Here is a 110,387-nt window from a genome sequence, read left to right as displayed (position 1 = left end):
CAGTTCGGCCAGACGCTGGCTGGCGAAGGACAGCTGCTGGAAGTCCTCGCGGCTGATCTTGCCCATGCGCAGCGCTTCGGAGCTGATGCCCGATTGCTCGGCCAGAATACGCGTGGCGAGCTGGTCGGCGCTCATTTCGAGGCTGAAGAACGCGGTTGCGGCCCCCACCGACTTTTCGACCGGAATGCCGTCCGCCAGATCGCGCTGGAGCCGGTCCGAGGCGTTGAAGGCGATGTTGGTGACGAGCGAGGTCTTGCCCATGCCGGGACGGCCGGCAAGGATGATAAGGTCGGAATCGTGCAGGCCGCCGATCTTGTTGTTGACCGAGGTGAGGCCGGTGGTCTTGCCCGAGATGTGGCCGCCCGAATTGAACGCCTTTTCGATGGCGCCGATCGCGGTGCGGGTGGCGACGGCGAAGCTCTTGGCTTCGTTGGCGGTCGCGGCGCCTTCGGCCACTTTGTAGAGCGCGGCTTCGGCGCGTTCCACCTGCTCCATCGGCTCGACCGATTCGGAGGTGTCCATGGCTTCGGCCACGAGATTGCGGCCCACCGAGATCAGTTCGCGCAGCAGCGCAAGGTCATAGATCTGGTCCGCCAGTTCGCGCGGGGCCAGCAGGCCCTGACCGTCTGCGGTGAGGCGCGCGAGGTAGGCCACGCCGCCCAGCGCCTTAAGCTGTTCATCCGCCTCGAAATAAGGGCGCAGGGTGACCGGGGTGACCACGGCCTTGCGATCGAGCAACTGGAGGATGCGCTCGTAGATGCGGGTGTGGACCGGCTCGAAGAAATGCGACGGTGCCAGTTGGGTCTGAAGCTCCTCGATCACGCGGTTGTCGATCAGCACGGCGCCCAGGAAGGCCGCCTCCGCTTCGACGTTCGAGGGCAGGCTGCGGGCTTGGACCGCAGGCTCGCGGGTGATGAGGGCTTCTTCTGACATGAGGGATTTGACAATGCCCCAAGTGCCCGGTGGCCAGCAAGCGCGCGTATGGGTGATTTCTATCCACAGGCTGTTGATGGGGAGGAGGCGCTCCGGAGTTTTTTGTTGGGTGCGCCATTCGCATCGGCGAATGGCTGCGGTACCAGCCCGCTCCCCCACCCGATCTCCCTACGGGATATGCTCTGGGAGGACGGGTGGGGGAGCGGGCTGGTGCCGCAAGCTCGTCACGGATGTGACGAGCGCACCGAACAAAAGACTCTTCTTCTCGCGCGGGCTTGCCCGTTTATGCCGCAACCGCGTAAAGGCCCTTGAACCATGGCCGATCCGCGAATCTCGCATATCGAACTCGACGAGGCGACCATCCTGTGGCGCAACGCCGATATCGAGCAGGAACGGCGCATTGCGATCTTCGATCTCATTGAGGACAATGTCTTCAAGCCCGTGCGCGCGTTCGACGCGGGCTTCGCGGGGCCTTATCGCCTGCGCCTGTCGGTGCGCGACGGGCGGCTATCGCTGGATATCGCGGACGATGCTGCGGTGCCGATCGAGACCATGGTTCTGGGCCTTGCCCGCTTCCGCCGACCGGTGCGCGAGTACTTCGCGATTTGCGAAAGCTACTACCAGGCGATTCGCAAGGCCTCCACGCAGGAGATCGAGACGATCGACATGGCCCGGCGCGCTATCCACAACAATGCCGCCGAACTTCTGCTGGAACGGCTCGAAGGCAAGGTGGAAACCGACTTTCCAACCGCGCGAAGGCTTTTCACGCTGATCTGCGTCCTGCATATCCGGGGCTGAAGGGGGCTTCACGATGGCAAGGACTGCTTCTGGCGCGGTTTCGCGCAGGCAACTGCTGTGGCGCATTCTCGGCGCGCTGCTGCTGGTTGCCCTGATCGGCGGCGGCTGGGCGTGGTGGACCGTGCGCCACTGGCAGCCCGAGCGGAAGGCCTTCCCGGTGCAAGGCGTCGAAGTGGGCGCGAACGACGGCGATTTCGACTGGAAGTCGCTGAAGGCGATCGGCGTGGACTTTGCCTATGTCGATGCCAGTGCCAGCGCCTTCGCGCGTGACCAGCGCTTCGTGGCCAATTTCGCGGCGGCGCGGGCGGCGGGTTTGCAGGTCGGCGCGGTCCATCGCTACGACCCTTGCCAGCCGGCGCAGGCGCAATCGGCCAACTTCGTCACCACGGTACCGCGCGACAATCGCCTGCTGCCCCCCGCGATCGACCTCGACATGCTGGCCGACGATTGCCCGATGCCGGTCTCCGACGCCAAGGTCGAGAGCGAGTTGATGACCTTCATCAACCAGATCGAGACGCACACCGGCAAGGAAGTGATCCTCAAGATCAGCCCGCGTTTCCAGACGCGCTACCGGGTGGCGGCGAAGTTCGACCGCAATCTCTGGCTGATCGGTGACCGCCTGCTGCCCGACTATGCCGGGCGGCCCTGGGCGATGTGGACCGCCAACGCCGCGCGCGCCAACGAGATTGCGCAAGGGGGGCTGCGCTGGGTAGTGGTGCAGCCATGACCAGTTTCAGCACGGAGCAGCGCGACGCCCTGCTCGCGACCGCGCGCGAGGCCGCTAGCCGCGCCTATGCGCCCTATTCGAAGTTCCACGTCGGTGCCGCACTGCTGATGGCAGACGGTTCGGTGGTGACCGGCGCCAATGTCGAGAACGCCAGCTACGGCCTTTCGCTCTGCGCGGAAACGGTCGCGGTGGCCTCGATTCTCTCGTCGGAAACGCGCGGACGGCTGGAAGCCGTGGCCGTGACCGGCGGCGCTCCCGGCGCGCCGGGTGAGGGCGACACGGTGAGCCCCTGCGGCCGCTGCCGCCAGATCCTCAACGAGATCGCGCAGCTTGGCGGCACCGATCCGCTGGTCTGGTGCGACGGCAAGGACGGGGTGATCGAGATGCGCCTGTCCGAACTGCTGCCGCACGCCTTCGGGCCCGCTAACCTCCTCTAATTTCGACGCTCCTGCGGATGGCCGCGAACAGCCCGCGCATCGCTCCATTTCGGAGCGGCGCGGCGGGCTGTCGTTTCGTCGGAATCCTATTGTCAACCAAATTGGTTGAATTATAGTGAGGGCAGTCGGGACGTAAACAGAGTCGACCGGCGGATTTCCTGAAACATCGCTGGAGAATCCGATGGCCACCTTCCGCTATCCCCATGAGCAGGACCACCTGCCGCTCATTCTTCTGGTTCCCGGCGGCCCGCTGCGCGATGGCCACTGGATGAAGCGCTGGATGCAGTGGAGCGAGCATTGCCGCGTGCTCGAACTGGGCATGTGGGATGAACCGCACCGCAACACCTGGGTCAACAAGCTGAACCTCGCGATCCGCCGCGCCGACCGGCCGGTGGTGATCGTGACCGACGACATTGCCGCGCTGGCGCTGGCATGGTGGGTCGAATTCGAAAGCGTGGGGCCTGAGAACCCGGTCTTGGGCGCGATTGCGGTCAATCCGCCGAACATGGACCTTCCGGGCGCCGATCCTCGCCTTTCGCGCTTTGGCGCCTGTCCGCGTCAGCCGCTGCCCTTTGCCTCGTTCCTGGTGAGCGATCTGGACGCCCCGGCCGCGCAGCAGCGTTCGGTGATTCGCTTGGCGCGGGACTGGGGCGCGTCTCCGGTCTGCGACGATACGCGCGGCGATTGGGCTTCGGGCTGGATGATGCTCCAGACCGTGCTGGGGCTGGTGCCTTCGGGGGCGATGACCCCTCATTGGACGCAGGACGAGAATCTGGCCGTGCGCGAGGCGCTACGGCAGTGGGCGGGGATTTGACGCGAGTTGGGTCGCTCCGCCGCTGCCCTTAACGCCGCCCCATCACACCCGTCATCCCCGCGCAGGCGGGGATCCCGCTTGTTCTTTTTGGGCACGCAGAGACGCGGAGACGGAGAGGGATCTTGCCGCACCGTTTTCTCTGCGTCTCCGCGTCTCCGGGTGAAACCGAAGAAAAGCGGGGCCCCCGCCTTCGCGGGGGCGACGGTGAGTATTGGGGCCGGAACATCGCGAATGAAATTTATAGTTGCGGCGTTGATTGAGTCCGCCGTGTGAGGATCAGGGGGCGGCCTTAATCCCAGCCGCCCCCTGATCCTTACCCCAGATCCTTACTTGCCTTCGCGCTCCAGCAGCCACTCCAGCAGCGCGCCCATACAGTCGCGGCCGAGCTGGGCCGAACGCTCGGCGCTCCAGCCCTGATACGGGTCGGCGGCGTCGTCGTGGTCCTTGAAAGGCATTTCCAGCGTCATCGAAACCGCGCCGTAGCGCTCCGCCAGCTGGTTGGTGGACATCGTCAGGTTAGACTTGCCCGGCGCGGCGACCGGATAGCCCTGCTTGCGCTGGAAGTCGGGCGTGCGGCGGTCGAGGATCTCGCCGAAGCGGTCGTAACCTTCCTTCTGGCCGGGGCGCAGGCCCGGAATGCCTTCGAACCCGGCGAGGAACACGGCGGAAATCGCCTCGTCACCATGGACGTCCATCGCGAAGTCGACACCGGTCTCGTCCATCGCGCCGCGCACGGCGAGCACTTCGGGGGACTTTTCGGCGGTGGGGTTTTCCCATTCACGGTTGAGATTCACGCCCACGGCATTGGTGCGCAGGTGCCCGCGCGTCGAGCCGTCCGGGTTCATGTTGGGCACCACGTGGAAGCGGCAGCGCTTGCGCAGCTCGCGGCCGACCGAATCGGTGGGATCGGCCAGCACCGCCAGCGCGCCTTCCATCCACCACTCGGCCATCGATTCGCCGGGATGCTGGCGGGCGTAGAGCCAGACTTCCAGCGCGCCTTCGCCCATTTCGAGGCAGTCGATCGGCTGGCCGTCCAGCGTGGTGCCAAGGCAGCGGCTGGACACGCCTTCGCTGCTCGATACGTCGGCGATCAGGGTGTGGTGGCGCTCCATCGAATAGGGCGCGAAATAGGCGAACCAGGCGATGTCGCCCACCGGGGTATAGCGGATGGTCAGCGTGCCGTTGTCCTCGCCCGCGTCCCACGATGTGTCGGCAAGGCCCCAGTACTGGCGGTCTTCCGTGACGCGCGCCCGATAGTTCGGCCAGCCGCCGGGATAGGCCGAACCGTTCAGCCCGGTGATCTTCAGTTCGAGTTCCTTGCCGGCGATGCCATCGCCGCTGACGCGGAAGTGGAACCACTGGAAGAACTCCGAATCCTTGTCCCGCCGGATCGCGAGGCGTGCTGACGTGCTTTCGGTGGAGAGGACTTCGATGTTGCCGGAATCGAATGCGGAATGAATCTGGATGCTGCTCATTGCACCAGGATAGTTTCGCCCGACTTGCCCGGGAACCCCTTGAACAGGGCCTCGGCCATTTTTGCCGCGCCAAGCGAGGTTTGCGCCATCGGCGACTTGGAACTCACCGTGAAGGCGGCGCGGCCTTCCCAGAGGGTGCGGCCGCCGGGACGGTCCCGAATCATCACCTGCATCCGTGTCTCGACCTGATCGGAGGGGCGGCCGGACAAGTTGATGCCCACGCCTATGCCCACGCCCGAACCGTAAGTCCCGGTGCTGCCAAGGCCCGCGACCGAGACGGGGCTGCCCGAACTTCCCGGCTGGATCACGCGCCGTTCCACTGTCAGCACGGCGACTTGCGGATCGGAGGCGGCCTCGCCCGGCAGCGCCTGCCGGAAGCCGATGCGGGCCAGTTCCTGCTCCACGGCAGTCGCATAAGCGCGGAATTCAAGGCTGGATGCGTCCTGGCCGGGGCCGGCGTCGACGCGGATCACGCCGCTGCCCAGCGCCGGAGCGTCAGGCGCGATGAACCGCGTGACCTCCACCGGGCCGACTTGCGCGGCGCAGCCGCCGAGCGCGAGTGCACCCGCAAGAAACACGGCGGCAAGGAGGGGGCGGGCGCTTCGGGTCATCAGGGCTCTCCGGCTAAGTGGTTACACGATAACCCTTCATGTCGCCGGGAGCCAGACCGATCAGGCGCCGTTCAACCAGCCGCGCCGGGAACCGGGTCCGCTTTGGGGAAGCCGTCGAACAGGGCGCTGGCCAGCTTGCCGGCAATGCGGTCGTCGGGCCAGTTGTTGTCCCCTTCGCGCGTGGCGATGGTGGCATAGCCTTCCCACAGCACCTTGCCGCTCGCCTTGTCGACGATGCGGGTGTCGAGCCGGGTGCTGATGAGCGCGCTGCGCGGCTTGCTGAGGTCCACATTCACGGCAAGGCCATAGGCAGAGCCGCGATTGCTGACGCCCATCGCGGCGGTGCCGCTGACCGGGCTGCGCTTCTCCTCGGCCGGGGTGAGCACCTGCCGGGTGATCTTGAGCTGAACGTCCTGCCCGCCGGTGTCGGCCTTGGTCTGGGTGTCGTAACCGGCGCCGACGAGAGCGTCGATGATCGCCGCTTCGTAGCGCGCGCGTTCGGGACCGGCGACCCAGGGGCCGTCACCCGATTCGGAGCTGACAGTGACGGGGCCGTGGCCCAGTTCGCCCGCTTCGGGGCCTTGCGCCGCGAATCGGCTGACTTCGACGCGGCCTTCGCGCGGATCCCGGCTGTTGCGGTTGTTGATAGGCGAACCGACCGGCCCGCCCATCAGCGGGTCGCCCCATCCCGAACCATAGCCGCCACCCCAGCGCGAGCCCCAACCACCACCCCAACCGGGTTGGGCCTGAGCGCAAGACGCAGCGAGAACGAGGACCATGCCGGAGGCGAGAATCGCGGCTTTAAGCGTGTGCATCGGTGTTCTTGTGTCCGAAAGAATCGGTTGGGTCGCACCCGTTCTCAGGTTATCCGGCCGTTGCCATTGCCCCGCGATGAACGGAGTGTATGGACGCAAAACGGTGCCGGATCCCGGGCATTCGGGGCAAGTTCGAGGTGAGGGAATGGGCTCTCCCGCTTGACTTTGCAACCCGCTGGCACTAACGGCGCCACTTCAAATTTCTGGCGGCGGCCCAGTTGCTGTTGGAACAACCGCCGAACCACCAAGACGAGACGAACCATGAAGATTGTGAACAGCCTGAAGTCGCTCAAGGGTCGCCACCGGGACAACCGCGTGATCCGTCGTCGCGGCCGTACTTACGTCATCAACAAGACCAATCGTCGCTTCAAGGCTCGCCAGGGCTGATTCGTTCTGCCTGTCCCTGCCCGATGGGCGGGGACCACAAGGCGGACGGTCTATCGCGACGACAGCAGACCCCCGCCACAAGCGGGGGTCTTGTCATGTCCGATCAACGCGCGAAAGCGCAAGATGCCGCGCCGGTCGAAGCCGTCGTGTTCGATGTCGGCCGCGTGCTTGTCCAATGGGACATGCGCGGAGCGCTGTTCGCGAAGCTGATCGACGATCCGGAAAAGCTCGACTGGTTCTGTTCCGAGGTCATCACCGAGGAATGGCATTCCGCGCATGACGCCGGGGGCGATCTTGGCGAGCTGATCGCCGCCCGCAAGGCCGAGTTTCCCGGCCATGACGCGCTGATCGACGCTTACGCCACGCGCTTCCTCGAAACGATTCCCGGCAATGTGCCCGGCAGCCACGAGATCGTGCGCGAGCTTGCGGCGCGCGGTACGCCGCTGTTCGCCATCACCAATTTCGCCAGCACGTTCTGGCGCGAATACCGCGCGAGCGAACCGCTGTTTGACCTGTTCGGCGATGTGGTGGTCTCGGGCGATGAGAAGCTGATCAAGCCGCACCGCGAAATCTACGACCTTGCCGCGCGTCGCTTCGGCCATGCGCCGGAAGCGATGCTGTTCATCGACGACAATGCCGCCAACATCGCAAGTGCCCGCTCGCTCGGCTGGCAGGTCCATCACTTCCACAACGCGGAAGCCTTGCGCGCGGATCTGACCGAGCGCGGCTTGCTGGAGTCTGTTTGAAAATCCGCCGCAGGCGAATTTTGCGGCACCGGCCCACTCCCCCACCCGACCTCCCACGAGTGTACCCTGATGGGTAGTCGGGTGAGAGAGCGGGCCGGTGCCGCTTTGAAGTTGCCCCGCAAGCCGCTGGCGCGACCGAATAGTTCCCGGCCGGCGCTCACAGGGTAAAAATTTTTCTTCGCACTTGCAGCGTAACCGCTTGGCAAGTGCGAATCCTTGTTGCATCACATGGTCAACAGGGAGTCACAATGTCGGCTGCGGGCGGAACGAACTTCGACGAAATGCTCAACGCGGACGGGTCCGTTCGGCCTGCCTACGAAGATCTCAGTCAGTGGTACGATTCGCAGGACAAGACGTGGTTCAAACGCCAGCATGGCGAAGCCGAACGCTTCTTTCGCCGCATCGGCATTACTTTCAATGTCTATGGCGATGAGGCCGCTGAAGAGCGGCTGATCCCCTTCGATCTTATTCCCCGGATCATCACCGCGCGCGAATGGCGCAAGCTCACGCGCGGCATCGAACAGCGCGTGCGCGCGCTCAACGCCTTCCTGCAGGACCTCTACCACCGTCAGGAAATCGTCCGCTCTGGCCGCCTGCCGGTCCATGCCTTGCGTGAGAATGTGGCGTTCCTGCCGCAGATGATCGGCATGACCCCGCCCGGCGGCGTCTATACCCATATCGTCGGCATCGATCTTGTCCGCACCGGCGAGGACGATTTCATGGTGCTGGAAGACAATGCCCGCACGCCTTCCGGGGTCTCCTACATGCTGGAGAACCGCGAGACGATGATGGCGATGTTCCCGGAACTCTTCACCAAGGTTCCGGTGCGCCCCGTTTCCGATTATCCGCGCCGGCTGGCCCGCAGCTTGCGCGCCTGCGCGCCGCCCGCCTTCAAGGGATCGGGTCGGCCGACCGTCGCAGTGCTGACGCCGGGCATCTACAACTCGGCCTATTTCGAACATGCCTTTCTGGCCGACCAGATGGGCGCGGAACTGGTGGAGGGCAGGGACCTGCGCGTGGTGGACGGCCGCGTCGCCATGCGCACCACCACCGGCTACAAGGCGATCGACGTGATCTACCGCCGGGTGGATGACGACTATCTCGATCCGCTGACCTTCCAGCCCGATTCGGTGCTGGGCATCGCCGGGATCATGGATGTCTACCGTTCGGGCGGCATCACCATCGCCAATGCGCCGGGCACCGGCATCGCCGACGACAAGGCAATCTACAGCTACATGCCCGAGATCGTGGAATTCTACACGGGCGAGAAACCGATCCTGCCCAATGTGCCGACCTGGCGCTGCTCGGAACCCGATTCGCTGGCCTATGTGCTCGACAATCTGGCGGAGCTGGTCGTCAAGGAAGTGCATGGCTCCGGCGGCTACGGCATGCTGATCGGGCCCACGTCCTCGAAAAAGGAACTGGCCGCGTTCGAGGCCAAGCTGCGCGCCAAGCCGCATAACTACATCGCGCAGCCCACGCTGTCGCTTTCCACCGTGCCGATCTTCACCAAGGCCGGCCTCTCGCCGCGCCATGTGGACCTGCGGCCCTATGTGCTGGTCTCTCCCGACGGGATCGACATCACGCCCGGCGGGCTTACCCGCGTGGCGCTGAAAAAGGGCTCGCTGGTGGTGAATTCGTCGCAAGGCGGCGGCACCAAGGATACCTGGGTACTGGACGAATAATGCTCGGACGTGCTGCCAACGGCGTTTACTGGATGAGCCGCTACCTTGAGCGGGCGGAGAATACCGCGCGGCTGATCGACGTGGGTTTCCACCTGGCCCTCACGCGCAGCGACAAGCATGCGCAGGATGAGGAGTGGAAATCGGTCCTCACCACCACCGGGCAGGTGGACGACTATGCCGCACGCCATTCGGACTTTGGCGGGCCGCAGGTGTTCAACTACCTGCTGCGCGAGAAGGACAATCCCGCCTCGGTCCTGCGCATGATCGAGAATGCGCGGACGAATGCACGCATGGTCCGCACCAGCCTGACCAATTCGGTCTGGGAAGCCACCAACGAAGGGTGGATGATCCTGTCCGAACTGCTCTCGCGCCCGGTGCGCGAGGCGAATCTGGGCGAAGTGCTCACCGCGATCCGCCGTCAGGGCACTTTGGTACGCGGCGCGCTGGAAGGCACGATGCTGCGCAACGAGGTGTTCAACTTCGCGCGGATCGGCACTTTCATCGAACGGGCGGACAGCACCGCGCGCATTCTGGACGTGAAATACTACGTGCTGCTGCCCTCGGTGGCCTGGGTGGGGTCCAGCCTCGACAATGTGCAGTGGGACACGCTGCTGCGTTCGGTGGCGGGCAACCGCGCCTATTCGTGGCTGAACGCGGGCGCCATGGACCCGCGCGGGATCGCCCGGTTCCTGATCCTCGACGGCCAGTTCCCGCGCAGTCTGGTGTTCTGCTATGAAAAGCTGCGCAGCAACATGGCCGGGCTCGCCAAGGAATATGGCGAGGAAACCTCGGCGCACGAACTGCTGCGGGAGACCGGCGCGGCGCTCCATCAGACCGCGATCGAGGACATTTTCGAGACCGGCCTGCACGAATTCCTGCAGGACTTCATCGGCAAGACCAACCGCCTTGGCGCGGCCATTGCCGCCGATTACCGCTTCATCGAGTAGAAGGGACAGTCCCGTGCTGCTGACCGTGACCCACACCACCCGCTACACGTTCGACACGCCGGTCACGCATGGTCTTCAGCGGCTCAAACTCCGGCCAAAGACCACGCATGGGCAGGAGGTGGTCGACTGGATCATGGACCTCACCGGCGCCCGGACCGAGGCGGATTACCACGATCATCATGACAGCCACACCACGCTGGTCTCGATCGCGCCGGGCGCGGATGAAGTGGTCGTGCAGTGCCGGGGCACCGTGCGCACCAGCGACAACAACGGGATTACCGGCAACCATACCGGCCTGATGCCGCTCTGGACGTTCCTGCGGCCGACCCGGCTCACCCGCGCCGGACCGCGCGTGCGCGCGCTCGTCGAGGATGTCGATGCCGATCCGCGCGACCCGCTGGAATTCCTCCACGCACTGTCGCGCAAGGTGGCGGAGCGCATCGCCTACGTTCCCGGCGCCACCGATGCGAAGACCACGGCCGAGGAAGCGCTCGCGGCGGGCAAGGGCGTGTGTCAGGACCAGGCGCATGCCTTCATCTCGGCCGGGCGGCTGCTCGACATTCCGGTGCGCTATGTCGGCGGCTACCTGAAGATGAACGACCGCGAGGAGCAGGAGGCCGGGCACGGCTGGGCCGAAGCATATGTGACGGGGCTCGGCTGGGTGGGCTTTGACGTTGCCAATGCCATGTGCCCGGACGAGCGCTATATCCGCGTGGCGACCGGCTGTGACTATGGCGAGGCGGCGCCGGTGACCGGCATTGCCATGGGAGGTGGGGATAGCCGCCTCGAAGTGCGTTTGTCGGTGGGCGAGAAAGTGCTAGGTCAGCAGCAACAACAGCAGTCCTCGGCCGGAGGGCAGCAACAACAGCGCGGCTGAGGGCCGCGTTCCCCCGAACAGGACAGGACGCGGGGAACGGAATGTGATCGGGGCGTAGTGTGACTTATTGCGTGGGCATGATGCTGGACCGCGGGCTCGTGCTGATGAGCGACACCCGCACCAATTCCGGGGTCGACAACATTTCGACCTTTCGGAAGATGTACCGCTGGAACATCCCCGGCGAGCGGATCATCACGCTGATGACCGCGGGCAACCTCGCCACCACGCAGGCGGTGGTCAGCCAGCTTGAGGAACGCAACAAGGCCCCGGCGGAACGGCACAATTCGCTGCTCGAAGCGCCGACCATGTTCCAGGTCGCCACGATCGTCGGCAACCTGCTTCAGGACATCATCACCGAACGCGCGGCCGACAATGGCCAGAACGCGGCTTCGGGCACGTTCAGCGCCTCGATCATCGTGGCCGGCCAGATCAAGGGCATGGAACCGCGCCTCTTCCTGATCTACCCCGAAGGCAACTTCATCGAAGCCAGCTTCGACACGCCGTTCTTCCAGATCGGCGAGACCAAGTACGGCCGCCCGATCTTGATTCGCGGCTACGACCGCGCGATGACGTTCGAGGCTGCGGTGAAGCTGCTCTGTGTTTCGTTCGATTCGACGGTGAAGGCCAATCTCTCGGTCGGCATGCCGCTGGACCTGCTGGTGCTGGAGAACGACAAGTTCGCCCCGCTGCACGAGCGCCGGATCGAGGCGGGCGATCCTTACTATCAGTCGATTTCGGACAGTTGGGGCGAGGCCCTGCGACATGCGCTCGACGGGCTGCCGAACTATGCGCTGGGTGAGGACAGCAAGCTGAAAGACGCCGCGGCCTGATTGGCGCGGGACATGAACTTTCCCACGCTCCTCTGATTCCTTATACCGAACCCTTCAGACCCGCTCAGGCTGAGCTTGTCGAAGCCCCCTGAGGCGTGGTGCAACATCCTTCGACAGGCTCAGGATGAGCGGGGTTAAGTGATGGTTCGGGGTGAGCGGAGCGGGTGATTGTTCAGGATGATCGGAGCGGGATCCGAACTCGCGGACGCTCCATCCGATCTCCCTCCCCAAACCCTTCAGACCCGCTCAGGCTGAGCTTGTCGAAGCCCCCGAGGCGTGGCGCGACATCCTTCGACAGGCTCAGGATGAGCGGGGTTGGGTGACGGTTCGGATGAGCGGAGCGGGTGATTGTTCAGGATGATCGGAGCGGGATCCGAACTCGCGGACGCTTCATCCGATCTCCTTCACCAAACCCTTCAGACCCGCTCAGGCTGAGCTTGTCGAAGCCCCGGAGGCGTGGCGCGACGTCCTTCGACAAGCTCAGGATGAGCGGGGTGGGTGATGGTTCGGGGTGAGCAGGGCGGACGGGTAAAGCGACACCATGCTCCCCCCCCCCCCCCCCGCGCAGGCGCGGATTCTGCCTCACATGACAAACTGCCCGTTGCGAAACGCGGCACGGCAACGTAGGAGGATCCCAGCATCAAGAGTTGGGGCGACGCCCAACGCCAACCTGCCGATCCGGGCAAGGTGGCACTCCGCAAGGAGGATGTGGCCCAGCCGGCAACCAAGCGGAGCAAGCCACAAAGCGTCGATCCCGTAAGCGGAAGAGACGCGCCGTGCCGATTAAGATACCCGATCAACTCCCCGCTCGCCATGTCCTGGAGGCAGAGGGCGTGCGCGTCATGGGAGAGACCGACGCGGTGCGTCAGGATATCCGGCCCTTGCGGATCGGCTTGCTCAACCTCATGCCGGACAAGATCAGCACGGAAACCCAATTGGCCCGGCTGTTGGGGGCAACGCCGCTTCAGATCGAATTGACGCTGGTGCGGATCACCGATCACGTTTCCCGCAACACTTCGGCCGATCACATGGCGGCGTTCTACCGGCCATGGAGCGAAGTGCGGAACGAGCGGTTCGACGGCTTCATCATTACCGGCGCCCCGGTCGAGCGCATGCCGTTCGAAGAGGTGGCCTATTGGCCCGAGCTGCGCGCGATCTTCGACTGGACGCAGACGCACGTGCATCGCTGCTTCACGATCTGCTGGGCCGCCCAGGCCGCACTTTTCCATTTTCACGGGGTGCCGAAGCACAATCTGCCGCGCAAAGCCTTCGGCGTGTTCGAGCACCGCAATCTCGCGCCCACTTCGCCCTATCTTCGCGGTTTTTCGGACACGTTCGACATTCCCGTGTCGCGCTGGACGGAAATATGCTCATCGACCCTGTCAGAGGTGCAGGACCTGCAAGTTCTGGCCGACAGCGCGGAAACCGGGGCCGGTCTCGTCGACGATCGGGCCCATGGCGCGCTGCACATGTTCAATCATCTGGAATATGACAGCGACACGCTTGCGGGTGAGTATCACCGCGACGGTTCGGCCCAGCTTCCCGCCGGCTATTTTCCGGCCGACGATCCCACGCGAGAGCCGAAGAATCGCTGGCGCAGCCACGCGCACCTGCTGTTCGCGAACTGGATCAACGAGATCTACCAGACCACGCCCTTCGACCTTGTCGCCGGTCTGGCGGCCGAAGGGCAGGCGGTTCTGGCCTAGCGCTCCTCAGGCGTTCGCCCGGGCGAGGCGCTCGGCCAGGGCCTTGAAATCGGTCTCGCCGGCGGTCCATGTCTTCGCGAACAGGCCGCCTTCGCCGAACAGTGCGCGCGGGGTGCCGCTGACGCCCTGTTCGCGCCAGATGTCGGCAAGGCGGACGGCCATGGGATCGTCCACCGGGCCCCACTTGGCAGAATTGTCGCCGCGCACGTGGCGCAGCCAGGCGGCCAGCGCGGTCAGGATCGCCGGGCACTGCTTGCCTTTCGCCTGATTGGCGGCAAGCGTTTCCAGCCAGCGCTGCGGGATCTTCTGGCTGCCGTCCATGGCGATCTGGATCAGCCGGTGTTGCAGCGCCGGATTGGCAAAGCGGGCGAGCAGGGCGTCGGCATAGGCCTGAAGGTCCTGCGCCGGGGCGGCCTTGATCGTCGGCTGGGCTTCGACATGCATGATCTGCTCGATCAGCGGCCGAATCGCCGGGTTGCCCACCGCCTGATGGACGAAGGCGTGCCCGTGTTCGAGCCCGAGATAGGCCAGCGCCGAGTGCGCGCCGTTGAGCATGCGCAGCTTGGCCGCCTCGTAAGGTGCGACGTCGGACACCAGTTCGGCGCCCACTTTCTCCCACGCGGGGCGCGGGCCGGCGAACTTGTCCTCGATCACCCACTGCGTGAAGGGCTCCGTCATCACCGCACCGTCATCGTCGAGGCGGGCGAGCGTCGCCACCATCTTGCGGTCTGCGGCAGTGGTGGCGGGCACGATGCGGTCGATCATCGCGCAGGGGAACGTGCATTCTGCCGCGACCCATGCGCCGAGTTCGGGATCGTGGCGGGCGAGATATTCGCCCATCAGCCGTTCAAGCTGGCGGCCGTTGAGGGCAAGGTTGTCGCACGAAAGCAGGGTTAGGCCGGGCAGGCCTTGCGCACGGCGGCGGCGCAGCCCCTGTTCGAGGAAGGCATAGATGCTGCCATGGTGCGCCAGGAAGGGATCGAGTGATCCGTCGGCGGCGCGGCAATAGCCCTTTTCCGTGATGGTGAACGTCACGATCCGGGTTTCCGGCGCGGCGAGGGCGGCGATCACCGCCTCGGCATCCTCGCTGGCGACGATCACCCGCTGGACCGAGCCGATCACCCGCATCCGGTTGCGCTCGGCCGAGCATTCGGTGAGCGTGTAGAGCCCGTCCTGCGGATTGAGCTGGCGCGCGACATTGGCGGAGCGCAGCGAAACGCCGACGATGCCCCAGTCGCGGTCGCCCGCGGCCATCGCCCGGTCGGTGTACCAGGCCTGATGTGCGCGGTGGAAAGCGCCCATGCCGAAATGGACGATGCCGGCCGCCTGCGCCTTGCGGTCATAGCCGGGCCGGGCGACGGAGTCGGACAGGCGGGAGAGCGTTTCGCTGGAGAGCCTCACGGGCGAAAGGCCTTGCTGGCGTGGTTACAGGCCGGAACGTGCGCCTGCCCAGCGGGGAACAGGCGGTCGGCGTGGAGGTCCAGTGAGCGGGCCAGTGAGTCGGCCAAGGGGCGGAGATGCATCAGTCATCCAGGGCAGTGAATCTGAAATCGCGGAAAGTGGCTTCGCCTTCTCCCGCTGCATATAGCCCCGGACGTAGCATGAGGAACCCCCCACGGACATTGTGGTGGTATCCCGAGACTTCCATCCCCCGGTCAAATCGCTTCCACGTTGCGCCGCCGTCGCCCGAGGTATGATACGAAACGATATGGCGGCGGTTGGTCACACGCATTTTCATGCGGCGGCCATGCGGATTGGCGGGGCGGCCGCGCTCCATGCCGTATTGGTGGGTGACGAAGCGGCCCTCGTCGAAGCCGAGCCCGGCGTAGAGCTTGTCGTCATAGAACAGCACCAGCCCGGCCGTCCCGCCTGCCGGGATCTCGATATCGCATTCGAACTGGTAGCTGGTGTCGCCCGCGATCAGCAGCAGCGGTGATCCGGAGGAGGGCGCAAGGCCCTTGCCGGCCAAGTGCAGCGCCCCGCCGGAAACGCGCACGCGGCTGGCCTCATCGGGTGCGGGGCGGAAGAACGACCACTTCGAGCCCATCGCCAGCGGCTTCGAGAAATCGTCGGAAAGCGGCATGCCATGCGGCAGCGGATTGGCGATCTTCGGAATCGGCAGCGGCTTCGAAAGATCGCCGCCGGTCATCCGGAACCAGCCGTCCGGCGTCCACTCGATCGTGTCGAGCAGGCACTGTCGGCCGAGCGTCCAGAAGCCGTTCTCGAACCCGTGGTAGAGCGCGTACCAGCGCTTGTCCGGCCCCTCCACCAGCGAGGCATGCCCGCGCGACCACCATGCTTCGGACTGGTTTTCGGTGCGGACCAGCGGGTTGCCGGGGTGCTGCTCCCACGGCCCGTGGATCGAGCAGGCGCGGGCGGCGATTACCATGTGTCCGGTCGGCGGACCGGCCGTGCCGCCGACGGCGGTGAGCATGTAGAACCAGTCCCCGTGACGGTGGATCTTGGGGCCTTCGGGCGAGAAACCCTCGACATCCCACTCATCCGGATAGTGCCACGGATCGTAGACATGCTCGACCTTGCCCGCGAGCGAGAGGCCGTCGTCGGTCAGCCGCACGCGGTCTCCGCCCGAGAGGAACAGCCAGCGCGAACCGTCTTCGCCCACGGCATGGCAGGGGTCGATGTGGTCGTGGAGGCCCAGCGGTTTCGGATCGCTCCACGGGCCGTCGATGTGATCGGCCCAGATCACGTAGATCTCGTTGGGATCGGCCTTGACCGGAATGTAGAGGAAGTAGCGGCCCTTGTGCTTTTCGAGGCTGACCGCCCAGACCGAGCCGATATTGCGGGTGAGCGCCGGTTTGCGCGGCTGCCAGTTCACCAGATCGCGGCTGTGCCAGATCGTCAGGCCCGGATAGGAATCGAAGCTGGAGAAGGTGAGGTAATAGTCCTCCCCGTCCTTCAGCACGGCCGGGTCGGGCCGGTCGCCCGAGATCACCGGGTTCAGCATCGTGCTATTGCCGAGGTCGGACATGCGCTGGTTGTCGAACCCGCGCCGCCAGCGTGCGGGAGCCGGGGCAGGCTGGAGAGGAGGATAGCCCGCCCCGGGCTCCCTGGCGGCAGCGGCTTCCCCCTGAAGCCCGCCTGCCGTCAGTCCCACGCCGCCGATGAGGGCGGCTTTCAATGCGTCACGTCTTTCCATCGTCATTCCGTCAACCGGGCCGTCTTATCCAAGGCCCTTGGTGCGCGCCCAGGCGCACCACAGCTCGGGCCAGACTTCCACCGGCTTGCCCACGGCGCCGCGCAGGCCGAAGCCGTGGCCGCCATGCTCGAAAAGATGGGTCTCCACCGCGATGCCGCGCGCTTTCAGCGCCGCGCGCAGGCGCACGGTGTTCTCCACGGGGACGGTAGTGTCATCCTCGGCATGGAGCAGCCAGTGCGGCGGGGCATCGGCGGGCACATTGCGCTCGGGCGAATGCGAGGCTTCGAGCGCGGGGCTGGGCGAGGGGCCAAGCAGCAGGTCGCGCGATCCGGCATGGGCGATGGCGGGGTCCATAGAGACCACCGGATAGATCGGCGCGGCGCAGAACGGGCGCGCGGAAAGGCGGTCCGCCTCGTCGACGGGTGTGTAGACCGTCGCGGCGAAGCGCGTGGAAAGGCTGGCGCAGACATGGCCGCCGGCGGAAAAGCCCATGGTGGCAACGCGCTCGGGATCGAGCGAGAAGTCCTTCGCGCGGTGGCGGATCAGTCGCATGGCGCGCTGCGCATCGGCGAGCGGGGTGTCCGGGCGATTGGCCCAGCCTTCGCCGGGCAGGCGGTAAAACAGGACGAAAGCGGTGAAGCCGCGCGCGGTAAGCCAGCGCGCCATCTCGTAGCCTTCTTTGTCGATCACCACCCGCTGATAGCCGCCGCCCGGCGTCAGCAGCACGGCGGCGCCGTTGGGGCGATCGGGACGGAACACGACCATGCGCGGACGGGCTGTGCCGTGGACGGCGCGGTCGGGGATATGGGCCTGGGTGGAGCGGTCGTCGACGGTTTCCACCGGCGGTGTGGCGGGCATGCCCGGCACGCCTTTGGGCCAGAGGTCGATGGTCTCGGTCGGGTCGGGCAGGGCCGTTGAACGGCTTCCCCCTATCCCCGGTGGAGGTGTCTGCGCGAAGGCGGTTTCTCCGGCCAGCAGCCCCGTAACGAGAGAGGCCGCCACGAACGATCTACGGTCGATGGTCATGGCGGCACTCTCCCATTTTATCTCAGGTATTCAAGGTGTTTCAGGTTTGGGAGAGAGGTCAGTACTTGACCCGAGCCCCGAACATGATGGTGCGCCCGAAGTGGTTGTTCTCGTAGTTGCGCTCCGCATAGACGTCGGTGAAGCGGTAGCGATATTCGTCGGTCAGGTTGGAGCCGTCGATCGACAGTTCCAGCCAGTCCGTCGCCTGGTAGCGAACCGCGGCATCGACGCTGGTGTACGAACCGTAGCCCTCGAAGATATTGCCGGTGCCGCTGGTGGCATCGACGAAGGGCCCGCGATAGCTCACCGAGCCACGGATGCTGAACTTGCCGTCGTCATAGTACAGCGTGGCGTTCCAGGCCCGCTTCGATACGCCGAGCAGCGTCTGGTTGTAGACCGCCGAGACGCCGGTGAGCGCGCAGACGCCGGTCTTGGGGTTGCGGGTACAGGCCGAAGTGGCCGGGCCGGTGATCGTGTAGTCGGCATTGCTGTCGATGAAGGTGGCGTTGCCCTGGAAGCCGGTGTGGCTGAGAATGCCGGGCAGGAACGTGAACGGCAGTTGCAGCGCGATTTCCACGCCCTTCAGCGTCGCGCCGGTGCCGTTGACCTGCGAGGACACCACGTATTCCTGATTGGGATCGTAGTTGATGTAGGCCGGAGAGCTGGGCAGCAGCACTGACTTGTCGAGGCCGAGCTGCGGCAGCGTGGCAACATAAGTTCCGGCGACCGGGAAGCTTTCGATCTTCTTGACGAAGCCCGCCACCGAGAACAGCGCGCCGGGGGCGAAGTACCATTCGACCGAGGCGTCGAAGTTGGTCGCCCGATAGGGATCGAGGAACGGGTTGCCGTAAGTGACCTTGTAGTTGAAGCCGTCGACCGATCCGCCGGGATTGAGGTTGCTGAGTGCAGGGCGGGTGATGACCTTGGCGATGGCGCCGCGCACGATCACGTCATGCCGCGGATAGAACGCGATGTTCATTGCCGGCAGCCAGTCGTCGTACGTCCGCTCGACAGTGCCCGCGATGCCGGCGGTGTAGCCGGTCGACTTCTGGTCAGTGTGGGCATAGCGCATGCCCGCGTTGCCGGCGTAGCGCAGGCCGAAGATCTCGCCCTTCACGTCGAACTGGAGATAGCCGCCCGAAGTGGTTTCCTGCACGCGGCGGTTGCTGCCCAGATCCTCGACGGCGGTGCGGTCGTAAAGGTTGGTATAGTCGGCGGCGGCGGGGATGTTCCCGACCAGCCACGAACTGGTGGTGCCGCTGGGCTGTCCGGCATCGCCCAGCTTCACCAGCTGCGAGATGTCCGACGTCACCGGCAGACCATAGACGCTGGAGGAACAGGTCGTCGTGCCCAGGATCAGGTCGGGGCCGTTGCCGTTGCAGGCCACGGTGTCGCGCGCGAAGAGCTGGGTGCGGAAGTTGTAGCGGCGCCAGACCGCGCCGGTCTTGACCGTGAAGCCGTCCGTCACGTCCCATTCGCTGCGCAGCTGGGCGGTCTTGAAGCGGTTCTTGACGTAGGAGGGACGGTCGCGGATTTCCGCCAGCTGGAAGGTCGCCGGATTGGTCACGTCGATGCCGTAGTTGAGCACCGGCGTTTTCATGTTCGAATAGTCGAAGTTGAAGCCGTCGGCATTCTTGGCGTCGTAGGCGATCGTCGTCTCGACCGGGATATCGGCGTTCGACTGCGACAGGCCGCCCAGCGCGGTGATCCGGAACTTGTCGGTGATTTCCTGATCCCAGGTCGCGCCGATCTGGTAGAATTCGGTGCTCGACTTGCGCAGGTAGCTTTCGGTACGGACATAGGTGTTGTCGTACGTGCCGCTGACCATGTTGCCGTTGTCGTCATAGGTCGGGTTGACGAGGTCGAAGCCGCGTTCGTTCGAGCGGGCGAGCACTTCCAACCACTGTTCGGCGCGCTCTTCCTTGAACTTGGAATAGAGGCCGTCGAGCGAAATCTTGGTCTTGTCGGTCGGTTCGAACTGGATCGAGCCGGTCAGGCCCAGGCGCTTGCGGTCATGCTCAACCACGCCGTAGCGCGGGATGCGGGCGTGGAACGCCAGCGAGGCGGCGTCGCACGCGGCCGAGGGACGATAGGAACCGCCGGTGCTGACCGGGTTTCCGCCGGTCGCGCCGGGGACCGAATAGAAGCAGGGCGTGCCGTCCACCGAGTTGTAATAGGCCTGCGCCCAGCGCACCGAATTGTTGCCGACTTCCAGCGTATTGGTATGCGAATAGGCGCCCGAAACGGCGATCCCCAGGGTGCCGGCATCGTTCTTCCACGACACCAGGCCGGCGATGCGCGGGCCGACGTTGTTGGACAGGTCGTTGTACGAACCCTGCACGTTGAGCACGGCGGAAAGGCCGGTCTTGCCCGCCATCGGGTTGCCGGTGTTGAGATCCACCACCGCGCCCAGCGAACCTTCGTCGAGGCTGGCTTCGGCGGTCTTGTGGACGACGATGCTGGTGAACAACTCGGACGCGAAGACGTTGAAATCGAAGGCGCGGTCACGGTTGGCGGACGCGCCGTCCGAGCTGGTGGCGATCGTTTCCAGCCCGTTCACGCGAACGCGGGTGAACTGCGCGCCAAGGCCGCGCACCGTGATCGCGCGGCCTTCGCCGCCGTCGCGCTGGATCGAGATGCCGGGGATACGCTGGAGCGATTCGGCAAGGTTCTGGTCGGGGAACTTGGCCATGTCTTCAGCGACGATGGCATCGACCGAGCTGACCGAATCGCGCTTCAGGTTGAGCGCGGCCTGAAGCGACTGCCGGTAGCCGGTGACGATGATGTCTTCGGCGTTCGGAGCGGCTTCGGCGGCCTGCGGCGCGGCATCCTGCGGTGCGGCGTCTTGCGCGAAGGCCAGCTGCGGCAGCGCCAGTGCGCTCCCGGCCACCAGTGCGATCTTCAGTAGCGAAATCCTCGAAGCATGAACCCTGGAATTGTTCAGGCGCATGATCACTCCCCCTCACGGCCTTTGCGGCCTTTTCAACGCGGACTTCCCGGGTCCCCTGCGAGACCTTTTTCAGTCCTTATGATACCGGTGTCAATGGGGATCGCACGAATAGCGCGCACCCTTTCTCCGGCATTCTGCTCCCTGCGCCGCATGGACGCATTCCGGGGCGGCCGCCATGTCCTTCAGGACAGCATCCGGCCAGCACCCAGTTCTTTCTTGCCGGTCTTGGTAACCGGTGTCATGAGTTATGAGCGCAGGGACCCCACCCTGTCAAGAACCAGTGCGAACGGGAGATGCAGAGTGAACAATCCCCAGCAGTTCGGCGGTTTTCCGCGCGCATCCTTGTCGATTTTCCCCGCGCCCTGCGCTATTTTCACGCAGGCCGGTAATCGGGTGAATGGCGGCGAGGGCAGACGAATCAACGCTGCCGGTCCCCTGCGCGAAAGGCCGGCCCGGTGATCGCGGCGCTGCTGCTGATGGCCGCTTCCGCCCCGCCGATGGCCGTGATCGACGAGCAGGACACCGTGCGCGAGGAGGCCCCGCCGCACGGGTCCATCGGCATGAGCACCGCCTACCGCATCTCCGATGCCGCACCGGCTCGCCCCGCGTTGGAGTTCCGCCGCCGCGTGCTCCACAAGGGGGCAGCCATCGGCGAACACCCGATCGCGCACGACGAAGTCTACTACGTGCTCTCGGGCGAGGGCGAAGTGGTGTCCGACGGGAAACGTGCCATGCTCAGGGCGGGTATGACGGCCTATCTCTACGACGGCGCCGTCGTGGGAATTTGGCAAAGGGGTGAGGAACCCCTGTCGCTGATCGTGGCCTATCCCAATCCGGTAGAGTCCACCGGAAAGTAAACCGGGGCCGGTCAAGATATTGCACCTCATGCCTCGTCATTTAAAATCGACCCGTCATCCCCGCGAAGGCGGGGATCCCGCTTCTTGAACGGTGCGCATGGCCTCGACGTTGCGAAGAAAAGCGGGGCCCCCGCCTTCGCGGGGGCGACGAGGTGAGTGGGGAGACTGTGGCGGAAAGAACGGGCTTCAGGTGCCCGGCTGGACGTAAGGCGCCGTTGCCCACAATTCGCGCTGCCAGCCGCGCGGGTCGTTTTCCATGCGCACCGCGTCCCCGAACACCATCGTCGCGCGGGCGGGCAGGGCGTAGTTCGCCCAGTCCGCAATCCCCGGCCGTCCGGTCTTGGCGAGGCCGGTGAACGCCCCCATCATCGCCTTGCTCAGGGCCTGTGCGCCGGCGTCCGTGCCCGAAAAACTGCCCGCCGCGTCGAGCGTGCCGAAGACATAGGGAATATCGTCCGTATGCGCCGCGCCCCGCAGCGGATCGAGCGGGGAGGGGCGTTCAAGCTGATAGACCCACGTTGCCTGCGCGCCCGCTTTGGCGCGTTCGTCGGCCTCGATCACTTGCCCCGGCCATGAGCGCCCGGCAGTCGTGGCGGCGTAGTAGACCTGCTCCGGCGTCCAGCCCGGCTCGCGGGCGCGGTACTGGTCCACCACCCATTGTGGATCGAGGTCGATCTTGACCTCGCGGCCCATGCGCTCGGCCAGGTTGGTCCAGTCGAGGCCCTTGAGCCGGGACCCGCGCGGATCGAGGAAATTGCGGGTTTCCTCATGGGTGTTGCCAAGGATCATCGGCACGGAGAGCGATTGCGGCGCGGCGTCGGGCCAGAACGGATGGCGCGGCAGGTTGGTCATGTCGAGCACCGGGCCGAAGTAAGCGGGGCCACTGCCCATCACCGGATCGGTAGCAGCGAGGCCCTCGACCAGCCGTTCGATGGGCAGGGCGCGCAGGCCCTCGACATCGCCAGGCGCGAGCTTGAGCGCGGCCATCAGCGCCTGGGTGCGCGCCCATGCGTGCATCGGGCCGCTGGCCTGCACCTGCTGGCCGCTCATGGTGGCGGCGGAGTGGAACAGGCCCTTGGCGGCGGGCATGGCCATGAGCGTGGCGATCTTGGCGCCGCCGCCGGACTGGCCGAAGACCATGACCCGCGCCGGATCTCCGCCGAATTGGGCGATGTGATCGCGCACCCATTGCAGCGCGAGGATCAGGTCGAGCTGGCCAAGGTTGCCGCTGTCCGCATAGCGCGCGCCGAAGGATTTCAGCCATGCGTAGCCCAGCGCATTGAGGCGGTGGTTGACGGTGACGACCACCACGTCGCCCTGCGCCGCCAGCCGGGCGCCGTGGGTGAGGGGATCGGTGACCGAGCCGGTCGTGTAAGCGCCGCCGTGGAAATAGACCATGACCGCGCGTTTCGCGGCAGGGTTCGCCTCGGGCGTCCAGACGTTGAGGAACAGGCAGTCTTCGGACTGCGTCTCGCCGTCGAGGCCGCGTTGCGGGCAGATCGGGGCGAAAGCGCGCGCCTCGGTGCGCGGGCCGGTCCAGGGCTCGGCCACCGGGCGGGCGAACCGTTCGGCGCGGCCGTAGCGGATGCCCTTGAAGGCCTGCACGCCCTGTTCGGTGAGGCCGAGATAGCGGCCAACGGTCGGAGTGGCCGGGGATCTTGCGAAAAGCGGGGCCGGGGTGGCCGCGAGAACGGCGGCGGACTTTACGAGGGTTCGGCGGGTGATTGCGGTATCGATCATGCTGTTCCCCCCTCGCCCGCCGCCGTCCCGGATTCCATCCGGGGCGGCGTTTCAGCAGGTCGTTCTTATTTCAGAAAATCAGCGTCTTACGTCGCCTCCGGCGATCGAGAACGCTTCCAGTTCCGCCTTGCCTATCAGGCTCATATCGCCGTGCAGCGAATGCTTGAGCACGGTGTAGGCCAGCCCAGAGTGTGCCATGGCGGCAAGGTCTCCGCCTTCCAGCCACTGGTGCAGCACGCCCGCCGCGAAGGCATCGCCGGTGCCGATGCGGTCGACGATGTCGGTCACGTCGGCCTCGGCAGTCTGTACCGCGTGATCGCGCCCGTCGACGCGGGCGGCGATGCGGTGGTGACCCGCATTGACCACGTGGCGCGCGGTCGAGGCGATCACTTGCAGGTTCGGGAACGCGGCGAAGGCGGCCTCGGCAGCCTCGCGGCGGCGGTCGGAACCGTCGCCGGAGAACGTCTTGCCGAGCAGCAGCGAGATGTCACGGTGGTTGCCGATCATCACCGTGGCCGCGCCGACCAGTTCGTTCAGCACGGTGCAGGGATCGCTGTCCCAGCTTTCCCAGAGCAGCGCGCGGTAATTGCCGTCGAAGCAGATCGGCACGCCCGCGGCCTGTGCCGCGCGGACCGCCGCCTTGGCGAGTTCGACGCCGCCCGGCCCGAGCGCGGGTGTAATGCCGGAAAGGTGCAGCAGCTTCGCGCCGTTCAGCGCGGCGGCCAGATTGAAGTCCTCCACCGAGGACTGCGCAAAGGCGCTGCCCGCGCGGTCGTAAGTGATGGCCGAAGGCCGCAGCCCGGCGCCGGTTTCGAGGAAATAGAGCCCCATGCGGCCCGGCCCGGTGGTGACGCCGGAATGCCCGACACCCGCCGCGCCCAAGGCCGCACGGGCCTTGTCGCCCAGCGGGTTGGCGGGCAGGCGCGAGACCATGCGGACCTCGTGGCCCAGCGAGGCCAGCCCCGAGGCGACATTGGCTTCCGCCCCGCCGACGACCATGTCGAGCGAGTCGGACTGGACGACCAGCCGTGCGTCATGGGTAGCGAAACGGATCAACACTTCGCCGAAACAGGTAACGTGGCCAGTCATAGTCTAGAAATTCCTCAGCGCGCGAGCCACCCGCCGTCCACGGCGAGCACGTGGCCTGTTACATAATCAGACGCGGGTGAGGCAAGGAACACGGCAGCGCCGGCGATATCCTTGGGATCGCCCCATCGGCCGGTCGGGATTCGCTCCAGAATCTGGCGGTTGCGCGTCTCGTCGCCTTGCAGGGCGGCGGTGTTGTTGGTGGAGATATACCCCGGCGCGATGGCGTTGACCTGCACGCCCTTGGGCGCGAGTTCGTTGGCCATGGCCTTGGTGACGCCACCGACGCCCGACTTTGCCGCCGCATAGCTCGGCACGCGGATGCCGCCCTGGAAGGTGAGCAGCGAGGCAATGTTGACGATTTTGCCGCCACCACGCTCGACCATGCCCTTGGCGGCTGCCTGGCTGAGGAAGAACAGCGTCTTGAGGTTGGTGTCCATCACCGCGTCCCAGTCTTCCTCGGAGAACTGGAGCAAGTCGTCGCGGCGGATGATCCCGGCATTGTTGACCAGAATGTCCACTTTGCCGAGGCCGGCTACCGCCTCGTCGATGACCCGCTGGACGGGCTCGATCGAGGAGAGATCGGCCTTGATGTTCACGCACTTGCGCCCGGTCGCCTCGATCAGGGCGATCGTTTCGGTCGGTTCGCTGCGCCCGGCAAGGGCGACGTCGGCGCCCGCTTCGGCAAGCGCCACGGCAATGGCCTGCCCGATCCCGGTGTTCGCGCCGGTCACCAGCGCGGCCTTGCCTGCGAGGCTGAAGGAAATCGCCATAAGTCTGTCCTGTCCCAATCTGGCCGACCAAAAAAGGATCGGTCTTGTGCGACCTTAACCCGGACGTTCGGTTCCCCAGCTTCGTCATTGCGAGCGCAGCGAAGCAATCCAGAGGCGGTTTACGCGGCTCTGGATTGCTTCGTCGCTACGCTCCTCGCAATGACGAACGGAGGCGGAAGGGATTAAGGGCGGTTGAAGAGGTCGCGGTCCTACTGAAGCTGGCAGATATCCAGCACGTTCATGTCGGTATAGTCGAGGTTTTCCCCGCCCATGGCCCAGATGAACGCGTACTTCTTGGTGCCCGAACCCATGTGGATCGACCACGGCGGGCTGATGACGGCCTCTTCGTTGGCGATCACGATGTGGCGCATCTGCTCGGGCTCGCCCATGTAGTGGAAGATGCGGTCGTTCTCTTCGGGCAGTTCGAAGTAGAGGTAGATCTCGCTGCGGCGGTCGTGGAGGTGCGGCGGCATGGTGTTCCACACCGAGCCTTCTTCCAGCACGGTGAGGCCGAGCAGCAGCTGCGCGCTCTCGCACACGCCGGGGATCACGAGCTGGTAGATCGTGCGCTGGTTCGAATTGGCAAGGTCGCCGCGCGCCAGCGGGTTGGCTTCGGCCAGCGTGATCAGCTTGATCGGGCAGGCCTTATGCGCCGGGACCGAGGCGATGTAGAACCGCGCGGTCTCACCCTCGAAGATCACCTCGTCCGAACCCATCGGCACGTAGAGGCATTCCTTGTTGCCCACTTCGAAGCGCTGGCCATCCACCGTGATGGCACCGGGGCCGCCGATGTTGGTGATGCCGGCTTCGCGGCGTTCGAGGAAGGGCTTGCCTTCCGCGCTCTTGGGAACGGTCTGCGCGGGCAGCTTGAGCGGACCCTGCGAAGGCACCGCGCCGCCGATCACGAAGCGTTCGTTATGCGAATAGTTGAGGTTGACCTTGCCGTCCTCGAACATGCCGGTGACGAGGTAGCGGTCGCGCAGTTCCCCGTTGGAGACGCACTCCATCATGTCCGGATGGGTGGCGTGGTAGGTCTTGCAGAACACGATGGCTCTCCCGTTTGGAATTCAGTTCCGTATAGAGGGACATTTCCCTCCTGTTTGGTCAAGACCTATCCGGTTTTGGTAACCGGTGTCAACGACAAGTGAAGACCATTTTGGCGTGGGTAAAATCCGGTTGACGCGGTTTTTGCCGGGAGCGGCTCAGGATGAGCCCGGCGCGGAGACCGAAGCGCGGCGCACGAGATCCGAAAGGAACAGCGACTGGCGTGTGAACGCGCCTTCCGGATCGATCAGCTTGTGTGCGGCGGCGGCGGCCATCGGCACGATCGGCCAGCGGACGGTGGTGAGCGGCGGCCAGATATGCGCGGCGATGGCGGTATCGTCGAAGCCGATGATCGAAAGCTGGGTCGGCACGTCGATCCCGCGTTCGCGCGCGGCGTGGAGCAGCCCGGCCGCCATCTCGTCGTTGCTGGAGAAGACGGCGGTGGGGCGGGGGGAGGCATCCAGCAGGCGCTGCCCGGCCTCGTATCCCGATTCGAACTTGTAGTCTCCGCGCACGGCGAGCGCCGCGTCGGGTGCGAGGCCTGCCTCGGCCAGCCCCTCGATAAAGCCCTGTTCGCGTTCGAAGGCCGATCGGAAACCCGCCGGACCCGCGATGAAACCGATGCGCCGATGGCCGAGTCCGGCGAGCCAGGCCACGGCCTCTCGCACGGCCTGCCGGTCGTTCGAGGCCACGAGGTGGGCATCGTCATCGAGCCGGGCCGAACCCATGCGCACCAGCGTACAGCCGAGGTCGCGGCAGACTTCCGCCAACCCGTCGTTCTCCGAAATCGGCGGCAGCAGCAGCACGCCATAGAGTCGCTGCTGTTCGATGAAGTGGCGAATATCCTCCATCAGCGTGGGCGAATGGCGGTCCACCGGGCGGACCACCAGCGCGAATTCGGTATCGCGGATGGTCTGGAGAATGCCCTCCTGCACGCCCAGCACCATCTGCGCGTTCGGGTTGTCGTGGATCAGGCCGATCAGGAAATTGCGGCGCAGGGCAAGGGCGCGGGCTTGCGGATTGGGCACGTAACCCAGATCGGCAATGACCGCCTCTACCTTCTCGCGCGTGGTCTGGTTGAGCAGGGGGGACTTGTTGATGACCCGGCTGACGGTCTTTTTCGAAACGCCGGAAAGGCGCGCGACATCGTTGATCGTGGGCTTGGCGTCGCGCTTCATTCCATTCGGCATCCCAACCCGCGTTTCAGACCGTGGTCCAGACGCCAAGTCTGATCCCCGAATGGACCCTTGCTCGCTTGCTTCCGTGTTCTCAAGTGGCCTTTTCGCCATCTGCTTGCCTTCTGATTGACCGGGAGGCAAGATGACACCGGTTTCCGAAACAGGAAAGCCCGGATAGATCACCCTGCCGATGGCGCCGGGGATTCCTTCCGGCATCCGCATCCATCGTTGGCGTGGACAGGCCGGGTGAGGATCCGGAAGCCCTATTTGGATTTGCGTATGACACCGGTTTCCTATAGCCCGATTTTCCTATAGCGATGCGAGCAATTGGATATGGGGTCGGAAAACGATGGCTATGGCCGGAACGAAGGTGGAGGGATGAGTTTGACCGAGCAGGCGAAATCGATCGCAGAGGCATTTGTAACCGCGCGGCGCGAAAAGCGCGCGCTGGCGAGCTATCCCGGCGAGGCGCCTTCCGATCTCGATGCGGCCTATGCGATCCAGGGCGCCGCGCTGGCGTTCGACGGGCGCGAGGTGGTCGGCTGGAAAGTCGGCAAGATCAACGCGCCCGACGATGCGCGCCTGGGCGCCGAGCGTCTGGCCGGACCGATCTTCGCGGACAGCGTGGTTGAGGCATTGGCTGGCGAAGCGCCGGAAATGCCCGTTTTCGCAGACGGTTTCGCCGCCGCCGAGGCGGAGTTCCTGCTGCATGTCGCGCCCGGCTGGAACGGCGTGGTCCCGGCCGACGATGCGGGTACGCTTGCCGTGCTCGACGCGGTGCACATCGGCATCGAGATCGCCAGCTCGCCCTATCCCGGCATCAATGCCGATGGCCCGCCGGTAACGATCTCGGATTTCGGCAACAATGCCGGCATGGTCATCGGCCCGGTCCTCGAAGGTTGGGAAGATGCGGATTTCAATGCAATTTCCGTGCGGGTCGAGATCGATGGCGCCTTGATCGGCGAGGCGACTACCGCCACCATGCTCGACGGGCCGCTGGGTGCGGTGCGCTTCCTGCTCGCCAACCTTTCGGCGCGCGGGATCGATTGCAGCGGCGGCACCTGGGTTTCGACCGGAGCGGTTACCGGGGTTCATCCGGTCGTGCCGGGGCAGGGCGTTCTTGCGCATTTCGCCGGACAGGGAACGGTGGCCAGCACAATCGTCGCGGCGGTGCCGGCCTGAGCAGATAGCGATCGGCAGGCACGAAAAGAACGCCGCCGAAATGGGAGCAGGATCAATGGATGCAGGTATCGCAGGGCAGGCGGGGGGTGAGCATGCGCCGCCACCGGTGGGAGGCCACGCGGGCCTGAGGCCGGACCCGGTCGGCCTTCACCCCGGCGCGGGCCGCTATCGCTGGACGATCGTGGCGCTGCTCTTCGCGGCAACGGCGATCAATTATGTCGACCGCCAGATGATCGGCGTGCTCAAGCCGACGCTGGCGGCGGAGTTCCACTGGAGCGAATCCGATTTCGCCGGGATCGTCTTCTGGTTCCAGCTTGCCTACGCGATCGGCTATCTCTCGTTCGGCAAAGTGGTCGACGTGGTCGGCGCGCGGCTGGGCTATACCATCGCCATCGTCATCTGGACGGTGAGCCACATGGCCCACGGCTTTGCCACCGGCATCGTCTCCTTCGCCGCCGCGCGCTTCGGCCTTGGCATCGGCGAATCGGGCAATTTCCCGGCGGGCATCCGCGCGGTGACCGACTGGTTCCCGCAGAAGGAGCGCGCTTTCGCGATCGGCCTGTTCAATGCCGGCGCCAATGTCGGCGCGATCATCACGCCGCTGCTGGTGCCGCTGCTGGTGCTGTGGTTCGACTGGCGCGTGGCCTTCTTCGTCACCGGCATCTTCGGCATCGCCTGGCTCGGGGCCTGGTACCTTGTCTATCGCCACCCCAGCGAGCACGGCCGCGTTACCCCCGGCGAACTGGCATGGATCCAGCAGGACCCGGCCGACCCGGTCGAGAAGATCGGCTGGACCCGGCTGCTCACCGTCAAGGAAACCTGGGCCTATGCGCTCGGCAAGTTCCTGATCGACCCGATCTGGTGGTTCTTCCTGTTCTGGCTGCCGGGCTACCTGTTCGAGCGCTATCACCTCGATCTCAAGACCTTCGGCCTGCCGCTGGCGGGGATCTACCTGATTTCCGACCTTGGCAGCGTGGGAGGCGGCTGGCTGTCCTCCAAGCTGATCAAGGCGGGGCGCACGCCCAACTTCGCCCGCAAGGTGACGATGCTGATCTGCGCGATCTGCGTGCTGCCGATCTGGTTCGCGCAGTCGATCGACAGTGTCTGGACCGCCGTGCTCATCATCGGTCTTGCCACTGCCGCGCATCAGGCTTTCTCGGCCAATCTCTACACCCTGCCGTCGGACATGTTCCCGCGCGGCGCGGTGGGGTCGGTGGTCGGCATCGGCGGCACCGTGGGTGCGTTCGGCGGCATGGGCATGGCCCTGTTCGCGGGCTACATCCTCGATGCCACGCACAGCTACGAAGTGCTCTTCGCGATCTGCGCGAGCGCCTATCTGGCGGCGCTGCTGGTGGTGCATCTGCTGAGTCCGAAGCTGGCTCCGGCGCGGGTTTAAGAGGCAACCACGAAGAAGCGAGTGAAGGTCAGTCCTTCACTCGCTTCGCCGCCCATTCGAGATCGGCGATAAATTCGGCCTGCACTTCGGTCGGCCGCAGCGAGGCGCGAGTGGTCATGCCGATCAGGCGCGTGAAGTTCTCCGGCAGCCGCGCCAGTTCGCAGAGCCAGCCTGCTTCCAGTTCCACCGTCACCTGATCGGGTGAGAGCACGGTGAGGAAATCGCCGCCCATCATCACTTGCCGGATCATCATCACCGAACCCGATTCCACCGGGACCTTGGGATGCGGCAGCCCGTGCCCCTCGAAATAGCGCTCGAAGGAATCGCGCAGGGGCGTGCCCAGCGGCGGCAGCGTGAAGGGATAGCGGGCAAGGTCGGCGGGGGTGGGATCGGTGCCCTCCAGCGGATGGCCCTTGCGGCCGTAGACGGCGGGCCGGTCTTCGAACAGCGGGCTCTGGACCAGATCGGGCTCGATCAGCGGATCACGTAGCGCGCCCACCATCAGGTCCAGCACGCCGCCGCGCAGCGGCTCCACCAGTTCGGCGCGCGAGCCTTCGACGATGGTCAGCTTCACATGCGGACGGCGCGCGAGAAACCGCGCCACGGCGGCAGGCAGGACGCGCGCGCGGGAGAGCGGCATCGCGCCCACCGCGATGTGCCGCGTCTCCACCCCGCGCAGCGCGGCAACTTCGGACAGGCCTGCTTCCAGTTCCACTTTGGCAAGCCGGAACTCGCGCGCGAGTTGGGTTCCCGCCTCGGTGGTGATGACGAACTTGCCCCGGCGCACCACCAGCGGGCGGCGCAGGGCCAGCGACAAGTCATTGACCGCGCGGTGAATCGAGGGGAGCGACAGCCCGGTTTCCTGCCCGGCCCCGGCGTAAGAGCCGGTCTCCACCAGCGCCAGCAGCGCGCGCAGGCGCGACATGGTGACGTGCGGACTGTTCACATGATCGAGCGCGGCATCGATGCGCGGGGCCAGGATCTCTCCGGCGCGGGTGGGCACCATGCCGTCGTGGCGGCGCTCGAACAGCGGCAGGCCGATCTGCGACTCGAGCCGGGCCAACGCCTGTGTTATGGCCGGCTGACTCAGATTAACTGCCAGGGCAGCCGCATTGACCGTGCCCAATTCCGCGATTTTTGCGACAGCTCGCAAGTGTCGAAGGTTGAGACTCCAGATATCCATGGCATCGTTCTTAGCTAAATCCTATGACGTGTCCAAAGTTTCTCTTTCCCCTCGAACAGGGGCAGGGCCAAGACAGGATCGCCCGAACCGGCCCGCCAGATCGCGCTGGCCGAATCCAAAGATCGAAGGAGAGCAGGTCATGAGTGGCATCGTCGTCCAGAACATCGAACGTGCCGACCCCGCCGTGATCGACGGTCTCGCCCAGTGCGGCGTCGCCACCGTCCACGAAGCGCAGGGCCGCACCGGCCTGCTCGCCAGCTACATGCGCCCGATCTATCACGGCGCCCGCATTGCCGGCTCGGCGGTGACGATCAGCGCCCCTCCGGGCGACAACTGGATGGTCCATGTCGCCATCGAACAGCTCAAGGAAGGCGACATCCTGCTGCTCGCGCCGACTTCGCCTTGCGAGGACGGCTACTTCGGTGACCTGCTCGCCACCAGCGCGATCGCGCGTGGTTGCCGTGGTCTGGTGATCGATGCCGGCGTGCGCGACGTGCGCGATCTGACCGAGATGCAGTTCCCGGTCTGGTCCAAGGCGGTCTGCGCGCAAGGTACCGTCAAGAACACGGTAGGTTCCGTCAATGTGCCGGTCGTTTGCGCCAATGCCGCCGTGCGCCCGGGCGACGTGATCGTGGCCGACGATGACGGCGTGGTCGTGGTGCCGCGCGAAAAGGCTGCTGAAGTGCTGGCTGCGGCGCAGGCCCGCGAAGCCAACGAAGGCGAAAAGCGCGAGAAGTTGGCCGCCGGCGTGCTCGGCCTCGACATGTACAAGATGCGGGAGCGCCTGGAAAAGGAAGGCCTCAAGTATGTCTGAGCGGATCACCTCCTGGCACTCGGCACCTAGTAAACCGCTCTACGCGCCGCCCGCCGGCGCGGTGGATGCGCATTGCCATGTGTTCGGCCCGATGGCGCAGTTCCCGTTCAGCGCCAAGGCGAAGTATCTGCCCGAGGATGCCGGTCCGGACATGCTGTTCGCGCTGCGCGATCACCTGGGTTTCGCTCGCAACGTGATCGTGCAGGCCAGCTGCCACGGCACCGACAATGCCGCGACGCTGGACGCCATCGCCAAGTCGGACGGCAAGGCGCGCGGCGTGGCCGTGGTCGATCCGGCGATCTCGGACGCGGACCTCGCCAAGCTGCATGAAGGCGGCATTCGCGGCATCCGCTTCAACTTCCTGAAGCGCCTTGTCGACGATGCGCCGAAGGACAAGTTCCTCGAAGTCGCCAGCCGCCTGCCCGAAGGCTGGCACGTAGTGATCTATTTCGAGGCGGACATCCTTGAGGAAATGCGCCCGTTCATCGCCGCGATCCCCGTGCCGGTCGTGATCGACCACATGGGCCGCCCGGACGTGACGCAGGGGCCGGACGGCGTGGACATGAAGGCGTTTCGCGCACTGCTCGACAGCCGGGACGACATCTGGTTCAAGGCCACTTGCCCGGACCGTCTCGACCCGACGAACGACCCGTGGGACAAGTTCGCCGAAGCGGTGGCGCCGCTGGTGGCGGACTATCAGGACCGCGTGATCTGGGGCACCGACTGGCCGCACCCGAACATGCAGGACAATATCCCCGACGATGGCCACCTCGTGGACATGATCCCCCGCATCGCGCCCACGGCAGAGCTTCAGCAGAAGCTGCTGGTGACCAACCCGATGCGGCTGTACTGGCCCGAGGAACTGTGATTACCCGCCGTGCGGCGCGCCACAGGGGCGCCGCACGGCGGTTTCGATTTCGGAGGGAGAGAGGGCATGCGCTGGCGTGAAATGCGCGAGGAAGACGTGGCTGCCGTGGCCGAAGTGGCCGAAGAGGTCCACCTCGACTACCCGGAGAATCCGGCGGTCTTCGCTGCCTGCTTCCGGCTCTATCCCTCAGGCTGTCATGTGCTGGAAGACGAGCAGGACCGCGTTGCGGGCTATCTCATCTCGCACCCCGGGCGGCAGGATCGACCGCCAGTATTGAACCATCCGATGACGGCTCTTGCCGAGCCGTTCGATTGCTATTTCCTGCATGACCTTGCGCTCGGCGCCGCCACGCGCGGGCGGGGGCTTGCAGGCAGTGCGGTGCGGATCGTGCTCGATGAGGCGCGTGCACGCGGGCTGGATCGGGTGGTGCTGATCGCAGTGGGCGATGCCCATGGGTTCTGGGAAAAGCAGGGCTTCGGGCTGGTTGGCGATGGGCTGCTGGATCCGGCGAAGGGTTACGGCCCCGAGGCGCGGATGCTCGTTCGGCATATCTGAAGGCGGCAATTTGCCCGCCCCCTCCGCTTCGTCAAAACATACCGTCGCCCCCGCGAAGGCGGGGTCCCCGCTTCCTTTTCGCTTGGCCGCAAGAACAAGCGGGGTCCCCGCCTTCGCGGGGACGACGGGGTGTTATGGGTGAGGTTTAGTGATCCGGACGAAGCCTCAGCCTCGCTCAACCTGCGCGATCCAGTCGGCAAGGTTGTAGTGGTTCGAAACCCGCGCGATGCGCCCCAGTTCGACGTCGAAAAACGCCCCCACGCGCAAGGCATAGGACTGGCCCGAAGCCTCCGGCAGTCCCTCGTCAGTCTGGATATATTCCCCTGTAAGTCGAAACTCGGCCGAGGCATGCGAACCATCGGGCGTGGCCAGAACTACGGGCTCGTGAACATGCTCGCGATAGCAGCGGTTCATGTGCGCGAGGAACTCGGCGAAGGCCGCCTTGCCGCGGCGCGGCTGGCCCTGACTGGGTTCGTGGACGACGTTCTCCGCCAACAACGCCAGCATCGCCTCCGCATCGCGGCGATTGAAGGCATCGTAGTAGTTCGCGATCAGAGCGATGCTGTCGTGAGCGCTCATGCCTTCAGCCTCTCCGCATGCCAGCCCACATGGTCGGCCATGAAGCTGGAGATGAAGTAGTAGGAGTGGTCGTAACCCTCCTGCATCCGGATCGTCGCAGGTTGGCCGGCCTTGGCGCAAGCCTCTTCCAGCAGATGCGTCTTGAGCTGACCTTCGAGGAAGCCGTCGGCCGTGCCCTGATCCACCAGCAGGTCCGGCAGGCGCGCGCCGTCCTCGATCAGGGCGCAGGCGTCGTACTCGCGCCATGCTGCGCGGTCCGCGCCGATGTAGCCCGTCAGCGCCTTCTCGCCCCAGGGGCAGTTCAGCGGCGAGACGATCGGCGCAAAGGCGCTGACCGAGCGGAACCGACTAGGATCGCGCAACGCGATCGTCAGCGCGCCGTGGCCGCCCATCGAGTGGCCGGTAATGCCCTGCCGCGCCATGTCGGCGGGGAAGTGCTCGGCGATCACGGCGGGAAGCTCGGTCTCGATGTAGGCGCGCATGCGGAAGTTTGCGCTCCAGTGCTCCTCGGTCGCATCGACGTAGAAGCCGGCGCCCTTGCCGAAGTCATAGCCTTCGTCATCCGGCACATCGTCGCCGCGTGGGCTTGTATCGGGGGCGACGAAGATCACGCCATGCTCTGCACAGGCACGGCGGAACTCACCCTTTTCGGTGACGTTGGCGTGGGTGCAGGTCAGCCCCGAGAGATACCACAGCACCGGCAGCTTCGTGCCCGGTGCATGCTCGGGCACGAAAACCGAAAAGGTCATCGGCGTGCCGGTCTCGGCGGAGGCGTGGGTGTAGACACCCTGCACCCCGCCGAAAGCCCGGTTGGTGGAGACCGTCTCCATCAGTAGACGACGACCGAACGGATCGACTTGCCTTCATGCATCAGGTCGAACGCGGTGTTGATCTCTTCCAGACCCATGACGTGGGTGATCATCGGGTCGATCTCGATCTTGCCGGTCATGTACATGTCGACGATCTTCGGCACATCGGTACGGCCCTTCGCCCCGCCGAACGCGGTGCCGCGCCAGTTGCGGCCCGTCACGAGCTGGAACGGGCGGGTCTCGATGGTCTTGCCCGCTTCGGCCACGCCGATGATGATCGAGGTGCCCCAGCCGCGATGGCAGGCTTCCAGTGCGGTGCGCATCACTTCGGTATTGCCGGTGGCGTCGAAGGTGTAGTCCGCGCCGCCGTCGGTCATCAGCACGATCTTGGCGACTATGTCCTCGCGGCTCATGCCCTTGGTATTGAGGAAGTCGGTCATGCCGAAACGGCGGCCCCATTCCTCGCGGTCCGGGTTGATGTCCACGCCGATAATCTTGCCCGCACCGGCAAGGCGCGCGCCCTGGATCACGTTGAGGCCGATGCCGCCAAGGCCGAAGACCACCACGTTGTCACCCACTTGCACCTTGGCGGTGTTGATGACCGCGCCGACGCCGGTGGTGACACCGCAACCGATATAGCACGAGGACTGGAACGGCGCGTCTTCACGGATCTTGGCGACGGCGATCTCGGGCAGAACGGTGAAGTTCGAGAAGGTCGAGCAGCCCATGTAGTGGTAGATCGGCTGGCCCTTGTAGGAAAAGCGCGTGGTGCCGTCCGGCATCAGGCCCTTGCCCTGCGTGGCGCGGATCGCGGTGCAGAGATTGGTCTTGCCCGAAAGGCACGACTTACACTGGCGGCATTCCGGGGTGTACAGCGGGATCACGTGGTCGCCCGGCACCACCGAGGTGACGCCCGCGCCCACTTCGCGCACAATGCCGGCGCCTTCGTGGCCAAGCACGGAGGGGAAGATGCCTTCGCTGTCGAAACCGTCCAGCGTGTAGGCATCGGTATGGCAGATGCCGGTGGCCATGATCTCGACCAGAACTTCGCCCGCCTTGGGGCCTTCAAGATCGAGTTCGACGATTTCGAGCGGCTTCTTCGCCTCGAAGGCGACGGCGGCGCGGGTCTTCATGGGGTATGCTCCTTGAACTGCTGGCGCGTTTTGTAGGACCGGCGAGTTCTGTGATAAAGCGCCCGTTCTGAAAAGTATTATCACCATATAGGGAAAATGATGCTCGGCCAGTGGGACGGGATCGAGGAGTTCGTGATGGTGGCGCGCCACGGCAGCTTCACGCTGGCGGCGGAGGCCTATGGCGCCAGCGTCACGCATATGAGCCGGGCGCTGGCGCGGCTGGAGGCGCGGTTGCAGGCGCAACTGATGCTGCGCACGACGCGGACCCTGCGGCTGACGGAAACGGGCCAGATCTTCCTCGAAACCTGCCGCCGCCTGATCGAGGAGCGGGACGAGGCAATCGCCGCCATCACCTCCCAGGGCGAGCCGCGCGGGCATTTGCGCGTCACCTGCTCTTATGCGCTGGGTGAGAAGTTCGTGGCGCCGTTGGTGCGTGAACTGTCGCAGGCCTATCCGGCGATCTCGGTGACGCTGGACCTCGACAACGCGCTCGTGGACCTGATCGCGGAGGGGTACGACTTGGCCATCCGTACCGGGCATCTCGACGATTCCCGGCTAGTGGCGACACGCGTGGCCAGCCGCGCGCTGGTGACGCTGGCCTCGCCCGCCTACCTCGATGCGCATGGACGGCCGCAGGATCTGGCGGACCTCAGGCATCACGAATGTCTCGTCGGCTCGGCGGCGCAGTGGCATTTCACCGGCGGGACGACCTTCCGCCCGCAAGGCCGCTGGCGCTGCAACAGCGGCAATGCCCTGCTGGAAGCGGCGCTGGCGGGCATGGGGCTGTGCCAGTTGCCCGCCTTCTACCTTGGCGATCATGTCGCGGCGGGACGGCTGGAGCCAGTCTTGGCGGAACTGGCGCCGGAGGAGGAGCCGATCTGGGCGGTCTATCCGCAGCGGCGGCATCTCTCGCCCAAAGTCGGCGCGCTGGTGGCGCATTTGCGGGCAAACCTCCCCGCGCGGCTAGCGGAGGCGAGCGCTTAGGACTCGCTGCCGGTCAGCACACCAGTTCCATCAGCATGCGCGGGGCATGGATGATCAGTTCGCGGTCGTCGCGGCTGATGATCCCGCGCCGGATCAGCGCGGCGATCGCGCGTGAGGCAGTTTCGCGCGTGGTATTGGCCGAAAGCGCCAGCATTGTCACTTTGGGTGCCGGGGCAATGCGGTCGGCACCGGCGGCCAGCGAGAGCAGTTCGGCATAGACGCGGCCAGCCGCCGAATAGGTCGTGCGCGCCATCATCCGGTCAAGCGCGCGGTCCAGCTGGCGGGCGAGCAGGCGGGCCATGCCCGCGCCGATCTGCGCATCTTCCGCCACGAGTTCGGCGATGCGTACGGCCTCTGCCCGCAGCAGGTTGGTTTCCATCAGCGAGGCGATTTCCGCCCGGTGGACAGTCGGCATGGGATAGGCGCCGAAGAATTCGCCGGGGCCATACTGGGCAAGCTGCTGGCGCTGGCCTTCCAGCCCGAAAGCCTCGATTCGCACGCCGCCGTCGATCACCAGCCAGCAATGGTGCGATTCCTCGCCCTGGCGGGCCAAAATATCCCTTGTGGCAAGTCGATGGGGCATCATCACGCGGGCGAGTTTCTCGGCCGAGAGGCGGTCGCACCGAAAGATCGTGCGGATAATCTCGATTTTCTCGTCGGAATCCAAAAACCAGCCCCTTCGTCGCACCCCTTGCGACTGAACCCACCCGATCGCGCTTAACCGATTTTAGCCATGGGGCGGAAGTCGTGATTCCCTGCGGAGCGTGATTTCGGTCACACGGTGTGGATTTTGCCTCAGGTAGGAAGAGGGTGCGACCCGAAGGCGGCTCTGAAAAGAGCAGCCACATTCCTTGGCCCGGAAGCCCAGTGCTTCCGGGCCTTTTTTCTTGCCTGCGTCAGTTTGGTGCGGAAATGGGCGGTTCGGCCGGGGATCGCCTGCGCCGTTTGCTGGCGATACTCGGCCGTCACAAACGTATTCGTGCGCAATAGCCGATCCCGCTATCGCCTCCCAACTTATCAAGATTGACGGGAGCTTCGGCCGGCCGATCGTGTCCCGAGAGGTGGTGAAGTTTTTCTGGGCCGCCTTGCTTTGCGGTATCGGCCTGAGCCGATTACTGCCGACAGCATAACAATGGGATTGTCGCTGAGCGGGGGCATCGTTTCAGGCGTCATGTAACGCGCGCAGGACGGCCAATTCGTCGGACTGTTCCACAATGATGGCTCCGACGAAGCGGGTGATGGCGGTTTCGTTCGGAAAGGTGCCGACGACCTCAATCCGCCGTTTGATCTCGCCATAGAGGCGCTCGATGGGGTTGGTCGAGTGCAACTTGGCGCGGTGTTCTGACGCCGTTCGAGATCATGATGTCGAAAGTCTGGTCGATGGCGCTGGTGGTGCTGTTGGCCTCGGCGTTGTCGGTGAATCTGGTGGTGCGGGCGCTGATGCAGGTGCCGATCGCGGGATCGCTGCCGCTGTTCTTCGCCGGCGCCGGGCTGGTGCTGTTTTCGACCACCTCGATGGGCATTTTCCTCGCCACCATCGCGTGCAACATGCCGCAGTTCGGCATGTTGATGATCCTGGTGCTGCTGCCGCTCCAGATGCTGTCGGGCGGGAGTACGCCGCGCGAATCGATGCCGGAGCTGGTGCAGAACGTGATGCAGCTCGCGCCGACTACGCATTTCGTCGAACTGGGGCAGGCTATCCTGTTCCGGGGCGCGGGGTTCGACGTGGTCTGGCCGCAGTTCGCGGCCACCATCGGCATTGGCGCGGCGTTCTTCGCGATTGCGCTGGCCCGCTTCCGCTCGACCATCAGCGCGATGGCGTGAATGGCGATTCCGGGCGGCTGTTAGCGCCCATCGAGCAGTGCCCGGGAAATAAAATCTGCAAACTTTTCTTACTGCGACTGCCTCGCATCTGTCGCAAATTACTAATTTGCCTAAATAATAAGTACGCTCAGAAATTATCTGTCGGCGCGAGGCCCGTCGCCGTCCGCTTTTTATCGCATTTTTCCACCCCGGCGCCACGGACCAATCTAATACCTATAGGGTTGTATGCCGATACCTAAATGATATCAATCGCTGAACGTTTTGTAATTTGAATAATGAAATAAGAATGTTAGGGGCGCGCCGAACGAAGCGGATTGGTTGGACAAATATTAAGCGCGAGGGGTCGCTGCGAGATGATATTCGATACTTATCACTGCCCATGGGAGACAGCTGCAAACGATATGCAGGAGTGTGTATCTTTGTTAGATTACATGGACAATTATGAAGTCGGTTTCGCTAGCAGGGGTCAGGAAACTCTTTTCTTCAGAGTATTACAGCTCGCAGTCGAATTATTAGAAGCGTCAAAGCCTGAACAACTTGCGGCAGCCCGCGTCGATCTGACGCGGTTGTGCTGCCGCCGGTATCACTAAAGACCATTCCCGATCAGGCACGGAGGCGCAGGCCGCTCTTCCGGTTCCCGGAACAGGAACAGGCCTTCGCGCGCCAGAAGATCGCGGATCCGGGACGGCAGGCCTCCCGGAAATTCCGCGTTCCCTTTACGTTACATCCCACACGATCGGCAGGTTGCGGATCGAGAGCAGGCCGGGGAATACCGTGGTGTCTGCGCCCGGCTTCACCCGGAATTCGGGTATGCGCGCAAACCATTCTTCCAGCAGCAGCCGCAGTTCCCGCCGGGCAAGGTGGGCGCCAAGGCAGATGTGCACGCCCCCGACGAATGTGAAGTGGCGGTTTGCCTTGCGTTCGGGGTCGAACTCGCGCGGGTTTTCGAAGCGCGTGGGATCGAAGTTGCCGGAGGGATTGAGGCAGGAGAACGAATCCCCCTGTTTCACCTGAATCCCGTGCCACTCGAAGTCCTTCGTTGCCGAGCGCGCGGAAGAGAGGATCGGCTGGGTGCGGAGGAATTCCTCGACCGCAGAGTTGATCACTTCCGGATTCTCACGGATGCGCCGCTGCAATTCGGGCTGGAGCGCCATGCGGCGGAACATCTGCGCGATGGTGGCGGCCACGGTATCGAGCCCGCCGAGCCAGAGGAACCAGACCATGCCGATCTTCTCGTCATCGGTCAGCCCGCGGCCCTCGATCCGGCCATGGACGATGGACGAGACGAGGTGCTCGTCCGGATTGGCTTCCTTCTCGGCGATGAAGCTGCGCAGGAATTCGAGCACGCCGCGCAGCGCCGCCTGCATCTTTTCGAGGCTGCCGGAGTGGAGGATGTCCCACTCCCAATCGAGGAACTGGTCGAACTTCTCGTCCGGGAAGCCCATCAGGCCCATGAAGATGCGCACCGGATAGACCCGCGCGAAGTCCCACGCCATATCCACTTCGCCCTTGTCGGCGACGGCATCGATCATCTCGGTCACGATCTTGCGGATGGACGGCTCCAGCTCGCGGGTGATCCGCGCGGGGCTGAAGTAGGGCATCAGGTAGAGCCGGTACTTCTGGTGGTCCGGCGGATCGATGGCGAGCGGGATGGACTTGAACGTCTCTCCGATCAGGCGCTGGAATTCGGCGGTTCCGGCGTTCGAGAAGTGCTCGTTGTCCGAATAGACGCGCTCGATATCCTCGTAATGCGTGACCACCCAGTTGCCGCGCCGGTTGCCGCTGATGGCGCCGAGGCCGTGCATCGAGGGCGGGTTGAACAGCAGACGCGGAATCTCCGGCCCGGAAAGCCAGCCGCAGGGTTCGTAAGGGTCGACAAGATCGTTGGGCAGGGTGCCCATCGCGAAGCCGAGATCGACGATCCGGTCCTTCGGCACGTTGTCGGGGGCATCGAATTCGACACGGATATCGTCGAGCGTCTGCATTTGTGGCATGATGGTCTCTCCCGAGGTCATGGATGCCCGGGCATCCTTCCGGCGGCAAGGCGCGGCAAGGCAGCCGTGCAGTCCCCGACCGGCACCAAGGCCATTCATCGTCTCGGCGTTAGGCTCATCGATTGATTGCAGCCCCATGGGTTGCGACATGAGTCCTCAATACGTTTTTGGGAGATACGGCCATGGCCGACGCAGACACCAAGGAAATGAAGGACTCGGCACGCAAGTACTGGTCCTCCGAAGGCTACACCAGGGGCGGGGTGATCCGCGAGGTGGACTACGCCACCCAGTCGGGCGGGCTCGACCCGTCGCTGGAAGGCATCAAGATCGTCGATACCGACACCCACCTCAGCGAACCGCCGACGCTGTTCACCGACCGCGCGCCGATCGGCCTGAAGAGCAAGATGCCTTTCGTGAAGCGCGATGCCGATGGCGTCGACCGGTGGTATATTGGGGACCGCAACTGCGGTTCGCTGGGCGGCAACGTGATCCGCAAGGACAACAACAAGCTGCTCGGCCGCCTCGCTTTCCCGACGCTGGAAGAAGCGCATCCGGGCGGTCACGAGATTGCCCCGCGTCTTCAGGCGATGGACGACATGGGCGTCTATGCGCAGATCTGCTTCCAGAACTCGGGCGTCACCCAGGCGGGCATGCTGATGACGCTGGGCGATGACGATCTGGCCGTCACCATCATGAAGACGTTCAACGATTTCAACGCTGACTACCAGCGCGAATCGGGTGAACGTCTGTTTCCGATGGCGCACCTGCCGTTCTGGAACAAGGCGGAGATGGAGAAGGAAGCCCGCCGCTGCATCGACATGGGCCTGCGCGGCTTCGTGCTGCCCGACACCCCCGAACGCGTCGGCGTGCCCAGCTTCAACCATGAATACTGGACGCCGTTCCTGGAGATGATCGACGCCGAAGGCATCTCGCTCAACTTCCACCTCAACGCCGCGATCGACCCGAACACGCTGACCTGGGAAGGTTTCCAGTTCGAGCAGACGCTGTCGGTGGTCGCCACGATGTTCTCGATCGGCAACGCGGCAACGCTGGGCAACTGGATGGTCTCGGGCCGTCTGGACCGCCACCCGAACCTCAAGATCGGCCTGATCGAAAGCGGCATGGGCTGGGTGCCTTTCGCGGTGGAAGCGCTGGAACACCAGTTCCAGGAAATGCTGCCCAGCAAGCGCAACGTGCTGAAGAAGCAGCCCTGGGACTACTTCCGCGATCACTTCATGTGCACCTTCTGGTTCGAGAAAATCGCACCCAAGCTGCTGCTGGAAACCATCGGCGTGGGCAACGTGATGTTCGAAACCGACTTCCCGCACCCCACCTCGCTCTATCCGGGCGTGCAGGCGCACATCAAGGACGTACTGGGCGGTTACGACTTCGCCACCAAGAAGAAGGTTCTGCAGGACAACGCGGTGCGGTTCTACAAGCTGCCGTTCTGATTTATCGGGCTTGTTCTCAAGGAGAGGGCCGGAAGCGGGCAACCGCTTCCGGCCTTTTCGTTTGTGCGCGCGGTTTTGAGTCGGAGTGGACGTTCCGGATTCTCCGTCATTGCGGAAGCTGGGATGACGATGGAAGAAGGGTAGTTCCTCGCGAAACGTCATCCTGAACTTGTTTCAGGATCCATTCCTCGGCCTGTTCCGAACGGCGGGGGAAGGGCGCGGCGAGCGCGCGTTGCGGATCAAAGTGCAGTGCCGGGCGCGAGATGGGTTCAGGATGACGTGGAGGAGGAGGGGGCGCATCTTCTCTAATCCGGCCATGCCCCGCGATCCTGCCGGGGCCAAAACAGCCATCACCGCCTTGCCAATTGACTGACTGACCTCCCAACCCGTTCAGGCTGAGCTTGTCGAAGCCCCCGGAGGCGGGGCGCGAGGTTCCATCCCTCGACAGGCTCAGGATGAGAGGGGTGTGAGAAGGTGAGGCAGCCAACTTTTGGGCAATTTCCGCCGTTCATCGAACCCGGCACTGAAAAAGAAAAATGGGTTCACGCAGAGACGCGGAGGAGTGTCGTTTCGGGACAAGCCGCGTTCTTCTCCAAGGCTGCGGTTACCGCGCCGTCCGATAAAGAGATTGCGGCACGGCGCGTGCCTCTCTGCATCATGCCCAATTTCGATGTTCGAAAAAGCGCGAGATTCGGGCGGGAAGCCGGCGGGATCTAGCCCGCAATGGTCATCCCCGGCTTCCAGCCGCTCTCGGTCAGAAACGCCTTGGGATCGCGCATCGCATAGATTTCGCGCAGGGCCTGCTTCTCGTCATGCGCACGGGCGTAGTAGGCCTTGATGATCCGGTAGCCGACCCAGTAGCCCAGATCGCCGGGATGCGCCGGGTCGCCGACGCCGTTGTACATCCACGCCGAGAGATCGGTCTTGTCCATATCGCGCAGGAAGGCGTTATCGATCTCGGCCTCGCGGCCCTTCGTCCATGCCGCATGCTGGTAATCGCCGACGCCTCCGGAGATCAGTTTGGCGGTGAACTCGCCCGTGCCTTCCATCAGCGACATCGCCAGCACCGTCGCGCCGGGCGCATCGGGTTCGAGCGCCTGCTGCGCAGCCGATTGCTGGATATGCCCGTATTCGTGGGCGATCGTGTGGACGAAGCGGTTCTCGACATTCGGGTCCATGAAGTCCGCCGAACAGAGTGCCTCCAGCCCCATGGTCACCCCGCTGTCGTCGGTGAGTCCGACCGGCCGCCCGCGTCCGATCACGAACGTCACCGGCGGGAACTTCGCGTCGGGATAGAGCGCCGCCAGCTTAGCGAAAGCCTTGGCCAGCCGCAGCTTCACGGCGGGTAGCACGGCAAGGCAGCTTCGGGCTTTCTCGTAGACTTGGGGATGAGCGGCGATATTGGCGGCGATCCGGGGCCCGGTGACGGTACGCAGTTTCGCGATCTCGTGCAGGCCCGACGTACCGGGGCTGAGGTAATCGTTGTCCAGTTGCTCGGCAGTGGGATGTCCGCTCGCTGCGTCGTAGAGGCGGAAGAAGCGGTCGACGTCTTCGGTCAGGATCTGCGGCGGAGCCGGAGTTGCGGCCCCGACGGCGGATAGCGGGAGTGCAAGGCACAGCGCGAAAGCGACGAGGCGGCGGATCAACCGATGATGCTGACCGTTTCGTCGCTTTGCGTCAAATTACAGTGCGTTCCACTACGACGCGCCCGTGTTCCACCCGTCATCCCCGCGAAGGCGGGGAACCCGCTTCTTCTTGCGGCGTAGCAAAAAGGCAGCGGGGCCCGCGCCTTCTCGGGGGCGACGGGTCGATGGAAGTGTTAGCCTGCCCTCTACCGGTCAGCTCTGGATGAACGCCAGCAGATCGGCGTTGATCGCGTCCGCATGAGTCGTGTGCATGCCGTGCGGATAGCCGGGATAGACCTTGATCGACCCGTTCGGCAGCAGTTCGACCGACTTGCGCGAGGCATCGTCGATCGGGACGACCTGATCGTCATCCCCGTGCAGGCAGAGCGTGGGCACGGTGATCGCTTTCAGATCCTCGGTCTGGTCGGTTTCCGAGAAGGCCTTGATGCCGTCGTAATGCGCCTTGGCGCTGCCGATCATGCCCTGCCGCCACCAGTTGTCGATGGCGCCCTGGATTACCTCGGCACCGGGGCGGTTGAAGCCGTAGAAGGGCCCGCTCGGCACGTCGATATAGAACTGCGCACGATTGGCGGCGAGCCCGGCGCGGAAGCTGTCGAAGACCTCGATCGGCAGGCCGCCCGGATTCTCCGGAGTCCGGAGCATCAGCGGCGGAACCGCGCTCATCAGCACGGCCTTGGCCACGCGCCCGGAAGGCTGGCCATGTCGCGCGACATAGCGCGCCACTTCGCCGCCGCCGGTGGAATGGCCGATATGCACGACGTTGCGCAGGTCAAGATGCTCCACCACCGCGAAAGCATCGGCGGCATAGTGGTCCATCGTGTGCCCATCGCTCACTTGCGTAGACCGCCCATGGCCGCGCCGGTCATGGGCGACCACGCGGAAGCCGTGCTGGAGGAAAAACAGCATCTGCGCGTCCCAGTCGTCGGCCGAAAGCGGCCAGCCGTGGTGGAACATGATCGGCTGGGCCTCCTTGGGGCCCCAGTCCTTGAAGAAGATTTCAACGCCGTCCTTGGTGGTGACGAAGCTCATGGCTCGGTCCTTTTCCGTCATGTTGGGGAGGAGAGGAAAGTCGAACACGCGCGCCCGGGTCGTCCGGCAAGTTTCGGACAACATGGGCGAATCTGGATTATGAGGCGACGGGCGGAGGCTAGTGGAGCCTTGCCCGCCTTTCAAGTGCAAGCGACGGGGCGGCCGCTGCGCGCCATGGATCGAGGCCAGAGCGTTAGAGCTAGACCAGTCCGAGCTTGGCCAGTTCGCGGGCGAGGGCGGGCGGCATGGCATCGCCGGCGGTCTCGCCATCCTGAAGGTCGCGGGGGGCGTCGGCCTCGGCCAGATAGCGCCAGCCCTGATGCGCGCGCTTGGGCTTGGTGACGACGGGCACGAGTTGCGGCGCCAGCCGGATCCACCAGCGGCCATCGTCGCGCTGCTCGAAGCCGAGGATTTCGGAACGGCCGATCAGCGCGTGCTCGTAGATCCAGTAGAGCGAGCCGCCGACCATCTCTTCGTGCCGCTTGGGCAGATAGCGCGTGGTGAGCCGTGCCTCGCCCACGTCATCGTGGCTTTCCAGCCATGCGCGAAGGTCCGCCGGGCTCTCGGCGGAGAAGGCGATCTTGGTCATGTGCAGCGGCATCGACGCTAGATAGGAGCGCGCGGGGGTGAGGGCCAGTGGGTTTTGTGCAAAGCTTTGCGGCTGGCGGGTGCCTACCCACTCCGCTCATCCTGAGCCTGTAGAAGGATGGGGAGGCGTGGCGCCTCGTCCCCGGGCCTTCGACAGGCTCAGGCTGAGCGGGTTAGAGGTGGTGGTTCTGGGAGGGGACGTTGCCGCCGGTCTCGTTCAGGAACACGGTTTACGAGCAGGCCACTGCAATTTCGTCGCCCCCGCGAAGGCGGGGGCCCCGCTGCCTTTACAAGCTCTCGACCCTCACAAGAGAAGCGGGATCCCCGCCTTCGCGGAGATGACGGAAAATTTTGATGCCTTTGATCGCTGTGTATCCGACGGGCGGTTTCCCCCTTCCGCCGAGCGCGAGCCCAGCGATCACGCCAGTCCGGTCAACACCGCCAGCCCAAGGAACGAGAAGAAGCCCATCGTATCCGTCGCCGTGGTCACGAACACGGCTGAGGATACGGCGGGGTCGATCCGGAACCGGTCGAGCGCGACGGGCACGAGGATGCCGGCCAGCCCTGCGGTCAGGTTGTTCACCAGCATGGCGGTCGCGATCACCGCCCCCAGCAGCGGGTTGTTGAACAGCAGCCACGTCCCCGTGCCGATCAGCGCGCCAAGGGCAAAGCCATTGGTCATCGCGATCCGGAATTCGCGGAAGATCATGCGCCAGGTGTTCGAATCGGTGAGCTGGTTGGTGGCGATCGCGCGCACGACCACGGCCAGTGTCTGGGTGCCCGCGTTGCCGCCCATGCCCGAAACGATCGGCATCAGGACCGCCAGCAGCGCGAACTTGGTGATCGCGCCCTGAAACAGCCCGACCACGCTGGAGGCCAGCATCGCCGTGCCGAGGTTGACCACCAGCCACGCCAGTCGCGTGCGCACGGTGACGAGGATCGGCTCGTTGATGTCGCCGTCGCCTGCACCGGACAGGCGCAGGATGTCCTCGCTCGCTTCTTCCTGAATGATGTGGACGATGTCGTCGACCGTGATCTGGCCGATCAGGCGGCCCACACCATCGACCACCGCCGCCGAGATCAGCGCGTATTTCTGGAAGCGCAGCGCGACTTCTTCCTGGTCCATGTCGGCTGGGATCAGCGTCTGGTCGCGCGACATCACATCGCCCAGCGGGATGTTGCGCGGGGTGCGCAGGATCCACGAAAGCGCGCAAGTGCCGATCGGGCGGTGCATCGGATCTACGATGAACACTTCCCAGAACTCGGTCGGCAATTCGCGATGCTCGCGCAGGAAATCGATAAGGTCGCCCACTGTCATGGACTCGGGCACCGCGACGAAATCGCGGCTCATCAGGCGGCCTGCGGATTCCTCGGGATAGGACAGCGCGGTTTCGATGGCCGCGCGGTCTTCCGGCTCCATCTCGGCAAGGACGGCCTGCTGGTCCTCCTCGTCGAGGTCTTCCAGCATGGCGACGGCGTCGTCGGTGTCCAGCTGTTCGGCGATCTCGGCCACGACGTCGGCGGGCAGCGCTTCGACCAGCGCCTCGCGCACCCAGTCGTTGAGTTCGGCGATCACCTCCACGCTCATCAGGTCGCGGATGGCGCGGGCAAGGTCGAGGCGCTCGTGCTCGTCGAACAGCTCGAAAAGGTCGGCGATGTCGGCCGGATGGAGCGGCTCGACAAGGTCGTAGACGCGCTCGAAATCCTCGTCGTGCAGCGCGTCCTTCACGCTGCGCACGAAGTCGGATTTCAGATGGTTGTCGCGGTCGAGGCTATCCGAATCCTTGCCCGAATCGCGGCCGGATTCAGGCTCCGGATCGGGAGGAGCGTCCTGCGCACCCAACGCGCGATCCTTCTGCTCTTCCTGAAGATCCGTTTCCGTCATGCTGGCCGGTCTAAGCGGCAAATCCGCAATTGCAACCGGGGCAGGGAAATGTGCGCAAATTGGGGCACAAATTCAGGTGGACGTGACATTACGGTCATCCGCCTTATATCGGTCGCAAGCCAGTGCCGCGCGGCCAGTTCTGCGCGGACGGACAACATTGGAGACTATTGCGATGGCCGACGAATTTCTGACCTTCACTCTCGACACCGGCAATGGCGAAGGCGGCGACGTCAAGATCAAGCTGCGCCCCGACCTTGCGCCCGGCCATGTCGAGCGCATCAAGGAACTGGTGGGCGAGGGCTTCTACGATGGCATCAAGTTCCACCGCGTGATCCCGGGCTTCATGGCGCAGGGCGGCTGCCCCAACGGCACCGGCATGGGCGGTTCGGACAAGCCTGACCTCAAGGCCGAATTCAACGCCGAGCCGCACGTGCGCGGCGTCTGCTCGATGGCCCGCACCAGCGCGCCGCACTCGGCCAACAGCCAGTTCTTCATCTGCTTCGACGATGCACGCTTCCTGGACAAGCAGTACACCGTCTGGGGCCAGGTGGTCGAAGGCATGGAAAACGTCGACGCGCTGCCCAAGGGCGAGCCGCCGCGCGAGCCGGGCAAGATCGTGAAGGCGACCATTTCGGAAGGCTGATCCTTCCCGAACGCCTGAAATTGCGAAGGGGCGGTTCCGTGAGGAACCGCCCCTTTTTCGTTTATGACTTGGACTTCGTCGCCTTGGCTTTCTCGCTTTTTTCGAGTTCGCTTTCGGAAATGCCGAGGATCTGGGCAAGCCTTGCCTTTTCCGCCTTCGAGAGGTCCGCGTATGTGCGTTCCGGCGGAAGGTCAGCCATGGCGGCCTTCGCCTTTTCCCCCATTGCCGGCATCATCTTCATGAGCTTGGGAACCATGCCCTGCATCTTGGCCATGACTTCCGGCGACATCATGATGAGGTAGGAATTGGCGGCGAATTCGTTGCCTGTCGGCGTAGCGAAGAAGGCGTTGATATCGCCCAACTGCGCGGTGCTGTACTTGGCGGCATAAGCCTCGACGAGGCCTTCGCGGACGTCCGGTTCGACTTCGTTCATCGTGTCGGCCAACTGCCCCATGACGGCATGGGTAACGACCTTCATGCGTTCCTTGAAGGAAGGATCATAGATATCCATGATCTCCTGAAGCGAAGCAGGGCTGAGCTTTGAGGTATCCACCCCGGTCATGCCCGCGAAATCCTTGATCGGCATATGCATCATGGAATCCATCATGCTGTCCATCATCTTGTCCATCGTGCCGTTCATCAGGCGCGCATAGGTGCCGGCGGGAAAGACATGGTCGACGGCACGCTGCGCAGCGGCCAACCGTGCGGGATCGGTGACGACAGCAACAGGTGCCTGAGCGGGCTCTGCAGCCAAGGCAGGCGCGGACGTGAGGAATAGAGCCGCAGCGGCGGCAAGAACAGGACGCATGGATAAATCCCGGATCACGCGAAGGATTTCGCGGGAAGCTGCATAGTTCGCCATGCGGGGATGGGGAATGAAATTACCGCAAGGTCAGGTGGTTGCCATGACCTCAGCGCGCGTAGCGCTTCGAAAAGGATTCACGCAGAGCCGCGGAGGCGCAGAGAGGGCGCCCAATGACGCGAATTCGTGAGGGCTTGGCACCCCCGGTCTATCGGTGGCAGAGCGACGTTGCCGCAAGCGCGACATCTTTGCGCCTCCGCGTCTCTGCGTGAACCAAAAAAAACGTCGCCCTCCGCGATGCGGGGGCGACGTCAGAATTGCAGCGGTGTGATGGAGTCTGAAAACTCAGAGGCCCGCTTGCAGCAGCCACTCGTGGAAGATGCGCACCGGGCGGCTCTCCAGCGCCTTCGGCTTGCACACGAACCAGTAGCGATAGGGGCTCTCGACATCGACGTCGAACAGCCGGGCCAGGCGGTTGTCATGGCTGCGGCGGAAGTGGTCGTCGTGCATGATGGCAATGCCAAGGCCCTGCGCCGCGGCTTCCAGCACCAGCTGGCCGGAATCGAAACGGTCGACCGAGGCGGGCTCCAGCTTGTTCATGCCCATCGCCTGCTTCCAGGCGTCGAGGCTCTCGGGCAGGTCCTGATGGATCAGGAAGGTCTGCTTGGACAGGATCGCCTCGTCCGGGACATTGCCGATCTCGGCCGCCATCTCCTTGGAGGTGATGGCGTAGACCTTGTTGTGGTCCAACTGGATGCGATAGTAGGCCGGGTCCGGTTCCTTGGCGAGGATGATGGCGGCGTCCAGAGTGTCGCCCACGCGGTCTTCAAGGTGCGTGCCGGTATCGATGTCGATGTGCAGGCGCGGGTGCAGCTTGCGCAGTTCCGGCAGGCGCGGGAACAGACGCTGGCCGCCGAACAGCGACGGCACGCCCAAGTGCAGGCGCAGCACCTGACCGCGATCGATCTGCGATTCCACGGCCTCCGCGAGTTCTTCCAGCTTGGGGCCGACCACGTTGTAGAAGGCCATGCCTTCGTCGGTCAGCTTCATCGACTGGTGCTGGCGCGTGAACAGGCGCTTGCCGGTGAAATCCTCCAGCGCGGCAACGCGGCGCGAGAGGGCGGAGGGGGAAAGCGCCAGTTCGTTAGCCGCCGCCTTGGCCGAACCAAGGCGGACGACGCGGACGAAGGCTTCAAGCGCGCGCAGCGGGGGGAGTCGGCGTACTGGCAATGTCTCGTCTTTTCACTCGGAATACAGCGCCGACCGGAATGGCGACGCCGGGGTTAATCTGGTGTTTCGGCCGCCTCCGGGGCGGGCGGATGGAGCCGAAGCCGCGTCACGCGCCGTTCGTCGCCGTCGGTGACTTCGATCCGCCAGCCGCTGCCGTGTTCGAGGACCGTGCCGACTTCCGGGACACCGCCGGCCAGGACGAATGCCAGGCCACCCAGCGTGTCTACCGCTTCCTCGACTTCGGCGAGGCGCGGATCGATCCGTTCCGCCACATCCTCAAGCTCGACGCGGGCGTCGGCGTCCCAGATACCGCTCTCTTGCGAAATTAGCAACTCTTCGGGGGCATCATCGTGCTCATCCTCGATGTTGCCCACGATTTCTTCGACCAAGTCCTCGATCGTGATGAGGCCGTCGGTGCCGGAATATTCATCGATCACCACGGCCAGATGCGTGCGCTGGGCGCGCATGTCGACCAGCACGTCCAGCGCGCCGCGTGATTGCGGCACGTAGAGCGGCTGGCGCAGCAGCGTGGTCCAGTCCTCGGGCGGCTGCTCGCCGCGCGCGAGGATCGGGAACACGTCCTTGATGTGGATCATGCCCTTGATGGCGTCGAGCGAATCTCCATAGACCGGCATGCGGCTATGGCCGTGCTCGGCAAAGGCCTCGATCACATCGGCCCATTTGGCCGAAGCGGGGATCGCCACGATCTCGCTGCGCGGTACGGCCACGTCATCGGCATCATGCTCGCTGAAGTGGAGCAGGTTGCGCAGCATCTGCCGTTCCAGCGGCGAAAGATCGCCCTTGGCGGCGCTGGTTTCCTCGGCGTCGCCCTCGTGCTCGTTGATGACGCCTTCGATCTGCGCGCGGAGCGACTGATCGACGTCGTTCTGGAAGAGCCTTCGGAAGACACGCCAGAGCGTGCCGGTACTGTCACCTTCTCCCGAGCCGGGCTCGGTGTGGCGGCCATTCTCGGCCATCGTGCTTGGTTATCCCTGACGTTAAATTCGATCCCCATATGGGTCGGGAATGCCGATCAGGGCAAGGGCCTTTGTTTCCAGCGCTTCCATCGCCACCGCATCGGCCTCGGAAATCTCGTGGTCGAGCCCGGCAAGGTGCAGCAGGCCGTGGACGATCAGGTGGGTGGCGTGGTTTTCGACCGAAATGCCCTTTTCCGCTGCCTCGCGCGTGCAGGTCTCGCAGGCGAGAGCGAGGTCGCCCAGCATCTCCGGCGGTCCGTCGGGGGCGAGGGCGAGTAGGTCGGCGCGATCCAGCATGGGGAAGGACAGCACGTTGGTAGGCTTGTCCTTGGCGCGCCATTCGCGGTTGAGGACGTGGACTTCCTCGTCCGACGTGAACAGCAGGCTGGTGATGAGCCGCTGGTTGTCCAGCTCGGGCGCGACCTCGACCAGCGCTTCGAGCGCGCGTTCGGCAAGGTCGGCCCAGTCGGTTTCCGCGGGCCAGGGTGCTTCGATGTCGATTTCGAGGTCCATTTCCGGGTCCTTACGCGCAGACGCGCGTCCGGTCGAGCGGAGGGGAGAGAAAAGGAAGCGGGATCCCCGCCTTCGCGGGGATGACGTAGGTAAGTAGCGGGGATTTAACTGGCAATCGATCTCTTTGTGGACAGCATCTGCAACACAAGTTTCGTCGCCCCCGCGAAGGCGGGGGCCCCGCTTTTCTTGGAGCCATCGACATGGAGAAAGGCGGCTGGCTCTACATGACCAGCGACCGTTATCGCGGAGGCATCTACACCGGGGTCACCGCGCATCTCCAACGCCGCATCTGGCAGCACCGTGAGGGTTCGGGGTCCGTGTTCGTCCGCGAATACGGTTTCACAAGGCTGGTTTACGCCGAGCGGTACGACGAAATCGAATATGCGATTCGCCGGGAGAAGGCGGTCAAGAAATGGCGGCGCGAGTGGAAGATCACGTTGATCGAGACGATCAACCCAGACTGGGAGGACATGTTCGATCGGCTTGGCGGGGTGCTGTGACGCCAGAAAAGCGGGGCCCCCCGCCTTCGCGGGGGCGACGGTGCTTTTTTGTGCGGCCTTCCGTTTTTGTACGGCCTTTTGTTCAAAGCTAACGGTCGAGTTTTAGCGCAAAGTTCGCGGTCGCCGGTGGTTTGAAACTGCGGATGGTTCGAGACCACTGTCAGTTCGCAAACCACCGCCAATTTGAAACCGACGTTGGGCACGGCCAACATCGGCCCCAAAAATCACGTCGTCCCCGCGAAGGCGGGGACCCCGCTTGTTCTTCCTATTCCGGCTTACCCTCATAAGCCTCAACGATCCGCCCGACGATCGGATGGCGCACAACGTCGGCCGAGGTGAAGCGGGTAACGTCGATCCCATCCACGCCTTCAAGCCGCTGCACCGCGTCGGCAAGGCCGCTCATGCGGTCGCCGCCGGGGATGTCGACCTGCCGGGGGTCGCCGCAAACGACCATGCGGCTGTTCTGGCCGAAGCGGGTGAGGAACATCTTCATCTGCTCGCGCGTGGTGTTCTGCGCTTCGTCGAGGATGATGAAGGCATCGGCCAGCGTGCGGCCGCGCATGAAGGCGATCGGTGCGATCTCGATCTCGCCGTTGGCAAGGCGGCGTTCCACCTGCTCGGGCGGCATGCAGTCGTAGAGCGCATCGTAGAGCGGGCGCAGGTAAGGGTCGACCTTGTCCTTCATGTCGCCGGGCAGGAAGCCCAGCTTCTCGCCCGCCTCGACCGCAGGACGCGAGAGGATCAGGCGCTGGACCGAGCCGGTCATCAACTGCGAAACCGCCTGCGCCACCGCGACATAAGTCTTGCCGGTACCAGCCGGGCCGAGCGCGAAGATCACGTCGGACCGGGCCAGTGCGCGCATATATTCGATCTGCGTGGCGGAGCGCGGCACGATGGTCTTGCGGCGGGTGCGGATCATGATCGGCGGTGCGCCGGCATCGCCGCTGATGATCCCTTCCAGCGTCGGTTCCGAGGACATCGCGATCAGCGATTCGATTGCGCCCGAATCGAGATCCTGGCCCATTTCCAGCCGGTGATACATGCCCTTGATCGTATCGCGCGCGCGGGCGACGGAATCTTCGGGGCCTTCGATCTGGATGCGGTTTCCGCGCGCCGAGATATAGACGCCAAGCCGGTTTTCCACCTGCACGAGATTGGAATCGAACTGGCCGAACACGGCTCCAAGCAGCGTCGGCTCGTCGAACTCGACCTCGGCACGCGCCCTGCGATTGGTTTCGGGGCGGAACTGCGCCGGATCTCCGGCACGGGCTGCTTTTCGGGCCATGCGCTCCTTTCGGGTGAGGATGCTTCGTTCTGTCCCGAAGATGGCTCCGCGCGTCGCTGCGCGCAAGGCGGGGGTTTTCGAAAATTGCCCGCTTCCTGGGGGATAACCCCGGATTTCGGCGCGGTTTGAACGGTTTGTCGCAAGCCAGCGACACTTCTGACCGATTCCTGCACAGATCATTGCAACCCCGTTCATGTAGCGGGGTTAGAAACTGAACTTATCGGGCAACACCCGAAAGAAGGTCGCCATTTCAAGGAGAACCATAATGCGCAAGATCATCATGGCGGTGCTGACAGCAAGCGTCGCGGTCCCCAGCCTGGCCATTCCCACCATGGCCTCCGCCCAGTCGATGCGCGAAGTGCGGCAGGACCAGCGCGACGTGCGCCACGACGAACGGCGTGGAGACTACCGCCAGGCGCGTAATGATCGCCGCGAAATGCATGAGGACTGGCGCGACTATCGTCAGGCCCACCGTAACGACTATCGCCGTCCGGCCTATGTCGGCCCGCGGGGCTATGCCTATCGCCCCGTTTCGGTCGGCTACCGCTTCGCCCCGGCCTATTACGGTAATCGTTACTGGGTGAACGACTATGGCCGCTACCGCCTGGCCCCGCCGCGCGCCGGCCACCGCTGGGTTCGCTACGGCAATGACGTTGCCATGGTGGACATGCGCTCGGGCCGTGTCGTGACCGTCTATAATAACTTCTTCTGGGGCTGATTTATCGCCCCGCGAGATTGCTGATACGCCGCCGATAGCCCGGCGGGTCGCGGAGGGCCTCCGGCGTATGACGCCGGGGGCCTTTTCCTTGTCTTCCGCCCGTGTCGGACATGCGACGGACCGACCTTGCGGGCAGGACAAACAAGCGGCTAACCTTGCTGAATGAGAAGGACAACTTCACTCCGCATCCGGGCTGCCTCGGTGTTCGCCCTTGCCCTCGGCCTCTCGCTTGGCGCCTGCAAGCAGGACAAGGCGCCGGTCGAACCCACAGCCTCTGCTGCCGCAGAGGAGAGCGAGGAACCGACCGAAGCCGCGCCGATGACGGTCGAGGACTGGATCCGCGCTCATAACAAGGAGGCGGTCTCCAGTGACCTTGGCAAGTTGCAGTACGCCACCGCCGAGGTCGATCTGGACGGCGACGGCACGCCCGAAGTGCTCGCCTATCTCGGCGGCCCGATGCTGTGCGGTACCGGCGGCTGCAACCTCGTGGTGCTGAAGCGCGACGGGACGGATTTGCGCAAGGTCAGCGAGATCAGCGTGGTTCAGCTTCCCGTGGGCGTGCTGCCTACCAAGACCAATGGCTGGCGCGATCTGGCGGTGACGGTCGCCGGTGGCGGCGTGACTGAAGGCATTCGCCGCTTGCCCTTCGACGGCAAGACTTATGCCGAGAACGCCACCGTGGCCCCCGCCACCGAATCCGCGACGATCGGCAAGGAGCTGATCCCCGAAGCCCCGCTCAAACCGCTCGACTGAACTTTAACGGCCAAGCCAGCGGCGGAAGGCGGCGTTGACTGCCTCGGGCTGCTCCATCGGCGCCATGTGCCCGGCGCCTGCGATCGCTTCGTAGACCGCGCCGGGCAGCGCCTGCACCATTTCCTCGGCAAGGCGCGGCGGGGTGAGGGCGTCGGCGAGGCCCACCATGACCATAGCGGGCACGGTTACGCTGCCGAGCGTTTCCAGCGAATCCGCGCGGTCGATTATCGCCGCCTGCTGGTCCATGTACGTGCCGAAACCGACGCGCAGCGCCATCTGCACGACCTCTTCGAACAGGTCTTCCGGACAATTGGGTGCGACCAACTGGCGCAGCGAGCCGCGCAGCACATGCTCGAACCCGCGCGCCTGCGCCGTGTGGATCGCCGCGCGGCGCAGCGCCGCCTGCTCCTCGGTATCGGCACGGGCATTGGTGTCGACAAGGGCAAGGCGCGTGACCCGATCCGGCGCGCGGCGCCAGATCTCCATCGCCACATAGCCGCCCATCGAGAATCCGGCGATGGCGAACCGCTCCGGCGCCGCGTCAAGCACGCGGCTGGCCATAAGGGCGATCGAATCGTCCTTCAGCGTATCGCCAATGAGGATGTCCGCAATGTCCGAAAGCCCGGAAATCTGCGCGTGCCAGACATGGCGGTCGCAGGACAGGCCCGGGACGAGAACCAGCGCTTCCCTTTCGCTCACGCCGGGACGGTGCTCAGCAACCTAGCGGAAACCGCGTTGTAGCCGCCCTCGATCAGTTCCACCGTCACCATATCTCCCACTGCGACATCGCCCTCGAAATAGACCGATTGCAACCACGGCGACTTGCCCAGCCATTGGCCGGGGAACTTGCCCTTGCGCTCGACCAGCACCTGGCAGGTCTTGCCGACCGAGGCCGCGTTGAAGGCGGTCTGGTCGCGGCCCAGCGCGGCTTGCAGACGCAGGATCCGGTCGGTCATGACCTCGGCGGGGATCTGCCCGTCCATCGTCGCCGCGGGGGTGCCGGCGCGCGGGCTGTATTTGAAGCTGAAGCACTGGGCGTAACCGACGGCATCGACCAGCGCGAGTGTGTCCGCGAACTCGGCCTCGGTCTCGCCGGGGAAGCCGACGATGAAGTCTCCGGAAAGTGCGATGTCGGGGCGCACGGCGCGCACTTTTTCCAGCACTTTCAGATAGCTTTCGGCGGTGTGGCTGCGGTTCATCGCCTTGAGCACGCGGTCGTTGCCCGCCTGCACCGGCAAGTGAAGGAACGGCATCAGCTTTTCGACGTCGCCATGGGCCGCGATCAGACCATCGGTCATGTCGTTCGGGTGGCTGGTGGTATAGCGGATGCGGGCAAGATCGGGGATTTCGGCCAGTTCGCGGATCAGCCCGTCAAGGCCGATCCGGCGGCCCTTCGCGTCCTCGCCATACCAGGCGTTCACATTCTGCCCGAGCAGCGTGATCTCGCGTGCGCCGGCATCGATCAGCCGCTTCGCCTCGTCGATCAGATCGGCATGCGGACGCGAGACTTCGGCGCCGCGCGTATAGGGCACCACGCAATAGGTGCAGAACTTGTCGCAGCCTTCCTGCACGGTGAGGAACGCGGTGGGGCCGGAGCGCCTGCGATGGGGCAGGGCATCGAACTTGGTCTCGGCTGGCATGTCGGTATCGGTGACGCGCTTGCCGGCGGTGGCTTCGCGGATCATGTCGGGCAGGCGGTGATAGGCCTGCGGGCCGACCACCATCTTGACGGCGGGCGAGCGCTTCATGATCTCGTCGCCCTCTGCCTGCGCGACGCACCCGGCGACCGCGATCAGCGGCGAGGAGCCATCCTCGCGCTTCAGGCGGCCGATGTCCGAATAGACCTTTTCCGCTGCCTTTTCACGGATATGGCAGGTGTTGAGCACGACAAGATCGGCATCTTCGCCCTCCGGCGCGGCGGTGATGCCTTGCTCGGCGAGCAGTTCGGCCATGCGCTCGCCGTCGTAGACGTTCATCTGGCAGCCGAAGCTCTTGACCCGGTAGGTTTTGGGAATCTCGGTGGTTGAAAGCGATGAGGACATGGCGGTCCGATACACGCTCCCGCGGGCATTTTGAAGGGGGAGGGCGGTCCCGCAAGCCGCTTCGGCTTGTCCCTCAGGCATGGCCGGATAGACCGGGACCTCGCCGTCGATGGGTGGTGCTGGATGTGGTGCTGGATGGCGATCCGCGCGGGCTAGTTTGCGCCTGCCAGGACGGCCTCCACCCCATCGCCTTTCCAGTTCGGATACTTGTCGATCTGCGTCACGATGGCGCGGGCGGCCTTGCTGCCCGCGTTTTCATGCGGATTGTTCGCCACCGGCAGCAGAACCACCCGTGCATCGCGCGTTTGGCCGCGTGCCAGGAATGCCTGTCCCAACATCATGCGCAGATCCATGTCGAACGGTGCCAGTTCCATAGCCCGGATCAGGCCGGAGAGCGCCAGATCGGTGGGCCTTTTGCCTTGTTCGGCAAAGCTGCGGTAAAAATAGATCAGCGGGATGGGGTTGTCGTTCTCGACATGATTGAGTTTCAGAAATGGAGCCACGGCCTTGTCATAGGCCGCTTGCCGGTTATCCGCGCCCTTCGCCTCACGGAACAGGGCGTAGCCCTTCTGGATATAGGCGTTGACCGTGGCCGGATCGATGGCCAGTGCGGCATCGGCGGCATCAATGGCTTCCTTGTCGTGCCCCGAATCGAATTCGGCTTCCGCCAGTTCGGAGAGAACCAGGGTATCGTGAGGATATTGGGCTGCGATCGGGCGAGCCAGCGCAAGGACCGCATTCGCCGCTTCGGGCGAGCCGACGCCTCGTTTGGTACGGATCAGCGCTGGCATGATCGCGTTTTCGCCGGGGGTCAGCGGCCGCACTTTCACCGCGCCCACATGCAACAGGGCGGCTGGTATCGTCAGGCTCGTCATTGTGCGCGCCAGCATATAGCGGTCTAGATTGTATTCCAGCGTGTCAAAGCTGCCGAAGGCTTCCTGCGCGGCATCGCGCTGGTCCTTGCCGGCGTCCAACAGGGCAACGTACTTGTCGAGCTGACCTTTGCGCGAAGGTTCGAAAGTGAGGTAATGGTACAGGAGCCAGCTCTTGCCGTAGAAGGCATCGTATCCGTAAGTCTTATGCTTTTCGTATTCCGCCGGATCGAAAAGTTCGACAGCCGTCAGGTGCTTCTGCCCGAACAGTTCGTTGAAGCGGAGCCACGCCGGCCGGCCCAACGCGACGCTGCCGTCCTGATCGATGCGGCTGGCCGCGTAGAATTCGGCGACTCCTTCCGTGAACCAGCGCGGGCGCGGAGGTAAATTCGCAGAGGCGAGGAAGTGATGCGCGTATTCATGAAGCAGAGAGACCATGGATGCGTCGGTCTCATCATTGCTGTTTTGAATATCGGGGACGATCGCCACCGATCCGCCCGCGTTTGCCAAGTAGAATCCGGTTACGTAATTGCTGGAATTGGCGTCACGCTCCCCACGGTATAGCGTCCGTACCTCTTGCCCGTTGCGCACGACGAAGATCGTCACCCGGTTGGAGGGGCTGGGTACGGGCGTCGTGACGCGCAGTGCCAGCGCCATGGCTGCGTGATAGCGTTCAAGCTTATCCGCCAGGCGTTTAATTTCGCCATCGCTTTCTTGAGCGTAGATGACGAAATGATCGCTCGATGCTTCCATCCACTCCGCGGCTCGGGCAATTCCGGGCAAAAGCACCGCGACCGATGTCAGCGCCGAAATCGACGCAATCCGCTTCCACAGATACCGATGCATAGATGTGCCCCATTCCCCCCTATTGGTGCCCGATTATGGCAACTCGCGGGAAATGGCTAAGGAATTGTTATAGACAAGTCGGGAAGAGCCGAAGCCCGTGCGGAGGCATCGCGCAAGCGGGCGTTTCGCTTCCGATTTGATCGGATGTCAGGAATATCGGGCACCGTCGTCCCGTGCGCCCCGACGCCGGGGGCTTCGACAGGCTCAGCCTGAGCGGGATCAGAGAGTGGCTGGAATTGGGGACAAGCGGCCCCTCGGGCATGCCCACCGCGCTGGGACTAACGCACAAGTCTCGCGCCCCTCCCGCTTGCGGGAGGGGTTTGGGGTGGGCTTTCACAACGCCCGCATCCCCGCACTGCCACCTCGCAGCCTGTTCCCCTTTGCGCGCAACTCGGCTATCCGCGCGCGGATGAGCGATAACCAGACCCTTTACGCCGCCTTCGCAGGCCACCTCAACGCCGCGCTCGATGCGCTTGAAGCAGCGGGCACGCTGCCCGGCGGGTTGAAGCGAAGCGCGATCACGGTCGAGCCGCCGCGCGACAGTTCGCATGGCGACCTCTCGACCAACGCGGCAATGGTCCTGTCCAAGCCCGCCGGCATGAAGCCGCGCGATCTGGCGGACGCGCTGGTGGCCGAACTGACCAAGCTCGATGCGGTCACCTCGGCCGAGATCGCCGGGCCCGGCTTCATCAACTTGCGCCTTTCGCCCGCGACCTGGCTCACCGAACTGCGCGCCATTGCCGCGCTCGGCGCCGACTACGGCCGCTCGACGATGGGCGGTGGCAGCACCGTCAACGTCGAATACGTGTCCGCCAACCCGACCGGCCCGATGCACATGGGCCACTGCCGCGGCGCGGTGGTCGGCGATGCGCTGGCGACGCTGCTGGAGTTCGCGGGCCACAAGGTCATCAAGGAATACTACGTCAACGACGCCGGCGCGCAGGTGCAGGTGCTCGGCCGCTCGGCCCATGTGCGGTACCGCGAGGCGCTGGGCCATGACGTCGGCGCGATTCCCGAGGGGCTCTATCCGGGCGAATACCTGATCCCGGTCGGCCAGCAGCTCGCCGCCGAATTCGGCGAGAAGTATGCGGACGCGCCCGAATCGGAATGGCTGACGCTGTTCCGCGAAAAGGCCGTCGCGGCGATGCTGGTGATGATCAAGGAGGACCTCGCGCTCCTCGGCATCCACCACGACCTGTTCTCCTCGGAAGCCGAGCTTCAGGCCTCGGGCAAGCCGGACGAGGCCGAGGCGTGGCTGCGTTCGAAGGGCCTCGTCTACGACGGCGTGCTCGAAGCCCCCAAGGGTAAGACGCTTGAGGACTGGGAAGCGGTGGAACTGCCGCTGTTCAAGTCGACCCAGTTCGGCGACGATCAGGACCGCCCGATCAAGAAGTCGGACGGCACCTGGACCTACTTCGGCGCCGACCTTGCCTACCACTTCCAGAAGGCCCAGAGCGCCGACGCGCTGGTGGACATCTGGGGCGCGGATCACGCGGGCACCGTCAAGCGCATCAAGGCCGCCGTTGCCGCGATGACCGGCGCGGATGGAGAGCCCACGCCGTTCGAGATCAAGCTGGTCCAGATGGTCCAGCTGCTGCGCGATGGCGAGCCGGTGAAGATGTCCAAGCGTTCGGGCAACTTCGTCACGCTGGCGGAAGTCGTTACCGAAGTGGGCAAGGACGTGGTGCGTTTCACCATGCTCACCCGCAAGCCGGAAGCGCAGATGGACTTCGACTTCGCCAAGGTGGTCGAAGCCTCGAAGGACAACCCGGTGTTCTACGTGCAGTACGCCAATGCCCGCGTCCATTCGACCATGCGCAAGGCTGACGGCGAGGGCTTCGTGCCCGGCGCAGGCCATCTCGAACTGCTGGGCGAGGAAGAGCTGGAGCTGGTGAAGCTGGCCGCGCAGTTCCCCCGCATCGTCGAGGCTGCCGCCGCCGCGCGCGAACCGCACCGCATCGCCTTCTTCCTGGGCGACATGGCCGCAGCGTTCCATGGTTACTGGAACCTCGGCAATGACCGTGTGGAAAAGCGCTTTATTAACGCCGAAGATGGTAACCTGACTTCCGCGCGGCTTTTCCTGGCCACGCAGATCGGGCAGATTATCCGCAACGGGCTGGCACTGCTCGGCGTCGAAGCGGTGGAGGAAATGTAATCGATGATGGGCTGGGGTGACGATCGGGACGAAACGCGCGCGAATCCCTTCGGTGAAGGGGAGCGCGACGCGGGCCGGAACACCGCTCAGGGCTTCGAGCGGCCGGCGCAGCTTGACCTCGGTGACGAGGACGTCCGCCTGCCCTGGCTGGAAGGCGAGGACGAGGAGTTCGAGCCCCAGCGCGGCGGCGGCACGGGACAGACCGCGCTGCTGGTCGTGCTGGCGCTCGTGGCGATCGGCGCCATTATCGGCGGCGTCTTCTGGTTCACGCGGCACAAGAGCGATCAGCCGCTGATCGCCAGCGGCGGCGTGATCGAGGCGCCGAAGCAGCCGTACAAGACCCGGCCGGAAAACCCCGGTGGCGACGTTGTCGCCGGCACCGGCGACACCAGTTTTGCGGTGGCAGAGGGTCAGAGCCGCGCGCCGCAGATCGGCGAGGGGCAGCCGGATGCACCTGCGCCGGGCTTCGATTCGGCAGGCAAGCCGGCCGATGCCCAGTCTGCCGCCCAGTCCGCTGCGAAGCCTGCGGCGGGCCAGCCTTCCGCCAAGGCTGCCGACAAGCCCGTGGCCGCAGCGCCTGCGGCCAAGCCCGAGCCGACCGTTTCCGGCGTGGGCGTGCAGGTCGGCGCCTATGCCAACAAGGCCACGGCGGAAGCCGGCTGGGCCACGCTGAAAGTGCAGTACCCCGGGCTCGCCGGTGTAAACCACCGCATCGTTGAGGGTCAGGCCGATATCGGCAAGGTCTACCGACTTCAGGCGGTTCCCGGCGATCTCGCCGCCGCAAAGGCGCTGTGCAGCGGCATGCGCTCGGCCGGGCTGTCCTGTCAGGTGAAGCAGTAAGTCGGAAAAGGGCGGCGGTTCGCGCCGCCCTTTCCACACTTCCGAACGGCCGCTCCTTGCGGTCGGGCCGGAACTTTGCGAGCAAACCGGCATGACACCCGCGATCTTCGGCCTTTCCGGGCTGACCCTTAGCGACGACGAGCGCGCGTTCTTCCGCGATGCGGATCCTGCCGGCTACATCCTGTTCGGCCGCAATGTCGAAAGCCGCGAGCAGATGCGCGCGCTGACCGACGATCTCCGCTCGATCCATGGGCGCGACCGGCTGCTCATCAGCATCGATCAGGAAGGCGGCCGCGTCGCCCGAATGAAGCCGCCGGTCTGGCCAGCCTATCCGCCGGGCCAGGCGTTCGACCGGCTCTATGATCTTGCCCCCGCCAGCGCCATCGAGGCCGCGCGCGACAATGCCGAGGCGCTGGGGCTCGATCTTGCCGAAGTGGGCATCTCGGTAGACTGCCACCCCACGCTCGACGTGCGCCAGAAAGGCGCGCACGACGTGATCGGAGACCGCGCTTTCGGCTTCGAACCGATGCGCGTGGCAGCCCTCGGCCGCGCAACCTTGCAGGGTCTTGCCCGCGCCGGTGTCGTCGGCTGCATCAAGCACATTCCCGGCCACGGCCGCGCCATGGCAGACAGCCACAAGGAACTGCCCACCGTCACCGCGACCGAGGCGGAACTGGAACTCGATATCGAGCCGTTCCGCACGCTCAATGACACGCCCATCGGCATGACCGCGCATGTGCGCTATACCGCGTGGGACGCAGAGAATCCCGGCACGCTCTCGCCTTTCGTCATCGATGAAGTGATCCGGCAGCGCATCGGCTTCTCGGGCCTCCTGCTCAGCGACGATCTCGATATGCAGGCGCTTTCGGGCAGCGTTCCGGACCTTGCCGCGCGCGCCCTTGCGGCGGGCTGCGACATCGCGCTCAATTGCTGGGCGAAGATGGACGACATGATCGGCATCGCCAATGTCCTGCCCGCACTGGGCGGCGAGGCGGCGGCGCGGTTGGACCGTGCGCTGGCCTCGGTCGACGGGATCGCAAGCACCGGCACCCATGGCGAACTCGTTGCCCGGCGCGACGCGCTGCTGGCTCTGGCGGCCTGAGCGGTGGACCTGCCTGCCGACCTTCCGGCAGAAAACGCAGCGGACATGGCTGACGATTCGGCGTGGGACGGCGAGGAACGCGCCGAAGTCCGCAAGGAAACGCTCCATCTGGAGATCGACGGCTGGGAAGGCCCGCTCGATCTGCTGCTTGACCTCGCGCGGCGGCAGAAGGTGGACTTGCGCCGCATCTCGATCCTCGAACTGGTCGATGCCTACCTGACCTATGTCGAGGAGGCGGAGGCGCTGCGGCTGGAACTCGCGGCCGACTATCTGGTGATGGCGGCGTGGCTGGCCTACCTCAAGTCGGCGCTGCTGCTGCCCAAGGAAGAGCAGCCCGATCCAAGCCCCGAAGAACTGGCGATGCGCCTGCAACTGCGCCTCCAGCGCCTTGGCGCCATGCGCGAGGCGGCGGCGCGGCTGATGGGGCGTGACCGGCTTGGCCGCGACGTTTTCGCGCGCGGCGCGCCCGAGGGCCTTCGGGTCGAGCGCAAGGCGCTCTGGCAATGTTCATGGTACGACCTCGTGCGCGCTTACGGCGATGTGAAAGTCCGCAGCCAGCCGGTGGTCCACATGGTGCGTGAGCGCATGGTCATGACGCTCGACAGCGCGATAGCCCGCGTCGCCTCGATGCTGGGCGTGTCGCTCGACTGGATGGAACTGCGCGATTTCCTGCCGCCGGCGCAGGAAGCCTGGGCCAATCCGCAACTCCGCCGTTCTGCGCTGGCATCGAGCTTCGTGGCGGTGCTGGAACTCGCGCGCACCGGCAAGGCCGAGATCGCGCAGGAGGAAACCTTCGGCCCGCTGCGTCTGAAGGCGCTGCGCCCGTGACGTTCCCTCAGGCGCAGGAACAGCAGGACATGGATGATCTCGTCCGCGCGGTGGAGGCCACGCTGTTTGCCGCCGAACAGCCTCTGACCGCCGAGCAGATATCCGCCCATCTCGGGCAGGCGGACGTGCGGCCCGCATTGGCCGAACTCAAGGCCGATTACGACGGGCGCGGCATTCGCCTCGTTGAGCGCGGACGGCGCTGGCACTTCGAGACCGCGCCCGATCTTGCCCACCTGCTGCGCCGCGAAAAGGAGGAGCCGCGCCGCCTGTCGCGCGCGGCAACCGAAGTGCTGGCCATCGTCGCCTATCACGAGCCGGTCAGCCGCGCCGAGATCGAGGCGATCCGCGGTGTGCAGACCGCCAAGGGCACGCTCGACGTGCTGATGGAAGCGGGCTGGGTACGCGTCGCCGGCCGCCGCGAGGTGCCGGGCCGCCCGGTGATCTATGCCACCACGCCCGATTTCCTGGCCCATTTCGGCCTGGAATCGCTGAAGGAGCTGCCGGGGATAGACGAATTGCGCGCGGCGGGCCTGCTGGACCCGGTTGACGAGGAAATGATAGAAACGGCGCTTCGGCCCGAGCCGCTCGATACTTCCGACGAACCGTCGGATGACGACGGTGACGAGGATACCGAGGACGAGGCCTGATGGAGTCTCCGGGGCGGATCGCGGCAAGGTCGGAGTGGGGCGCCATGACGACAGGCTGGCAAGTTGGGACGAAAGTCCCTAGATGAACTTGATAGGGTCGGAATCGACCAGCGGGTATCGCAGGTCTTAATCGACCCACAGTTTTTGGAGTTGAGGTTATGGGTAGCTTGTCGATCTGGCACTGGATGATCGTGCTGGTCATCGTGCTCGTGCTGTTCGGTCGCGGCCGTGTGTCGGAAATCATGGGTGACTTCGGCAAGGGCATCAAGAGCTTCAAGGAAGGCATGAACGAGGAAGAGGCCAAGAAGTCGGCTTCCACGCCTGCCCCTGCGCCGCAGATCACGGCGACGCAGCAGGATGCCCCGGTGGCTCCGGCGAACGCCGAAAACAAGTCCGAGCAGGTCTGAGCGGGCAAGGATAAGGCGCCGCCATGTTCGACGTCGGTGCATCCGAACTCCTGTTGATCGTCATCGTGGCGGTCGTTGTCATCGGTCCCAAGGACATGCCTCTGGCGATGCGTACGGCTGGTCGCTGGATCGGCAAGATGCGCAAGATCTCCGGGCACTTCCGCGCCGGTATCGACGCCATGGTGCGCGAGGCCGAGCTTGAGGAAATGGAGCGCAAGTGGCGCGAGCAGAACGAGGCCATCATGAAGGCCAATCCCGTTCTGCCCAGTGCCGAGGAAATGCTGCCCCCGGCCTCCCGCGTGACGCCGGCGGACATCCTCTCCGAGGACACGCCCCAGCATCAGCATGAGCCCAACTCGCTGCCCGCCCCGGAAGCCGGCCCTCATGCCGAGGCACCCGCCGTGGAGCACGCGGGCGAGCGCCGGGATGAATTCCACATACCGCCTCCGCCGCCCTGATCCGCCGCGTCCTCTTGTAAAGCCGCAACCATGCAGCCCTTCCGCATCTCAGATATCGACAATTCGCAGGCGCCGCTGCTCGATCACCTGATCGAACTGCGCGCCCGTCTGCTGCGCGCCTTCATGGCGTTCGCGGTGGCGTTCGGCGTGTGCTTCTACTTTTCGGGTGACATCTTCGCCTTCCTCGTGCGGCCGCTGACCGAAGCGTTCCCGCCGGGGCAGGGCAGGCTGATCTACACCAAGCTCTACGAAGCCTTCTTCGTGGAAGTGAAGATCGCGCTGTTCGCGGCGTTCTTTCTGTCGTTCCCGGTGATCGCCAACCAGATCTGGGCGTTCGTCGCTCCGGGGCTTTACGCCAAGGAGAAGAAGGCCTTCCTGCCGTTCCTGATCGCAACGCCGATCCTGTTCATGATGGGCGCGGCGCTGGCCTATTACGTGGTGATGCCTACGGCGTTCCACTTCTTCCTCAATTTTCAGGGCGACAAGGGCGGCCTGAAACTGGAAGCGTTGCCGGGCACGGGCGACTATCTGGCGCTGGTCATGCAGTTCATTCTGGCGTTCGGGATCTCGTTCCTGCTGCCGGTGCTGCTGATGCTGCTCAACCGCGCGGGGATCATCACCCGCAAGCAGTGCGTGGGCGCTCGCCGTTACGCCATCGTCGGCATCTTCATCATCGCCGCCGTGGCGACACCGCCGGACGTCGTGTCGCAGCTGCTGCTCGCAGTGCCGCTGCTGGCGCTCTACGAGGGCACGCTGATCGTCATGTGGTTCACGGAGCGGTCCGAAGCGCGGGAGAAGGCCAAGGCTGAAGCCGAGGCTTCCGCTGAGGGCGAGGTTCTCGCGGAATAATTGCGGGGGTTGAGCGGGGGCGGGCTCGCCCTCGGCTCATATCCCCCGTCGCCCCCGCGAAGGCGGGGGCCCCGCTTCCTTTTCTCCCCGCCGCAAGAAAAAGCGGGATCCCCGCCTTCGCGGGGATGACGGAGTTGGTTGGGGCGGAAGCAGAGGAGGCAGAGGGAGCGTAAGGGCCGCTCGGATTAAGTAAGGTCCGGGCCCCTCAGCAAACAACTCAGCGCCCGGTGTCGTCGACCTTCTTTTCCGGGATCAGCCGATCCTTCGCGGCGGACCATGCCATCTGGCCGCCGATCCACGTCTCGGAGACCCGCGTTGCGCGTAACTGCTGCGGGGTGGCCAGCATCGGATCCACATCCACGAACAGGAAGTCGGCCCGGTAGCCCTTGGCGATGCGGCCAAGGCGGTCTTCGGCGAACATCGCGTAGGCCGCCCCGGTCGTATAGGCGTTGAGCGCGGCCTCGCGCGAGAGGATCTCCTGCGGCTGCCAGCCGCCCGCCGGCTGCCCGTCCGCACCCTGACGCGAAATGGCGACCGCCATGCCGACGAAAGGCTGGGAAGGCTCGACCGGCGTGTCCGACCCGAACGCAAGCCGCGCCCCGGTGGCCGCTATAGACTTCCACGCATAAGCGCCCGTAAGCCGCTGGGGGCCAAGGCGCGCCTCGGCCATGACCCGGTCGGAGGCCTGATGTTGCGGCTGCATCGAGGCGATCGTGCCGAACTGCCCGAAGCGCGGGATATCTGCGGGATCGACGATCTGCGCGTGCTCGACGCGCCAGCGCCGGTCACCCTTGTAGGTGGCGGAAAGCTCGGCAATCGAATCGAGCAGGGTGGCGTTCGCCTCGTCGCCAATGGCGTGGACGGCGATCTGGAAGTTGTCGATGGCGGCACGGCTCATCAGATTGCTGAGCTGCGTCTGGCTCATGCGCGGCAGGCCCTTGGTGCCCGGCGCATCGGCATAAGGTGCCTTGAGCCATGCCCCGCGCGAACCCAGCGCGCCATCGAGATAGAGCTTCACGCCGTTCATCTTCAGCCGGTCGGCATAGAGCCACGGAGTCGGATGCGGGCCGCCGATCAGCACCATGTTGTCGATACCGTCGGCATAGGAAACCACACGGATGCGCAAGTTGCCGAGATCGGCGGCGCGGCGGAAGGCCTGCCAGTCCTCGATCGAAGTGCCCATGTCGGCGACGGCGGTAACGCCCTGCGCCAAGAGCGCGAGCTGCGCCTCGCCAAAGGCGGTGTCGCGGTCCTCGGGCCGAGGCTTGGGCATTTTCGATTCGATCAGCGCCATCGCGCCATCGACAAAGACGCCCGCCGGGGCTTTGGAGCCGGTCGTGCGCACGATCTCTCCGCCCGACGGATCGGCGCTCGCGGCCGAGACGCCGGCCGCAGCGAGCGCAGCGGAATTGGCCCAGCCAGCATGGCCGTCCACGCGCGTCAGCCAGGCGGGCTTGCCACCGGTCGCACGGTCCAGTTCGGCGGCGGTGGGCATGCGATCCAGCCCCCACTGCACCTGATTCCAGCCGCCGCCGAGGATCCACGGCAGGTCCGGATGCGCGGCCGACCACGCGGTGATTCGCGAGAGTGCCTCGTCCAGCGTCTTGGCCATCGACAGGTCGAGCGTCATCTTCGCAAAGCCCGTCGCCATGACATGGCCATGCGCGTCGATCATGCCGGGCACCACGTTGCGGCCCTTGCCGTCGACCTGATAGGCGACCTTCTTCGGCCGCTTGTCGCCGTGGTGGAAGACTTGCGCCACGCGCCCCTGATCGTCGATCAGGAAGCCTTCGAAGTGCTCGATCCCGCCCTTGCCGTCGCCCGTGACGCCATTGACGTTGTCCACCAGCACGTCAGCCCACGCCGGACGGGCGAGGGCCGAGGCGAGCAGCAGGGCGAGCCCTGCGCTTTTCCTGAAACTCACGGATTACCCTTTTTCGGCAGGCGCTTGATGATCGCACTGGTGTCGAGACGGCCGCCGCCCTGTGCCTGAATGTCGGCAAAGAACTGGTCGATCAGCGCCGCCACCGGCAGCGAGACGCCAAGTCCTCGCCCTTCATCGAGGCTGAGGCCCAGATCCTTGCGCATCCAGTCGATTGCGAAGCCGAAGTCGAAATCGTCCGCGTTCATCGAATGCCAGCGGTTGTCCATCTGCCACGACTGCGCGGCACCGCCCGAGATCGCCTCGTAGACTTTGTCCATGTCGAGGTGGGAGGCTTGCGCAAAACGCACCGCCTCTGCCAGCGCGGCAACATTGCCGGCGATGCAGATCTGGTTGGCCATCTTGGCGATCTGGCCCGATCCCGCCTTGCCGACATGGACGATGCGGTGGGAATAGGCTTCCATCACCGGGCGCGCGGCCTCGATGGCGTCGTCGCGTCCGCCACACATCAGCGTGAGCGTGCCCTGCTCGGCGCCGCTCTGCGATCCGGTCATCGGCGCGTCGACGCAGTGGATCCGCAAGTCCCGCGCCTCGACCGAAATCTGCCGGGCGATGCGGGCGGAAACCGTGGTGTGGTCGATGAAAGTGGCGCCCTTCTTCAGCATGCGGAACACGCCGTTGGGGCCCAGTACGACTTCGGAGAGGTCGTCGTCATTGCCGACGCAGGTGATCACCACCTCGGCATCTTGCGCCGCATGGGCCGGATTCGCGGCGATGCGGTGGGCAAGCCCGGGATTGTCATCCGCCCATTTCCGCGCCCGCTCGGGCGAGCGGTTGTAGATGGTGAGTTCGTGGCCCGCGAGCGCAATGTGCCGCGCGATGGCGCCGCCCATTACACCGAGGCCGATGAAGGAAACCTTGCGTCGCTCGCTCATGGCAAGCGTTCTACCGTTTTTTGCACGAAAGCAAACCACAGTGGACGCTTAATTTGTGCGTTGCGATGCAAATCAACGACGGTCGTGATGGCGTAATAAAATTACCGTGGAATCGGGTGCTGCGCTTTTTCATAACGCCGGCCTTTCCTTGGCCCGGGCTTTCCTTTAGGCGCGGCCACTATGGAACAGCCAATTCTCACGATCGCCGCGGAGCCCGAAGGGCCCCTGCTGACTGCCGACGACGTTCGCAGCGCGGCCGGCCGCATTATTGGCAAGATCGTCCGCACGCCCACGCTCTATTCGACCACGCTGAGCGCGATCACCGGCGCCGACATCTGGCTCAAGTTCGAAAACCTTCAATTCACCGCCGCCTACAAGGAACGCGGCGCGCTCAATGCCCTTCTGCTGCTGGATGAAGAACGCAAATCGCGCGGCGTGATCGCCGCTTCCGCCGGCAACCACGCGCAGGGCCTGTCGTACCACGGCACGCGGCTGGGCGTGCCCGTGACCATCGTCATGCCGCGCACCACGCCGACCGTGAAAGTCATGCAGACCGAGAGCGTGGGCGGCAAAGTCGTGCTCGAAGGCGAAAGCTTCGACGAGGCCTATGCCCATGCCCGCAAGCTTGAGACCGAACTGGGCCTGACCTTCATCCACCCGTTCGACGATCCGCATGTCGCGGCGGGGCAGGGCACTGTCGCGCTCGAAATGCTGGAAGACGTGCCGGAGATCGACACCCTGGTGCTGCCGATCGGCGGCGGCGGGCTCGCCTCTGGCATGGGCACGGCGGCGCGCGCGATCAAGCCGGACATCCGGCTCGTGGGTGTCGAGGCACAGCTCTATCCCTCGATGTACAACCTGCTCAAGGGCACCAGCCTGCCCATCGGCGGTGACACGCTGGCCGAAGGCATCGCCGTGTTCGCGCCGGGCCAGTTCACCTCGAAAGTGCTGCGCGAACTGCTCGACGAATTCCTGCTGGTGAGCGAATCGGGCATCGAAAGCGCGTTGGCGCTGCTGTTGCAGATCGAAAAGACGCTGGTCGAAGGTGCGGGCGCCACCGGCCTTGCCGCTGTCATGGCCAACCGCGAACTGTTCGCGGGGCGCAAGGTGGGCATCGTGCTCTCGGGTGGCAATATCGATACGCGCCTGCTCGCCAACGTGCTGCTGCGCGACCTTGCCCGTTCGGGCCGTCTCGCGCGCCTGAAGATCGGCTTGCAGGACCGCGCGGGCGCGCTGTTCAAGGTCGCCAAGGTGTTCCAGGAGCACAATGTGAACATCATCGAGGTGTTCCATCAGCGCATCTTCACGCACCTGCCCGCCAAGGGACTCGTGACCGAGATCGAGTGCGAGGCGCGAGACCGGGCGCAGCTTGATGCCCTCGTCGCCGCGCTGCGCCGCGAAGGGTATGAAGTGCGTCAGGTCGAAACCGACTGACCTTGCGAAGTATCCGTTTGGAATCGGGCAAGATCCCGATTCCAAACGGACTTCCCGATTTAGACCGGTGGCGTGACGCGCTGGATTCGGAATGAGTCTCGGAGCGGGTTTGCGGCGCGGCCCGGCTGTTGCCTGAACCATCGGGCGCCCCGTTACGGGACAATAGACGGTTAACGGCGGGCCTCCGGTCCGATTTTGCCGCGAACAGCTCCATATTTGTGGTTAAAAGACTTTCAACACCTCGCGGGCGCATGCATATTCAGGGCAGACACGGATAGGCGGCTTAAGAAAAGTCCGTCTACCGTCAGCCAGAGGATAGACTGCGCCCGTGACGGCTCCCGTTCGCTTTCCCCGGTTCTTCGTGACCAGCCCGGCGCCGTGCCCCTATCTTCCGGGGCGCAGCGAGCGGAAGGTCTTCACCGAACTCAAGGGCCCCCACGCGGATTCGCTCAACGATGCGCTCGGCCGGATCGGTTTCCGCCGCAGCCAGACGGTGGCCTATCGCCCCTCCTGCCTCGATTGCAACGCCTGCATCTCGGTGCGCGTGGTAGCCGACGAATTCGTGCCATCGGGCACGCAGAAGCGCCTGATCAAGCGTAACAGCGACCTTGTCGCCACGGTCTGCCGCCCCTGGTCCACCAGCGAGCAGTTCGAGTTGCTCCAGCGCTACCTTGCGGCGCGTCACCCCGAAGGCGGGATGACCTCGATGGACGATGTCGACTTTGCCGATATGGTCGAACACACCCCCGTCACCAGCTACGTGATCGAATATCGCGAGCCTTCGGTGGACGGCGTGACGCCCGGCCGCCTTGTCGGCGCCTGCCTGACCGACCGCCAGTGCGACGGTCTCTCGATGATCTACAGCTTCTATGACCCCGCGCATGAGCGGCAGGGGCTGGGGACTTACATCATCCTCGATCATATCAGCCGCGCCAGTGAGATGGGGCTGTCCTACGTCTATCTCGGCTACTGGGTCGAAGGCTCGCCGCGGATGCAGTACAAGGTGCGCTTCCGCCCGATGGAAAAGCTCGGCCGCACCGGCTGGGAACGCTTCACCGCCGAAGAGCAGGAACGCCTGATCGCCGCTGCCGTGGCCAATCCCCGCAGTCGCGCCGACCTTGGTGAGAATGCCCGCAAGGACGGCGTACCCTCGATCGCGCTGCGATAGAATTCGGCCGGTTCGCGGCCTGGGTGGGAGCGCTTCATGGCTGCAATCGGTATTGGCGGCGTGTTCTTTCGGGCGGACGATCCGGGGGCCTTGCAGGCGTGGTATCGCACGCATCTGGGCGTGGCTCTCAACGATTCCTACCAATGGATGCAGCAGGCCGGACCTACCGTGTTCATGCCCTTCGCGCGCGACACGGACTATTTTCCCGCTGACAGGCAGTGGATGATCAACTTCCGCGTCAACGCGCTGGATCCGCTCCTTTCGGCGCTGCGCGAGGCCGGAATCGCGGTCACCACCAATCCGGAGTGGGATACGCCCGAGACGGGCAAGTTCGCGCGTATTCACGATCCGGAAGGCAATCCGATCGAATTGTGGGAGCCGCCCGCCGAATAAGCGATTCTCAGTGGGCAGCGCCTTCGCTGAGCGGGGCCAGATCGGCGCTGGCGGGTTTCCGGTGCGCGGCCAGACAGCTCAGCACGGCGGCCACCATCAAGACGAAAGCCGCCGATTCGAACACGGTGGGCAAGCGGTGCTCCCAGACGAGCGCATAGGCGAGCGCGAAGAGCGTTTCGAACAGGATCATCTGTCCGACCATTGTCAGCGGCAGCAGGCGGCTCATCCGGTTCCACAGCGCATTGCCGGTGATCGAGGCCAGTACGGCGACGCCGAGCGAGACCGAGAGGAATGTGGTCCACTGGGCGGAACTGCGCGCGGCATCGGCCTGCCATAGCGCCAGCGGCACCAGCAGCAGGCTTTGCAGCCCGGTGATGACGCCGATCAGCAGGTTCCAGTCATGCGCGGACACCGCATCGAGTCGGGCGAGCCAGCGGCTGTTGCCCACCGCAAACGCGCTCCACGAAACAAGCGCGCCGAATGCGCAGGCAAGCCCCAGCGCGCGCGTCACCAGCGGCGTGTTCCCCGGTGACGCGATGGCCTGCCAGCCGATGCAGATCACGCCCGCCGCGCAGAGCAGCAGCGAAGGCGCCAGCCGCGCGAGCGATACCGCGCCATGGTCGCGGCTGCCAACTACAGTGACCGTCACCGGCAGGAAGCCGACGACGATGGATGCCATGGCGATGCCGCCGATCTGCACGGCATTGGCAAGCAGCACGAAGTAGAGCGTATTGCCGGCCAGCGCGAGCCAGACGAGTGCGATCCATGCTTCACGCGAGAGGTGCGCGATGATGGATTTCCAGCGCGAGGCCAGCAGCAGAGCCGAAATCGCACCGTAGCAGAGGTAGCGACCGATGGTGAGTTCGAGCGGGCCGAACGCGCGCGCCAGTTCGGGCGCAAGGAATACCAGCCCCCAGAGCGCGCCCGCGCCCACGCCGCACAGCACGCCGAGCAGTGTCGAGCGCGCCCCACCCGTGCCCGCAGCCATGCTTCCCGCCATTTCCATCTTCCCACTCCACGATGCCGATGCGGCGAGACATATCATCACCGTGGTGAGGCGTGTGCTCTTGATTCGGCTTCCGAATGCAACAAAAACCCGCTGCATGACGAGACGAACCGTACCGACCGAGCAATCCCCGCCATCTTCCGGCCGCCGGCTCGATTCGTTCGACCGGGCCATCCTGCGCATCGTCCAGCAGGACGCGCGGACGCCACAGCGCCGCATTGCCGAGGCTGTGAACCTTTCGGCGGCGGCCGTGCAGCGACGCGTCGCGGCGATGGAGGCGGCCGGGGTGATCGTGCGCAATGTCGCGCTGGTCGATCCCGAGGCGCTGGGGCAGGGCATCACCTCGATTGTGCAAGTGAATTTGCGCGACGAACGCGCGCCGACGGTCGATGCCGCCAAGGCGCTGTTCCGCGCCCGTCCCGAAGTGCAGCAATGCTACTACGTCACCGGCGGGGTCAGCTTCGTCCTTGTCATCGTCACCAGCGACATGCGCGCTTACGAAGCACTGACGCGCGAGCTGTTTGCAGAGAACGACTGCATCGCCAGCTACGGTTCGCTGATCGCGCTCGACCGGGTGAAGGTGGACACGGGGATCGTGATCCCTCCACCCGGCTGAGCACGCGCAGTTCAGGGCGTGCCGTAGAGCCTCGCTTCATCCGCCCGCCGCGCTTTCAGGCCCGCCATCGGCTTGTGGTCGTTGAAGATCCACTTGGCGAATTCCTGCTGCGCCTCGGCGAACTTGCCCTGCCTGTGCAGCTTGCCCAGGGTCGAGGAGGCAATCGCGCCGGTATTGTACTGGAACGAGACGAGGGCATCGAACTGGTTCTGCGTGGTCGGCGTGTCGCCGATGAAGTGCGCGACCTGGCCCACGTAGGACTTCATGTCCTCATCGAAGCGTTCGTCGCACTGGGCTTGGGTCCAGACCGTCCCTTTCCGGATGTCGGCCCCGGTCGAGCCCCAGCCGATGGTCCAGGGCTTGCCGTCGGCGCTGCCGGGATCGGGATAAGCATCGAACTGGCCATCGGCGCGGTGCCGCTCGCAGCCTTCCCATTTCTTGATGAGCTTGGCGCCCGCCGCACCGAGCGTCCGGCCCGAAGCGTCGGGTACCGATGCAGGTTCGGGCGGCGTGGGTTCCGGTGCGGTGGTGGCGGGAAGCGCGGAGGTGGCGAGGTCTATCGCCTCGTCCAGTGCATCGACTTCGGGCTGCGTGAACGGGCGGTCCAACAGCTTGCGGACCGCATCGAAGATCGGTTTCCTGTTCATGTCCTGTCCTTCTCGATCGCGTGAACGGAAAAGGCGCGTTCCCGAACCGCCCGATTCGATGCCGAGCTGGACGGGTGCGACTAGATCGCAGTTTCCGCTATCTGTCGAGAAAAGAACATATAGTGAACATAGCTTAATCGTCGCGGCCAAACGCGCCGATTTCCGTGAGATTGGAGCCTAAGCACATGGACTTCCGCAAGGATTCTCCATCGGCACAGAGGGGCGGTGAAACCGCAGCGCTCCATTTGCCCCCGGAGGACTAGATCTTCCGGAGGACCCCGCTCACCGGAATGGCGATGCTCGATCCACCGGCCACGGGGCTGTCCTCGATCGTCGCCTGCGATCCGTCGTCGGCGGTCACGGTGATGGCCTCGCCGGTCTTCGAGAACGTCACCGTGCCGCCGCCCAGTGTCGGCATCGTCACTTTGCCGGTCTTGCTGGCGGCGATTGCGGCGGCAATATCCTCGGGCGTCATGTAGCCGGTGAGCATGTGATTGCGCACCAGTGCGGCCAGAGCGGCGTGGTCATTGGCCTCGATCAGCGCCTTGCCCTTGTCGCCCAGCGCGTCGAAAGCATCGTCCTCTGGCGCGAGCAGGGTGTAGCTGCCCTTGTCGTTGAACACGCCCTCGATGCCGGTGGTCTTGAGCGCTTCGGCCATGGTCTGCATGCCGTCGGCATCGTCCAGCACTTCGGGCAGGGTCGCGCTCGCAGGTGTCACTGCGGCGGCCGGCGTCTCACTGGCGGTTTCGGCGGCCGGGCTCTGCTTGCCCGAACAGGCGGCCAGCCCCAGCGCGGCGGAGACGGTCAGGGCCAGTGCGAGCGCAACGGGCAGCGGTGCGGCGAGGAGGGCGTTGCGCATCGGAGGCATTTCCTTGGAGCAGTCAGGCGAGCAGTTCGATCGCCGCCCGCACGAGGCGGGTGGCGGGATCGATCTGGTAAATTGCGCCATCTGAATAGCGGTATAACGCATCGGGCCCATCGAAGTACTGGTCTCGATAATTGTAAGGCACGTTGTAGACGTCGTAGCCCGCCGGCATCGGCTGGCCCACCGCGATGGCATCGCCGGTAAGCAGCGCCGCAACAGCAGTAATCGCCGCGTTGGTCGGAGCCACGCGGTAGATCACACCGTCATAGTAGCGATAAGTGCTGGAGGGGCCGAGGTCGTAGTAACGGGTGTAATGATCCGGCAGGGCCACGGCGTTATAGGCACCGGGCCAGGATCGCCCGACCGCCAGCGCCCCGCCGAGCAAGGGGACGTAGCTGGCCACGGCGCTGTTGGGGCCGAGGCGGAGCAGGTAGCCGTCGGCGTAGCGATAGCCGGTGTTGCGATCGTAGGCGCCGTACCAGTCGGGCTGGTTCCAGCGGTGGTGGACGGGCTCGGCCAGCGCGGGCGGCGCGCAGTTCTGGTAGCGGGCTCCGAACCCCGGCGGGCAACCCTCGAAACTGCGGCGCTGCGCGGCGGTGGCCCAATCGGACCGGCTGGAGGTGGTGACGACATTGACACGGTCATTGGTCGGCACCTGGAACGACCGGCCATGCGCGTCCCGATGGGCGACTTCGCGCACATCCTCGCGAATCGGCCGCAGGCCCGTGCGTTGCTGCTGCCAGCGCTGCTCCTGTTCGCGCCGTCGCTCGGCTTCCTGCTGCTGGCGCGGCTGAGCCGGGATCTGTCCGGGCCCCACGTCCTTGGGGGCATCCGGAGCCGGTTGGCGCTGATCCTCGCGCGGGAGCGCGTGGGGCGATGCTTCGGGGTGCGGCTGGGCAGGGCGCGTGCTTTCCTGCGGTCTGGACTCGCCTGGCCGTGCGTTTTCGCGAGGTGGCGGGGCGTCCTGTCGCGGGCCCTGCGGGGAAGGGGCTTGCGGCCCGCCTTCGCGCTCCGGCGTGCCGTGGCCTTCGCCCGGTTGCTGCTGCGCGCTTGCCGGCGGGGTAAGCGAAAGCAGCGCCAGCGTCGCGGTTCCCAGCGTCAGCGTGCTGCGGATGCGGACCATCGGGAATTCCTTTCGATGAGGGGCAACGCCGCATCCGGGCGGCTGTTCCCCGCAGGCGCATCGTAGGGAAACGCACAGGAAACGAAAAGGGCGCCCGGATTGCTCCGGGCGCCCCACTCGGCGAACTGATGCTCCTTCCCCGAAAGGAAGGATGCGCGATCAGGCGCTGTAGTACATGTCGAATTCAACGGCCGACGGCGTGGTTTCCCAGCGCAGCACTTCGGGCCACTTGAGTTCGAGGTAGGCTTCGATCTGGTCCTTGGTGAACACGCCGCCTTCGAGAAGGAAGTCGTGGTCAGCGGCCAGCGAGTCGAGCGCTTCACGGAGCGAACCGCAAACGGTCGGCACTTCGGCGAGTTCGGCCGGCGGCAGATCGTAGAGGTTCTTGTCCATGGCGTCGCCAGGGTGGATCTTGTTCTTGATGCCGTCGAGGCCAGCCATCAGCAGCGAGGCGTAGCACAGGTACGGGTTGGCCATCGCGTCGGGGAAGCGGAATTCCACGCGCTTTGCCTTGTCGCCCGCACCGTAGGGGATGCGGCACGAAGCCGAACGGTTGCGCGCCGAGTAGGCGAGCAGCACGGGGGCTTCGTAGCCCGGCACCAGGCGCTTGTAGCTGTTGGTGGTCGGGTTGGTGAAGGCGTTGAGGGCCTTGGCGTGCTTGATGACGCCGCCGATGAAGTACAGGCACATGTCCGAGAGACCGGCGTAGCCGTTACCGGCGAACAGCGGGCTGCCCTTGTCCCAGATCGAGATATGCGTGTGCATACCCGAACCGTTGTCCTTCATGATCGGCTTCGGCATGAACGTGGCGGTCTTGCCGTAAGCCTGTGCGACCATGTGCACGACGTACTTGTAGATCTGCATGCGGTCGGCAGTGGTGACCAGCGTGCCGAAGGTCAGGCCGAGTTCGTGCTGGGCAGCAGCCACTTCGTGGTGGTGCTTGTCGCAGGGCAGGCCCATTTCGAGCATGGTCGAGACCATCTCGGCGCGAATGTCGACAGCCGAGTCGACCGGAGCGACCGGGAAGTAGCCGCCCTTGGCGCGCGGACGGTGGGCGAGGTTGCCCACGTCGTAGTCCTTGGCGGTGTTGGTCGGCAGTTCGATGTCGTCGATCTTGAAGCCGTTGCCGTCGTAACCGTCGTAGAACTTCACGTCGTCGAACATGAAGAATTCAGCTTCGGGGCCAACGTAGACGGTGTCACCGAAACCGGCCGAGCGGACGAACGACTCAGCGCGCTTCGCGGTCGAGCGCGGATCGCGGGCATAGAGTTCGCCGGTCGAGGGTTCGACGATGTCGCAGAACACGATCAGCATCGGGGTTGCCGAGAACGGATCGACATAGACGGCGTCAAGGTCGGGCTTGAGGATCATGTCCGACTCGTTGATGGCCTTCCAGCCTTCGATCGACGAACCGTCGAACATAAGGCCGTCTTCGAGCTCATCCTCGGTGAGGATCGTCGAGACCATGGTGAGGTGCTGCCACTTGCCCTTCGGGTCGGTGAAGCGCAGATCGACCCACTCGATCTCCTCGTCCTTGATCTTCTTCAGGACGTCCTTTGCACTAGCCATTATCTTGGTTCTCCAGTGATGCTCTTCCGCCTGCGAAAGAGTCTTTCGGGTTTTGGCATTCTTGCGGGAATGGATGGCCCCCCGACCATCCATTCCCGATCCGGCCCCTTTCTGAATTCAGCAAAGGGCTGGAAAAGCTTTGTGCGGGAATGCCTGCCGGTCAGAAGACAGGCGGGGGCTTCCCTTGAATTCAGTTCGGCGCTCCTGGTTTAGAGCGCGTCGTCGTCGCGCTCGCCGGTGCGGATGCGCACGGCGGTTTCGATCGGCACCACGAAAATCTTGCCGTCGCCGATGCGGCCGGTCTGCGCGGCGTCCGCGATCGCTTCGACCACGCGTTCGGCCAGCGCGTCGGGCACGACCACCTCAAGCTTCACCTTGGGCAGGAAGTCCACCACGTATTCGGCGCCGCGATAGAGTTCAGTGTGGCCCTTCTGGCGGCCGAAACCCTTGGCCTCGGTAACCGTGATGCCCGAGACGCCCACTTCGTGCAGCGCTTCCTTCACTTCATCGAGTTTGAACGGCTTGATGATAGCTTCGATTTTCTTCACGCCTGTCTAGACCCCTGCGCTTGTTTCCCGGCTTCTTCCGATGAGGAGTCCGGTCCCGGGAACCAGCTGCCTCGCGCGCGATTCCCATCAAGAATCGTGCCAATGCGGATGAGAAAGTCCTAGGCGAAGTGTGCAGGCGCGAAAAGCCCGGATTTGTACCTTTTACCATGGCTGTTTAGCAGCCTTATGCGGGTAAACCCCGGCGGAGGCACAACTTCTGTTCAAGAAACAGGCAGGGCGTGCCTGAAAATTGTGCAGGCGGCGTCCGCGTGCCCGGTGTTCAGGCACAGCCCCAAGCGGCATGGTTAACGCCATGCCGTGGCCCATGCGAAAAGCGCCGCAGGTCCGGTTCGGACCTGCGGCGCTCATGTTCGTTCAGCTGGAAAGCTTTGTCCAGACGGATGTCTGGAGCTTCAGAGCCGGAGTCCGGCAGTCTCCGGAAGGCCCGCCATCAGGTTGAGGTTCTGCACCGCCGCCCCGCTCGCGCCCTTGCCGAGATTGTCGAGCATGGCAACGAGGCGCGCCTGCGTGCCGTCCTTGGCACCGAACACCCGCAGCGTCAGCGAGTCCACCGGTTCCATCGACGCGCGCAGCAGCAGTTCGTCGGGCTGGTCATCGATCACCGAGACGATCGGGCTGCCGGCATAGAACTCCGCCAAGGCGTTACGCAGTTCGGCGGGGCTTCCGGCGTTCTGCATGACCGAGAGGTGCAGCGGCACTTCCACCAGCATGCCGCGATGCGCGGGCACCACGGCCGGCGCGAACAGCGGCGCATGGGCCAGGCCGACATGCGTCTGCATCTCGGGCACGTGCTTGTGGCCAAGGCCGAGGCCATAGGCGCGGAAAGCGATATCGCGGTCTTCCTCGAACCGGCCGATCAATGCCTTGCCGCCGCCCGAATAGCCGGAAACGGCGTGGCAGACGTAAGGCCAGTCGGCCGGCAGCAGGCCCGCGCGCACGAGCGGCGCGACAAGGGCGATGAAGCCGGTGGGATAGCAGCCCGGATTGCTGACGAAGCGGGCGGCGGCAATCGTCTCGCGGCCGACCAGTTCGGGAAAGCCATAGGCCCAGCCCGGCGCGACGCGGTGCGCCGAAGAGGCGTCGATCACGCGCGTGGTGTCATTGCGAATCATGCCTACGGCGGCCTTGGCGGCATCGTCGGGCAGGCAGAGGATCACGAAATCGGCGGCATTGAGCGCCTCGGCGCGGGCAGCGTCGTCCTTGCGGCGCGCGTCATCGAGAACGATCAGCTCGAACTCGTCGCGCCCGGCAAGCCGCTCGGCGATTTCAAGGCCGGTGGTACCGGCCGCGCCGTCGATGAAGACGCTCTTTGCCATCAGCCCTGAACTCCCGCACCGGCAGCCGCATCCATCGCGGCGATCCGGTCGAGCGATACATAGCCGACCTGGCCGTCCTCGCCCAGCTGGCCCCAGGCCCAGCTTCCGGCAATGTCGAGCACGTTGAAGGTCTCGCCCTCGGGCAGGTCGCGGATGGCATCGGCGTCGTCGCGGCCGGTGGCGCGCAGGACGGCACCTGCCGCGATCCGATGCGGCATCGGCACTGCATAGTGCGGCACGAAGCAGCGCCCGGCGAGCTTGATGTGCGCCAGGTCGCCGCGAACGGGCAGGCAGCCGGGATCCGCGGTCACGCTCGGCCCGGTCATGGCAAGTTGTCCATCGATCCGGGGAGGGCGGGTAAAGGAATCCTCAGTGGCCAACGTGGGTAAATCTCCAAATGCAAGGAGCGCGCGCTTAGCGGGGGCGCGCACTTTTCGCAAGGTTGGGCCGTCAATCGACGAACGCCGCTCTTACGGCGTTCCTTTGCGAAGCGCGGTTCAGGCCTTGGCGGCGGCACCGCCGTAGCGTGCTTTCAACATATACCACGCCGCCCGCAGACCCAGCGCATCGCCGCCCTTGGGACGGCCCGGCCGGGCGGCGGGGCGCCATGCGAAAGTGTCGAAATGGGCCCAGTCGATGTCCTTGGGCAGGAAGCGGTCGAGGAACAGCGCGGCGGTGCTCGATCCCGCAAAACCGCTCGATCCGGCATTGTTGATGTCGGCCAGATCGGACTTCAGATATTCGCGGTAGCCGTCGTAAAGCGGCAAGCGCCAGCAGGGATCGTCCACGGCCAGACCGGCATCGAGGATCTCCTGCGCGGTGCTGTCCTCGCGCGTGAACAGTGCGGGCAGGTCCGGGCCCACCGCCACGCGCGCGGCGCCGGTCAGCGTGGCAAAGTCGATCACGAGTTCGGGCTCCTTCTCGCCCGCGCGGGTGAGCGCATCGCCCAGAATCAGACGTCCTTCGGCATCGGTATTGCCGATCTCAACCGAGATGCCCGCGCGGCTGCGCAGCACGTCGCCGGGGCGGAAGGAATTGCCCGAGATCGCATTCTCCACCGCCGGGATCAGCAGATGCAGGCGCACCGGAAGCTGCGCACCCATGATAAGCCGGGCAAGGCCAAGGGCATGCGCGGCGCCGCCCATGTCCTTCTTCATCAGCAGCATGCCGGCGCCCGGCTTGATGTCGAGACCGCCCGAATCGAAGCAGACGCCCTTACCGACGACGGCGATCTTCGGATGCTTGGGGTCGCCCCATTCCAACTCGATCAGGCGCGGCGCATGGGCGCGGCCCGCCGCGCGGCCGACGGCATGGACCATCGGATATTCGCGTTCGAGCATTTCCCCGCGCGTTACCCGTACTTCGGCGCGGAACGCCTTGGCGAGCGATTCGGCCTCTGCCTCAAGATGTCCCGGCCCCATGTCCTCGGCGGGCGTGTTGACGAGGTCGCGGACCAGTTCGGTCGCCTCGGCCTCGGCGATCATGGCGTCGATCGCCTTGACCTCGGTGGTCAGCAGCACGCGCGGGCCTTCTTCCGAAGGATCGGAGCGATAGCGGTCGAAGCGGTACTGCCCGGCGATCCAGCCGAGCATGGCCTTTCCGGCCTCGCCGCCTGTGCAGCGATAAGTACCGGCGGGCAGCACATCGGCCAGCTTGCCGAGGCACCAAGAGGTCAGCTTCGCCGGATCGGCAACGCCTGCGATCACCGACCAGCCGTCGCCATCGCTCACGATGGCATGGCTGCCCGCATCGCCCACGAATTTCTGCGCATCCAGCGCGGCGCGCTGTGGAACCGGCAGTCCCTTGAGGAATTGCTCCATTCCATCGCGCGTGACGAGATGGATGGTCACGGCCTTCTGGCCGCGGTCGGGCTGAATCAATGCGTTCTTGTCGCTCATGGCGGGATTCTCTAGCCTCGCAGCGAGCGTGAGCCGAGAGGAAAATGATGCGAAATCGCGGATGGCTGCTGACCCCCGTGGTCACGACGATGCTTCTGACCGCCGGTTGCAAGGCCGGGACCACGCCCAACCCGAGCGAAACGGTCACCGAAACCGTCACGCAGGAGGCGGTCGTGACCGAGGAAGCGAGCGAGCCAGCGGCCGATGCCAGCGCCGTTCCCGCCAGCGACCCGGTCGGCGGCGGCCGCTCGGAGAAGGTCGAAAACGACCTTTACGAATTCAGCTATTCCTACCCCGACGCGGCGGGCTCGATCCCCGGCCTGAAGGCGGAGCTTGATAAGCAGCTTGAACAGGCGCGCTCGGAACTCATCTCGTCCTCGCGGACTGATCGGGGCGAGGCCAAGAAGCAGGGCTTCCCCTACCACGCGCACAGCTACGGGGAGGACTGGAAGGTCGTGGCCGACCTGCCCGGCTGGCTCTCGCTGTCGTCGCAGCTCTATACTTTCACTGGCGGCGCGCATGGGATGAGCACGTTCGAGACCCTGCTATGGGACCGCCACGCTGAAACCGTGCGCAAGCCGGAGGACCTGTTCGTCAGCAAGGCAGCACTCTCGAAAGCGCTGCGCACGCCGTTCTGCGCGGCATTGGACAAGGAACGCGGCAAGCGGCGCGGCGCCCCGGTCGCCTCGGGCAGCGACGAGATGTTCTCGGACTGCATCGATCCGGTCGAGCAAGTGGTGATTCTGGGATCCACCAACGGGCAGACGTTCAACCGCATCGGCCTGCTGGTGCCGCCCTACAATGCGGGGCCTTATGCGGAAGGCAGTTACGAGATCACGCTACCTGTCACCGCTGCCGTGATGGCGACGCTGAAACCGCAGTACCGCGCGAGCTTTTCGCTGGGAAAATAAGCGCGGAAGGCTGCGGCTGCATGAAAGGCAACCGTGACTGCGCACTCCCGATTCGCATTTTCAGCGCGGCCTCGCTATCTTGGTGGACATGACCGAATACCAGACCGTCGAACCCGGAAACGAAACCGTCCTGCGCGACGGCACCATCAAGCTGCACGGGCCTGAGGGCTTCGAGGGCATGCGCAAGGCAGGCCGCCTTGCCGCCATGATTCTCGACGAAATCGCGCCGATGGTGCAGCCGGGCGTGTCCACCGCCGAGATCGACGACAAGGTGCGCGAACTGACGCTCGACGGCGGCGCCGTGCCCGCAACTCTTGGCTATCGCGGCTATGCGCATTCGTGCTGCATCTCGATCAACCACGTCGTCTGCCACGGTATTCCGTCGGAAAAGACAATCAAGGACGGCGATATCGTCAATATCGACGTGACCCCGCTGCTCGATGGCTGGCATGGCGACACCAGCCGCATGTACCTGGCCGGCGATGTCGCGCTGAAGGCCCGCCGCCTTGTCGACGTGACGTACGAATGCCTGATGATCGGTATCGAGCAGGCCAAGCCCGGCAACCGCGTGGGCGACATCGGCGCGGCCATTCAGGCCTATGCCGAGTCGCAGCGTTACGGCGTCGTGCGTGAGTTCTGCGGCCACGGCCTCGGCCGCCTGTTCCATGACGCGCCCGAAGTGGTTCACGCCGGTCGCCCGGGCACTGGGCCGCTGCTCAAGCCCGGCATGTTCATGACCATCGAGCCGATGATCAACCTCGGCAAGCCGCCGGTGAAGCTGCTTTCGGACGGCTGGACGGCGGTGACGCGCGACAAGTCGCTCTCGGCGCAGTTCGAGCACTCGATCGGCATTACCGAAACGGGCTGCGAGATCTTCACGACCAGCCCCAAAGGCCTCCACAAGCCGCCTTACGCCTGATCGTTACCGATTGAGGCAGGCAGGATATCGCCCCGGCGCATGTGCCGGGGCGTGACCTCGTTTGCATGTCATGACAGCCTCCCCGGCAAAACCGAGGAGAGATTGCCATGGCCACCGCAGCGATGGACTTGTCAGGCGGAGTTCCCGAAGAGCGTGAATTCGTCGTGGCCGAAAAGCCCGACGATGGCCTCCGCGATGCCGTGAACGTCTGGATCGAGGAGGAAAACGGCCTCTTCGCCATGCGCATCGGTGTCGAAGCGGTGGGCTCGCACTGGGATCGCCACGAGTTCTGGCTGGACGTCGCTTTCGCCGATGGCCGCCTGCTCTCCAAGCGCGGGGATGGCGATACGCACGCGCCCTACGGTGCCGATGGCCGCCCCACCGTGCGCGGCACCGGCCCCGTCCGCTTCGAATGCGTGGAGCCCTTCCGCCGCTGGACTGCGACCTACAAGGGCCAAGTGGCCGAAACCACGGCGCAGGAAATCATCGACAATCCCGGCTTCGAGGAAACGGCTTGGGCCGACCTCGAAATCGCCGTCGACATGGAAATGGCCGCGCCGCCTTGGGTGCCGGGCTCGCTCCTTCCCGAAGCCGCCGAGGCATTGGGGGGCGAGCAGGGCAGTTTCATGAGCCCGCGCTACGAACAGCTTTTCCGCTGCACCGGCACGCTCACCGTCAATGGCGAGAGCCGCCCGTTCAAGGCCAATGGCCTACGCATCCGCCGCACCGGCTTCCGCGCCTTTGCCGGGTTTTGGGGGCATTGCTGGCAGAGCGCCGTCTTCCCCAGCGGGCGGGCCTTCGGGTTCAACATCTATCCTCCGCGTGACGATGGCGGTCTCAATTACGCCGAGGGCTGGATCATCGATGCGGACGGCACTCGCACGCCCGCGCGTCCGGTGCAGGTGCCGTGGTTGCGGCGTTTCCTGACCGGGGGGGAGAACGTGTCCTTCGTGTTGGAAACCATCGACGGGCGCCGCGTGGAGATCGCGGGCGAGACGTTCATCAATACTCGCTCGCGCGGCGGGCATGTGTTGCCGCCGGACTGGCCGAAGGACTTCCCGCTCGTGCAGCAGAGCCACGCTTTCTACACCTGGGATGGCGAGCGGACGACGGGCATGATCGAGCGGTCGAGCAAGCCGAGTGTGATGGAGCTTTAGGCCGCAACTCTCGTTCGGATCCCCACTCAAACCAACCCCCAATACTCCCCGTCGTCCCCGCGCGGGGGGGACCCCGCTTGTTCTTTGAGGCGAGGTAAAAAGGCAGCGGGGCCCCCGCCTTCGCGGGGGCGACGGAGTTTAAGGAACTGGCCGGTCTGATTGTGCTGACGTCAGGGCTTTGCCGCCTCGGCCGGTTCCAGAAACACCAGGCGAAAATCCTCCCGCTCCACATCCGCCAGAGTGTGCTGGGTAAAGCGCAACAACCCGTCCTCCGGATGCAGGAAATCCCGTGCCCCGCCTTCGCGCGCGAGCACCGACTGGCTCTCCCACCCTTCGCGGAATTCCGGACTTTCGTTCTGGAGCCATTCCACCACGGCAGCGACGCGCGGGTCGCTCATCACACGCCCGTAGTCGCGGCGAAACTCGGCGAGCAGGCGCATGGCGCGGGTGTGCCAGTCGGGCAGCAGGCTGCGCGCGGCGGGGTGAGTGAAGACGTATCGCAATAAGTTGGGCGCGCTTTCGCTGTCGAACAGTCCTGCAAACAGGCGGCGCGCGGCGGCATTGGCGGCGCAGACCGACCATGCCGGATCCAGCGCATAGGCCGGGAAGGGCAGGGCGGCCACGGCGGCGGTAATCGCGGGCGGCGCGGCCTCGCGCGGAGCGGCGAAGGGATCGGCGGGATCGCGCCGCTCGGCGAGCGAAAAGAGGTAGTCGCGCTCGGCCGGCGAGAGGCTGAGGGCACCGGCAAGGCGGCCGAGCGTTTCGGCGGAAGGGCGCACTTCGCGGCCCTGTTCGATCCAGGCGACCCATGTGGTGCCGATGGCGGCGCGGGCGGCCAGTTCCTCACGCCTCAGACCGGGCGTGCGGCGGCGGCGGGCATGGCCTTCGGGCGCGAGCCCTTCGCGGCGGGCGCGGACGAAGGCGCCCAGCAGGCGGCGTTGTTCCTCGGTGGACATGGTGGCGGTTATAACAGGATAATTATCTACATTGTAACAGGCTAAATTGCGTTCATTTGAGGCGGCGAAAGGAGATCGACCATGACCGATCAGACTGAATATGCCCCGACGCAGCATGGGCTGGCGAAAAGCCAGTTCGGCGAAATGTCCGCTGCCTATGTGACCAGTGCCGTCCACGCCTCAGGCGCGGATCTCGAAACCATCGCCGCCCGCGCGCTCGTTGCCGCGCCGCGCCACGCGATCGATCTTGGCGCGGGCGGTGGGCACGTGGCTTACGCCATGGCGCCGCATGCTGAGAAGGTGACGGCCTGCGATCTGTCGCCGGAGATGCTGGAACAAGTCGCTGCCGAGGCTGTTCGGCGCGGCCTCGGGAATATCGCGGTGGAAGCGGCGCCTGCTGAAGCGCTGCCGTTCGCGGATGAGAGCTTCGATTTCCTCGGCTGCCGCTTTTCCACGCACCACTGGCGCGATGCTGAAGTGGGCCTGCGTGAGGCGCGGCGGGTGCTGAAGGCGGGTTCGCCGGCGATCTTCGTGGACGTGGTGGCGCCGGGCGATGCTTCGGCGGACACGCATCTGCAGGCCGTGGAACTGCTCCGCGATGTCAGCCATGTGCGCGATTACACGGTGGCACAGTGGATCGCGATGCTGGATCGCGCCGGGTTCACGGTGCGTGAGGTACGAACCGCGCGGCTGCGGATGGACTTCCCGGTCTGGACTGCCCGCATGCGCACTCCGCCCGAGCGGGTGGCGGCGATCCGGGCGCTGCAGGCAGTCGCTCCGGCTGAAGTGGCGGAATGGTTCGGGATCGAGACGGATGGTTCGTTCACCATCGATACGGTGACGATCGAAGCGGTTTAGGTCGGGACGATCAATGAAGTTCCTCCCCCTCAAGGGGAGGAACACGATATCTCAAAACCGCGCCTGCAACCCCGCCGCAAGGTAGTGATCGCCGACATTCCCCTTGAGATTGAGATGCGGGAACACCGGCATCGATACGGTGCCGTAAGGACGCAGGTTATCGCCCGTCAGCCGCGCACCCACGCCGACCGCGAGCGACATCGGCAGGCGATAGGTCGCCTCCAGCTTGGCGAAGATGGTCGTGCCGGAATTGTCGCACTTGCCGCCGGAAACCTGATTGCCGCTCTGCTTGCTGAAGCAATCGCCATTGTCGTGGTAGTAGTTCGGGTGGTCACGCTCATGGAAGAACAGGCCGACGCCGGGCGTGATCTCGAACCCGCCATCCTGGACTACGGGAACCCCCAGTGCCAGTTCGCCGCCCCAGTCGCCTTCGGAGCGGGCCAGATTGGCCTCTGCGTTCACGACGCTGGCCATGGCGGGCGTGGCGGCGAGCGCGCTAGCGCCGGCGAGAACCGCAAGCGCGGCGGATGCGAATTTCATGACATGTCCTTGATCTGAAAATCGGGATCGGGACGCCGAGGGTTAGGATTCCCGTACCGCCCAAGGCAAGACGGGCAGATTCGGTCCACCCCGACCAGGGCTCGCCCCGTCCGGAACTGCCTGTGCAGCGCGCGGGCCGGCACGGAATCCCGCCGGGATATCCGAAAGATATGCGCCCGAAACGGACTCGCGCCCTTGTTGCCCGCGCCGATGAGGGGCAAGAATAGGCCACTCTTGCCGGGGAAGATGCCGATGATCTTCGAGCAGATCGCGACAGGTGGCTGCCAGTCCTACCTCCTCGCCTGCGGGGATACGCGTGCGGCGATCCTGATCGATCCCGAACAGTCCCAGATAGACCGCTACATGGGCCTTGCCGGGCAGATGGGCGTGCACGTGCGCTATGTACTCGACACGCATACCCATGCCGACCACTTCTCGGCCAGCCGGGAGCTTGCCGGATTGCTCCACGCGCCGGTGGTGATGAACCGGCTGAGCCCCGCGCCTTATGCCGACATGCGGCTGGACGATGGGGACATGCTGATCGTCGGCGGCTTGCGGCTGCGGGCCCTGCACACGCCGGGCCATACCCGCGATTCGATGTGCATCGTGGCGGAAGACCGGGTGTTCACCGGCGATACCCTGCTGATCGGCGGCACCGGGCGCACCGACCTGCCGAGCGGCGATCCCGAGGCCCTGTTCGACAGTCTGTTCGGCAAGCTGCTGACCTTGCCGCCAGACACGCTGGTCTTCCCGGCGCACGACTACAAGGGCCGCACCCATTCCACCATCGCTGCCGAGATCGCCGGAAATCCGCGCCTCCAGAAGACCGACCGCGCCGAATTCGTGGCGATGATGCAGCAACTGGACCTCGCCGCGCCGAGACACCTGACCGAGGCGCTGCGCACCAACATGAACGGCGGCCGGACGGTGGCGCAACTGCTGGCCGATGCCGCTGCCCGCGTGCCGTTCATCGCGCTGGAGGAACTGGCCGCGCGCGTCGGCGCCAATCGCGGGGACTTCGTGGTGCTGGACGTGCGCGAAAAGGACGCCTTCGAGGCCGGTCACGTCCCCGGGGCCGTGCACCTGCCGCGCGGGCAACTGGAACTGCGCGTCAACGCCATGCTCTGCGATCCGACCGTGAAGATCGTGACCTGCTGCGAGTTCGGCAAGATCTCCACGCTGGCCGCCGCGACCCTGCGCGACCTTGGCTTCCCCCGCGCCAGCGCGCTCGACGGCGGGATGAAGGCATGGCGCGAGGCAGGCTATTCGCTGGAAAGCTGAAGCGATTTCGACCGGGCGCACCCCCTCCGGACCGGCTGCGCTTGCCGTTGACGCCCCTCTCCGCAGAGCTACCTTCCGCGAATGGAATCGGGAGGGATTCTGCCTGTGCCGCAACGCTTTACCGTTCTGCTCGCTCTCGTCGCGGCGTCGATCGCGACGCCGGGCCTCGCCGCGAGCCGGGAAACGGCGTGGCAGGCTCCGCCCGGCATCAGCCAGATACCGCTCTGGCCGGGCAAAGTACCGGACATGGAAGGCACGCCCCAACCGCCCGAGACGGCCGTGGTGAACCCTCACAGCATCGCCGGACAGCCCGCCACCGCGATCTACGATGTCACCGTGCCGACCATGATGGTCTTTGCGCCGAAGGGCGCGAACACGGGGGCCGCCATGGTGGTATTCCCCGGTGGCGGCTTCCAGAATCTGGCCATCGATCTCGAAGGAACCGAAGTCTGCGACTGGGTCACCTCGCGCGGGATGACCTGCGTTCTCGTGAAATACCGCGTTCCCGGCAGCGACACCGCCTGGTCGGATAGCTGCGACTGCCAATTCACGCCGAAAGTCCTGCGGGCGCTGCAAGACGCGCAAAGGGCCATCAGGCTCACCCGCGCCCGCGCCGGGGAACTCGGCATCGACCCGAACAAGATCGGCGTCATCGGCTTTTCGGCAGGCGGCTATCTGGTCGCGCAGACAAGCAATATCTTCACACCCGCCTACAAGCCCGTCGATGCCATGGACAGGATCAGCAGCCGTCCCGACTTTGCCGTGGCCGCTTATCCCGGCCATCTCTGCCGCGAAGGCACGACGTTCGACCCGACCATCCACGTGACCAGGCAGACACCGCCGACTTTCATCGTGCAAGACTGGGACGATCATAAGGACAACATCTGCAACAGCACGATGTACGCGCGCGCTCTGGATGCGGCGGGCGTGCCGACCGAGGTCCATCTCTTCGCCAAAGGCGACCATGCCTTTGCGCTCCGGAAGATCGGGCATCCGGTCGAGATATGGCCTTCGCTCGTGGAGCGGTGGCTGGCGGAAATTTCGATCCTCTAGCTTCGGCAGCGTCTCAATCGCTCCCCTCAATCCGTCATCCTGAACTTGTTTCAGGATCCATTTGTCGGCCTGCCCGGAACGGCCGCGCGCATGGGGCGGCGATTTCCGCTTGCCGATCGAAGCACAGTGCCGGTGGCGTGATGGATCCTGAAACAAGTTCAGGATGACGTCGGTTGGCGGGAGGGCGTTTGCGCCCCCAACTGGCCGCCCTCAGATCTGAAACACCACCTTCGTCCCCGGCGAGACCATCTGCGCCAACCGCGCCGCATCCCAGTTGGTCAGGCGCACGCAGCCGTGGCTTTCGGTCTTGCCGATATTCTGCGGCTCAGGCGTTCCGTGGATGCCGTAATGCGCCTTGGACAGGTCCAGCCAGACCACGCCCACCGGCCCGTTCGGACCCGGTTGCAACAGCTTGTCCTTGGCGCTCTTCTTCGCGTCCCAGAACAGATCCGGGTTGAAGTGATAGTCCGGATTGCGCGCCTCGCCGACGATTTTCCACGTGCCGATCGGCAAGGGATCGTGCGCGCTGCCGGTGGTGACGGGGAATTGCGCTATGAGCCGATCCTGACTGTCGAAGGCCCGCAGCGCACCGTCCGAACGATCAACCACGATGTGATCGGCGTGGGGCTGATCGCCGCTGACGCCGAGGCGCACCAAAGTATCCGCCCAGCCGGTCTTGTCGTCCCGAATCTGCGCGGGCGCGGCGTCGGGAATGTCAGGCACACGCACCTTGCGGCCTGCGCCCAGCACAGTGCCCGGGCCGTTGAGGGCAAGTAGCATTTCGGGCGTGGTGTGGAAACGCTCGGCCAGCGCCTCGCTCATGCTGCGGTAGCCGAGGTGGTCAAACCGTGCCTGCCCCGCGATGTCGCGCGGCAGGTCGGGATGGAACGGACCGCGCGCGAAGGCCACCGGGATCACCACAAGTCGGGTGCCGGTGCCGTCGATCCCGGCGAACAGCGCCTGCTGCGTCGCCGGGTCGAACTTGCCGGTCGTTGGCAGGCCCTGCGCCTGCTGGAAACCGCGCAGCGCCAGCGCCGTTGCGGCATTGTCCTTGCCGTCGATCACGCCGGGCGAAAAGCCCCGCCGGTCCAGCGCGACTTGCCCACGCAACACGGGATTATCGGGCGCTCCGGCATCCCGCGCATCGCCGAATGCGAGCGGGTTTGCCGGAGCCGTGGAAGCCGGCGCCTCGGGCTTGCGAGGCTGGGAATTACAAGCGGCGAGCAGTGCACAGAGCACAAGCGAAGAGGGAAGAAGCAGTTTCAAGCGCGACCCCATCGGGATTGTTTTCGATGCCGTTGCAACGCGTGAACCGGCCTGCGGCTCCGATTGCATGGCCCCCGAAGGGTCCGATGAGAGAATTTAAAGCGCCGGCGAGGCCCCGTGCGGGGGGATGGGAGAGAGGGACGGGTCTCGCCAGCGCCAGCGCTTCCCAAGGCTGCGGAGGGGAGGAGACCTCGGGAAACTGCATATGGAAAATATGACAGCGTAATCAGGCGGGCAAGGGGCCGGAGGAAGTGCTTTTGCGAACCTGTCTCAGCAGCGGGACAGGTCGGAGCCCTATCGCTCTGCCCGTCGGCCGTTAGTCACTCAGGCAGTCAGGCCCACACGCTCCATACGGCGGTAGAACGTGGCCCGGCCGATTCCCAACAGCCGTGCCGCAGCCGAGACATTGCCCCCCGCACGCGCCAGCGCCCGGCGCAGCACGGCCCGGTCGCCATCATCGAAGCCGCCCGTCGCGGGCTGGCCCAGCACGTCGCCCAGCGGGCGCGGGTCAAGCATGGTGCCGATCTCCAGCCCCAGCCGCCGCCGAGCCGCGCGGGTGGCGCCGATCACCAGATCGTCACGGTCCACGGCCAGCAGCGACGGGCCGCCGCCCGGACGCTCGCCGGGTGCCAGCACGATGCGCGCGTCCGCAAAGCTCTGGCAGAACACGTCGCGCTCGATCGTGCGCGCGGCGTCATGCACCAGCGCGGCGACCAGCAGCGCCATCGCATCGTCCAGATCGCTCCGGGCGCTGGAGACATTGAGCGCCGCCATCACCCGCCCTTCGGGATCGAAGACGGGGGCGGCCATGCAGGAAACGGCGGTGTTGCGGCTGGCGAAGTGCTCGTTGCGGCGGATCGTGACGGGCCGTTGCTCGACAAGGCAAGTGCCGATGCCATTGGTGCCCTCGCGCGCTTCGCCCCAGTCGGCCCCGGGCGCAAGGCCGTGCGACATGAAGTGTGCGTGGTCCGCGGCCCCGGCGCGCATATCCAGCACCACGCCGTCGCCATTGGCCAGCAACAGGCAGGCGCCGCTGCGCGCAACACTGCCGAACAGCGTGTCGATCACCGGACCGGCAATGAGAGGAAGCGCGCCGCTCGCCTCGCGGATCCTGGCCAGCATGGCGGCCTCTATCGGCTGGACGGCGGGCATGCCATCGGGGTCCAACCCATAGCGCAATGCAGAACGGCACCACGATGCCGCGACAGGAGACAGCGCGGCGGCACTTTCGGACCGCACCGTGCGAAGGACCTGCTCGCCGTGATGGGAACCGTCGTCCATCATCACCCCTCCCCCTGTTCGCGGCGAATCTATCTGCAATTGGGCCGTTCGTCGATCATCCAATTGATTGCGCTCCTTGACGCATGCGGCTGGGCGCGTTCGCGCACTCTATTCGCCGATATCGATTGTCTCCGCCGTCCGCTTGCCATACCGGCGGCGGCGATGAAGAGGCTCGATTCCTTCCTTGAAGCTGCGCTCGCGCGGATCGACAGCGCCGGTCAACGCCGCATCTTGCGGCCCGCAGCCCTCGCCCCGGCGGGGCGCATCCGGCGCGATGGCCGCGAACTCGTGGACTTTTCGAGCAACGATTATCTGGGCCTCAGCCGCCATCCGCTGCTGGTGGAGCGTGCGGGCGAGTGGGCGCGCGCGCATGGCGCCGGCTCGGGCGCCTCGCGGCTGGTAACGGGGACGAGCGCCGAACATCTCGCCCTCGAAGCCCGGATCGCCCGGTTCAAGCATGCCGAAGCGGCGCTGGTGTTCGCCAGCGGCTGGCAGGCCAATGCGGCAGTGATCCCCGCGCTGATCGCGGCCATGCCCGGTGTCGCGGTGTTCGCGGACCGGCTGATCCATGCTTCCATGCATGCCGGTGTAGCCATGTCCGGCGCGCGCCAGCACCGGTTCCGGCACAACGATCTCGATCATCTCGAACAGCTTCTTGCCAGCAAAGGCGCAGAGGCTCCCGCGCGGCTGATCCTGACCGAGAGCGTGTTCTCGATGGACGGTGACCGCGCCGATGTGGTGCGTCTGGCCGAAATCGCCGAGCGGTATGACGCCGTGCTCTATATCGACGAGGCCCATGCCACCGGCGTGCTCGGCCCGGACGGCGCCGGTCTTTCGGCGCTCGCTCCCGGGCGCGTGGACGTGATCATGGGCACGTTCAGCAAGGCGCTGGGCGGGTTCGGCGCCTATATCGCCGGGTCGCAAGTGCTGATCGACTATCTCGTCAACGCCGCCAGCGGGATGATCTTCACCACCGCGCCGCCGCCCGCCGTGCTGGGCGCGGTCGATGCCGCGCTGGATCTGGTGCCGACTATGCACGCCGAGCGCGCGCATCTTGCTGCGCTGGGCGACAGGCTGCGTACAGGGCTGGCAAGACTGGGGCTGGACCATGGCGAGTCCTCCACCCAGATCGTGCCCGCCGTGATCGGGGCCGAGGCCGATGCCATGGCGCTCTCCCGCAAATTGGAGGAGGCGGGCTTCCTCGCCTCCGCGATCCGGCCGCCGACGGTACCGCCCGGCACCAGCCGGTTGCGCCTTGCCCTGCGCGCCACGCATTCCGAAGCCGATATCGACGCGCTGCTTGCCGCCATCGAGGGCCATCTGTGAAGCTGCTCTTCGCCCACGGCTGGGGGTTCGACCGCAGCTTCTGGCAGCCGCTTGCCGCCCTGCTGTCCGATTTTGACAGCGTGATCGACGATCGCGGCTATTTCGGCGCGCCTTTCGCGCCTGAAGTGGACGGCCCCTGCATCGCGGTGACGCACAGCTTCGGCACGATCCGCGTACTCACCGATCCGCCGCCGGGGCTTGCCGGTGTGGTGGCGATCAACGGCTTCGCGCGCTTCACCGCCCCGCTTGGCCAACCGGGCGTGCCGGTGCGCGTGGTGGAGCACATGATCCGCCGTTTCGGACAGAGCCCGGCAGGCGTGCTCGCCAGCTTCCACCAGCAGATCGGCGGCACCGTTCCCGAAGGCAAGATCGACGCCGAGCTGCTCCGCCGCGACCTGCTGCGCCTGCGCGACGCCCGCGCGCCGCTGCCCAAGGTGCCGGTGATCTCGCTGCAAGGCGGGCAGGATCCGCTGCTGCCCGGCCCCATGCGCGCCACCACCTTCGAGGGCGGCGACGTGCGCCGGATCGAAAGCGAAGCGGGCGGCCATCTCCTGCCGATACAGGACCCCGACCTCTGCGCCGAAGCGGTGCGCGGTTTGGCGGGGCTGCTGACATGAACGTCCCGCGCGAGAAAGTGCGCCGCGCCTTCGCCGCCGCCCCCGACTACGACGGCCATGCCCGCGTGCAACGCGAAGTGGCCGAGGCGCTGGCGGTGCGGATCGCCACTCTGGACCTGCCTGAAGCGCCCCGCGTGCTGGAGATCGGCTGCGGCACCGGCTTTCTCACCGAGGCGCTGACTAACGTCGGCATCGGCGGCGACTGGCTGATCACCGATCTCGCGCCCGAAATGCTGGAGCGCTGCCGCGCCCGCCTTGGCGAAAGCGCGCACCGCCGCTTTGCCGTGCTCGACGGCGAATATGGCGCGCCCGAATGCGGGCCGTTCGACCTGATCTGCTCCAGCCTTGCCGTGCAGTGGTTCGACGATGCTCCCGCCGCGCTCGCCCGCATGGCGGGATGGCTGGCTCCCGGCGGGCACCTGATGGTCACCACGCTCGGCCCCGGCAGCTTCGCCGAGTGGCGCGCCGCTCATGCTGCCGAAGGCTTGAGCGCCGGAACACCCGCTTTCGCGCCGGTCGAAGCTTTCAGAGACTGCGCCGTCACGGTCGAAAATCACGTGGAGCGCCACGAAGACCCGATGGCCTTCCTGCGCGGCCTCAAAGCCATCGGCGCGCAGGCGGCCGACGCCAATCACCGCCCCCTGACGCCCGGACAATTGCGCCGCACGCTGGGTCGATTTGCCCAAAGCGGATGCGAAGTGACTTACGAGGTCGTGACCTGTCACTTATGCCGCGCTAGTTGAGCGGCTTATGAGCACCCTGATCGTCACCGGCACCGATACCGAAATCGGCAAGACCGTCTTCGCCGCCGCCCTCGCGGGCGCCCTCGGCGCGCATTACTGGAAGCCGGTGCAGGCCGGGCTGGAAGAAGACGGCGGCGATGCCGACCGCGTCGCCCGCCTCTCTGGCCTGCCGCGCGAAAAGGTGCTGGCGGAAGCCTATCGCCTCACCACCCCCTGCTCGCCCCACCGCGCGGCCGAGATCGACGGGGTGGAGATCGATCCTGCCCGCCTCGCCCTGCCGCAGGTTGATGGCCCGCTGGTGGTCGAAGGCGCAGGCGGCGCGCTGGTGCCGCTTTCGCGCAGCATGACGTATGCCGACCAGTTCGCACGCTGGAACGCACCGGTGATCGTGGTCGCCCGCACGGTGCTGGGCACGATCAACCACTCGCTTCTGACCATCGAAGCCCTGCGCGCGCGCGGGGTCGAGGTGCTGGGCGTGGCCTTCGTCGGCGAGCCTCAGGAAGACAGCGAGGCAACAATCTGCGCGATGGGCAAAGTCCGCCGCCTCGGCCGCCTGCCGCACGTCTCGCCGCTGACGCCGGATACGCTGCGCGAGGCGTTCGAGGCGAATTTCGATCTCAACGATTTCGTAGTGGAAACGGGGGCAGCATGACCTCTTCGATCTGGCATCCCTTCACCCAGCACGGCCTTCAGGAGCCGGTGCCGCTGGTCACCCGCTCCGAAGGCGCGCTGCTGCACACGGCGGACGGGCGCGCGGTGGTGGACGCGATCTCCTCGTGGTGGGTGACGACGCACGGTCACTGCCACCCGCGCATCATGGGCGCGATTGCCGAGCAGGCGGGCAAGCTGGACCAGTTGATCTTCGCAGGCTGGACGCACGAACCGGCCGAGGAAGTCGCCGCCGGCCTGCGCGCGCTGATGCCCGAGAGCCTGACGCGTGTGTTCTTCTCGGATTCGGGCTCCACCAGTGTCGAGGTGGCGCTGAAGATGGCGCTCGGCTTCTGGCACTGGCGCGGCGAAAACCGCCACCGCATCGTGGTGATGGACAATTCCTACCACGGCGACACCATCGGCGCGATGTCGGTAGGGGCGCGCGGTGTGTTCAACCGGCCCTATGACCCGCTGCTGTTCGACGTGGGCCGCATCCCCTTCCCCGCCGCCGGTGCCGAGCAGGAAACGCTGGACGCATTGGAGGCCCTCTGCCGCCAGCCGGATACAGCCGCGCTGATCGTCGAGCCGCTGGTGCTCGGCTCCGGCGGGATGCTGTTCTACGGGCCGGACACGCTGAAGGCGATGCGCGAGATCTGCGCCAGGTACGGCGTGCTGTTCATCGCCGACGAAGTGATGACCGCATGGGGCCGCACCGGCACGCTGCTCGCCTGTGAACAGGCCGGCGTGGTGCCCGATATCCTCTGCCTGTCGAAAGGCCTGACCGGCGGCGCGATCCCGCTGGCAGTGACGATGGCCAGCGAGCCGATCTTCGAGGCGCATTACTCGACCGATCGGGCCCGGATGTTCTTCCATTCCTCCAGCTACACCGCCAACCCCATCGCCTGCGCGGCGGCGGCGGCAAACCTTGCCATCTGGCGTGAGGAGCCGGTGCTGGAACGCGTGCAGGCACTGGCCGAAAAGCAGGCGGCGTGGATCGAAAAGCTGGGTCAGTTCTGCCATTTCGACAACCCGCGCACGCTTGGCACGATTGCCGCGCTGGACCTCAAGACCAGTGGCGAAACCGGCTACATGAGTGACCTTGCTCCCCGCCTGATGGCCTTCTTCCGCGAGCGCGACGTGCTGCTGCGCCCGCTGGGCAACACCGTTTACGTCATGCCGCCCTACTGCATCACCGACGACGAACTGGCGCGGATCTGGGACGCCATCGGCGCGGCGGTGATCTCCTTTTAGGCTCGCCTCGTCGCCTGTGGCTGCGGCGGGGATGAAGATGTGTTCACCACTACACGAAAGGTTCTGTCCAGCTTCCGACGAATCGGATACTCAATCGCGCGAATAACGCTTCTCGAATTCGACGTTTCACATGTTCGGGAAGCCCCAAGGTCTTCCCGACGCCGAGAGGAAGACCGCGATGACGCTCCGCATCAATTCCGAAGCCCCCAATTTCAGGGCAGAGACCACCGAAGGTCCGATCAATTTTCACGAATGGATCGGGGACAGTTGGGCGATCCTGTTCTCGCACCCCAAGGACTTCACGCCGGTCTGCACCACCGAGCTGGGCTATATGGCCAGCCTCAAGCCCGAATTCGACAAGCGCAACACCAAGGTGATCGGCCTCAGCATCGATCCCGTCGGCAATCACGAGCGCTGGGCCGAGGACATTGCCGAAACGCAAGGCACCAAGCCCAACTTCCCGATGATCGGCGACACTGAACTGACCGTCGCCAAGCTCTACAACATGCTGCCCGAAGCGATCGAGGGCGGTTCAGACGGTCGGACGGCAGCGGATAACGCCACCGTGCGCACCGTCTTCGTGATCGGTCCGGACAAGCGGATCAAGCTGATGATCAGCTATCCCATGACCACCGGCCGCAACTTCGACGAAATCCTGCGCGTGCTCGATTCGATGCAGCTTACCGCCCGCCATCGCGTGGCGACGCCGGTGAACTGGCAGGATGGTGAGAAGGTGATCATCGTTCCCGCCGTGTCGGACGACGAAGCGGCGAAGATTTATCCGGAGGGTTGGGAGACGTTGAAGCCCTACCTTCGGCTGGTGCCGCAGCCGGAGTAGGCAAGCGCCAATTCCTCCCCTTGCAGGGGAGGAGCTTCAGGGATTTACCCCTCCAGCAGGTCGATATAGGCGATCACATCGTTGTCGGTGGCGATGAACAGGCCATCCTGCACGTCCTCGGTCTGCTGCGCGGCGATCTCCATGGCTTCCCACAGCGAGCCGTAGAAAATCGTGGTCACGCCGCCGCCCTCAGGGCCGCCGTCGAGGTGATAGAGGCGCACACTGGCCTCGCCGCTGGTGGTGCGCATCAGTCGTCCCCGCCTTCATGGTCCGCGCGTTCGCGCTTCGCGCCGTCGACGGTGCGGTCGATCCGGGCGATCTCCGCCTCGGTTGCCCGGCGTTCGCTCTTGCTGCGGCCGTGTTGCGCGCGGTTGGTCTCTGCCTGCGCTTTGGTCTCGGCTCTGGCTTTCGCCTTGCGGGCCACGCGCAGGTTGATGATCTCGGCCATGAGATCCTTCTACGCCTCAACGGGCGCGGTGGTAACCCCGAGATCGGGCAGCCCGACCGAGCGCTTGCCCGAAAAGTCGGTGCGCACCACGATCAGGCCGTCCTTTTCCAGATAGTCCAGCAGGCGCTGCACGCGGCGCGGGCTGCTGGTGCCGTAGATGCGCGCCAGCACCATGTCGTCCGGGCAGGGCTGGTCTTCCATGGCGGCGCGCGCGATCAGGTAGAACGGCGCCAGCGCGTCGTCCGGCACGTGCTTGGCCAGGTTGAACAGGTCGAACCAGCGCTCGTCCTCCGGATCCTCGATCCCCGCGAGCGCGGCGGCGAAGCCCCGGCGGAACATCGTTGCGTCCAGCCCGCGTACCGAGATGCCCTTCATCCGGCAGCGGATCGTGAAGTCCTGGAACAGCGTGGTGGAAGGCTGGAACGCGCAATCGTCGTCGTTCGCCATCGCGTTGAGAATTTCGAGCATCGCCGCGCGGTTTTCCTCCGGCTCCGGCTCCGGCCGCTCCGGGCGGGCAGGCGGCGCGGCGGCGATCGTGGGCGAGGCGGCGATCGATTCGGACAAGTCCTCGACATCCATGGCCGGGCGCGGGGGCGGGCGGTGGAAGTCGGGGCGCTCGGGCTCGACGTGGAGATTGTCGTGCAGCAGCTCGCGCAGTTCGTCGGTCGTCGCGGTGGGCAGCGGGGTGAGCCCCGGCGTCACCGACTTGGCGCCCGTGCGCACGGAGCCGATGTTGACCGCCAGCGGGCGGCGGCTGATCGCCGGGCCAAGGCCGAGGAACTGACCGCGCGCAAGATCGCGGATCGCTTCCGCCTGCCGCCGCTCCATGCCGAGCAGGTCGGCAGCGCGAATCATGTCGATGTCCAGGAAGGTGCGGCCCATCAGGAAGTTCGAGGCTTCGGCCGCCACGTTCTTGGCCAGCTTGGCCAGACGCTGGGTGGCGATCACGCCCGCCAGGCCGCGCTTGCGGCCACGGCACATCAGGTTGGTCATCGCCGCAAGGCTGACGCGGCGGGCCTCTTCGGTCACTTCACCGGCAGCGGCAGGCGCGAACATCTGCGCTTCGTCCACCACCACCAGCACCGGGTACCACTGCTCGCGCGGGGCATCGAACATGGCGTTGAGGAACTGCGCGGCGCACTTCATCTGCTGGTCGATCTCCAGCTCGTCGAGCGCGAGGACCACCGAGGCGCGGTGCTGGCGGATGCGCGCGCCAAGCCGGGCGATCTCGCTTTCGGCATAGGCCGCGCCGTCGATCACCACATGACCGAATTCCTCGGCAAGGCTGACGAAGTCGCCCTCGGGATCGATCACCACCTGTTGCACGATCGGGGCCGATTCTTCGAGCAGGCGGCGCAGCAGGTGCGACTTGCCGGACCCGGAATTGCCCTGCACCAGCAGGCGGGTCGCGAGAAGTTCCTTGATGTCGATCTCGATCGGCTGGCCGTCCGGCGTCTGTCCGATCACGATGTTGGCGCTCACGAGGGCCTATTGGCAAAGGCGGGCGGCGCGGCGCAAGGGGCACCACCCCTTTATCCATAGGTAGCCACCCGAATGGCACCCGCCGCCCCGACCGGCCTATGATCGCGGCAGCAGCGGGAGCGCGTCGGCGTGGCGGATCCGGTGAAGCGCAGGGTATTGAAGTCCGGAGCGGAATGCGCCGATACGGCCGATCTGTCGCAGGCGCTGGACCGACTGGCCGAGGCCCATCGCGATCTGGCCGAAGCGCATGCCACTGCCGATGCCGCGCGGACGCTGCTGCGCGATGCCATCGATTCGCTGGCCGACGGATTCGCCCTGTTCGATGCCGAGGACCGGCTGGTGCTCTGCAACGAGGCCTTTTTCGGGATGTTCCCGTGGTTCGAGTCGCTGCGCCATGCGAATGCCGCGCCGGGGCCCTCGTTCCTCGATCTCGCCCGGCAGATGGCGGACGCGGGGGCCACTATCGGCGCACGCATCGCGCCCGAGCGCTGGCTGCAAGACCGCGTGGCCCTGCACCGCGAGGCGCGCGGCGCGCATGTGCAGGCGCTGGCCGATGGACGCTGGATCCAGATCAACGAGCTGCGCACGCGCGAAGGCGGCATCTATACCGACGTCACCACGGTCAAGGCGGAGGACGCCCGCCAGCGTGCCCGCGAACTGGGTGAGCGCAACCTTGCCTTGCAGGCCACGCTCGACACGCTGTCCGAAGGGGTTTGCCTGTTCGACGCGCACCGGCGGCTTCAGGCGTGGAACCAGGGCGTCGACATGTTGCTGGGGTTCGATGGGCCCGGCCGCGGCGAGGGCGAACGCCCGCCGATCGCCACGCATGACGTGCTGGTGCGCTGGTGCGTCGAGCGGGGCGGGCTGGACCGGCCCGAGGCGCTGGAATGGCGCGTGGGCGGCGGCGCGCGCGTGGTGGCCGATTGCCGCATGTTCGCGGATGCCGAGGGGCAGCGGCATATCACCGTGCGTTCGGTGCCGCTGGGCAGCGGGGGCATGGTCTTCACGTTCGACGACGTGACCGATCAGGTGCGCTTCCGCCGCTCGCTGACCGAGACGGCCGAGACGCTCGAACGCCGCGTGGCCGAGCGCACCGCCGAACTGGTGGAGGTCAACCACCGGCTGGTCGCCGCCACCGAGGCGGCGGAAAGCGCCAACCGTTCGAAGACCAGTTTCCTTGCCGGGGCCAGCCACGATCTGCTCCAGCCGCTCAATGCCGCGCGATTGTTCGTCTCGGCGCTCGACGGCGAGGACATGCCCGAGCGGCCCCGCGTGCTCGTGCGGCAGGCGGCCTCGGCGCTCGATTCGGTGGAGGACTTGCTGGAGGCGCTGTTCGAGATCTCGCGGCTCGATGCCGGGGCAATCCATCCGGAGGTCGGGGCCATGCCGCTGGCGCCGTTGCTGGGCGCGCTGGAGCGGGAATTCGCGCCCTTGGCGGAAAGCGGGGGGCTGGCTCTCGTCGTGCCGGCGAGCGCGGTCTGGGTCCGCTCGGACACGCGCCTGTTGCGCCGGGTGCTGCAAAACTTGTCGAAGGATGGAGGCCTCGCGCCCCGCCTTGGGGGCTTCGACAGGCTCAGCCTGAGCGGGGCTGGGAGGGGGCAGGAAATGATCTCGCATTACGGAGCGCGAACATCTCCACCCCCACTCCGCTCATCCTGAGCTTGTCGAAGGATGGAGGCCTCGCGCCCCACCTCGGCGGCTTCGACAGGCTCAACCTGAGCGGAAACGAGAGAAGCGCACCGCACAATTCGAAGCGGGCCCTCATCGGCCAAACCCTAATCCCCCAGCGCCGCGCGCACTCGCGCTCGCAAATCGGGCAGAACTTCCGCCTCGAACCACGGATTCTTCCCCATCCACAACCGGCTCCGCCATGCCGGATGAGGCAGCGGAAACAGCCCCTCCGGCGCCTCGCGCCAATGGCGCACGGCCTCGGTCAGGTTGGGCGCAAAGCCGCGCGGGAGGTAAAGTTTCTGCGCATATTGGCCCACCAGCAGCGTAAGCCGCACCTCGGGCAACTCAGCGTGCAAAGGACCGTGCCACAGCGGAGCGCATTCCGGGCGCGGAGGCAGGTCGCCGCCGGAGCCCTTGCCGGGATAGCAAAAGCCGCTGGGCATATGGGCCACCCGCGCGGGATCGTAGAACGTCTCCGGCAATAGACCGGTCCAGTCGCGCAAGCGGTTGCCGCTGTCGTCGTCCCAGGCAATGCCGCTGGCGTGGACCTTGCTGCCCGGTGCCTGCCCGATCACCAGAATGCGCGCGCTCACGCCCGCCTGCACCACCGGGCGCGGTTCGTGCGGGAGGCTTGCGGCGCAGACACGGCAGGCCCGGATCGCGCGCAGCAGGGCATCGATATCGGCAGGCGTATCGGTCACGGCAAGCAAATGGCGTTCCCCGATCTCCGCCGCAAGCCTTGGGCGATCGCGCGGCTCGCCGGGAACGACAACGCTTTCCGGCACTTGTTCAGATACGGAGGTTCCGCATGAACGAGCTTGTGCCGATTTCCCATTGGTCCGCGCTGCTTCTCGGACTGTTCACGCTCTTCACCAGCCTTGGCGAATTGCAGCGGCCTGGCCACTGGCAGAAACTGCTGGACGAGATCACCCGCTCGCCCGCGTTGCAACTCCTGACGGCGATGATCGAGTTCCCTGTCGGCGTGGCGATCTGGTTCCTCAACCCGTGGTCCTCACCCGACTGGCTGTCGCGTGTGATGAACGTGATCGGCGTGCTGATGGGGGCGGAGGCGCTGCTGATCCTTGCCATTCCCGACCGCTACCTCGGGGTCTGGATCAGGCGGTTCAGCCCCCTGTCGAGAGTATGGGCGTGGATTTCGGCCGCCTTCGGGCTTGCGCTGATCGCGGCGGCTCTCATCAATCGCTGAATATCATCCCGCCACGCGCATGGTCATCAGCGAGGAGGAGTAAGGCGCGATCAGTTCCGCCGCGCGCTTCCATTCGCCGCGCAGCCAGAGGTTGTGCGCGGCCGGATCGGCGGGCAGGATCACCGGCATGGTGTCGCGCCCTTCGCTGCGCAGCGCCGCATTGGCAGGGCAGGTAAGCAGCGCGAAGCTGGGCACTTCGCTGTCCTTCCACACCGCCGCCATCGCGAAGATCGGCTGGTCGGACGTGCCGAACCAGCATTGCCGCCGCTTGCCGTCGCGCGGGTCCGCCTTGCCCCATTCCATGAAGGCGGTGGCGGGGACGAGGCAGCGGAACTCGCTATTGCGCAAGTTGCCGGTCCAGAACGGACTACCCGGATTGCGGACCGTGAGAATGCCGTGGCGGCGCTCGTCGAACGCGGCGGGCGGCGGCGGCACGCCCCAGAGGCGCGGGATCATGCGGCGGGGGAGGCGGTGCTGCGGACGCGGCCCCGCCACGAACTCGCGCCCCATGGTGATGATCGGCGCGAAGCCACCGGCGGAAATAGGGCCGCCGCTCCACGGATCATTGCCTGCTTCCGCGCCCATGGCACGGGCGACTTCGGAGGCGGGCGCGTCGAGGCGATAGATTACCGGCATGTCTCGTTGGCGGTCTAGACGCCTGTAAACGCCGCGTCTATTGTCCCCGCCATCCCCGGGGAGCTTGTGCCCAAGGCTTTCGAATCCCGAAAGCCGAACGGAAACAAATGGCTGAGAGGGGCAGGTCACGCTGCCCGACCCGTTGAACCTGAACCCGTTAACACGGGCGGAGGGAAGGGCGGGCCACAGGACTATTCTGTCGCGACCTTTCTTTCGTCCATAAGTCGAAGGAAATCGCTTATGGCCGACATCAATTCCAAACTGGAAATCGGCGTTACTACCGGACCCATTCGCGGGTCGAAGAAGATTCACGTCGGGCCGCTCGGCGTTGCCATGCGGGAAATCCACCTTGAGCCCGGATCGGGCGAGGCGCCGGTTCGTGTCTACGACACCTCCGGCCCCTACACTGATCCAAACGTCACTATCGACATCGCGGCGGGCCTCGCCGCCAAGCGCCGCGAATGGATCATGGCGCGCGGCGATGTCGAGGAATACGACGCCCGCGCCGTGAAGCCCGAGGACAACGGCCAGCTCGGCCCTGACCGCTCGGGCGGCGTCCCGGCCTTCCCCAACGTGGTGAAACGCCCGCTGCGCGCCAAGCCGGGCATGAACGTCAGCCAGATGCATTACGCGAGGGCCGGCATCATCACGCCGGAGATGGAATACGTCGCCGAGCGCGAGAACCTCGGCCGTGCAATGCTGAAGGAATACGTCCGCGACGGGCAGGACTGGGGCGCGGCGATCCCGGACTACGTGACGCCCGAATTCGTGCGCAAGGAAGTGGCGCGCGGCCGGGCGATCATCCCCTCCAACATCAACCACCCCGAAAGCGAGCCGATGGCGATCGGGCGTAACTTCCTGGTCAAGATCAACGCCAATATCGGCAACTCCGCCGTTGCCTCGGACGTGGCGAGCGAGGTGGACAAGATGGTCTGGTCGATCCGCTGGGGCGCGGACACGGTGATGGACCTGTCGACCGGCCGCAACATTCACGACACCCGCGAATGGATCATCCGCAACTCGCCCGTGCCGATCGGCACCGTGCCGATCTATCAGGCGCTGGAAAAGGTCGGCGGCATCGCCGAGGACCTGACCTGGGAAGTGTTCCGCGACACCCTGATCGAACAGGCCGAGCAGGGCGTGGACTACTTCACGATCCACGCCGGCGTGCGCCTGCCGTTCGTGCCGCTTGCGGCCAAGCGCGTGACCGGCATCGTCAGCCGCGGCGGCTCGATCATGGCCAAGTGGTGCCTTGCCCATCACAAGGAATCGTTCCTCTACGAACGCTTCGATGAAATCACCGAGATCATGAAGGCCTACGACGTCGCCTACTCGCTGGGCGACGGCCTGCGCCCCGGCTCGATCGCGGACGCCAATGACGAGGCGCAGTTCGCCGAACTCTACACCCTTGGCGAACTGACCAAGCGCGCCTGGGCGCAGGACGTGCAGGTGATGATCGAGGGGCCGGGCCATGTGCCGATGCACAAGGTGAAGGAGAACATGGAAAAGCAGCTTGAGGCTTGCGGCGAGGCGCCGTTCTACACCCTCGGGCCGCTCGTGACCGACATTGCGCCGGGCTACGACCATATCACCAGCGGCATCGGCGCGGCCATGATCGGCTGGTACGGCACGGCGATGCTCTGCTACGTCACGCCCAAGGAGCACCTTGGCCTGCCGGACCGCGACGACGTGAAGGTCGGCGTCGTCACTTACAAGCTGGCCGCCCATGCCGCCGATCTGGCCAAGGGGCACCCGGCCGCCAAAGTTCGCGACGATGCGCTGTCTCGCGCCCGTTTCGAGTTCCGCTGGCGCGACCAGTTCAACCTCAGCCTCGATCCCGACACGGCCGAGCAGTACCACGACCAGACGCTTCCGGCGGAGGGCGCCAAATCCGCGCATTTCTGCTCGATGTGCGGGCCGAAGTTCTGTTCGATGAAGATCAGCCAGGAAGTGCGCGACTTTGCGGCGAAGCAGAACCAGCCGAGCGACGCCTTCCTCGCCGCGCATCCCGAGCCGGTCGAAGAACGCGCTGCGGATGCCGGGATGCAGGAAATGAGCAAGGTGTTCAGGGAAACCGGCAGCGAACTCTACATGGGCGCGGGCGGCCGCGAGCACGACTGAACCCGCGCAAATTCGCCCGTCAGGCGGGGCCTCGTTTCTTTTTGCGCTGCACTGCAAGAAAAACGGGGTCTCTCGCCTTCGCGGTTGCGAAAGGGGGTGCTAGAATGGGGACCACTCAGGAGTTCCGATTCCATGCACAACCCCACCGCCGACTGGATGAAGTTGGCCCAAGAAAGCTACTGGCTCTGGGCCGATTCCATGATGGTTATCGGGATGCGGACCTCGGACATGATGACCGGCCAGGGCAGCAGCCACGAAAACATGCGCATGGTCACCGAAAAGGTGGAGGCCAATGCCGAACTCGCTGCCAAGCTGTTCTGGGGCGGCCCGATCGCGCCCGAAAAGGCGGCGCGCAAGGCCGTGCGGCACTATCGCAAACGCGTCAGGGCCAATCGCAAGCGGCTTTCCAAGGGATAGCCGAACCCGGGATGCTCCGCCGCCGCGTCTGAAATCCGCCTAGCGTCCCGGCGAACCTTCTTGCCCCGTTCCCCGTCATTGCGAGCGCAGCGAAGCAATCCAGAGCGGCTCCACGCGCCCCTGGATTGCTTCGCTGCGCTCGCAATGACGAAGGGAAGGATGGCTTCGGCGCGCGACTACCGCTTGCGCACGAACTCCGCGCGCAGGACGAGGCCCTTGATGCCGGGATACTTGCAGTCGATCTCCTGCGCATCGCCGGTCAGCCGGATCGAGGGGATCAGCGTGCCGCGCTTGAGCGTTTGCCCCGCACCCTTCACGTCCAGATCTTTGATTAGCGTCACCGCATCGCCGTCCGCCAGCAGGTTGCCGACCGCATCGCGCACTTCGACGGTGTCCGCCGCCGCCCGCTTGGCCGCAAGCTCGGAAGCGGGCAGCCATTCGCCGCTCTCTTCGTCGTAGATATAGTCTTCGTCGTCGCCCGACATGTCGTATTCTCCTGTTATCGCTGCCCATGACAGGGCAAGCTGGCTTTGGCGAGCACCAAGGAGAGATCGGGCATGAGCGCGGGCAAGCAGGGCAGCATCCATATCGGTATCGGCGGCTGGAGCTACGACCCCTGGCGCGAGACGTTCTACCCCAAGACGGTCTCCAAGGCGCGCGAGCTGGAATATGTCGGCCAGCACCTTACGGGAACCGAGATCAACGCCACGTTCTACGGCCGCCAGAAACCGGCCAGCTTCGCCAAGTGGCGCGATACGGTGCCGGACGGCTTCCGCTTCGCGCTGAAAGGCTCGCGCTATTGCACGAACCGCAAGAACCTCGGCGAGGCGGGAGAGAGTGTCAGGAACTTCGTCGAGCAGGGCCTGGTCGAACTGGGCGACAAGCTGGGCCCGATCAACTGGCAACTCGCCGCCACCAAGAAGTTCGACGCCGAAGAAATCGCCGCCTTCCTGGCCCTGCTGCCCGCAAGGCACGAGGGCCTGACCCTGCGTCACGCCATCGAGGCGCGTCACGAGAGCTTCGACGATCCGGCATTCTTCGACCTCGTACACAAAGCCGGGGTTGCCGTGATCCTTGCCGATTCCGCGAAGTATCCGGTGATCGACGCCACTGAGAATGCGCCGTTCCTCTACGCCCGCCTTCAGAATGCCCGCGCCGAAATCGAGCAGGGCTATCCCGACGCCGAACTCGACGCTTGGGCAAAGCGCGCCCGCGACTGGTCGAAGGACGGCAAGGAAGTCTTCATGTTCTTCATCAACGGCGCCAAGGAAAGAGCCCCCGCCGCCGCAATGGCGTTGATCGAAAAGCTGCGCTGACCCCCTCGCATCCATGCCCTGAATTCGTTATAACTCGCGTATGAACACCACGCTCAAGATCACCCGGATCGGCAATTCGGCAGGTGTTATCCTGCCCAAGGAGTTGCTCACGCATCTGCATGCCGAGGTGGGGGAGGCCCTGTCGGTGGTCGTCACACCGCGCGGGATCGAGCTTTCGGCGGCGGAGCCGGATTTCGAGGCGCAGATGGCGGCTGCGCGCGAGGTGATGGCGCGGCGCAAGCGGGCATTGCGCGAACTCGCTAAGTAGCCATCGTGGCAAGAGGCTGGGTCTGGATCGCCGATGAGGTGGCTCTGGCGGCGCACGCCGAGCAGATAGTCGAACACGGCGGCGGAGATGGCGTGCGTGATCGGGGCGGGCTTGAAAGCGCCATGGCGCGTCCGCGCAATCTCGCGGAATATGGCGAACCGGATGCTTGCGCGTTGGCGGCGGCCTATGCCTTTGGGATTGCGCGCAATCATCCTTTCTTGGACGGCAACAAGCGCACGGCGGCGGTGATCGCGGAAACCTTCCTGATGCTGCACGGCCATGTCCTCACGGCAAGCGATGCCGAAATGGTCGTCGCTTTCGTGGCACTTGCCGGGGGCGAACTGTCGGAAGAGGAACTGGCCGACTGGTTCCGGGAACACATCGCCCGGCCCTGAATCGGCCCCAAAGCACGGAAACCGCGGCAAGGGGCTGGCGCTCGCTTCGCGCATGCGGCATGGGCTTGGGCATGCAGTCCGCCGATGCCAGGTCCGACCGCTTCCCGATGGGGGAAGTCGAATTCGTCGCCTTGATGGCCTCGCTCCAGGCGCTGATGGCGCTCTCGATCGATGTCATGCTACCCGCGCTTGGCGCGATTTCGCACGATTTGCGGCTGACCGATCCGAATAGCCGCCAGCTTATCGTCGGCGTCTTCCTTATCTGCTCGGGGCTCGGCTCGCTGTTTCCCGGCGCGCTGGCGGACCGGTTCGGGCGACGGCCGGTGGTGATTACCGCGATCGCGGCTTACGTGCTCACCGCCTTCCTCTGTGCGATTTCGGGCAGTTTCATGCTGCTGCTGATCGCGCGCGGGTTCATGGGCGCGTTCTGTTCGGCGATGATGGTCATGCCGATGACCATCCTGCGCGATCGCTTCGATGGCGACCGCATGGCCCGCACGCAGTCGCTGGTGGCGATGACGTTCATGGTAGTGCCGATGGTGGCGCCGATGATCGGGCAGACCGTGCTGCTCTTTGCCGGGTGGCGCTGGATCTTCGGGATCATGTGCACGATGGGCGTGCTGGTCCTCGCGTGGAGCGCGCTGCGCCTGCCCGAGACGCTGCATGCCGATTATCGCCAGCCGATCCGGCCGCGCGTGATCGCGGGCAACATGGCGATGGCGCTGAAGGAGCGGGCCTCGCTCGGTTACTTCCTTGGCGCGGCTTTCGTGCAGGGGGCGCTGTTCGGCTACATCAACTCGGCGCAGCAGCTGGTGGGTGAGCACTTCGGCGCCGGCACGCTTTTCCCCTTGGTGTTCGGCAGCATGGCGCTGGTCATGGCCTGCTCCAACTTCGCCAATTCGCGCATCGTCGAGAAGTTCGGCGCGCGGCGTGTCTCGCACACCGCGCTGCTCTGTTACATCCTGTTCGCCGCGATCCATCTGGCGCTGGCGATGCGCGGCGAGACGCTGTGGACCTTCATCCCGTTGATGACCGCCACCATGTGCATGATGAGCTTCATCGGCGCGAACTTCCAGGCGATCTCGCTCCAGCCGTTCGCGCGGATCGCGGGCGCGGCGGCTTCGGTCATGTCGTTCGTGCGCACGGTGCTGGGCGCCGGGCTCGGCTCGCTGATCGGGCAGGCCTATGACGGGACGGCGCGACCGATCCTGGGCGCCATGGTGGTTTGCGGGCTGATTTCACTGGTTCTGGTATTGTATTCGGAGAAGGGGCGGCTCTTCCGCAGGGTCAACCCGCCCGGCTTCTACAAGGCGCACCCGCCAACGGCGGGGCACGAGTTCTAGCAGCCTGACGGGCTAGACGCTTCGGCCGCGGAACAGCTGCACAAGGCCGACGATGATCGCGACCACCAGCAGGACATGGATCAGCGCGCCCGTAACGTGGAACACGACAAAGCCGAGCAGCCAGAGAACAATGAGGATGGCGGCGATGGTGAAAAGCATGGCATCTTCTCCTTCGTGAGACACCGATAGAAACGCGCATCGGCGCGCTTGGCTGCATGCGATGGTGCGGTCTGGATGCCGAAAAATGCAACTCGTCTCAGGCGCGGGGCGGACGGCAGATTGCAGGGCGCCGGGCGGTTGCCGTCCGGTATCGGGCCGGGCATGGTCCCCCTGCGACCGCGAATCGCCCTTGCGCGCATCTCGCTACCGCCCCTCGGGTCCACAGTTTCAGAAAATTGACAGGCATGACGGGCCGGCCGGGAAGAACCGGCGGCCTGCCTGTTTTTGTGCGCTTCTTCTTGATTATTCGACCGCGGATGCTGCGGATTGGCGCGGCGTTGTGAAAAGAAAAGCGGGGTCCCCGCCTTCGCGGGGACGACGGGGTTTTATGGTTCGGCGCAGGCTTGTTTCGATTGCGAAGCGGGATGGCCTCGCCTCGCAAGTTCCTCAGCCCGGTCAGTGTGTCGGTCGGTTATGGGCCATGTCCGCCAGTTCGCGGCGTGACAGAGCCGGGTGCGGGGCGGCGTCCAGCGCCGGAGATCGCCGCGCTTCCCACCAGGACTGCCAGAGATATACCAGCTTGCGCATGCCCGACGTGCGCACGCGGTGGTCCCAGGCATGGCTGCCCAGTTTCTCCACGCCCCTTGCAATGCCGCCGTAGATATCGGCGGCGGCCAGCACCGCCCAGCGCTGGCGGAAGGCGAGCCGGGTCACGCCGACGCGGGCCGATGCCTCGTAATCGCGCGAGAGGCCGCAGGCGCGCGCCACCATGGGCACCAGCGCGCCGCGATAGTGCGGCTTGGTCACTTCGCCGGGCGGGATGTCGGCTTCGGCCAGCCATTCTTCCGGCAGGTAGCAGCGGCCATGCGCGTCATCTTCCCAGACATCGCGCACGATATTGGCAAGCTGGAATGCGATGCCGAGGTCGCAGGCGCGGTCCAGCGTGTCGTCATCCCCGGCGTCCACGCCCATGACCAGCGCCATGATGACGCCGACGGCCCCGGCGACGTGGTAGCAATAGCGCAGCATGTCCGCCTCGCTGCGCGGGCGCCAGTCGGCGGCGTCCAGCGCGAAGCCGGCCAGCACGTCCTCGATCAGCCCATCGGCAATCGGCACTTCGCGGCGGAGCTGCGCCAGCGCGTCGAAAGCGGGGGTACCGGTGGATTCGCCTGCCATCGCGAGTTCGGTCAGCGTGCGGATCGTCGCCAGCCGGTCCTGCGGGGCGAGCCGCGTGCCCAGCGGCACCGCGCGGGCGGCGCGGCCGTGGTCCTGCTCGTCGGCAATGTCGTCGCAGGCGCGGCACCAGGCGTAGAGCAGCCAGACCCGCTCCCGCGTGGTCCGATCGAACAGCCGGCTGGCCGCCGCAAAGCTTTTCGAACCCTTGCGGATCGATTTGCGGGCGGCCTCTACCAGAGCGGTGCGATCAGACGTCATGGCGGGTCTAGAGCGTCTTCGGGTCCATCCGCACGATCGGCACGATCGGCTCATGCGCCGCCATGCGGTCCAGCAGGGCCTCCAGTTCGGTTTCGGCCATGATGATGCCCTGATGTGCGGGGCGCACGAAGCCGGTTTCGGCCATGCGGCGGTTGAAGGCCAGCAGCAGGTCGTAGAACCCGAAGGCATTGAGCACGCCCACCGGCTTGTCGTGATAGCCGAGCTGGGCCCAGCTTACCGCTTCCCACAGCTCGTCCATGGTGCCGACGCCGCCGGGGATGACGATGAAGCCGTCCGACAGGCGCGTGAACTCGGCCTTGCGCTCGTGCATGGTCTTGACGATGTGCAGTTCGGTGCAGTCGTGGTTGGCAACTTCGCCGCCCGCGCCGTTGGTGCCGGTAAGCGCTTCGGGGATCACGCCGATCACTTCGCCGC

The 110,387-nt window shown here is 65.3% G+C and carries 113 protein-coding genes, 1 pseudogene and 1 riboswitch (2 of these 115 running past the window's edge); of the genes and pseudogenes, 57 read left to right on the top strand and 57 right to left on the bottom strand.

The genetic code is table 11. The features are described from left to right. Positions 1-933, bottom strand: the 5' portion of a protein-coding gene (locus AC1VVM_RS01270; protein ID WP_132387377.1) for a replicative DNA helicase. 579 nt of this gene lie to the left of the window's left edge; the window shows 933 of its 1,512 coding nt (coding positions 1-933); its start codon is at positions 931-933; its stop codon lies beyond the left edge, outside the window. A 315-nt stretch (positions 934-1,248) separates the two neighbouring features. Here AC1VVM_RS01270 and AC1VVM_RS01265 point away from each other — a divergent pair, with 315 nt between their 5' ends. The 4 genes from AC1VVM_RS01265 (at position 1,249) to AC1VVM_RS01250 (ending at position 3,709) form a co-directional block, all read left to right on the top strand. Further along, positions 1,249-1,731: a UPF0262 family protein gene (locus AC1VVM_RS01265; protein WP_132387375.1), complete on the top strand. Its 483-nt coding sequence runs from the start codon at positions 1,249-1,251 to the stop codon at positions 1,729-1,731. A gap of 13 nt (positions 1,732-1,744) precedes the next feature. After that, positions 1,745-2,458 carry a glycoside hydrolase family 25 protein gene (locus AC1VVM_RS01260; protein WP_132387374.1) on the top strand — a complete coding sequence of 238 codons (714 nt, stop codon included), beginning with the start codon at positions 1,745-1,747 and terminating at the stop codon, positions 2,456-2,458. Further along, the gene (locus tag AC1VVM_RS01255; RefSeq protein WP_132387372.1) at positions 2,455-2,895 is read left to right on the top strand and encodes a cytidine deaminase; all 441 of its coding nucleotides are present in this window, start codon (positions 2,455-2,457) and stop codon (positions 2,893-2,895) included. The genes AC1VVM_RS01260 and AC1VVM_RS01255 overlap by 4 nt, the downstream gene beginning before the upstream one ends. Positions 2,896-3,076: 181 nt before the next feature. Beyond that, the gene (locus AC1VVM_RS01250; RefSeq protein ID WP_132387370.1) at positions 3,077-3,709 is read left to right on the top strand and encodes an RBBP9/YdeN family alpha/beta hydrolase; all 633 of its coding nucleotides are present in this window, start codon (positions 3,077-3,079) and stop codon (positions 3,707-3,709) included. Positions 3,710-4,035: 326 nt separating this feature from the next. On the opposite strand, the gene AC1VVM_RS01245 is transcribed toward AC1VVM_RS01250, so the two are convergent. The 3 genes from AC1VVM_RS01245 to AC1VVM_RS01235 form a co-directional block, all read right to left on the bottom strand. Beyond that, on the bottom strand, positions 4,036-5,184 hold the full coding sequence (locus AC1VVM_RS01245; protein WP_482955643.1) for a M14 family metallopeptidase: 1,149 nt from the start codon (positions 5,182-5,184) through the stop codon (positions 4,036-4,038). Then, positions 5,181-5,795: a DUF4136 domain-containing protein gene (locus tag AC1VVM_RS01240; protein WP_132387366.1), complete on the bottom strand. Its 615-nt coding sequence runs from the start codon at positions 5,793-5,795 to the stop codon at positions 5,181-5,183. The genes AC1VVM_RS01245 and AC1VVM_RS01240 overlap by 4 nt, the downstream gene beginning before the upstream one ends. A 71-nt stretch (positions 5,796-5,866) precedes the next feature. Then, positions 5,867-6,610: a DUF4136 domain-containing protein gene (locus AC1VVM_RS01235; RefSeq protein ID WP_482955642.1), complete on the bottom strand. Its 744-nt coding sequence runs from the start codon at positions 6,608-6,610 to the stop codon at positions 5,867-5,869. A gap of 261 nt (positions 6,611-6,871) precedes the next feature. Here AC1VVM_RS01235 and ykgO point away from each other — a divergent pair, with 261 nt between their 5' ends. From ykgO to AC1VVM_RS01200, 7 genes are all read left to right on the top strand, one after another. Then, positions 6,872-6,997 (top strand): type B 50S ribosomal protein L36, encoded by a 126-nt coding sequence (gene ykgO / locus AC1VVM_RS01230; protein WP_029724010.1) that lies wholly within the window; start codon positions 6,872-6,874, stop codon positions 6,995-6,997. 95 nt (positions 6,998-7,092) lie between these two features. Continuing rightward, positions 7,093-7,743, top strand: coding sequence for an HAD family hydrolase (locus tag AC1VVM_RS01225; protein WP_482955641.1), 651 nt, complete (start codon positions 7,093-7,095; stop codon positions 7,741-7,743). Positions 7,744-7,991: 248 nt separating this feature from the next. Next, positions 7,992-9,428, top strand: coding sequence for a circularly permuted type 2 ATP-grasp protein (locus tag AC1VVM_RS01220; RefSeq protein ID WP_132387360.1), 1,437 nt, complete (start codon positions 7,992-7,994; stop codon positions 9,426-9,428). Further along, positions 9,428-10,375, top strand: a complete 948-nt coding sequence (locus tag AC1VVM_RS01215) for an alpha-E domain-containing protein (protein ID WP_132387358.1) — start codon at positions 9,428-9,430, stop codon at positions 10,373-10,375. Before AC1VVM_RS01220 ends, AC1VVM_RS01215 begins: the two co-directional genes overlap by 1 nt. Before the next feature lie 13 nt (positions 10,376-10,388). Further along, entirely contained in the window at positions 10,389-11,252 is an 864-nt protein-coding gene (locus AC1VVM_RS01210; RefSeq protein ID WP_482904927.1) for a transglutaminase family protein, read from the top strand. Between the two features lie 59 nt (positions 11,253-11,311). Then, a complete protein-coding gene (locus tag AC1VVM_RS01205; RefSeq protein WP_482955640.1) occupies positions 11,312-12,082 on the top strand; it encodes a proteasome-type protease in 771 nt (256 codons plus the stop codon). A 632-nt stretch (positions 12,083-12,714) separates the two neighbouring features. After that, positions 12,715-12,820, top strand: a riboswitch (SAM-I-IV-variant riboswitch). A gap of 38 nt (positions 12,821-12,858) precedes the next feature. Beyond that, positions 12,859-13,788 carry a homoserine O-succinyltransferase gene (locus AC1VVM_RS01200; protein ID WP_482955639.1) on the top strand — a complete coding sequence of 310 codons (930 nt, stop codon included), beginning with the start codon at positions 12,859-12,861 and terminating at the stop codon, positions 13,786-13,788. Positions 13,789-13,794: 6 nt separating this feature from the next. On the opposite strand, the gene AC1VVM_RS01195 is transcribed toward AC1VVM_RS01200, so the two are convergent. The 5 genes from AC1VVM_RS01195 to AC1VVM_RS01175 are packed head-to-tail and all read right to left on the bottom strand — an operon-like array spanning position 13,795 to position 20,921. Next, positions 13,795-15,189 (bottom strand): mannitol dehydrogenase family protein, encoded by a 1,395-nt coding sequence (locus AC1VVM_RS01195; RefSeq protein WP_132387350.1) that lies wholly within the window; start codon positions 15,187-15,189, stop codon positions 13,795-13,797. Then, the gene (locus AC1VVM_RS01190) at positions 15,186-15,311 is read right to left on the bottom strand and encodes a hypothetical protein (protein WP_482955638.1); all 126 of its coding nucleotides are present in this window, start codon (positions 15,309-15,311) and stop codon (positions 15,186-15,188) included. Before AC1VVM_RS01190 ends, AC1VVM_RS01195 begins: the two co-directional genes overlap by 4 nt. Next, positions 15,311-16,951, bottom strand: a complete 1,641-nt coding sequence (locus tag AC1VVM_RS01185; protein ID WP_482955637.1) for a family 43 glycosylhydrolase — start codon at positions 16,949-16,951, stop codon at positions 15,311-15,313. The genes AC1VVM_RS01190 and AC1VVM_RS01185 overlap by 1 nt, the downstream gene beginning before the upstream one ends. Positions 16,952-16,969: 18 nt before the next feature. Then, positions 16,970-17,971, bottom strand: coding sequence for an alpha/beta hydrolase (locus AC1VVM_RS01180; protein ID WP_482955636.1), 1,002 nt, complete (start codon positions 17,969-17,971; stop codon positions 16,970-16,972). Between the two features lie 58 nt (positions 17,972-18,029). Continuing rightward, positions 18,030-20,921 carry a TonB-dependent receptor gene (locus AC1VVM_RS01175; RefSeq protein WP_482955635.1) on the bottom strand — a complete coding sequence of 964 codons (2,892 nt, stop codon included), beginning with the start codon at positions 20,919-20,921 and terminating at the stop codon, positions 18,030-18,032. A gap of 300 nt (positions 20,922-21,221) precedes the next feature. On the opposite strand from AC1VVM_RS01175, the gene AC1VVM_RS01170 reads away from it, so the two are divergent. Together AC1VVM_RS01170 and AC1VVM_RS01165 are read left to right on the top strand one after the other, a co-directional pair. Further along, the gene (locus AC1VVM_RS01170) at positions 21,222-21,380 is read left to right on the top strand and encodes a hypothetical protein (protein ID WP_482955634.1); all 159 of its coding nucleotides are present in this window, start codon (positions 21,222-21,224) and stop codon (positions 21,378-21,380) included. After that, positions 21,377-21,778, top strand: coding sequence for a cupin domain-containing protein (locus AC1VVM_RS01165; RefSeq protein ID WP_482955633.1), 402 nt, complete (start codon positions 21,377-21,379; stop codon positions 21,776-21,778). The genes AC1VVM_RS01170 and AC1VVM_RS01165 overlap by 4 nt, the downstream gene beginning before the upstream one ends. Before the next feature lie 186 nt (positions 21,779-21,964). On the opposite strand, the gene AC1VVM_RS01160 is transcribed toward AC1VVM_RS01165, so the two are convergent. The 5 genes from AC1VVM_RS01160 to AC1VVM_RS01140 form a co-directional block, all read right to left on the bottom strand. Continuing rightward, entirely contained in the window at positions 21,965-23,518 is a 1,554-nt protein-coding gene (locus AC1VVM_RS01160; protein WP_482955632.1) for a carboxylesterase/lipase family protein, read from the bottom strand. A 78-nt stretch (positions 23,519-23,596) separates the two neighbouring features. Next, complete coding sequence (locus AC1VVM_RS01155; RefSeq protein ID WP_482955631.1) at positions 23,597-24,607, bottom strand: sugar kinase; 1,011 nt, start codon at positions 24,605-24,607, stop codon at positions 23,597-23,599. A 14-nt stretch (positions 24,608-24,621) separates the two neighbouring features. Further along, the gene (gene kduD / locus AC1VVM_RS01150; RefSeq protein WP_132387334.1) at positions 24,622-25,377 is read right to left on the bottom strand and encodes a 2-dehydro-3-deoxy-D-gluconate 5-dehydrogenase KduD; all 756 of its coding nucleotides are present in this window, start codon (positions 25,375-25,377) and stop codon (positions 24,622-24,624) included. Between the two features lie 209 nt (positions 25,378-25,586). Beyond that, positions 25,587-26,423 carry a 5-dehydro-4-deoxy-D-glucuronate isomerase gene (kduI, locus tag AC1VVM_RS01145; RefSeq protein WP_482955630.1) on the bottom strand — a complete coding sequence of 279 codons (837 nt, stop codon included), beginning with the start codon at positions 26,421-26,423 and terminating at the stop codon, positions 25,587-25,589. Positions 26,424-26,579: 156 nt separating this feature from the next. Then, on the bottom strand, positions 26,580-27,599 hold the full coding sequence (locus AC1VVM_RS01140; protein ID WP_482904917.1) for a LacI family DNA-binding transcriptional regulator: 1,020 nt from the start codon (positions 27,597-27,599) through the stop codon (positions 26,580-26,582). A 378-nt stretch (positions 27,600-27,977) separates the two neighbouring features. Here AC1VVM_RS01140 and AC1VVM_RS01135 point away from each other — a divergent pair, with 378 nt between their 5' ends. Together AC1VVM_RS01135 and AC1VVM_RS01130 are read left to right on the top strand one after the other, a co-directional pair. Beyond that, positions 27,978-28,781, top strand: coding sequence for a 2-keto-4-pentenoate hydratase (locus tag AC1VVM_RS01135; protein WP_482955629.1), 804 nt, complete (start codon positions 27,978-27,980; stop codon positions 28,779-28,781). A gap of 55 nt (positions 28,782-28,836) precedes the next feature. After that, complete coding sequence (locus tag AC1VVM_RS01130; RefSeq protein ID WP_482904915.1) at positions 28,837-30,177, top strand: MFS transporter; 1,341 nt, start codon at positions 28,837-28,839, stop codon at positions 30,175-30,177. Between the two features lie 28 nt (positions 30,178-30,205). Here AC1VVM_RS01130 and AC1VVM_RS01125 read toward each other — a convergent pair whose 3' ends face one another. Then, on the bottom strand, positions 30,206-31,360 hold the full coding sequence (locus AC1VVM_RS01125; RefSeq protein ID WP_482904914.1) for a LysR substrate-binding domain-containing protein: 1,155 nt from the start codon (positions 31,358-31,360) through the stop codon (positions 30,206-30,208). A 139-nt stretch (positions 31,361-31,499) separates the two neighbouring features. On the opposite strand from AC1VVM_RS01125, the gene ligK reads away from it, so the two are divergent. From ligK to AC1VVM_RS01110, 3 genes are all read left to right on the top strand, one after another. Further along, a complete protein-coding gene (ligK, locus tag AC1VVM_RS01120; RefSeq protein ID WP_132387321.1) occupies positions 31,500-32,174 on the top strand; it encodes a 4-carboxy-4-hydroxy-2-oxoadipate aldolase/oxaloacetate decarboxylase in 675 nt (224 codons plus the stop codon). Further along, complete coding sequence (locus AC1VVM_RS01115) at positions 32,167-33,042, top strand: amidohydrolase family protein (protein ID WP_482904913.1); 876 nt, start codon at positions 32,167-32,169, stop codon at positions 33,040-33,042. The genes ligK and AC1VVM_RS01115 overlap by 8 nt, the downstream gene beginning before the upstream one ends. 66 nt (positions 33,043-33,108) lie before the next feature. After that, the gene (locus AC1VVM_RS01110) at positions 33,109-33,597 is read left to right on the top strand and encodes a GNAT family N-acetyltransferase (RefSeq protein WP_482904912.1); all 489 of its coding nucleotides are present in this window, start codon (positions 33,109-33,111) and stop codon (positions 33,595-33,597) included. A 165-nt stretch (positions 33,598-33,762) separates the two neighbouring features. Here the strand turns inward: AC1VVM_RS01110 and AC1VVM_RS01105 are convergent, their stop codons facing one another. Genes AC1VVM_RS01105 through AC1VVM_RS01095 form a run of 3 tightly spaced genes read right to left on the bottom strand, consistent with a single transcriptional unit; the run spans position 33,763 to position 36,118 of the window. Further along, the gene (locus AC1VVM_RS01105) at positions 33,763-34,176 is read right to left on the bottom strand and encodes a ketosteroid isomerase-related protein (RefSeq protein WP_482904911.1); all 414 of its coding nucleotides are present in this window, start codon (positions 34,174-34,176) and stop codon (positions 33,763-33,765) included. Continuing rightward, positions 34,173-35,006 (bottom strand): S-formylglutathione hydrolase, encoded by an 834-nt coding sequence (fghA, locus tag AC1VVM_RS01100; RefSeq protein WP_482904910.1) that lies wholly within the window; start codon positions 35,004-35,006, stop codon positions 34,173-34,175. Before fghA ends, AC1VVM_RS01105 begins: the two co-directional genes overlap by 4 nt. Further along, positions 35,006-36,118, bottom strand: a complete 1,113-nt coding sequence (locus AC1VVM_RS01095) for an S-(hydroxymethyl)glutathione dehydrogenase/class III alcohol dehydrogenase (RefSeq protein ID WP_482904909.1) — start codon at positions 36,116-36,118, stop codon at positions 35,006-35,008. Before AC1VVM_RS01095 ends, fghA begins: the two co-directional genes overlap by 1 nt. Positions 36,119-36,214: 96 nt before the next feature. Here AC1VVM_RS01095 and AC1VVM_RS01090 point away from each other — a divergent pair, with 96 nt between their 5' ends. Continuing rightward, a complete protein-coding gene (locus AC1VVM_RS01090; protein WP_482904908.1) occupies positions 36,215-37,102 on the top strand; it encodes a LysR substrate-binding domain-containing protein in 888 nt (295 codons plus the stop codon). A 13-nt stretch (positions 37,103-37,115) separates the two neighbouring features. On the opposite strand, the gene AC1VVM_RS01085 is transcribed toward AC1VVM_RS01090, so the two are convergent. Together AC1VVM_RS01085 and AC1VVM_RS01080 are read right to left on the bottom strand one after the other, a co-directional pair. Next, positions 37,116-37,769 carry a Crp/Fnr family transcriptional regulator gene (locus AC1VVM_RS01085; RefSeq protein WP_482904907.1) on the bottom strand — a complete coding sequence of 218 codons (654 nt, stop codon included), beginning with the start codon at positions 37,767-37,769 and terminating at the stop codon, positions 37,116-37,118. A gap of 455 nt (positions 37,770-38,224) precedes the next feature. Further along, positions 38,225-38,441 (bottom strand): annotated as a pseudogene (locus AC1VVM_RS01080) (transposase); the annotation flags it as partial. A gap of 23 nt (positions 38,442-38,464) precedes the next feature. On the opposite strand from AC1VVM_RS01080, the gene AC1VVM_RS01075 reads away from it, so the two are divergent. Then, positions 38,465-38,926: an ABC transporter permease gene (locus AC1VVM_RS01075; protein WP_482955628.1), complete on the top strand. Its 462-nt coding sequence runs from the start codon at positions 38,465-38,467 to the stop codon at positions 38,924-38,926. Between the two features lie 716 nt (positions 38,927-39,642). Here AC1VVM_RS01075 and AC1VVM_RS01070 read toward each other — a convergent pair. Beyond that, positions 39,643-40,920 carry a cytochrome P450 gene (locus AC1VVM_RS01070; protein ID WP_482904905.1) on the bottom strand — a complete coding sequence of 426 codons (1,278 nt, stop codon included), beginning with the start codon at positions 40,918-40,920 and terminating at the stop codon, positions 39,643-39,645. 182 nt (positions 40,921-41,102) lie between these two features. On the opposite strand from AC1VVM_RS01070, the gene AC1VVM_RS01065 reads away from it, so the two are divergent. After that, complete coding sequence (locus AC1VVM_RS01065; protein WP_132387297.1) at positions 41,103-42,371, top strand: amidohydrolase family protein; 1,269 nt, start codon at positions 41,103-41,105, stop codon at positions 42,369-42,371. A 713-nt stretch (positions 42,372-43,084) separates the two neighbouring features. On the opposite strand, the gene AC1VVM_RS01060 is transcribed toward AC1VVM_RS01065, so the two are convergent. The 4 genes from AC1VVM_RS01060 to mgtE all read right to left on the bottom strand — a co-directional run bounded on the left by AC1VVM_RS01060 (position 43,085) and on the right by mgtE (position 47,519). Next, positions 43,085-44,017, bottom strand: a complete 933-nt coding sequence (locus AC1VVM_RS01060) for a gliding motility protein GldB-related protein (RefSeq protein WP_482904904.1) — start codon at positions 44,015-44,017, stop codon at positions 43,085-43,087. A 192-nt stretch (positions 44,018-44,209) separates the two neighbouring features. After that, the gene (locus AC1VVM_RS01055; protein WP_482904903.1) at positions 44,210-45,046 is read right to left on the bottom strand and encodes an alpha/beta fold hydrolase; all 837 of its coding nucleotides are present in this window, start codon (positions 45,044-45,046) and stop codon (positions 44,210-44,212) included. A 199-nt stretch (positions 45,047-45,245) separates the two neighbouring features. After that, the gene (locus AC1VVM_RS01050; protein WP_132387291.1) at positions 45,246-45,647 is read right to left on the bottom strand and encodes a DUF1489 family protein; all 402 of its coding nucleotides are present in this window, start codon (positions 45,645-45,647) and stop codon (positions 45,246-45,248) included. A 405-nt stretch (positions 45,648-46,052) separates the two neighbouring features. Further along, entirely contained in the window at positions 46,053-47,519 is a 1,467-nt protein-coding gene (mgtE, locus tag AC1VVM_RS01045) for a magnesium transporter (RefSeq protein WP_482904902.1), read from the bottom strand. 172 nt (positions 47,520-47,691) lie between these two features. Here mgtE and AC1VVM_RS01040 point away from each other — a divergent pair, with 172 nt between their 5' ends. Then, on the top strand, positions 47,692-48,162 hold the full coding sequence (locus AC1VVM_RS01040; RefSeq protein WP_132387287.1) for a peptidylprolyl isomerase: 471 nt from the start codon (positions 47,692-47,694) through the stop codon (positions 48,160-48,162). 61 nt (positions 48,163-48,223) lie between these two features. On the opposite strand, the gene AC1VVM_RS01035 is transcribed toward AC1VVM_RS01040, so the two are convergent. The 4 genes from AC1VVM_RS01035 to ybeY all read right to left on the bottom strand — a co-directional run bounded on the left by AC1VVM_RS01035 (position 48,224) and on the right by ybeY (position 51,684). Further along, on the bottom strand, positions 48,224-48,970 hold the full coding sequence (locus AC1VVM_RS01035) for a DUF2059 domain-containing protein (protein WP_482904901.1): 747 nt from the start codon (positions 48,968-48,970) through the stop codon (positions 48,224-48,226). 339 nt (positions 48,971-49,309) lie between these two features. After that, positions 49,310-50,194, bottom strand: coding sequence for a LysR substrate-binding domain-containing protein (locus AC1VVM_RS01030; protein ID WP_132387283.1), 885 nt, complete (start codon positions 50,192-50,194; stop codon positions 49,310-49,312). A gap of 53 nt (positions 50,195-50,247) precedes the next feature. Then, entirely contained in the window at positions 50,248-51,171 is a 924-nt protein-coding gene (locus AC1VVM_RS01025) for a hemolysin family protein (protein WP_482904900.1), read from the bottom strand. Between the two features lie 21 nt (positions 51,172-51,192). After that, on the bottom strand, positions 51,193-51,684 hold the full coding sequence (ybeY, locus tag AC1VVM_RS01020) for an rRNA maturation RNase YbeY (RefSeq protein WP_482904899.1): 492 nt from the start codon (positions 51,682-51,684) through the stop codon (positions 51,193-51,195). Between the two features lie 200 nt (positions 51,685-51,884). Here ybeY and AC1VVM_RS01015 point away from each other — a divergent pair, with 200 nt between their 5' ends. Next, the gene (locus AC1VVM_RS01015) at positions 51,885-52,184 is read left to right on the top strand and encodes a GIY-YIG nuclease family protein (protein ID WP_482904898.1); all 300 of its coding nucleotides are present in this window, start codon (positions 51,885-51,887) and stop codon (positions 52,182-52,184) included. 265 nt (positions 52,185-52,449) lie between these two features. Here the strand turns inward: AC1VVM_RS01015 and AC1VVM_RS01010 are convergent, their stop codons facing one another. Beyond that, positions 52,450-53,469, bottom strand: a complete 1,020-nt coding sequence (locus AC1VVM_RS01010) for a PhoH family protein (RefSeq protein ID WP_132387275.1) — start codon at positions 53,467-53,469, stop codon at positions 52,450-52,452. A gap of 265 nt (positions 53,470-53,734) precedes the next feature. Here AC1VVM_RS01010 and AC1VVM_RS01005 point away from each other — a divergent pair, with 265 nt between their 5' ends. Together AC1VVM_RS01005 and AC1VVM_RS01000 are read left to right on the top strand one after the other, a co-directional pair. Continuing rightward, positions 53,735-54,187 (top strand): RcnB family protein, encoded by a 453-nt coding sequence (locus AC1VVM_RS01005; RefSeq protein ID WP_132387273.1) that lies wholly within the window; start codon positions 53,735-53,737, stop codon positions 54,185-54,187. A 201-nt stretch (positions 54,188-54,388) separates the two neighbouring features. After that, positions 54,389-54,940: a hypothetical protein gene (locus tag AC1VVM_RS01000; protein ID WP_482904897.1), complete on the top strand. Its 552-nt coding sequence runs from the start codon at positions 54,389-54,391 to the stop codon at positions 54,938-54,940. Positions 54,941-54,943: 3 nt separating this feature from the next. Here AC1VVM_RS01000 and AC1VVM_RS00995 read toward each other — a convergent pair whose 3' ends face one another. The 3 genes from AC1VVM_RS00995 to AC1VVM_RS00985 all read right to left on the bottom strand — a co-directional run bounded on the left by AC1VVM_RS00995 (position 54,944) and on the right by AC1VVM_RS00985 (position 58,700). After that, positions 54,944-55,639 (bottom strand): alpha/beta fold hydrolase, encoded by a 696-nt coding sequence (locus AC1VVM_RS00995; protein WP_482904896.1) that lies wholly within the window; start codon positions 55,637-55,639, stop codon positions 54,944-54,946. Then, positions 55,636-56,982, bottom strand: a complete 1,347-nt coding sequence (gene miaB / locus AC1VVM_RS00990; protein WP_482955627.1) for a tRNA (N6-isopentenyl adenosine(37)-C2)-methylthiotransferase MiaB — start codon at positions 56,980-56,982, stop codon at positions 55,636-55,638. The genes AC1VVM_RS00995 and miaB overlap by 4 nt, the downstream gene beginning before the upstream one ends. Before the next feature lie 152 nt (positions 56,983-57,134). Beyond that, positions 57,135-58,700, bottom strand: a complete 1,566-nt coding sequence (locus tag AC1VVM_RS00985) for a hypothetical protein (RefSeq protein ID WP_482955626.1) — start codon at positions 58,698-58,700, stop codon at positions 57,135-57,137. Between the two features lie 409 nt (positions 58,701-59,109). Here AC1VVM_RS00985 and argS point away from each other — a divergent pair, with 409 nt between their 5' ends. The 8 genes from argS (at position 59,110) to tatC (ending at position 65,986) form a co-directional block, all read left to right on the top strand. Beyond that, positions 59,110-60,855 carry an arginine--tRNA ligase gene (argS, locus tag AC1VVM_RS00980; RefSeq protein WP_482905130.1) on the top strand — a complete coding sequence of 582 codons (1,746 nt, stop codon included), beginning with the start codon at positions 59,110-59,112 and terminating at the stop codon, positions 60,853-60,855. A 3-nt stretch (positions 60,856-60,858) separates the two neighbouring features. Further along, positions 60,859-61,695 (top strand): SPOR domain-containing protein, encoded by an 837-nt coding sequence (locus AC1VVM_RS00975; RefSeq protein ID WP_482904893.1) that lies wholly within the window; start codon positions 60,859-60,861, stop codon positions 61,693-61,695. Between the two features lie 91 nt (positions 61,696-61,786). Then, positions 61,787-62,797, top strand: coding sequence for a beta-N-acetylhexosaminidase (gene nagZ, locus AC1VVM_RS00970; RefSeq protein WP_482955625.1), 1,011 nt, complete (start codon positions 61,787-61,789; stop codon positions 62,795-62,797). A 45-nt stretch (positions 62,798-62,842) separates the two neighbouring features. Next, positions 62,843-63,625, top strand: coding sequence for a segregation and condensation protein A (locus AC1VVM_RS00965; RefSeq protein ID WP_482955624.1), 783 nt, complete (start codon positions 62,843-62,845; stop codon positions 63,623-63,625). A gap of 29 nt (positions 63,626-63,654) precedes the next feature. Then, a complete protein-coding gene (gene scpB, locus AC1VVM_RS00960; RefSeq protein ID WP_482956370.1) occupies positions 63,655-64,272 on the top strand; it encodes an SMC-Scp complex subunit ScpB in 618 nt (205 codons plus the stop codon). A 158-nt stretch (positions 64,273-64,430) separates the two neighbouring features. Beyond that, the gene (locus AC1VVM_RS00955; RefSeq protein ID WP_482904890.1) at positions 64,431-64,679 is read left to right on the top strand and encodes a twin-arginine translocase TatA/TatE family subunit; all 249 of its coding nucleotides are present in this window, start codon (positions 64,431-64,433) and stop codon (positions 64,677-64,679) included. A gap of 23 nt (positions 64,680-64,702) precedes the next feature. Then, the gene (gene tatB / locus AC1VVM_RS00950) at positions 64,703-65,137 is read left to right on the top strand and encodes a Sec-independent protein translocase protein TatB (RefSeq protein WP_482904889.1); all 435 of its coding nucleotides are present in this window, start codon (positions 64,703-64,705) and stop codon (positions 65,135-65,137) included. A 30-nt stretch (positions 65,138-65,167) separates the two neighbouring features. Then, on the top strand, positions 65,168-65,986 hold the full coding sequence (tatC, locus tag AC1VVM_RS00945; RefSeq protein ID WP_482955623.1) for a twin-arginine translocase subunit TatC: 819 nt from the start codon (positions 65,168-65,170) through the stop codon (positions 65,984-65,986). A gap of 217 nt (positions 65,987-66,203) precedes the next feature. Here tatC and AC1VVM_RS00940 read toward each other — a convergent pair whose 3' ends face one another. Beyond that, complete coding sequence (locus AC1VVM_RS00940; protein ID WP_482955622.1) at positions 66,204-67,910, bottom strand: amidohydrolase; 1,707 nt, start codon at positions 67,908-67,910, stop codon at positions 66,204-66,206. Then, the gene (locus AC1VVM_RS00935) at positions 67,907-68,803 is read right to left on the bottom strand and encodes an NAD(P)-dependent oxidoreductase (RefSeq protein ID WP_132387249.1); all 897 of its coding nucleotides are present in this window, start codon (positions 68,801-68,803) and stop codon (positions 67,907-67,909) included. Before AC1VVM_RS00935 ends, AC1VVM_RS00940 begins: the two co-directional genes overlap by 4 nt. Before the next feature lie 180 nt (positions 68,804-68,983). Between AC1VVM_RS00935 and AC1VVM_RS00930 the strand changes: the two genes are divergently transcribed. The 3 genes from AC1VVM_RS00930 (at position 68,984) to AC1VVM_RS00920 (ending at position 71,798) form a co-directional block, all read left to right on the top strand. After that, positions 68,984-70,237: a threonine ammonia-lyase gene (locus AC1VVM_RS00930; RefSeq protein WP_132387247.1), complete on the top strand. Its 1,254-nt coding sequence runs from the start codon at positions 68,984-68,986 to the stop codon at positions 70,235-70,237. A gap of 328 nt (positions 70,238-70,565) precedes the next feature. Further along, on the top strand, positions 70,566-71,405 hold the full coding sequence (locus AC1VVM_RS00925; protein ID WP_482955621.1) for an arginyltransferase: 840 nt from the start codon (positions 70,566-70,568) through the stop codon (positions 71,403-71,405). Between the two features lie 36 nt (positions 71,406-71,441). Continuing rightward, entirely contained in the window at positions 71,442-71,798 is a 357-nt protein-coding gene (locus tag AC1VVM_RS00920; protein WP_132387244.1) for a VOC family protein, read from the top strand. A 7-nt stretch (positions 71,799-71,805) separates the two neighbouring features. On the opposite strand, the gene AC1VVM_RS00915 is transcribed toward AC1VVM_RS00920, so the two are convergent. Next, complete coding sequence (locus AC1VVM_RS00915; RefSeq protein WP_482955620.1) at positions 71,806-72,804, bottom strand: DMT family transporter; 999 nt, start codon at positions 72,802-72,804, stop codon at positions 71,806-71,808. Positions 72,805-72,901: 97 nt separating this feature from the next. On the opposite strand from AC1VVM_RS00915, the gene AC1VVM_RS00910 reads away from it, so the two are divergent. Continuing rightward, positions 72,902-73,420, top strand: a complete 519-nt coding sequence (locus AC1VVM_RS00910) for an Lrp/AsnC family transcriptional regulator (RefSeq protein ID WP_482955619.1) — start codon at positions 72,902-72,904, stop codon at positions 73,418-73,420. 11 nt (positions 73,421-73,431) lie between these two features. Here AC1VVM_RS00910 and AC1VVM_RS00905 read toward each other — a convergent pair whose 3' ends face one another. The 8 genes from AC1VVM_RS00905 to AC1VVM_RS00870 all read right to left on the bottom strand — a co-directional run bounded on the left by AC1VVM_RS00905 (position 73,432) and on the right by AC1VVM_RS00870 (position 81,407). Continuing rightward, positions 73,432-74,067 carry a lysozyme gene (locus AC1VVM_RS00905; RefSeq protein ID WP_482955618.1) on the bottom strand — a complete coding sequence of 212 codons (636 nt, stop codon included), beginning with the start codon at positions 74,065-74,067 and terminating at the stop codon, positions 73,432-73,434. 259 nt (positions 74,068-74,326) lie between these two features. Beyond that, on the bottom strand, positions 74,327-74,926 hold the full coding sequence (locus AC1VVM_RS00900; protein ID WP_482955617.1) for a fasciclin domain-containing protein: 600 nt from the start codon (positions 74,924-74,926) through the stop codon (positions 74,327-74,329). Positions 74,927-74,948: 22 nt separating this feature from the next. After that, positions 74,949-76,055: a hypothetical protein gene (locus AC1VVM_RS00895; RefSeq protein WP_482955616.1), complete on the bottom strand. Its 1,107-nt coding sequence runs from the start codon at positions 76,053-76,055 to the stop codon at positions 74,949-74,951. Between the two features lie 159 nt (positions 76,056-76,214). Next, complete coding sequence (gene glnA / locus AC1VVM_RS00890; protein WP_132387234.1) at positions 76,215-77,624, bottom strand: type I glutamate--ammonia ligase; 1,410 nt, start codon at positions 77,622-77,624, stop codon at positions 76,215-76,217. Positions 77,625-77,833: 209 nt separating this feature from the next. After that, complete coding sequence (locus AC1VVM_RS00885; RefSeq protein WP_021233466.1) at positions 77,834-78,172, bottom strand: P-II family nitrogen regulator; 339 nt, start codon at positions 78,170-78,172, stop codon at positions 77,834-77,836. Positions 78,173-78,585: 413 nt separating this feature from the next. Beyond that, on the bottom strand, positions 78,586-79,509 hold the full coding sequence (gene argC, locus AC1VVM_RS00880) for an N-acetyl-gamma-glutamyl-phosphate reductase (RefSeq protein ID WP_482955615.1): 924 nt from the start codon (positions 79,507-79,509) through the stop codon (positions 78,586-78,588). Then, positions 79,509-79,835 (bottom strand): SH3 domain-containing protein, encoded by a 327-nt coding sequence (locus tag AC1VVM_RS00875; RefSeq protein ID WP_132387230.1) that lies wholly within the window; start codon positions 79,833-79,835, stop codon positions 79,509-79,511. Before AC1VVM_RS00875 ends, argC begins: the two co-directional genes overlap by 1 nt. A gap of 171 nt (positions 79,836-80,006) precedes the next feature. Beyond that, positions 80,007-81,407, bottom strand: coding sequence for a leucyl aminopeptidase family protein (locus AC1VVM_RS00870; RefSeq protein ID WP_482904878.1), 1,401 nt, complete (start codon positions 81,405-81,407; stop codon positions 80,007-80,009). 44 nt (positions 81,408-81,451) lie between these two features. Here AC1VVM_RS00870 and AC1VVM_RS00865 point away from each other — a divergent pair, with 44 nt between their 5' ends. The 3 genes from AC1VVM_RS00865 (at position 81,452) to AC1VVM_RS00855 (ending at position 84,394) form a co-directional block, all read left to right on the top strand. Then, positions 81,452-82,318, top strand: a complete 867-nt coding sequence (locus AC1VVM_RS00865; protein ID WP_482904877.1) for a DUF4163 domain-containing protein — start codon at positions 81,452-81,454, stop codon at positions 82,316-82,318. Between the two features lie 88 nt (positions 82,319-82,406). Further along, positions 82,407-83,237: a type I methionyl aminopeptidase gene (gene map / locus AC1VVM_RS00860; protein ID WP_132387497.1), complete on the top strand. Its 831-nt coding sequence runs from the start codon at positions 82,407-82,409 to the stop codon at positions 83,235-83,237. Positions 83,238-83,344: 107 nt separating this feature from the next. After that, positions 83,345-84,394: a hypothetical protein gene (locus tag AC1VVM_RS00855; protein ID WP_482904876.1), complete on the top strand. Its 1,050-nt coding sequence runs from the start codon at positions 83,345-83,347 to the stop codon at positions 84,392-84,394. 170 nt (positions 84,395-84,564) lie between these two features. Here AC1VVM_RS00855 and AC1VVM_RS00850 read toward each other — a convergent pair whose 3' ends face one another. Further along, entirely contained in the window at positions 84,565-85,350 is a 786-nt protein-coding gene (locus AC1VVM_RS00850) for a helix-turn-helix domain-containing protein (RefSeq protein WP_482904875.1), read from the bottom strand. A gap of 81 nt (positions 85,351-85,431) precedes the next feature. On the opposite strand from AC1VVM_RS00850, the gene AC1VVM_RS00845 reads away from it, so the two are divergent. Further along, positions 85,432-86,208 (top strand): class I SAM-dependent methyltransferase, encoded by a 777-nt coding sequence (locus tag AC1VVM_RS00845; protein WP_482904874.1) that lies wholly within the window; start codon positions 85,432-85,434, stop codon positions 86,206-86,208. A 51-nt stretch (positions 86,209-86,259) separates the two neighbouring features. Here AC1VVM_RS00845 and AC1VVM_RS00840 read toward each other — a convergent pair whose 3' ends face one another. Further along, the gene (locus tag AC1VVM_RS00840) at positions 86,260-86,748 is read right to left on the bottom strand and encodes a hypothetical protein (protein WP_482904873.1); all 489 of its coding nucleotides are present in this window, start codon (positions 86,746-86,748) and stop codon (positions 86,260-86,262) included. Between the two features lie 252 nt (positions 86,749-87,000). Between AC1VVM_RS00840 and AC1VVM_RS00835 the strand changes: the two genes are divergently transcribed. Together AC1VVM_RS00835 and AC1VVM_RS00830 are read left to right on the top strand one after the other, a co-directional pair. Then, the gene (locus AC1VVM_RS00835) at positions 87,001-88,029 is read left to right on the top strand and encodes an MBL fold metallo-hydrolase (protein ID WP_482904872.1); all 1,029 of its coding nucleotides are present in this window, start codon (positions 87,001-87,003) and stop codon (positions 88,027-88,029) included. 105 nt (positions 88,030-88,134) lie between these two features. After that, positions 88,135-89,082, top strand: a complete 948-nt coding sequence (locus AC1VVM_RS00830; RefSeq protein WP_482904871.1) for an alpha/beta hydrolase — start codon at positions 88,135-88,137, stop codon at positions 89,080-89,082. Between the two features lie 210 nt (positions 89,083-89,292). Here AC1VVM_RS00830 and AC1VVM_RS00825 read toward each other — a convergent pair whose 3' ends face one another. After that, positions 89,293-90,360: a L,D-transpeptidase family protein gene (locus AC1VVM_RS00825; protein WP_482955614.1), complete on the bottom strand. Its 1,068-nt coding sequence runs from the start codon at positions 90,358-90,360 to the stop codon at positions 89,293-89,295. Positions 90,361-90,672: 312 nt separating this feature from the next. Then, a complete protein-coding gene (locus tag AC1VVM_RS00820) occupies positions 90,673-91,629 on the bottom strand; it encodes a GAF domain-containing protein (protein WP_482955613.1) in 957 nt (318 codons plus the stop codon). 162 nt (positions 91,630-91,791) lie between these two features. Here AC1VVM_RS00820 and bioF point away from each other — a divergent pair, with 162 nt between their 5' ends. The 6 genes from bioF to AC1VVM_RS00790 all read left to right on the top strand — a co-directional run bounded on the left by bioF (position 91,792) and on the right by AC1VVM_RS00790 (position 97,055). Continuing rightward, a complete protein-coding gene (gene bioF, locus AC1VVM_RS00815) occupies positions 91,792-92,955 on the top strand; it encodes an 8-amino-7-oxononanoate synthase (RefSeq protein ID WP_482904868.1) in 1,164 nt (387 codons plus the stop codon). Further along, a complete protein-coding gene (locus tag AC1VVM_RS00810; protein ID WP_482904867.1) occupies positions 92,952-93,572 on the top strand; it encodes an alpha/beta fold hydrolase in 621 nt (206 codons plus the stop codon). The genes bioF and AC1VVM_RS00810 overlap by 4 nt, the downstream gene beginning before the upstream one ends. After that, complete coding sequence (locus AC1VVM_RS00805; protein WP_482955612.1) at positions 93,569-94,315, top strand: methyltransferase domain-containing protein; 747 nt, start codon at positions 93,569-93,571, stop codon at positions 94,313-94,315. The genes AC1VVM_RS00810 and AC1VVM_RS00805 overlap by 4 nt, the downstream gene beginning before the upstream one ends. 7 nt (positions 94,316-94,322) lie before the next feature. After that, entirely contained in the window at positions 94,323-94,967 is a 645-nt protein-coding gene (gene bioD, locus AC1VVM_RS00800) for a dethiobiotin synthase (RefSeq protein ID WP_482904865.1), read from the top strand. Further along, the gene (locus tag AC1VVM_RS00795; protein WP_482904864.1) at positions 94,964-96,217 is read left to right on the top strand and encodes an adenosylmethionine--8-amino-7-oxononanoate transaminase; all 1,254 of its coding nucleotides are present in this window, start codon (positions 94,964-94,966) and stop codon (positions 96,215-96,217) included. The genes bioD and AC1VVM_RS00795 overlap by 4 nt, the downstream gene beginning before the upstream one ends. A gap of 178 nt (positions 96,218-96,395) precedes the next feature. Continuing rightward, the gene (locus tag AC1VVM_RS00790; RefSeq protein ID WP_482904863.1) at positions 96,396-97,055 is read left to right on the top strand and encodes a peroxiredoxin; all 660 of its coding nucleotides are present in this window, start codon (positions 96,396-96,398) and stop codon (positions 97,053-97,055) included. Positions 97,056-97,099: 44 nt separating this feature from the next. Here AC1VVM_RS00790 and AC1VVM_RS00785 read toward each other — a convergent pair whose 3' ends face one another. From AC1VVM_RS00785 to AC1VVM_RS00775, 3 genes are read right to left on the bottom strand one after another with little or no spacing between them, the layout of a single operon-like run. Then, the gene (locus AC1VVM_RS00785) at positions 97,100-97,303 is read right to left on the bottom strand and encodes a hypothetical protein (RefSeq protein WP_482904862.1); all 204 of its coding nucleotides are present in this window, start codon (positions 97,301-97,303) and stop codon (positions 97,100-97,102) included. After that, positions 97,303-97,503, bottom strand: a complete 201-nt coding sequence (locus AC1VVM_RS00780; RefSeq protein ID WP_482955611.1) for a DUF4169 family protein — start codon at positions 97,501-97,503, stop codon at positions 97,303-97,305. Before AC1VVM_RS00780 ends, AC1VVM_RS00785 begins: the two co-directional genes overlap by 1 nt. Before the next feature lie 9 nt (positions 97,504-97,512). After that, complete coding sequence (locus tag AC1VVM_RS00775) at positions 97,513-98,985, bottom strand: helicase HerA domain-containing protein (RefSeq protein ID WP_482904861.1); 1,473 nt, start codon at positions 98,983-98,985, stop codon at positions 97,513-97,515. A 129-nt stretch (positions 98,986-99,114) separates the two neighbouring features. Here AC1VVM_RS00775 and AC1VVM_RS00770 point away from each other — a divergent pair, with 129 nt between their 5' ends. Beyond that, entirely contained in the window at positions 99,115-100,644 is a 1,530-nt protein-coding gene (locus AC1VVM_RS00770; protein WP_482955610.1) for a sensor histidine kinase, read from the top strand. 116 nt (positions 100,645-100,760) lie between these two features. Here the strand turns inward: AC1VVM_RS00770 and AC1VVM_RS00765 are convergent, their stop codons facing one another. Then, positions 100,761-101,357, bottom strand: coding sequence for a uracil-DNA glycosylase family protein (locus AC1VVM_RS00765; protein ID WP_482955609.1), 597 nt, complete (start codon positions 101,355-101,357; stop codon positions 100,761-100,763). Positions 101,358-101,464: 107 nt separating this feature from the next. Between AC1VVM_RS00765 and AC1VVM_RS00760 the strand changes: the two genes are divergently transcribed. Then, positions 101,465-101,863: a hypothetical protein gene (locus tag AC1VVM_RS00760; RefSeq protein ID WP_482904859.1), complete on the top strand. Its 399-nt coding sequence runs from the start codon at positions 101,465-101,467 to the stop codon at positions 101,861-101,863. Positions 101,864-101,866: 3 nt separating this feature from the next. On the opposite strand, the gene AC1VVM_RS00755 is transcribed toward AC1VVM_RS00760, so the two are convergent. Then, positions 101,867-102,499, bottom strand: a complete 633-nt coding sequence (locus AC1VVM_RS00755) for an SOS response-associated peptidase family protein (protein WP_482904858.1) — start codon at positions 102,497-102,499, stop codon at positions 101,867-101,869. A 240-nt stretch (positions 102,500-102,739) separates the two neighbouring features. Between AC1VVM_RS00755 and thiC the strand changes: the two genes are divergently transcribed. Together thiC and AC1VVM_RS00745 are read left to right on the top strand one after the other, a co-directional pair. Continuing rightward, positions 102,740-104,620, top strand: coding sequence for a phosphomethylpyrimidine synthase ThiC (gene thiC, locus AC1VVM_RS00750; protein WP_482904857.1), 1,881 nt, complete (start codon positions 102,740-102,742; stop codon positions 104,618-104,620). A gap of 132 nt (positions 104,621-104,752) precedes the next feature. Continuing rightward, positions 104,753-105,037: a hypothetical protein gene (locus tag AC1VVM_RS00745; RefSeq protein ID WP_132387186.1), complete on the top strand. Its 285-nt coding sequence runs from the start codon at positions 104,753-104,755 to the stop codon at positions 105,035-105,037. A 176-nt stretch (positions 105,038-105,213) separates the two neighbouring features. On the opposite strand, the gene AC1VVM_RS00740 is transcribed toward AC1VVM_RS00745, so the two are convergent. Beyond that, positions 105,214-105,522: an alkylphosphonate utilization protein gene (locus tag AC1VVM_RS00740; protein ID WP_482904856.1), complete on the bottom strand. Its 309-nt coding sequence runs from the start codon at positions 105,520-105,522 to the stop codon at positions 105,214-105,216. Positions 105,523-105,594: 72 nt separating this feature from the next. Here AC1VVM_RS00740 and AC1VVM_RS00735 point away from each other — a divergent pair, with 72 nt between their 5' ends. From AC1VVM_RS00735 to AC1VVM_RS00720, 4 genes are all read left to right on the top strand, one after another. Further along, a complete protein-coding gene (locus tag AC1VVM_RS00735) occupies positions 105,595-106,353 on the top strand; it encodes a DUF72 domain-containing protein (RefSeq protein WP_482904855.1) in 759 nt (252 codons plus the stop codon). Between the two features lie 40 nt (positions 106,354-106,393). Next, a complete protein-coding gene (locus AC1VVM_RS00730; protein ID WP_132387493.1) occupies positions 106,394-106,621 on the top strand; it encodes an AbrB/MazE/SpoVT family DNA-binding domain-containing protein in 228 nt (75 codons plus the stop codon). Positions 106,622-106,626: 5 nt separating this feature from the next. Further along, positions 106,627-107,016 (top strand): type II toxin-antitoxin system death-on-curing family toxin, encoded by a 390-nt coding sequence (locus AC1VVM_RS00725; protein ID WP_482904854.1) that lies wholly within the window; start codon positions 106,627-106,629, stop codon positions 107,014-107,016. Positions 107,017-107,087: 71 nt separating this feature from the next. Further along, entirely contained in the window at positions 107,088-108,359 is a 1,272-nt protein-coding gene (locus AC1VVM_RS00720; RefSeq protein WP_482904853.1) for a multidrug effflux MFS transporter, read from the top strand. Between the two features lie 12 nt (positions 108,360-108,371). Here AC1VVM_RS00720 and AC1VVM_RS00715 read toward each other — a convergent pair whose 3' ends face one another. The 3 genes from AC1VVM_RS00715 to AC1VVM_RS00705 all read right to left on the bottom strand — a co-directional run. Further along, positions 108,372-108,518, bottom strand: coding sequence for a lmo0937 family membrane protein (locus AC1VVM_RS00715; protein ID WP_132387176.1), 147 nt, complete (start codon positions 108,516-108,518; stop codon positions 108,372-108,374). Between the two features lie 456 nt (positions 108,519-108,974). Beyond that, entirely contained in the window at positions 108,975-109,952 is a 978-nt protein-coding gene (locus tag AC1VVM_RS00710; RefSeq protein ID WP_482904852.1) for a phytoene/squalene synthase family protein, read from the bottom strand. 7 nt (positions 109,953-109,959) lie between these two features. Further along, a protein-coding gene (locus tag AC1VVM_RS00705; protein WP_482955608.1) for an LOG family protein crosses the window boundary here: on the bottom strand, positions 109,960-110,387 show its 3' portion. The gene runs 169 nt beyond the window's last position; the window shows 428 of its 597 coding nt (coding positions 170-597); its start codon lies beyond the right edge, outside the window; it ends in the stop codon at positions 109,960-109,962.

This window comes from Novosphingobium sp. BL-S-33, from assembly GCF_056857025.1.
Note: the sequence above shows the minus strand (reverse complement) of the source record. Positions and strands in the feature narration are given on the sequence as shown.

Excerpts from the sequence above, each read along its gene's own strand:
- AC1VVM_RS01265 (WP_132387375.1), top strand. The coding sequence starts at position 1,249 with ATGGCCGATCCGCGAATCTCGCATATCGAACTCGACGAGGCGACCATC.
- AC1VVM_RS01260 (WP_132387374.1), top strand. The coding sequence starts at position 1,745 with ATGGCAAGGACTGCTTCTGGCGCGGTTTCGCGCAGGCAACTGCTGTGG.
- AC1VVM_RS01255 (WP_132387372.1), top strand. The coding sequence starts at position 2,455 with ATGACCAGTTTCAGCACGGAGCAGCGCGACGCCCTGCTCGCGACCGCG.
- AC1VVM_RS01250 (WP_132387370.1), top strand. The coding sequence starts at position 3,077 with ATGGCCACCTTCCGCTATCCCCATGAGCAGGACCACCTGCCGCTCATT.
- AC1VVM_RS01245 (WP_482955643.1), bottom strand. The coding sequence starts at position 5,184 with ATGAGCAGCATCCAGATTCATTCCGCATTCGATTCCGGCAACATCGAA.
- AC1VVM_RS01240 (WP_132387366.1), bottom strand. The coding sequence starts at position 5,795 with ATGACCCGAAGCGCCCGCCCCCTCCTTGCCGCCGTGTTTCTTGCGGGT.
- AC1VVM_RS01235 (WP_482955642.1), bottom strand. The coding sequence starts at position 6,610 with ATGCACACGCTTAAAGCCGCGATTCTCGCCTCCGGCATGGTCCTCGTT.
- ykgO (WP_029724010.1), top strand. The coding sequence starts at position 6,872 with ATGAAGATTGTGAACAGCCTGAAGTCGCTCAAGGGTCGCCACCGGGAC.
- AC1VVM_RS01225 (WP_482955641.1), top strand. The coding sequence starts at position 7,093 with ATGTCCGATCAACGCGCGAAAGCGCAAGATGCCGCGCCGGTCGAAGCC.
- AC1VVM_RS01220 (WP_132387360.1), top strand. The coding sequence starts at position 7,992 with ATGTCGGCTGCGGGCGGAACGAACTTCGACGAAATGCTCAACGCGGAC.
- AC1VVM_RS01215 (WP_132387358.1), top strand. The coding sequence starts at position 9,428 with ATGCTCGGACGTGCTGCCAACGGCGTTTACTGGATGAGCCGCTACCTT.
- AC1VVM_RS01190 (WP_482955638.1), bottom strand. The coding sequence starts at position 15,311 with ATGCATCTCCGCCCCTTGGCCGACTCACTGGCCCGCTCACTGGACCTC.
- AC1VVM_RS01185 (WP_482955637.1), bottom strand. The coding sequence starts at position 16,951 with ATGACGATGGAAAGACGTGACGCATTGAAAGCCGCCCTCATCGGCGGC.
- AC1VVM_RS01180 (WP_482955636.1), bottom strand. The coding sequence starts at position 17,971 with ATGACCATCGACCGTAGATCGTTCGTGGCGGCCTCTCTCGTTACGGGG.
- AC1VVM_RS01175 (WP_482955635.1), bottom strand. The coding sequence starts at position 20,921 with ATGCGCCTGAACAATTCCAGGGTTCATGCTTCGAGGATTTCGCTACTG.
- AC1VVM_RS01160 (WP_482955632.1), bottom strand. The coding sequence starts at position 23,518 with ATGATCGATACCGCAATCACCCGCCGAACCCTCGTAAAGTCCGCCGCC.
- AC1VVM_RS01155 (WP_482955631.1), bottom strand. The coding sequence starts at position 24,607 with ATGACTGGCCACGTTACCTGTTTCGGCGAAGTGTTGATCCGTTTCGCT.
- kduD (WP_132387334.1), bottom strand. The coding sequence starts at position 25,377 with ATGGCGATTTCCTTCAGCCTCGCAGGCAAGGCCGCGCTGGTGACCGGC.
- AC1VVM_RS01140 (WP_482904917.1), bottom strand. The coding sequence starts at position 27,599 with ATGAAGCGCGACGCCAAGCCCACGATCAACGATGTCGCGCGCCTTTCC.
- AC1VVM_RS01135 (WP_482955629.1), top strand. The coding sequence starts at position 27,978 with ATGAGTTTGACCGAGCAGGCGAAATCGATCGCAGAGGCATTTGTAACC.
- AC1VVM_RS01130 (WP_482904915.1), top strand. The coding sequence starts at position 28,837 with ATGGATGCAGGTATCGCAGGGCAGGCGGGGGGTGAGCATGCGCCGCCA.
- AC1VVM_RS01125 (WP_482904914.1), bottom strand. The coding sequence starts at position 31,360 with ATGGATATCTGGAGTCTCAACCTTCGACACTTGCGAGCTGTCGCAAAA.
- ligK (WP_132387321.1), top strand. The coding sequence starts at position 31,500 with ATGAGTGGCATCGTCGTCCAGAACATCGAACGTGCCGACCCCGCCGTG.
- AC1VVM_RS01115 (WP_482904913.1), top strand. The coding sequence starts at position 32,167 with ATGTCTGAGCGGATCACCTCCTGGCACTCGGCACCTAGTAAACCGCTC.
- AC1VVM_RS01110 (WP_482904912.1), top strand. The coding sequence starts at position 33,109 with ATGCGCTGGCGTGAAATGCGCGAGGAAGACGTGGCTGCCGTGGCCGAA.
- AC1VVM_RS01105 (WP_482904911.1), bottom strand. The coding sequence starts at position 34,176 with ATGAGCGCTCACGACAGCATCGCTCTGATCGCGAACTACTACGATGCC.
- fghA (WP_482904910.1), bottom strand. The coding sequence starts at position 35,006 with ATGGAGACGGTCTCCACCAACCGGGCTTTCGGCGGGGTGCAGGGTGTC.
- AC1VVM_RS01095 (WP_482904909.1), bottom strand. The coding sequence starts at position 36,118 with ATGAAGACCCGCGCCGCCGTCGCCTTCGAGGCGAAGAAGCCGCTCGAA.
- AC1VVM_RS01090 (WP_482904908.1), top strand. The coding sequence starts at position 36,215 with ATGATGCTCGGCCAGTGGGACGGGATCGAGGAGTTCGTGATGGTGGCG.
- AC1VVM_RS01075 (WP_482955628.1), top strand. The coding sequence starts at position 38,465 with ATGTCGAAAGTCTGGTCGATGGCGCTGGTGGTGCTGTTGGCCTCGGCG.
- AC1VVM_RS01070 (WP_482904905.1), bottom strand. The coding sequence starts at position 40,920 with ATGCCACAAATGCAGACGCTCGACGATATCCGTGTCGAATTCGATGCC.
- AC1VVM_RS01065 (WP_132387297.1), top strand. The coding sequence starts at position 41,103 with ATGGCCGACGCAGACACCAAGGAAATGAAGGACTCGGCACGCAAGTAC.
- AC1VVM_RS01055 (WP_482904903.1), bottom strand. The coding sequence starts at position 45,046 with ATGAGCTTCGTCACCACCAAGGACGGCGTTGAAATCTTCTTCAAGGAC.
- AC1VVM_RS01050 (WP_132387291.1), bottom strand. The coding sequence starts at position 45,647 with ATGCCGCTGCACATGACCAAGATCGCCTTCTCCGCCGAGAGCCCGGCG.
- mgtE (WP_482904902.1), bottom strand. The coding sequence starts at position 47,519 with ATGACGGAAACGGATCTTCAGGAAGAGCAGAAGGATCGCGCGTTGGGT.
- AC1VVM_RS01040 (WP_132387287.1), top strand. The coding sequence starts at position 47,692 with ATGGCCGACGAATTTCTGACCTTCACTCTCGACACCGGCAATGGCGAA.
- AC1VVM_RS01035 (WP_482904901.1), bottom strand. The coding sequence starts at position 48,970 with ATGCGTCCTGTTCTTGCCGCCGCTGCGGCTCTATTCCTCACGTCCGCG.
- AC1VVM_RS01025 (WP_482904900.1), bottom strand. The coding sequence starts at position 51,171 with ATGGCCGAGAATGGCCGCCACACCGAGCCCGGCTCGGGAGAAGGTGAC.
- ybeY (WP_482904899.1), bottom strand. The coding sequence starts at position 51,684 with ATGGACCTCGAAATCGACATCGAAGCACCCTGGCCCGCGGAAACCGAC.
- AC1VVM_RS01015 (WP_482904898.1), top strand. The coding sequence starts at position 51,885 with ATGGAGAAAGGCGGCTGGCTCTACATGACCAGCGACCGTTATCGCGGA.
- AC1VVM_RS01010 (WP_132387275.1), bottom strand. The coding sequence starts at position 53,469 with ATGGCCCGAAAAGCAGCCCGTGCCGGAGATCCGGCGCAGTTCCGCCCC.
- AC1VVM_RS01005 (WP_132387273.1), top strand. The coding sequence starts at position 53,735 with ATGCGCAAGATCATCATGGCGGTGCTGACAGCAAGCGTCGCGGTCCCC.
- miaB (WP_482955627.1), bottom strand. The coding sequence starts at position 56,982 with ATGTCCTCATCGCTTTCAACCACCGAGATTCCCAAAACCTACCGGGTC.
- AC1VVM_RS00985 (WP_482955626.1), bottom strand. The coding sequence starts at position 58,700 with ATGCATCGGTATCTGTGGAAGCGGATTGCGTCGATTTCGGCGCTGACA.
- argS (WP_482905130.1), top strand. The coding sequence starts at position 59,110 with ATGAGCGATAACCAGACCCTTTACGCCGCCTTCGCAGGCCACCTCAAC.
- AC1VVM_RS00975 (WP_482904893.1), top strand. The coding sequence starts at position 60,859 with ATGATGGGCTGGGGTGACGATCGGGACGAAACGCGCGCGAATCCCTTC.
- nagZ (WP_482955625.1), top strand. The coding sequence starts at position 61,787 with ATGACACCCGCGATCTTCGGCCTTTCCGGGCTGACCCTTAGCGACGAC.
- AC1VVM_RS00965 (WP_482955624.1), top strand. The coding sequence starts at position 62,843 with ATGGCTGACGATTCGGCGTGGGACGGCGAGGAACGCGCCGAAGTCCGC.
- scpB (WP_482956370.1), top strand. The coding sequence starts at position 63,655 with ATGGATGATCTCGTCCGCGCGGTGGAGGCCACGCTGTTTGCCGCCGAA.
- AC1VVM_RS00955 (WP_482904890.1), top strand. The coding sequence starts at position 64,431 with ATGGGTAGCTTGTCGATCTGGCACTGGATGATCGTGCTGGTCATCGTG.
- tatB (WP_482904889.1), top strand. The coding sequence starts at position 64,703 with ATGTTCGACGTCGGTGCATCCGAACTCCTGTTGATCGTCATCGTGGCG.
- tatC (WP_482955623.1), top strand. The coding sequence starts at position 65,168 with ATGCAGCCCTTCCGCATCTCAGATATCGACAATTCGCAGGCGCCGCTG.
- AC1VVM_RS00935 (WP_132387249.1), bottom strand. The coding sequence starts at position 68,803 with ATGAGCGAGCGACGCAAGGTTTCCTTCATCGGCCTCGGTGTAATGGGC.
- AC1VVM_RS00930 (WP_132387247.1), top strand. The coding sequence starts at position 68,984 with ATGGAACAGCCAATTCTCACGATCGCCGCGGAGCCCGAAGGGCCCCTG.
- AC1VVM_RS00920 (WP_132387244.1), top strand. The coding sequence starts at position 71,442 with ATGGCTGCAATCGGTATTGGCGGCGTGTTCTTTCGGGCGGACGATCCG.
- AC1VVM_RS00915 (WP_482955620.1), bottom strand. The coding sequence starts at position 72,804 with ATGGAAATGGCGGGAAGCATGGCTGCGGGCACGGGTGGGGCGCGCTCG.
- AC1VVM_RS00910 (WP_482955619.1), top strand. The coding sequence starts at position 72,902 with ATGACGAGACGAACCGTACCGACCGAGCAATCCCCGCCATCTTCCGGC.
- AC1VVM_RS00905 (WP_482955618.1), bottom strand. The coding sequence starts at position 74,067 with ATGAACAGGAAACCGATCTTCGATGCGGTCCGCAAGCTGTTGGACCGC.
- AC1VVM_RS00900 (WP_482955617.1), bottom strand. The coding sequence starts at position 74,926 with ATGCGCAACGCCCTCCTCGCCGCACCGCTGCCCGTTGCGCTCGCACTG.
- AC1VVM_RS00895 (WP_482955616.1), bottom strand. The coding sequence starts at position 76,055 with ATGGTCCGCATCCGCAGCACGCTGACGCTGGGAACCGCGACGCTGGCG.
- glnA (WP_132387234.1), bottom strand. The coding sequence starts at position 77,624 with ATGGCTAGTGCAAAGGACGTCCTGAAGAAGATCAAGGACGAGGAGATC.
- argC (WP_482955615.1), bottom strand. The coding sequence starts at position 79,509 with ATGGCAAAGAGCGTCTTCATCGACGGCGCGGCCGGTACCACCGGCCTT.
- AC1VVM_RS00875 (WP_132387230.1), bottom strand. The coding sequence starts at position 79,835 with ATGACCGGGCCGAGCGTGACCGCGGATCCCGGCTGCCTGCCCGTTCGC.
- AC1VVM_RS00870 (WP_482904878.1), bottom strand. The coding sequence starts at position 81,407 with ATGAGCGACAAGAACGCATTGATTCAGCCCGACCGCGGCCAGAAGGCC.
- AC1VVM_RS00865 (WP_482904877.1), top strand. The coding sequence starts at position 81,452 with ATGATGCGAAATCGCGGATGGCTGCTGACCCCCGTGGTCACGACGATG.
- map (WP_132387497.1), top strand. The coding sequence starts at position 82,407 with ATGACCGAATACCAGACCGTCGAACCCGGAAACGAAACCGTCCTGCGC.
- AC1VVM_RS00855 (WP_482904876.1), top strand. The coding sequence starts at position 83,345 with ATGGCCACCGCAGCGATGGACTTGTCAGGCGGAGTTCCCGAAGAGCGT.
- AC1VVM_RS00850 (WP_482904875.1), bottom strand. The coding sequence starts at position 85,350 with ATGTCCACCGAGGAACAACGCCGCCTGCTGGGCGCCTTCGTCCGCGCC.
- AC1VVM_RS00845 (WP_482904874.1), top strand. The coding sequence starts at position 85,432 with ATGACCGATCAGACTGAATATGCCCCGACGCAGCATGGGCTGGCGAAA.
- AC1VVM_RS00840 (WP_482904873.1), bottom strand. The coding sequence starts at position 86,748 with ATGAAATTCGCATCCGCCGCGCTTGCGGTTCTCGCCGGCGCTAGCGCG.
- AC1VVM_RS00835 (WP_482904872.1), top strand. The coding sequence starts at position 87,001 with ATGATCTTCGAGCAGATCGCGACAGGTGGCTGCCAGTCCTACCTCCTC.
- AC1VVM_RS00825 (WP_482955614.1), bottom strand. The coding sequence starts at position 90,360 with ATGGGGTCGCGCTTGAAACTGCTTCTTCCCTCTTCGCTTGTGCTCTGT.
- AC1VVM_RS00820 (WP_482955613.1), bottom strand. The coding sequence starts at position 91,629 with ATGGACGACGGTTCCCATCACGGCGAGCAGGTCCTTCGCACGGTGCGG.
- bioF (WP_482904868.1), top strand. The coding sequence starts at position 91,792 with ATGAAGAGGCTCGATTCCTTCCTTGAAGCTGCGCTCGCGCGGATCGAC.
- AC1VVM_RS00805 (WP_482955612.1), top strand. The coding sequence starts at position 93,569 with ATGAACGTCCCGCGCGAGAAAGTGCGCCGCGCCTTCGCCGCCGCCCCC.
- bioD (WP_482904865.1), top strand. The coding sequence starts at position 94,323 with ATGAGCACCCTGATCGTCACCGGCACCGATACCGAAATCGGCAAGACC.
- AC1VVM_RS00795 (WP_482904864.1), top strand. The coding sequence starts at position 94,964 with ATGACCTCTTCGATCTGGCATCCCTTCACCCAGCACGGCCTTCAGGAG.
- AC1VVM_RS00790 (WP_482904863.1), top strand. The coding sequence starts at position 96,396 with ATGACGCTCCGCATCAATTCCGAAGCCCCCAATTTCAGGGCAGAGACC.
- AC1VVM_RS00785 (WP_482904862.1), bottom strand. The coding sequence starts at position 97,303 with ATGCGCACCACCAGCGGCGAGGCCAGTGTGCGCCTCTATCACCTCGAC.
- AC1VVM_RS00780 (WP_482955611.1), bottom strand. The coding sequence starts at position 97,503 with ATGGCCGAGATCATCAACCTGCGCGTGGCCCGCAAGGCGAAAGCCAGA.
- AC1VVM_RS00760 (WP_482904859.1), top strand. The coding sequence starts at position 101,465 with ATGAACGAGCTTGTGCCGATTTCCCATTGGTCCGCGCTGCTTCTCGGA.
- AC1VVM_RS00755 (WP_482904858.1), bottom strand. The coding sequence starts at position 102,499 with ATGCCGGTAATCTATCGCCTCGACGCGCCCGCCTCCGAAGTCGCCCGT.
- thiC (WP_482904857.1), top strand. The coding sequence starts at position 102,740 with ATGGCCGACATCAATTCCAAACTGGAAATCGGCGTTACTACCGGACCC.
- AC1VVM_RS00745 (WP_132387186.1), top strand. The coding sequence starts at position 104,753 with ATGCACAACCCCACCGCCGACTGGATGAAGTTGGCCCAAGAAAGCTAC.
- AC1VVM_RS00740 (WP_482904856.1), bottom strand. The coding sequence starts at position 105,522 with ATGTCGGGCGACGACGAAGACTATATCTACGACGAAGAGAGCGGCGAA.
- AC1VVM_RS00735 (WP_482904855.1), top strand. The coding sequence starts at position 105,595 with ATGAGCGCGGGCAAGCAGGGCAGCATCCATATCGGTATCGGCGGCTGG.
- AC1VVM_RS00730 (WP_132387493.1), top strand. The coding sequence starts at position 106,394 with ATGAACACCACGCTCAAGATCACCCGGATCGGCAATTCGGCAGGTGTT.
- AC1VVM_RS00720 (WP_482904853.1), top strand. The coding sequence starts at position 107,088 with ATGCAGTCCGCCGATGCCAGGTCCGACCGCTTCCCGATGGGGGAAGTC.
- AC1VVM_RS00715 (WP_132387176.1), bottom strand. The coding sequence starts at position 108,518 with ATGCTTTTCACCATCGCCGCCATCCTCATTGTTCTCTGGCTGCTCGGC.
- AC1VVM_RS00710 (WP_482904852.1), bottom strand. The coding sequence starts at position 109,952 with ATGACGTCTGATCGCACCGCTCTGGTAGAGGCCGCCCGCAAATCGATC.